General features: G+C 67.5%; 111 protein-coding genes, 1 tRNA gene and 2 pseudogenes (1 of these 114 cut by a window edge). 62 read left to right on the top strand and 52 right to left on the bottom strand.

Annotated features, from left to right (window positions below; translation table 11 throughout):
• Positions 1 to 2,090 carry the 3' portion of a putative bifunctional diguanylate cyclase/phosphodiesterase gene (locus QTH86_RS03760; protein ID WP_353505990.1) on the top strand. Its footprint begins 82 nt before the window's first position, so only the last 2,090 of its 2,172 coding nucleotides appear in the window; its start codon lies off the left edge, out of view; it ends in the stop codon at positions 2,088 to 2,090.
• A 181-nt stretch (positions 2,091 to 2,271) separates the two neighbouring features.
• Here the strand turns inward: QTH86_RS03760 and QTH86_RS03755 are convergent, their stop codons facing one another.
• The 4 genes from QTH86_RS03755 to QTH86_RS03740 all read right to left on the bottom strand — a co-directional run bounded on the left by QTH86_RS03755 (position 2,272) and on the right by QTH86_RS03740 (position 6,042).
• Complete coding sequence (locus QTH86_RS03755) at positions 2,272 to 3,477, bottom strand: branched-chain amino acid ABC transporter substrate-binding protein (protein WP_286645995.1); 1,206 nt, start codon at positions 3,475 to 3,477, stop codon at positions 2,272 to 2,274.
• A 124-nt stretch (positions 3,478 to 3,601) separates the two neighbouring features.
• Positions 3,602 to 4,081 (bottom strand): hypothetical protein, encoded by a 480-nt coding sequence (locus QTH86_RS03750; protein ID WP_286645996.1) that lies wholly within the window; start codon positions 4,079 to 4,081, stop codon positions 3,602 to 3,604.
• Complete coding sequence (locus tag QTH86_RS03745) at positions 4,078 to 4,518, bottom strand: DNA polymerase III subunit chi (protein ID WP_286645997.1); 441 nt, start codon at positions 4,516 to 4,518, stop codon at positions 4,078 to 4,080. Before QTH86_RS03745 ends, QTH86_RS03750 begins: the two co-directional genes overlap by 4 nt.
• A gap of 12 nt (positions 4,519 to 4,530) precedes the next feature.
• On the bottom strand, positions 4,531 to 6,042 hold the full coding sequence (locus QTH86_RS03740; RefSeq protein ID WP_286645998.1) for a leucyl aminopeptidase: 1,512 nt from the start codon (positions 6,040 to 6,042) through the stop codon (positions 4,531 to 4,533).
• Between the two features lie 22 nt (positions 6,043 to 6,064).
• Between QTH86_RS03740 and lptF the strand changes: the two genes are divergently transcribed.
• The 6 genes from lptF to QTH86_RS03710 all read left to right on the top strand — a co-directional run bounded on the left by lptF (position 6,065) and on the right by QTH86_RS03710 (position 11,129).
• Complete coding sequence (gene lptF, locus QTH86_RS03735) at positions 6,065 to 7,177, top strand: LPS export ABC transporter permease LptF (RefSeq protein WP_286645999.1); 1,113 nt, start codon at positions 6,065 to 6,067, stop codon at positions 7,175 to 7,177.
• Positions 7,174 to 8,283 (top strand): LPS export ABC transporter permease LptG, encoded by a 1,110-nt coding sequence (lptG, locus tag QTH86_RS03730; protein WP_286646000.1) that lies wholly within the window; start codon positions 7,174 to 7,176, stop codon positions 8,281 to 8,283. Before lptF ends, lptG begins: the two co-directional genes overlap by 4 nt.
• A 13-nt stretch (positions 8,284 to 8,296) precedes the next feature.
• The gene (locus QTH86_RS03725) at positions 8,297 to 8,659 is read left to right on the top strand and encodes a sirohydrochlorin chelatase (RefSeq protein WP_444813788.1); all 363 of its coding nucleotides are present in this window, start codon (positions 8,297 to 8,299) and stop codon (positions 8,657 to 8,659) included.
• Between the two features lie 62 nt (positions 8,660 to 8,721).
• Positions 8,722 to 9,663, top strand: a complete 942-nt coding sequence (locus tag QTH86_RS03720; protein ID WP_286646002.1) for a CysB family HTH-type transcriptional regulator — start codon at positions 8,722 to 8,724, stop codon at positions 9,661 to 9,663.
• Between the two features lie 26 nt (positions 9,664 to 9,689).
• Positions 9,690 to 10,862 (top strand): pyridoxal phosphate-dependent aminotransferase, encoded by a 1,173-nt coding sequence (locus QTH86_RS03715; RefSeq protein ID WP_286646003.1) that lies wholly within the window; start codon positions 9,690 to 9,692, stop codon positions 10,860 to 10,862.
• A 114-nt stretch (positions 10,863 to 10,976) separates the two neighbouring features.
• A complete protein-coding gene (locus tag QTH86_RS03710) occupies positions 10,977 to 11,129 on the top strand; it encodes a DUF3309 family protein (protein ID WP_286646004.1) in 153 nt (50 codons plus the stop codon).
• 200 nt (positions 11,130 to 11,329) lie between these two features.
• Here the strand turns inward: QTH86_RS03710 and QTH86_RS03705 are convergent, their stop codons facing one another.
• Entirely contained in the window at positions 11,330 to 11,788 is a 459-nt protein-coding gene (locus QTH86_RS03705) for an Lrp/AsnC family transcriptional regulator (protein WP_286646774.1), read from the bottom strand.
• Between the two features lie 93 nt (positions 11,789 to 11,881).
• Here QTH86_RS03705 and QTH86_RS03700 point away from each other — a divergent pair, with 93 nt between their 5' ends.
• Complete coding sequence (locus QTH86_RS03700) at positions 11,882 to 12,496, top strand: LysE family translocator (protein WP_286646005.1); 615 nt, start codon at positions 11,882 to 11,884, stop codon at positions 12,494 to 12,496.
• Between the two features lie 43 nt (positions 12,497 to 12,539).
• On the opposite strand, the gene hrpA is transcribed toward QTH86_RS03700, so the two are convergent.
• Complete coding sequence (gene hrpA, locus QTH86_RS03695; protein ID WP_286646006.1) at positions 12,540 to 16,529, bottom strand: ATP-dependent RNA helicase HrpA; 3,990 nt, start codon at positions 16,527 to 16,529, stop codon at positions 12,540 to 12,542.
• A 96-nt stretch (positions 16,530 to 16,625) separates the two neighbouring features.
• Here hrpA and argA point away from each other — a divergent pair, with 96 nt between their 5' ends.
• From argA to QTH86_RS03645, 10 genes are all read left to right on the top strand, one after another.
• Positions 16,626 to 17,975: an amino-acid N-acetyltransferase gene (gene argA, locus QTH86_RS03690; RefSeq protein ID WP_286646007.1), complete on the top strand. Its 1,350-nt coding sequence runs from the start codon at positions 16,626 to 16,628 to the stop codon at positions 17,973 to 17,975.
• A 6-nt stretch (positions 17,976 to 17,981) separates the two neighbouring features.
• Positions 17,982 to 19,193: a succinyldiaminopimelate transaminase gene (gene dapC / locus QTH86_RS03685; RefSeq protein ID WP_286646008.1), complete on the top strand. Its 1,212-nt coding sequence runs from the start codon at positions 17,982 to 17,984 to the stop codon at positions 19,191 to 19,193.
• Positions 19,190 to 20,014 (top strand): 2,3,4,5-tetrahydropyridine-2,6-dicarboxylate N-succinyltransferase, encoded by an 825-nt coding sequence (dapD, locus tag QTH86_RS03680; protein WP_286646010.1) that lies wholly within the window; start codon positions 19,190 to 19,192, stop codon positions 20,012 to 20,014. Before dapC ends, dapD begins: the two co-directional genes overlap by 4 nt.
• Before the next feature lie 66 nt (positions 20,015 to 20,080).
• Positions 20,081 to 21,232 carry a PilT/PilU family type 4a pilus ATPase gene (locus QTH86_RS03675; RefSeq protein ID WP_286646011.1) on the top strand — a complete coding sequence of 384 codons (1,152 nt, stop codon included), beginning with the start codon at positions 20,081 to 20,083 and terminating at the stop codon, positions 21,230 to 21,232.
• A gap of 10 nt (positions 21,233 to 21,242) precedes the next feature.
• A complete protein-coding gene (dapE, locus tag QTH86_RS03670; protein WP_286646012.1) occupies positions 21,243 to 22,424 on the top strand; it encodes a succinyl-diaminopimelate desuccinylase in 1,182 nt (393 codons plus the stop codon).
• Positions 22,421 to 23,329: a 50S ribosomal protein L3 N(5)-glutamine methyltransferase gene (gene prmB / locus QTH86_RS03665; RefSeq protein WP_286646013.1), complete on the top strand. Its 909-nt coding sequence runs from the start codon at positions 22,421 to 22,423 to the stop codon at positions 23,327 to 23,329. Before dapE ends, prmB begins: the two co-directional genes overlap by 4 nt.
• A gap of 9 nt (positions 23,330 to 23,338) precedes the next feature.
• A complete protein-coding gene (locus QTH86_RS03660; protein WP_286646014.1) occupies positions 23,339 to 25,090 on the top strand; it encodes a M14 family zinc carboxypeptidase in 1,752 nt (583 codons plus the stop codon).
• Positions 25,087 to 27,054, top strand: coding sequence for an ABC-F family ATP-binding cassette domain-containing protein (locus QTH86_RS03655; RefSeq protein WP_286646015.1), 1,968 nt, complete (start codon positions 25,087 to 25,089; stop codon positions 27,052 to 27,054). The genes QTH86_RS03660 and QTH86_RS03655 overlap by 4 nt, the downstream gene beginning before the upstream one ends.
• Before the next feature lie 183 nt (positions 27,055 to 27,237).
• A complete protein-coding gene (locus QTH86_RS03650) occupies positions 27,238 to 27,813 on the top strand; it encodes a hypothetical protein (RefSeq protein WP_286646016.1) in 576 nt (191 codons plus the stop codon).
• Between the two features lie 160 nt (positions 27,814 to 27,973).
• Positions 27,974 to 28,204 (top strand): hypothetical protein, encoded by a 231-nt coding sequence (locus tag QTH86_RS03645; RefSeq protein ID WP_286646017.1) that lies wholly within the window; start codon positions 27,974 to 27,976, stop codon positions 28,202 to 28,204.
• Between the two features lie 23 nt (positions 28,205 to 28,227).
• On the opposite strand, the pseudogene QTH86_RS27035 reads toward QTH86_RS03645, so the two are convergent.
• Together QTH86_RS27035 and QTH86_RS03640 are read right to left on the bottom strand one after the other, a co-directional pair.
• Positions 28,228 to 28,380: pseudogene (locus QTH86_RS27035) on the bottom strand (BLUF domain-containing protein); the annotation flags it as partial.
• A 562-nt stretch (positions 28,381 to 28,942) separates the two neighbouring features.
• Positions 28,943 to 29,404 (bottom strand): hypothetical protein, encoded by a 462-nt coding sequence (locus QTH86_RS03640; protein ID WP_286646018.1) that lies wholly within the window; start codon positions 29,402 to 29,404, stop codon positions 28,943 to 28,945.
• Between the two features lie 179 nt (positions 29,405 to 29,583).
• Here QTH86_RS03640 and QTH86_RS03635 point away from each other — a divergent pair, with 179 nt between their 5' ends.
• The 3 genes from QTH86_RS03635 to QTH86_RS03625 are packed head-to-tail and all read left to right on the top strand — an operon-like array spanning position 29,584 to position 30,775.
• Complete coding sequence (locus QTH86_RS03635) at positions 29,584 to 29,769, top strand: hypothetical protein (protein ID WP_286646019.1); 186 nt, start codon at positions 29,584 to 29,586, stop codon at positions 29,767 to 29,769.
• The gene (locus tag QTH86_RS03630) at positions 29,769 to 30,086 is read left to right on the top strand and encodes a hypothetical protein (RefSeq protein ID WP_286646020.1); all 318 of its coding nucleotides are present in this window, start codon (positions 29,769 to 29,771) and stop codon (positions 30,084 to 30,086) included. Before QTH86_RS03635 ends, QTH86_RS03630 begins: the two co-directional genes overlap by 1 nt.
• Complete coding sequence (locus QTH86_RS03625; protein ID WP_286646021.1) at positions 30,086 to 30,775, top strand: hypothetical protein; 690 nt, start codon at positions 30,086 to 30,088, stop codon at positions 30,773 to 30,775. The genes QTH86_RS03630 and QTH86_RS03625 overlap by 1 nt, the downstream gene beginning before the upstream one ends.
• Positions 30,776 to 30,799: 24 nt before the next feature.
• On the opposite strand, the gene QTH86_RS03620 is transcribed toward QTH86_RS03625, so the two are convergent.
• The 3 genes from QTH86_RS03620 to QTH86_RS03610 form a co-directional block, all read right to left on the bottom strand.
• Complete coding sequence (locus tag QTH86_RS03620) at positions 30,800 to 31,222, bottom strand: hypothetical protein (protein WP_286646022.1); 423 nt, start codon at positions 31,220 to 31,222, stop codon at positions 30,800 to 30,802.
• A 113-nt stretch (positions 31,223 to 31,335) separates the two neighbouring features.
• Positions 31,336 to 31,563: a hypothetical protein gene (locus QTH86_RS03615; RefSeq protein WP_286646023.1), complete on the bottom strand. Its 228-nt coding sequence runs from the start codon at positions 31,561 to 31,563 to the stop codon at positions 31,336 to 31,338.
• Positions 31,564 to 32,004: 441 nt separating this feature from the next.
• Positions 32,005 to 32,466, bottom strand: coding sequence for a hypothetical protein (locus QTH86_RS03610; RefSeq protein ID WP_286646024.1), 462 nt, complete (start codon positions 32,464 to 32,466; stop codon positions 32,005 to 32,007).
• Between the two features lie 256 nt (positions 32,467 to 32,722).
• Between QTH86_RS03610 and QTH86_RS03605 the strand changes: the two genes are divergently transcribed.
• From QTH86_RS03605 to QTH86_RS03595, 3 genes are all read left to right on the top strand, one after another.
• Positions 32,723 to 33,208, top strand: a complete 486-nt coding sequence (locus QTH86_RS03605) for a hypothetical protein (RefSeq protein WP_286646025.1) — start codon at positions 32,723 to 32,725, stop codon at positions 33,206 to 33,208.
• 31 nt (positions 33,209 to 33,239) lie between these two features.
• Entirely contained in the window at positions 33,240 to 33,662 is a 423-nt protein-coding gene (locus QTH86_RS03600; protein ID WP_286646026.1) for a hypothetical protein, read from the top strand.
• 133 nt (positions 33,663 to 33,795) lie between these two features.
• Positions 33,796 to 34,506: a hypothetical protein gene (locus tag QTH86_RS03595; protein WP_286646027.1), complete on the top strand. Its 711-nt coding sequence runs from the start codon at positions 33,796 to 33,798 to the stop codon at positions 34,504 to 34,506.
• A 41-nt stretch (positions 34,507 to 34,547) separates the two neighbouring features.
• On the opposite strand, the gene QTH86_RS03590 is transcribed toward QTH86_RS03595, so the two are convergent.
• The gene (locus QTH86_RS03590; RefSeq protein ID WP_286646028.1) at positions 34,548 to 34,787 is read right to left on the bottom strand and encodes a hypothetical protein; all 240 of its coding nucleotides are present in this window, start codon (positions 34,785 to 34,787) and stop codon (positions 34,548 to 34,550) included.
• 55 nt (positions 34,788 to 34,842) lie between these two features.
• Here QTH86_RS03590 and QTH86_RS03585 point away from each other — a divergent pair, with 55 nt between their 5' ends.
• From QTH86_RS03585 to QTH86_RS27030, 11 genes and pseudogenes are all read left to right on the top strand, one after another.
• A complete protein-coding gene (locus QTH86_RS03585) occupies positions 34,843 to 35,040 on the top strand; it encodes a hypothetical protein (RefSeq protein ID WP_286646029.1) in 198 nt (65 codons plus the stop codon).
• A 533-nt stretch (positions 35,041 to 35,573) separates the two neighbouring features.
• Positions 35,574 to 35,999: a hypothetical protein gene (locus QTH86_RS03580; RefSeq protein ID WP_286646030.1), complete on the top strand. Its 426-nt coding sequence runs from the start codon at positions 35,574 to 35,576 to the stop codon at positions 35,997 to 35,999.
• Positions 36,000 to 36,254: 255 nt separating this feature from the next.
• On the top strand, positions 36,255 to 36,512 hold the full coding sequence (locus QTH86_RS03575) for a hypothetical protein (protein WP_286646031.1): 258 nt from the start codon (positions 36,255 to 36,257) through the stop codon (positions 36,510 to 36,512).
• Positions 36,513 to 36,596: 84 nt separating this feature from the next.
• Entirely contained in the window at positions 36,597 to 36,845 is a 249-nt protein-coding gene (locus QTH86_RS03570) for a hypothetical protein (protein WP_286646032.1), read from the top strand.
• A 26-nt stretch (positions 36,846 to 36,871) separates the two neighbouring features.
• Positions 36,872 to 37,363 (top strand): hypothetical protein, encoded by a 492-nt coding sequence (locus tag QTH86_RS03565; protein ID WP_286646033.1) that lies wholly within the window; start codon positions 36,872 to 36,874, stop codon positions 37,361 to 37,363.
• A complete protein-coding gene (locus QTH86_RS03560; RefSeq protein WP_286646034.1) occupies positions 37,360 to 37,755 on the top strand; it encodes a hypothetical protein in 396 nt (131 codons plus the stop codon). The genes QTH86_RS03565 and QTH86_RS03560 overlap by 4 nt, the downstream gene beginning before the upstream one ends.
• 979 nt (positions 37,756 to 38,734) lie before the next feature.
• Positions 38,735 to 39,181, top strand: coding sequence for a hypothetical protein (locus QTH86_RS03555; protein ID WP_286649376.1), 447 nt, complete (start codon positions 38,735 to 38,737; stop codon positions 39,179 to 39,181).
• Positions 39,182 to 41,592: 2,411 nt separating this feature from the next.
• Entirely contained in the window at positions 41,593 to 42,792 is a 1,200-nt protein-coding gene (locus QTH86_RS03550; RefSeq protein WP_286646036.1) for a protein kinase domain-containing protein, read from the top strand.
• Positions 42,793 to 43,316: 524 nt separating this feature from the next.
• Positions 43,317 to 43,724 (top strand): hypothetical protein, encoded by a 408-nt coding sequence (locus QTH86_RS03545; RefSeq protein ID WP_286646037.1) that lies wholly within the window; start codon positions 43,317 to 43,319, stop codon positions 43,722 to 43,724.
• Between the two features lie 26 nt (positions 43,725 to 43,750).
• A complete protein-coding gene (locus tag QTH86_RS03540) occupies positions 43,751 to 44,131 on the top strand; it encodes a helix-turn-helix domain-containing protein (RefSeq protein WP_286646038.1) in 381 nt (126 codons plus the stop codon).
• Positions 44,128 to 45,222, top strand: a pseudogene (locus QTH86_RS27030) (tyrosine-type recombinase/integrase); the annotation flags it as partial. The gene QTH86_RS03540 and the pseudogene QTH86_RS27030, both read left to right, overlap by 4 nt.
• A 152-nt stretch (positions 45,223 to 45,374) precedes the next feature.
• Here QTH86_RS27030 and QTH86_RS03535 read toward each other — a convergent pair.
• The 5 genes from QTH86_RS03535 to tolB all read right to left on the bottom strand — a co-directional run bounded on the left by QTH86_RS03535 (position 45,375) and on the right by tolB (position 48,880).
• Positions 45,375 to 45,450, bottom strand: a tRNA-Lys gene (locus tag QTH86_RS03535).
• A gap of 64 nt (positions 45,451 to 45,514) precedes the next feature.
• Complete coding sequence (locus QTH86_RS03530) at positions 45,515 to 46,327, bottom strand: tRNA threonylcarbamoyladenosine dehydratase (RefSeq protein WP_286646039.1); 813 nt, start codon at positions 46,325 to 46,327, stop codon at positions 45,515 to 45,517.
• 17 nt (positions 46,328 to 46,344) lie between these two features.
• Positions 46,345 to 47,097 (bottom strand): tol-pal system protein YbgF, encoded by a 753-nt coding sequence (gene ybgF, locus QTH86_RS03525; RefSeq protein WP_286646041.1) that lies wholly within the window; start codon positions 47,095 to 47,097, stop codon positions 46,345 to 46,347.
• Positions 47,097 to 47,615: a peptidoglycan-associated lipoprotein Pal gene (gene pal / locus QTH86_RS03520; protein WP_286646042.1), complete on the bottom strand. Its 519-nt coding sequence runs from the start codon at positions 47,613 to 47,615 to the stop codon at positions 47,097 to 47,099. The genes ybgF and pal overlap by 1 nt, the downstream gene beginning before the upstream one ends.
• 23 nt (positions 47,616 to 47,638) lie before the next feature.
• A complete protein-coding gene (gene tolB / locus QTH86_RS03515; protein WP_286646043.1) occupies positions 47,639 to 48,880 on the bottom strand; it encodes a Tol-Pal system beta propeller repeat protein TolB in 1,242 nt (413 codons plus the stop codon).
• Here tolB and QTH86_RS03510 point away from each other — a divergent pair.
• Together QTH86_RS03510 and msbA are read left to right on the top strand one after the other, a co-directional pair.
• Positions 48,879 to 49,061 carry a hypothetical protein gene (locus tag QTH86_RS03510; RefSeq protein WP_286646044.1) on the top strand — a complete coding sequence of 61 codons (183 nt, stop codon included), beginning with the start codon at positions 48,879 to 48,881 and terminating at the stop codon, positions 49,059 to 49,061. The two genes, tolB and QTH86_RS03510, sit on opposite strands and share 2 nt — an antisense overlap.
• Before the next feature lie 58 nt (positions 49,062 to 49,119).
• Positions 49,120 to 50,904, top strand: coding sequence for a lipid A export permease/ATP-binding protein MsbA (gene msbA, locus QTH86_RS03505; protein WP_286646045.1), 1,785 nt, complete (start codon positions 49,120 to 49,122; stop codon positions 50,902 to 50,904).
• A 117-nt stretch (positions 50,905 to 51,021) separates the two neighbouring features.
• On the opposite strand, the gene rng is transcribed toward msbA, so the two are convergent.
• From rng to QTH86_RS03465, 8 genes are read right to left on the bottom strand one after another with little or no spacing between them, the layout of a single operon-like run.
• Positions 51,022 to 52,548, bottom strand: a complete 1,527-nt coding sequence (rng, locus tag QTH86_RS03500; RefSeq protein ID WP_286646046.1) for a ribonuclease G — start codon at positions 52,546 to 52,548, stop codon at positions 51,022 to 51,024.
• Positions 52,549 to 52,569: 21 nt separating this feature from the next.
• Complete coding sequence (locus QTH86_RS03495) at positions 52,570 to 53,175, bottom strand: Maf family protein (protein ID WP_286646047.1); 606 nt, start codon at positions 53,173 to 53,175, stop codon at positions 52,570 to 52,572.
• Positions 53,172 to 53,639, bottom strand: a complete 468-nt coding sequence (rlmH, locus tag QTH86_RS03490; RefSeq protein WP_286646048.1) for a 23S rRNA (pseudouridine(1915)-N(3))-methyltransferase RlmH — start codon at positions 53,637 to 53,639, stop codon at positions 53,172 to 53,174. Before rlmH ends, QTH86_RS03495 begins: the two co-directional genes overlap by 4 nt.
• Positions 53,636 to 54,322, bottom strand: coding sequence for a ribosome silencing factor (rsfS, locus tag QTH86_RS03485; RefSeq protein ID WP_286646049.1), 687 nt, complete (start codon positions 54,320 to 54,322; stop codon positions 53,636 to 53,638). The genes rlmH and rsfS overlap by 4 nt, the downstream gene beginning before the upstream one ends.
• On the bottom strand, positions 54,322 to 54,951 hold the full coding sequence (gene nadD, locus QTH86_RS03480; RefSeq protein ID WP_286646050.1) for a nicotinate (nicotinamide) nucleotide adenylyltransferase: 630 nt from the start codon (positions 54,949 to 54,951) through the stop codon (positions 54,322 to 54,324). Before nadD ends, rsfS begins: the two co-directional genes overlap by 1 nt.
• Complete coding sequence (gene hemF, locus QTH86_RS03475) at positions 54,942 to 55,859, bottom strand: oxygen-dependent coproporphyrinogen oxidase (protein ID WP_286646051.1); 918 nt, start codon at positions 55,857 to 55,859, stop codon at positions 54,942 to 54,944. The genes nadD and hemF overlap by 10 nt, the downstream gene beginning before the upstream one ends.
• The gene (gene purD / locus QTH86_RS03470) at positions 55,856 to 57,145 is read right to left on the bottom strand and encodes a phosphoribosylamine--glycine ligase (RefSeq protein ID WP_286646052.1); all 1,290 of its coding nucleotides are present in this window, start codon (positions 57,143 to 57,145) and stop codon (positions 55,856 to 55,858) included. The genes hemF and purD overlap by 4 nt, the downstream gene beginning before the upstream one ends.
• Positions 57,142 to 57,867, bottom strand: coding sequence for a YebC/PmpR family DNA-binding transcriptional regulator (locus QTH86_RS03465; RefSeq protein ID WP_286646053.1), 726 nt, complete (start codon positions 57,865 to 57,867; stop codon positions 57,142 to 57,144). Before QTH86_RS03465 ends, purD begins: the two co-directional genes overlap by 4 nt.
• A 117-nt stretch (positions 57,868 to 57,984) precedes the next feature.
• On the opposite strand from QTH86_RS03465, the gene QTH86_RS03460 reads away from it, so the two are divergent.
• Genes QTH86_RS03460 through QTH86_RS03430 form a run of 7 tightly spaced genes read left to right on the top strand, consistent with a single transcriptional unit; the run spans position 57,985 to position 63,559 of the window.
• A complete protein-coding gene (locus QTH86_RS03460) occupies positions 57,985 to 58,755 on the top strand; it encodes a class I SAM-dependent methyltransferase (RefSeq protein WP_286646054.1) in 771 nt (256 codons plus the stop codon).
• Between the two features lie 57 nt (positions 58,756 to 58,812).
• Positions 58,813 to 59,844 (top strand): chorismate transformation FkbO/Hyg5 family protein, encoded by a 1,032-nt coding sequence (locus QTH86_RS03455; RefSeq protein ID WP_286646055.1) that lies wholly within the window; start codon positions 58,813 to 58,815, stop codon positions 59,842 to 59,844.
• A gap of 16 nt (positions 59,845 to 59,860) precedes the next feature.
• Positions 59,861 to 60,658 (top strand): lysophospholipid acyltransferase family protein, encoded by a 798-nt coding sequence (locus QTH86_RS03450; protein ID WP_286646056.1) that lies wholly within the window; start codon positions 59,861 to 59,863, stop codon positions 60,656 to 60,658.
• Positions 60,625 to 61,401: a glycosyltransferase family 2 protein gene (locus QTH86_RS03445; protein WP_286646057.1), complete on the top strand. Its 777-nt coding sequence runs from the start codon at positions 60,625 to 60,627 to the stop codon at positions 61,399 to 61,401. The genes QTH86_RS03450 and QTH86_RS03445 overlap by 34 nt, the downstream gene beginning before the upstream one ends.
• Positions 61,398 to 62,102, top strand: a complete 705-nt coding sequence (locus QTH86_RS03440; RefSeq protein WP_286646058.1) for a phosphatase PAP2 family protein — start codon at positions 61,398 to 61,400, stop codon at positions 62,100 to 62,102. Before QTH86_RS03445 ends, QTH86_RS03440 begins: the two co-directional genes overlap by 4 nt.
• Entirely contained in the window at positions 62,099 to 62,338 is a 240-nt protein-coding gene (locus QTH86_RS03435) for an acyl carrier protein (RefSeq protein ID WP_286646059.1), read from the top strand. The genes QTH86_RS03440 and QTH86_RS03435 overlap by 4 nt, the downstream gene beginning before the upstream one ends.
• A gap of 15 nt (positions 62,339 to 62,353) precedes the next feature.
• Complete coding sequence (locus tag QTH86_RS03430; protein ID WP_286646060.1) at positions 62,354 to 63,559, top strand: beta-ketoacyl-[acyl-carrier-protein] synthase family protein; 1,206 nt, start codon at positions 62,354 to 62,356, stop codon at positions 63,557 to 63,559.
• 17 nt (positions 63,560 to 63,576) lie between these two features.
• On the opposite strand, the gene QTH86_RS03425 is transcribed toward QTH86_RS03430, so the two are convergent.
• From QTH86_RS03425 to QTH86_RS03365, 13 genes are all read right to left on the bottom strand, one after another.
• Complete coding sequence (locus tag QTH86_RS03425; RefSeq protein WP_286646061.1) at positions 63,577 to 65,085, bottom strand: carotenoid oxygenase family protein; 1,509 nt, start codon at positions 65,083 to 65,085, stop codon at positions 63,577 to 63,579.
• A 13-nt stretch (positions 65,086 to 65,098) separates the two neighbouring features.
• Positions 65,099 to 65,530: a DUF2141 domain-containing protein gene (locus tag QTH86_RS03420; protein ID WP_286646062.1), complete on the bottom strand. Its 432-nt coding sequence runs from the start codon at positions 65,528 to 65,530 to the stop codon at positions 65,099 to 65,101.
• A gap of 124 nt (positions 65,531 to 65,654) precedes the next feature.
• Positions 65,655 to 66,989, bottom strand: coding sequence for a chromate efflux transporter (gene chrA, locus QTH86_RS03415; protein WP_286646063.1), 1,335 nt, complete (start codon positions 66,987 to 66,989; stop codon positions 65,655 to 65,657).
• 35 nt (positions 66,990 to 67,024) lie between these two features.
• On the bottom strand, positions 67,025 to 67,756 hold the full coding sequence (gene fabG, locus QTH86_RS03410; RefSeq protein WP_286646064.1) for a 3-oxoacyl-ACP reductase FabG: 732 nt from the start codon (positions 67,754 to 67,756) through the stop codon (positions 67,025 to 67,027).
• A 5-nt stretch (positions 67,757 to 67,761) separates the two neighbouring features.
• A complete protein-coding gene (locus QTH86_RS03405; protein WP_286646065.1) occupies positions 67,762 to 68,238 on the bottom strand; it encodes a hotdog family protein in 477 nt (158 codons plus the stop codon).
• Entirely contained in the window at positions 68,235 to 68,984 is a 750-nt protein-coding gene (locus tag QTH86_RS03400) for a class I SAM-dependent methyltransferase (protein ID WP_286646066.1), read from the bottom strand. Before QTH86_RS03400 ends, QTH86_RS03405 begins: the two co-directional genes overlap by 4 nt.
• Positions 68,981 to 69,811: a polysaccharide deacetylase family protein gene (locus QTH86_RS03395; protein WP_286646067.1), complete on the bottom strand. Its 831-nt coding sequence runs from the start codon at positions 69,809 to 69,811 to the stop codon at positions 68,981 to 68,983. The genes QTH86_RS03400 and QTH86_RS03395 overlap by 4 nt, the downstream gene beginning before the upstream one ends.
• A 16-nt stretch (positions 69,812 to 69,827) precedes the next feature.
• Entirely contained in the window at positions 69,828 to 72,200 is a 2,373-nt protein-coding gene (locus QTH86_RS03390; protein WP_286646068.1) for an MMPL family transporter, read from the bottom strand.
• 58 nt (positions 72,201 to 72,258) lie between these two features.
• The gene (locus QTH86_RS03385) at positions 72,259 to 72,855 is read right to left on the bottom strand and encodes a LolA-related protein (RefSeq protein ID WP_286646069.1); all 597 of its coding nucleotides are present in this window, start codon (positions 72,853 to 72,855) and stop codon (positions 72,259 to 72,261) included.
• The gene (locus tag QTH86_RS03380; protein WP_286646070.1) at positions 72,839 to 73,825 is read right to left on the bottom strand and encodes a lysophospholipid acyltransferase family protein; all 987 of its coding nucleotides are present in this window, start codon (positions 73,823 to 73,825) and stop codon (positions 72,839 to 72,841) included. The genes QTH86_RS03385 and QTH86_RS03380 overlap by 17 nt, the downstream gene beginning before the upstream one ends.
• Positions 73,825 to 75,522, bottom strand: a complete 1,698-nt coding sequence (locus QTH86_RS03375; protein ID WP_286649412.1) for an ApeI family dehydratase — start codon at positions 75,520 to 75,522, stop codon at positions 73,825 to 73,827. The genes QTH86_RS03380 and QTH86_RS03375 overlap by 1 nt, the downstream gene beginning before the upstream one ends.
• Before the next feature lie 22 nt (positions 75,523 to 75,544).
• Positions 75,545 to 76,186 carry a COG4648 family protein gene (locus tag QTH86_RS03370; protein ID WP_286646072.1) on the bottom strand — a complete coding sequence of 214 codons (642 nt, stop codon included), beginning with the start codon at positions 76,184 to 76,186 and terminating at the stop codon, positions 75,545 to 75,547.
• A 41-nt stretch (positions 76,187 to 76,227) separates the two neighbouring features.
• Entirely contained in the window at positions 76,228 to 76,539 is a 312-nt protein-coding gene (locus tag QTH86_RS03365) for a phosphopantetheine-binding protein (RefSeq protein ID WP_286646073.1), read from the bottom strand.
• A 101-nt stretch (positions 76,540 to 76,640) separates the two neighbouring features.
• Between QTH86_RS03365 and QTH86_RS03360 the strand changes: the two genes are divergently transcribed.
• The gene (locus QTH86_RS03360) at positions 76,641 to 78,155 is read left to right on the top strand and encodes a helicase HerA-like C-terminal domain-containing protein (RefSeq protein ID WP_286646074.1); all 1,515 of its coding nucleotides are present in this window, start codon (positions 76,641 to 76,643) and stop codon (positions 78,153 to 78,155) included.
• Positions 78,156 to 78,177: 22 nt separating this feature from the next.
• Positions 78,178 to 78,711, top strand: coding sequence for a GAF domain-containing protein (locus QTH86_RS03355; protein WP_286646075.1), 534 nt, complete (start codon positions 78,178 to 78,180; stop codon positions 78,709 to 78,711).
• Here the strand turns inward: QTH86_RS03355 and QTH86_RS03350 are convergent.
• The 7 genes from QTH86_RS03350 to QTH86_RS03320 form a co-directional block, all read right to left on the bottom strand.
• A complete protein-coding gene (locus QTH86_RS03350; protein ID WP_286646076.1) occupies positions 78,687 to 80,189 on the bottom strand; it encodes a sensor histidine kinase in 1,503 nt (500 codons plus the stop codon). The two genes, QTH86_RS03355 and QTH86_RS03350, sit on opposite strands and share 25 nt — an antisense overlap.
• A 131-nt stretch (positions 80,190 to 80,320) precedes the next feature.
• Positions 80,321 to 81,190: an alpha/beta fold hydrolase gene (locus QTH86_RS03345; protein WP_286646077.1), complete on the bottom strand. Its 870-nt coding sequence runs from the start codon at positions 81,188 to 81,190 to the stop codon at positions 80,321 to 80,323.
• Positions 81,187 to 82,251 carry a branched-chain amino acid ABC transporter permease gene (locus tag QTH86_RS03340; protein ID WP_286646078.1) on the bottom strand — a complete coding sequence of 355 codons (1,065 nt, stop codon included), beginning with the start codon at positions 82,249 to 82,251 and terminating at the stop codon, positions 81,187 to 81,189. The genes QTH86_RS03345 and QTH86_RS03340 overlap by 4 nt, the downstream gene beginning before the upstream one ends.
• Before the next feature lie 10 nt (positions 82,252 to 82,261).
• On the bottom strand, positions 82,262 to 83,245 hold the full coding sequence (locus QTH86_RS03335; protein ID WP_286646079.1) for a branched-chain amino acid ABC transporter permease: 984 nt from the start codon (positions 83,243 to 83,245) through the stop codon (positions 82,262 to 82,264).
• Positions 83,242 to 83,961 carry an ABC transporter ATP-binding protein gene (locus tag QTH86_RS03330; protein WP_286646080.1) on the bottom strand — a complete coding sequence of 240 codons (720 nt, stop codon included), beginning with the start codon at positions 83,959 to 83,961 and terminating at the stop codon, positions 83,242 to 83,244. Before QTH86_RS03330 ends, QTH86_RS03335 begins: the two co-directional genes overlap by 4 nt.
• Entirely contained in the window at positions 83,958 to 84,722 is a 765-nt protein-coding gene (locus QTH86_RS03325) for an ABC transporter ATP-binding protein (RefSeq protein ID WP_286646081.1), read from the bottom strand. The genes QTH86_RS03330 and QTH86_RS03325 overlap by 4 nt, the downstream gene beginning before the upstream one ends.
• Before the next feature lie 16 nt (positions 84,723 to 84,738).
• Positions 84,739 to 85,935 carry a substrate-binding domain-containing protein gene (locus QTH86_RS03320; RefSeq protein ID WP_444813549.1) on the bottom strand — a complete coding sequence of 399 codons (1,197 nt, stop codon included), beginning with the start codon at positions 85,933 to 85,935 and terminating at the stop codon, positions 84,739 to 84,741.
• A gap of 356 nt (positions 85,936 to 86,291) precedes the next feature.
• Between QTH86_RS03320 and QTH86_RS03315 the strand changes: the two genes are divergently transcribed.
• Positions 86,292 to 86,876: a BPSL1445 family SYLF domain-containing lipoprotein gene (locus tag QTH86_RS03315; protein ID WP_286646082.1), complete on the top strand. Its 585-nt coding sequence runs from the start codon at positions 86,292 to 86,294 to the stop codon at positions 86,874 to 86,876.
• Between the two features lie 58 nt (positions 86,877 to 86,934).
• Here QTH86_RS03315 and QTH86_RS03310 read toward each other — a convergent pair whose 3' ends face one another.
• A complete protein-coding gene (locus QTH86_RS03310) occupies positions 86,935 to 88,482 on the bottom strand; it encodes a sigma-54 interaction domain-containing protein (protein ID WP_286646083.1) in 1,548 nt (515 codons plus the stop codon).
• Positions 88,483 to 88,623: 141 nt separating this feature from the next.
• Here QTH86_RS03310 and QTH86_RS03305 point away from each other — a divergent pair, with 141 nt between their 5' ends.
• The 9 genes from QTH86_RS03305 (at position 88,624) to QTH86_RS03265 (ending at position 99,880) form a co-directional block, all read left to right on the top strand.
• Positions 88,624 to 89,340, top strand: a complete 717-nt coding sequence (locus QTH86_RS03305; RefSeq protein WP_286646084.1) for a TetR/AcrR family transcriptional regulator — start codon at positions 88,624 to 88,626, stop codon at positions 89,338 to 89,340.
• Positions 89,337 to 90,845 carry an efflux transporter outer membrane subunit gene (locus QTH86_RS03300; protein ID WP_286646085.1) on the top strand — a complete coding sequence of 503 codons (1,509 nt, stop codon included), beginning with the start codon at positions 89,337 to 89,339 and terminating at the stop codon, positions 90,843 to 90,845. The genes QTH86_RS03305 and QTH86_RS03300 overlap by 4 nt, the downstream gene beginning before the upstream one ends.
• Positions 90,842 to 91,999, top strand: coding sequence for an efflux RND transporter periplasmic adaptor subunit (locus QTH86_RS03295; RefSeq protein WP_286646086.1), 1,158 nt, complete (start codon positions 90,842 to 90,844; stop codon positions 91,997 to 91,999). The genes QTH86_RS03300 and QTH86_RS03295 overlap by 4 nt, the downstream gene beginning before the upstream one ends.
• Entirely contained in the window at positions 91,996 to 95,058 is a 3,063-nt protein-coding gene (locus QTH86_RS03290) for an efflux RND transporter permease subunit (RefSeq protein ID WP_286646087.1), read from the top strand. Before QTH86_RS03295 ends, QTH86_RS03290 begins: the two co-directional genes overlap by 4 nt.
• Positions 95,055 to 95,789: a hypothetical protein gene (locus QTH86_RS03285; protein WP_286646088.1), complete on the top strand. Its 735-nt coding sequence runs from the start codon at positions 95,055 to 95,057 to the stop codon at positions 95,787 to 95,789. Before QTH86_RS03290 ends, QTH86_RS03285 begins: the two co-directional genes overlap by 4 nt.
• 39 nt (positions 95,790 to 95,828) lie before the next feature.
• On the top strand, positions 95,829 to 96,515 hold the full coding sequence (locus QTH86_RS03280; RefSeq protein ID WP_286646089.1) for a response regulator: 687 nt from the start codon (positions 95,829 to 95,831) through the stop codon (positions 96,513 to 96,515).
• On the top strand, positions 96,496 to 97,728 hold the full coding sequence (locus QTH86_RS03275; protein ID WP_286646090.1) for a sensor histidine kinase: 1,233 nt from the start codon (positions 96,496 to 96,498) through the stop codon (positions 97,726 to 97,728). Before QTH86_RS03280 ends, QTH86_RS03275 begins: the two co-directional genes overlap by 20 nt.
• A gap of 206 nt (positions 97,729 to 97,934) precedes the next feature.
• Positions 97,935 to 98,357 carry a tripartite tricarboxylate transporter TctB family protein gene (locus QTH86_RS03270; protein WP_286646091.1) on the top strand — a complete coding sequence of 141 codons (423 nt, stop codon included), beginning with the start codon at positions 97,935 to 97,937 and terminating at the stop codon, positions 98,355 to 98,357.
• The gene (locus QTH86_RS03265; protein ID WP_286646092.1) at positions 98,357 to 99,880 is read left to right on the top strand and encodes a tripartite tricarboxylate transporter permease; all 1,524 of its coding nucleotides are present in this window, start codon (positions 98,357 to 98,359) and stop codon (positions 99,878 to 99,880) included. Before QTH86_RS03270 ends, QTH86_RS03265 begins: the two co-directional genes overlap by 1 nt.
• A gap of 24 nt (positions 99,881 to 99,904) precedes the next feature.
• Here QTH86_RS03265 and QTH86_RS03260 read toward each other — a convergent pair whose 3' ends face one another.
• Positions 99,905 to 101,902, bottom strand: coding sequence for a phosphatase PAP2 family protein (locus tag QTH86_RS03260; RefSeq protein WP_286646093.1), 1,998 nt, complete (start codon positions 101,900 to 101,902; stop codon positions 99,905 to 99,907).
• Between the two features lie 227 nt (positions 101,903 to 102,129).
• On the opposite strand from QTH86_RS03260, the gene QTH86_RS03255 reads away from it, so the two are divergent.
• Positions 102,130 to 102,501 (top strand): hypothetical protein, encoded by a 372-nt coding sequence (locus QTH86_RS03255; protein ID WP_286646094.1) that lies wholly within the window; start codon positions 102,130 to 102,132, stop codon positions 102,499 to 102,501.
• Positions 102,502 to 102,516: 15 nt separating this feature from the next.
• On the opposite strand, the gene QTH86_RS03250 is transcribed toward QTH86_RS03255, so the two are convergent.
• From QTH86_RS03250 to QTH86_RS03240, 3 genes are all read right to left on the bottom strand, one after another.
• Positions 102,517 to 104,031 (bottom strand): tripartite tricarboxylate transporter permease, encoded by a 1,515-nt coding sequence (locus QTH86_RS03250; RefSeq protein WP_286646095.1) that lies wholly within the window; start codon positions 104,029 to 104,031, stop codon positions 102,517 to 102,519.
• A 1-nt stretch (position 104,032) separates the two neighbouring features.
• Complete coding sequence (locus QTH86_RS03245; protein ID WP_286646096.1) at positions 104,033 to 104,569, bottom strand: tripartite tricarboxylate transporter TctB family protein; 537 nt, start codon at positions 104,567 to 104,569, stop codon at positions 104,033 to 104,035.
• A gap of 139 nt (positions 104,570 to 104,708) precedes the next feature.
• On the bottom strand, positions 104,709 to 105,668 hold the full coding sequence (locus tag QTH86_RS03240) for a tripartite tricarboxylate transporter substrate binding protein (protein ID WP_286646097.1): 960 nt from the start codon (positions 105,666 to 105,668) through the stop codon (positions 104,709 to 104,711).
• 113 nt (positions 105,669 to 105,781) lie between these two features.
• On the opposite strand from QTH86_RS03240, the gene QTH86_RS03235 reads away from it, so the two are divergent.
• The 4 genes from QTH86_RS03235 (at position 105,782) to QTH86_RS03220 (ending at position 108,622) form a co-directional block, all read left to right on the top strand.
• A complete protein-coding gene (locus tag QTH86_RS03235; protein WP_286646098.1) occupies positions 105,782 to 106,465 on the top strand; it encodes a response regulator transcription factor in 684 nt (227 codons plus the stop codon).
• On the top strand, positions 106,462 to 107,880 hold the full coding sequence (locus QTH86_RS03230; protein ID WP_286646099.1) for a sensor histidine kinase: 1,419 nt from the start codon (positions 106,462 to 106,464) through the stop codon (positions 107,878 to 107,880). Before QTH86_RS03235 ends, QTH86_RS03230 begins: the two co-directional genes overlap by 4 nt.
• A 2-nt stretch (positions 107,881 to 107,882) precedes the next feature.
• The gene (locus QTH86_RS03225; RefSeq protein WP_286646100.1) at positions 107,883 to 108,311 is read left to right on the top strand and encodes an RNA-binding S4 domain-containing protein; all 429 of its coding nucleotides are present in this window, start codon (positions 107,883 to 107,885) and stop codon (positions 108,309 to 108,311) included.
• 146 nt (positions 108,312 to 108,457) lie between these two features.
• The gene (locus tag QTH86_RS03220; protein WP_286646101.1) at positions 108,458 to 108,622 is read left to right on the top strand and encodes a hypothetical protein; all 165 of its coding nucleotides are present in this window, start codon (positions 108,458 to 108,460) and stop codon (positions 108,620 to 108,622) included.
• A gap of 9 nt (positions 108,623 to 108,631) precedes the next feature.
• Here the strand turns inward: QTH86_RS03220 and QTH86_RS03215 are convergent, their stop codons facing one another.
• Positions 108,632 to 108,919, bottom strand: a complete 288-nt coding sequence (locus tag QTH86_RS03215) for a hypothetical protein (RefSeq protein ID WP_286646102.1) — start codon at positions 108,917 to 108,919, stop codon at positions 108,632 to 108,634.
• Between the two features lie 188 nt (positions 108,920 to 109,107).
• On the opposite strand from QTH86_RS03215, the gene QTH86_RS03210 reads away from it, so the two are divergent.
• Positions 109,108 to 109,494 carry a hypothetical protein gene (locus QTH86_RS03210; protein ID WP_286646103.1) on the top strand — a complete coding sequence of 129 codons (387 nt, stop codon included), beginning with the start codon at positions 109,108 to 109,110 and terminating at the stop codon, positions 109,492 to 109,494.
• Positions 109,495 to 109,530: 36 nt separating this feature from the next.
• On the opposite strand, the gene QTH86_RS03205 is transcribed toward QTH86_RS03210, so the two are convergent.
• Positions 109,531 to 109,803: a hypothetical protein gene (locus tag QTH86_RS03205; RefSeq protein WP_286646104.1), complete on the bottom strand. Its 273-nt coding sequence runs from the start codon at positions 109,801 to 109,803 to the stop codon at positions 109,531 to 109,533.
• Positions 109,804 to 109,933 lie beyond the last annotated feature (130 nt).

Here is a 109,933-nt window from a genome sequence, read left to right as displayed (position 1 = left end):
TCATCGCACTGATGCTGGCCCTGGGCGTGGCCTTCTATCTCAGCGAGCAGCGGTCCGCGAAGGCCATCGACAAGTTGTTGAACAGCGACAACCGGATGGCGGACCTGAGTCTGCGCAGCTCGCTGGCGATGTACAAGGCACGCGACGCCGAAAATGAACTGCTGCGGTCGGTGGACCGGCTTGGCGTGGCGGCGGCGAGCGCGCGTTTCCTGCCGGCCATGCAGAACCATTTGCTGGACATGCGGGAGTACCTGGCGAGCCTTCGGATCCTCTCGACCGATCCGCAGTTCAGGGCACAGGTCGCCCGGATCGAGGCCCAGACCGAGCAATACGAGGACGGCGTTCTCGCCCGCATCGCGCAGCATGGCAAGGAAACGCCAGCGAGCCCGTCATCCGAATTGGGCAGACACGACGTCGACACGACCGCTGCCATCGAATCCTCGGTCGAGGCGCTTCACACCGCGGCGACCAAGCGCGCACTTCAAACCCGCGCCGATGCCGAACGCGCTGCCACATTCTCGCGATGGGCCGCGATCGCCATGGTCGTCCTGGCCAGCCTGCTCGGCGCGGCGATCGCGTGGATCGTCTCGCAGCGCATCACGCGCTCCATCACCGAGCTCATCGCGTTTTCCCGGCGCGTGGCCGCGGGGGACTTCAGTGCCAGAGCGCAACAAGGCCGCGCGGATGAATTCGGCATCCTCGCGAGCGCCATGAACCAGATGGCGGAATCGATCGAGAACTCGAACGTGCTGCTGGAGAGCAGCGCTGGCCGATTGAAACACCAGGCCACCCACGACCTGCTGACGGGGCTGCCGAATCGCGCGCTGCTGGAGGATCGCCTCAAGCAGGCCATCTCCTATGCGGATCGCTATGGCCGGCTGATGACGGTGGTGTCCATCAACCTCGACGGCTTCAAACTGGTCAACGACAGCCTGGGCCGCAAGGCCGGGGACGAACTGCTGAAGGTCATGGCCGAACGCATGCACCAGTGCCTGCGCAGCGTGGACACGGTGGTGCGAACAGGTGGCGACGAATTCGTGATCGTTCTGTACGACCAGCCGGGCGACGGGACGGACGTGGCACCGGCTCTGCAAGGGCTGCTCGAAGCCATTGCAGAGCCGGTACGCATCGGCGACCAAGGGGTCCAGGTCACGGGCAGCCTGGGCGTGGCCACCTATCCCGCGGACGGGGCCGACGCCGACGCGTTGCTCAGGAACGCCGATGCCGCGATGGCCCTTGCCAAGGCATCGGGGCGCAATAATTTCCAGTTCTATACCGCCGCGATGAACGGCGCGATCCGCGACAAGCTCGCGCTGCGCGAAGGATTGCGCCACGCCGTCGCGCGGGGGGAATTCCACCTCGTGTACCAGCCCCAGGTGGCGATGACATCGGGCCAGGTGACCGGCGTGGAGGCATTGATCCGCTGGCAGCATCCGGAGCGTGGCCTGGTATCGCCAACCGAGTTCATTCCTCTGGCGGAGGAGACCGGACTCATCGTTCCGATCGGCGAATGGGTGCTGCGCACCGCCTGCTTCCAGAACCGGGCCTGGCAGGACGCGGGCCTGCCGGCCTTCAATGTGGCGGTCAACGTGTCGGCGCGGCAGTTCAGAGAGCGAACCTGGATCGAACAGGTCGATCGGGCACTGGACGACAGCGGGCTGGATCCCCGGTTTCTCGAACTGGAACTGACGGAAAGCCTGATCATGGAAGACCTCGAGAAGGCGCTGCTCTCGATGCGGACCCTGCAGGCCATGGGCGTGCAGCTGTCCATCGACGATTTCGGAACCGGCTATTCCAGCCTCAGCGCGCTCAAGCGCTTTCCAATTTCCAGACTGAAGATCGACCAGGGCTTCGTGCGCGGCATTCCCGGGGATGAAGAGGACAAGGCCATCGCCAAGGCCATCATCTCCCTCGGCCATGAGCTCGATCTCAAGGTCATCGCCGAAGGCGTCGAAACCCTCCAGCAGCTGGCGTTCTTGCGCGCCAACGGCTGCGACGAAATACAGGGCTACCTCTTCAGCCCGCCCGTGACGCCCGCCGAATGTGCCACCTTGGTCAACGCGCGCTTTGCCGTCGCACAGGGAGATTGAGGGCGCTGCCGGTCCTTGGGTCCTTGGCTTCGATCGGAGGTATGGCGCAGCAGCGAGCCGTGCGACGAGTTCGGGTTCGGGTTCGCATTGGGCTCCCCTGGCGACCCGGCGGCCAACACTGCGCCATGAAAAAAGGGGCCCTTGCGGGCCCCTTCATCTGCCAATGCGCAGCGTGCAGTGCTCAGCGCACCACGGCGATCTGCGTGCGTGCACCACCCTTGTACGTGTACAGCGTCAAGGCGCCATTCTTGATGTCGCCCTTCTCGTCGAAGGTGATCGGGCCGGTCAGGCCCTTGTAGTCGACCTTGCCGACTTCCGGCAGGTACTTCTCCGGCTCGGCGGAACCGGCCTTGACCATCGCAGCAGCCAGCACGTTCACGGCGTCGTACACGTACGGCGCGTAGATCTGGACCTCGACGCCGTTCTTTTCCTTGAACTTGGTCTTCCAGGCTTCCAGCGGTGCCTTGAAGTCACCGTCGACGCCACCCGCTTCGGCGCACACCACCATGTCTTCGCCGATCGCATCGCCGGCCAGCTTGGCCAGTTCGGCGGTGCACAGGCCGTCGCCGCCCATGAACTTGACGGTCATGCCCAGTTGCTTGACCTGCTTGAGCATCGGGCCGCCGACCGCGTCCATGCCGCCGAAGAACAGCACGTCGGGCTTGGCGCCCTTGAGCTTGGTCAGGATGGCGTTGAAATCGGTCGACTTGTCGGTGGTGAATTCGTGGCCCACGATGGTGGCGCCGGCCGCCTTGGCAGCCTTCTCGAATTCCTCGGCCACGCCCTGGCCGTAGGCCGTGCGGTCGTCGATCACGGCGATGTTCTTGCCCTTGAGCGTCTCCACGGCGTACTTGCCGAGCGTGCCGCCCAGTTGCGTGTCGTCGGCCACCACGCGGAACGTGGTCTTGAAGCCCTGGCGCGTGTACTTGGGGTTGGTTGCCGATGGCGAGACCTGGGGGATGCCCGCGTCGCTGTACAGCTTGGAAGCGGGAATGGTGGTGCCCGAATTCAGGTGACCGACCACGCCGTTGACCTTGCTGTCGACCAGCTTCTGGGCGACGGCCGTGCCTTGCTTCGGATCGGCGGCGTCGTCTTCGGCCAGCAGTTCGAACTTGGCGGTCTTGTCACCGATCTTCAGGCCCTTGGCGTTCAGGTCCTCGATGGCCATCTTGGCGCCGAGCTCGTTGTCCTTGCCCAGGTGGGCGATGGCGCCGCTGGTCGGAGCGACGTGGCCGATCTTGACGACCAGGGTTGCGCCGGGAGGTGCAGCAGCGGGTGCAGCGGCCGTGGGTGCCGGCGCAGCGGCGGGTGCAGCGGCTTCTTCTTTCTTGCCGCAAGCCACTAGCGTGAGAGCAGCCAGTGCGACCGCAGTCCATTTCATTTGCATGGGAACCTCCAGAACATGATGGATAGAGTAAAAAACCGGTCTCTTGAACCGGGTACGACAGCAGAGCAACTTCCGCGCCGGACCTTGTCTTCCAGCGCCCTCGCGCCGTCGAACCGGGCGCAGTTTAGCCCAAGGTCTGCCCGTTTCCGGGTGGGTTGGACCCGGGTTTTTCCTGCAGTTCCTGGGCCAGCGATTCGGTCACCAGCGTGCGCAGGACGTCCTCGATTTCGTTGCGAAGGCGCGGCACCATGAGGTCGAGCTGGGCCTGCACGGCCGCCGCGACGACGTCGCTCAGCCGCTCCTCGAGCTGCAGGTCGACGCGCTGCATCACGCGGTGCAGCAACTGCTCTTCCAACGCGAAACGCTCCATCTCGCCGAAGCGCGTGACGGGGTCGAGCGCGATGGCACTGCGCAGGTCCGGCAGGTCCGGCGCCACGGGCAGCGAAGGTGGCTCGGCGGAGGCTACCGAGACCGCATCCTCGGGCTCTGCAACGCTTTCAGCCTGCACAGGCGTCACCGGCTCGCTCGGCACCAACGGCGCCAGGGGCTCGAGCACCGTGGTGAGCGTCGGCACGAAGCGCGGCGGCGTCCGCGGCGCATTCATCGCGAAGCGCCCCCCTGGAACTGGTGCCGGGTGATGGCGTAGCCCCGGTCGGCGTAGTGCCGCCAGCGCGCCCGCGCATCCCGGCGGTCCAGTTCGTCGTCGGTCACGATGTCGATCAGCCGCTCGAAGCGCTCGAAGCCGTTCGGCACCGTCGCATCGAGATTGAGCAGTACCTGCTGGTGCGGCAGCGCGGCATTGGCGCCGTCCATCAGCACCACGGGCGAGCGTGCCAGCACCGACGGCTCCGCGCTGGCCCGGCAATGCGCGATAAAGTCGGCCGCCGAGAACTGCCACAGCGCCGCGTCGACCGCCTCGATCGTCGACACATCGCCGACCACCACCACCCGCGCCCCGCGCGCCGCCACGGCCTTGCGCAGCAGCCGACAGGCGTAGGCCACCTTGTCGGGCGTGTTGAAGTGGAAGTCGATCTCGGTCACGCGCCGGTCGCCTCAGGGGGTTGCACGGGCCTTGCGGGCGGCTTTGCGCGGCGCGGCCGGCGCGCTCGCGCCTTCCGCCGCCCGGGCCATCAGGTACGACATCAGCAGGCCGACCGGCCGGCCGGTCGAGCCCTTGGCGCTGCCGCTCTTCCAGGCCGTGCCGGCGATGTCGAGGTGGGCCCAGGGGTAATCGGCCGCGAAGCGCTGCAGGAACTTGGCGGCGGTGATGGCGCCACCTGCGCGGCCTGCGATGTTGGCCACGTCGGCGAAGTTGCTCTTGAGCCCCTCGGCGTATTCGTCGTCCAGCGGCAGGCGCCAGCACAGGTCCTGCGCGCGGTCGCCGGCAGCGCTCAGTGCCGTCGCCAGCGCTTCGTTGCTGGAAAACAGGCCACTGCGCACGCCGCCCAGGGCGACCACGCAGGCACCGGTCAGGGTGGCGATGTCGATGACGGCGGCCGGGGCGAAGCGTTTGGCGTACGTCAACGCGTCGCACAGGATGAGGCGCCCTTCGGCGTCGGTGTTGAGCACCTCGATGGTCTGGCCGCTCATGCTGGTCACGACGTCGCCCGGCTTGAGCGCCTTGCCGTCGTTCATGTTCTCGGCGGCGGGGATCAGGCCCACGACGTTGATCGCGGGCTTGAGTTCGCCGAGCGCGCGGAACACGCCCAGCACGCTGGCGGCACCGCACATGTCGAACTTCATCTCGTCCATTTCTGCGGCGGGCTTCATCGACACACCGCCGGTGTCGAAGGTGATGCCCTTGCCGACCAGCACGACCGGCGCCTGGTCCTTGGCGGCGCCCTGGTAGCGCAGCACGATGAAGCGCAGCGGTTCTGACGAACCCTGCGCCACGGCCGCGAACGAGCCCATGCCGAGCTTCGCGACTTCCTTCGGACCGAGCACTTCGCACTGGATGCGCGGCAAGGCGCCGAGCGCCTGGGCCGCCCCGGCCAGCAGCGTCGGGGTGCAGTGGTTGGCGGGCCGGTTGCCCCATTCCTTCGCCAGCTCGATGCCGGCGACCGTGGCACTGGCTTCGGCGAAGGCCGACTTCACGGCGGACGCGTCGGCCACGCCGAGCACCACCTGGCGGATGCTGCGCGCCTCGACCTTCGGCTTGGTGGTGGTGTAGACGTAGCTCGCGTCGGCCGCGGCGATCACGGCGGCACGCACGGCCAGGCCATCCATGCCCGATGGCAGCAGCAGCGTGACCCGCTTGGGTGCGGCTGCCTTGACCGCCTGAACGGCCGCGCCGACCGCATTGCGCACTGCGCCGGCGGAGCCATCGCCCGCGCCGACCAGCAACACGCGCGGGGCGGTCACACCGGCCGGGCGATACAACGCGAGCAGCTTGCCGGCCTTGGCCGGAAGGTCGCCGGCCTGGCGGACCGCATCGATGGCCGTGGCCAGTGCATCGGCCTTGGAAGGCGCCGCCGCCTTCGCACCATCGGGGACGAGCACGATCAGCGCGTCGGTCTTGTCGGTGGCCGCCTGGGCGGTGCTGAGGGTCTTGAGTTGAAAGTCCATAATCCTTTTCTTTCGCTCGACGATGTTATTCCATTCCTCTTTGCGCAAGGAGCTGTCGCGCAGCTTCGGAGCCACGCTGGTGGTGCTGATCACCATCGTGATGACCATGATGCTGATCCGTACGCTCGGCCTTGCCTCCAAGGGCAGCGTGAACCCCTCCGACGTGATGCTCGTCATGGCCTACACGGTGCTCGGCTACATGCCGACCATCCTCAGCCTGAGCCTCTTCGTCGCCATCGTGGGCACGCTCTCGCGCATGTACCGCGACAGCGAGATGGTGATCTGGTTCTCCAGCGGCCGCGGTCTGGTCGACTTCGTGCAGCCGCTGTTCCGCTTCGCTTGGCCCGTGCTGCTGATGATCGCGGTGCTGGCCCTCGTGGGCTGGCCCTGGGCCAATTCGCAGACCCAGGGCATGCGTGCCCAGTACGAGCGCCGCGGCGACCTGGAGCGCATCGCGCCCGGTGAGTTCCGCGAATCCGCCGGCCGCAACCGCGTCTTCTTCATCGACAAGGACACGCCCGACGCGGCGACGGCCACCAACGTCTTCATTTCCTCGATCGAGCGCAACCTGCAGATCATCACGTCGGCGCGCAGCGGGCGTCTCGAAAGCGTGGGCGATACCCGCTACCTGATGCTGAGCAACGGCCAGCGGCTCGAGCGCTCGCTCGACGAGAAGACGCTCAAGATCAGCGAGTTCGACACCTACGGCACCAAGGTCGGCAGCGATGTGGCCGCGTCCACCGATGCGACGCCGCTGCGCGCCCGGCCGACCCTGAAGCTGGTGATGGAGCCGTCGCCGCCGAACCTGGGCGAACTGGCCTGGCGCATCGGCCTGCTGTTCGCCGGCATCAACTTCGTGCTGCTGGCCCTGACGCTGTCGAACGTCAACCCGCGGGTGGGGCGCAGCGCCAACCTGCTGCTGGCCCTGTTCGCCTTCGTCGTGTACTTCAACCTGCTGAACCTCGGCCAGAACTGGATCGGCTCGGGCCGCGTCGGCATGGGCGCCTTCATGCTCGCGCTGCACGGCGGGATTCTGCTGCTCGCCGGTCTCTGGCTGCTCAAGCGCCACAACAACTGGGGACTGCGTCTGCGTCGACCGGCCGCATCGCCCCGTACCCAGGTGACCCGCGCGTGAAGACGATCCGTCGACTGATCTACACCGAGGTGCTCAAGGCCGTGGCCTTCGTCACGCTCGGCTTCCTGGCCCTCTTCTTCTTCTTCGACTTCGTCGACGAACTCAGCGACATCGGCCAGCCCGACAGCCTCGGCTACGGGGCGCCGCAGGCCCTGGCCTATGTCGCGTTGTTGGTGCCGAGCCATCTGTACGAATTGCTGCCGATCACGGTGCTGATCGGCACCATCTTCGTGATGGCGCGGCTGGCGCAGAGTTCGGAATACACCATCCTGCGCACCAGCGGGCTGGGGCCTTGGCGGGCCTTGCGCTCGCTCCTGCTGCTGGGCGCGGGCTTCGTGGCGCTGACCTTCGCGGTCGGCGACTACCTGGCGCCGGCGGCCGACCGGAGCGCCCAGGTGCTCAAGGCGCGCTTTCGCGGCGATGTGCTTGCCACCGTCGGTACCACCGGTGCCTGGCTGAAGGAAAGGCAGGGCGACATGTCGTATGCGGTCAACGTGGCGGCCATGGGCCGCGACGGCACCCTGACCAGCCCGCGCATCTTCGAGTTCGACGGCAAGGGCTTCGTGGCCTCCCAGATCCAGGCCAGCACCGCACGCATCGTCGACGGGGCTTGGCTCCTGGGCAATGCCGAACACCAGAGCTACGACACCCGCGCGACCGACAAGGCCCAGGTCGTCACCACACATTCGCCCGAGTACCGCTGGCCGACCACGCTCACCAGCGAAATGGTGTCGGTCGCGCTGCTCAAGCCCGACCGCATGCGCACCCTCGACCTGTTCGAGTACATCCAGCACCTCGAAGTCAACGGCCAGACCGCCCAGCGCTACGAGATCCAGTTCTGGCGCAAGGTCTTCTACCCACTGTCCTGCCTGGTGATGGTGGTGCTGGCCCTGCCCTTCGCCTACCTGCACTTCCGCCAGAGCGGCGTGACGACCTATGTCTTCGGCGGCGTGTTGATCGGCATCAGCTTCTTCCTGCTGAACAACGTGTTCGGCTACATCGGCAACCTGAGCAACTGGATGCCCTGGCTCACGGCGGCGGCGCCAGGGCTGATCTACACGATGCTGTCGCTGGGCGCCTTCGGGTGGCTGGTGCTCAGACGTTAGCGGCATGAACGACATGCCATTCGCGGTCGTCCTGTTCGCCCATGGGTCGCGCGATGCGCGCTGGCGCGAGCCGGTCGAGGCCGTCGCACGCCGCATGACAGCGCGCCAGCCGGCGGTGCCCGTCGCCTGCGCCTACCTCGAACTGGTCGAACCCGATCTGCCCACCGCGGCCGGACGCCTGATCGCCGACGGTGCACGCGCCTTGCGCGTGGTGCCGCTGTTCCTCGGCATGGGCAAGCATGTGCGCGAAGACCTGCCTCGGTTGGTCGACGCCCTGCGCGCCGCGCACCCGGAGGTCGCGTTCTCTCTGGCGCCGGCCGTGGGCGAAACGGCCGAAGTCATCGATCTGCTGGCGGACATTGCGTTGCGCAGTTGACCTTTCAGCAGATCGATAGACCGAGAAGGCATAATGAAGGCCGCAATAAGACGGAATTTGTTATGAATCTCCACCAGTTCAAGTTCGTGCAGGAAGCGGTGCGGCGGAACCTGAATCTCACCGAAGCCGCCAAGGCGCTGCACACCTCGCAGCCCGGCGTGTCCAAGGCCATCATCGAACTCGAGGAAGAGCTCGGCGTCGAGATCTTCGCCCGCCACGGCAAGCGCCTCAAGCGCGTGACCGAGCCGGGCCAGCACGTCATCGCCAGCATCGAATTGATCATGCGCGAGGTGGGCAACCTCAAGCGCATCGGCGAACAGTTCAGCGCGCAAGACAGTGGCACGCTGTCGATCGCCACCACCCACACGCAGGCGCGCTATGTGCTGCCGGTGCCGGTGGCGAAGCTGCGCGAGGCCTACCCGAAGGTCAATGTGAGCCTGCACCAGGGCTCGCCGGACCAGGTGGCGCGCATGGTGATCGACGAGGTGGCCGAGATCGGCATCGCCACCGAATCACTCGCGGACTACAGCGAGCTCGTCACCCTGCCCTGCTACGAATGGCAGCATGTGCTGGTGCTGCCCAAGGACCACCCGCTGGCGGGCAAGGAGCGGGTGTCGCTGGAAGACCTGGCGAGCGAGCCGATCATCACCTACCACCCGTCCTTCACTGGCCGCACGCGCATCGACCACGCGTTCGCGCAGAAGAAGCTCACGCCGCGGATCGCACTGGAAGCGATCGACTCGGACGTGATCAAGACCTATGTGCGCCTCGGCCTGGGCATCGGCATCGTGGCCGAGATGGCGGTGCGCGACAGCACCAACGACGATCTCGTCGTCAAGCCCATGGGCCACATCTTCGGCCAGAACATCGCCCGCATCGCCTTCAAGCGCAGTGCCTACCTGCGCAACTTCGTCTTCAAGTTCGCCGAGTTGCTGAGCGACCGGCTGGACCGCAACCTGATCGCCAAGGCCCTCAGCGGCCAGCAGCAGGATTACGAACTCTGAGTCACCCCCCGCGTCTTTCGATCACCATGAGCACCGCTTCTTCTTCCCCGCGCACGCCCGCCATCGGCACCAAGTTCCCCACGATGGGCACCACCATCTTCACCGTCATGTCGGCGCTCGCCGCGGAGACGAACGCAGTGAACCTCGGCCAGGGCTTCCCGGACTTCCACTGCGATCCCAAGCTGCTGGCGGATGTGACCGCGGCGATGGCCGCCGGCCACAACCAGTACCCGCCGATGCCGGGCGTGCTGCCGCTGCGCCAGGCCATGGCGACCAAGATCGAGGCGCTCTACGGCCATCGCTACGACGCCAACAGCGAGATCACCGTGACCGCCGGCGCCACGCAGGCCATCATCACGGCGGTGCTCGCCATCGTGCGGCCGGGCGACGAGGTGATCGTGCTCGAACCCTGCTACGACAGCTACGTGCCCAACATCGAACTCGCCGGCGGCGTCGTGGTGCGCGTGCCGCTCACGCCGGGCACTTTCCGCCCCGACTTCGCGAAGATCGGCGCGGCGATCACGCCGAAGACGCGCGCGATCATCGTCAACACGCCGCACAACCCCAGCGCCACCGTGTGGACCGCCGAGGAAATGCGCGCGCTGGAAGAACTGCTCGCGCCCACAGAGGTGCTGGTGATCAGCGACGAGGTCTACGAACACATGGTGTTCGACGGCGTTGCACATGCCAGTGCGGCCCGCTACCCCGGCCTGGCCGCGCGCAGCTTCATCGTGAGCAGCTTCGGCAAGACCTACCACGTGACGGGCTGGAAGGTCGGCACCGTGGCCGCGCCTGCCGCACTGACGGCCGAGTTCCGCAAGGTGCACCAGTTCAACGTGTTCACCGTCAACACGCCGATGCAGCACGCCCTGGCCAGCTACATGGCCGACCCGGCGCCGTACCTGGAGCTGCCGGCCTTCTACCAGCGCAAGCGCGACCTGTTCGCGGCCGGCCTGGCCAAGACCCGCTTCAAGCTGCTGCCGAGCGCCGGCACCTACTTCCAGTGCGTCGACATCACCGCCGTGAGCGACCTGGGCGAGGCGGATTTCTGCCAGTGGCTCACCCGCGAGATCGGCGTTGCGGCCATCCCGCTGTCGGCCTTCTACGGCAGCGGGTTCGACCAGCGGGTGGTGCGCTTCTGCTTCGCCAAGAAGGACGAAACCCTGCACCACGCGCTGGAGCGACTGGCGAAGCTCTGACAGCGCGCGTCGGCATGACCTGACCACCGAAGGCGCCGCTTTCCCTCGTCCTTCGCCCGCCGGTCGGCGACCATGAGGCTTCATTTGAACGCCTGAGGGCCTTAGGAGAAATTCATGTCGACGATTCTGCTGGTCATCCTGATTCTGTTGCTGATCGGCGCGCTGCCGACCTGGGGCCACAGCCGCAGCTGGGGCTATGGGCCGAGCGGCGGCCTCGGCCTGGTGCTGATCGTGGTCATCGTGCTGCTCGTGATGGGCCGCATCTAGAGGCGCACTCACCGCCCACGGAAAAACCCGCTTCGGCGGGTTTTTTCATGTCAGTTATCCATTGCGCTGGCGCGCCACCCGCAGTCGATGAAACCGGCGCGGCCGGATGCCAGGGCACCCGCGGAACTGGCTTTGCCAGGCCGCCAGGTGCGCCCCCTTGAGGGGGAGGCGCCGCAGGCGCATCGGGGGTGGGTTTCATCTCAGACGGACATCCGGCGCATGCCCCGGCGGGGGATGGGCGTGGACATGACGATCGCGGTCCGCGTTTCGCCCCATCGGTTGATGTCGCCGAGGAAGGACTCCAGCGCGGCCATGTCCGCCACGGCGATGCGCATCATGTACGAATCCGCGCCGGTGACGTGGTGGCATTCGAGGACTTCGACGCGCGCGCGCAGTGCCTTGAGCAACGCCTGCTTGTGTGGCTGCGCCGTCGTGATGCCGATGAGGGCCTGAACCGGCAGGCCGACTTTCGCGGGATCGAGGTCCGCCTGCACGCCGCGGATCACGCCCGCGTCCTGCAGGCGCTTGAGACGCTCGGCGGTCGCGGCGATCGACAGACCGGCGGCCTCGGCCAGCGTCTTGAGCGGCGCGCGACCATCGGCCTGCAAGGCTTCGAGCAGCTTCCAGGCTTTGGCGTCGAGTTGGATGCTTTCGGTCATGCGCCGAATTTTCCATGGATCTTTCGGCGATCCTTTGTCTCCACCGTAAAAATCCACTTCGATCGAGGAGGCCACCTGCCTACGATCGGTGGCATGGAATTGCTGGAAGTCTTCGTCTCCTCGTTGCTGATCGGCTTGTCGATCGCCGCACCGGTCGGCCCGATCGGCGTACTGACCATTCAACGCAGCCTCGGCCAAGGCCCTCGGGCAGGCCTCGCAACCGGCCTGGGCGCCGCCGTTGCAGATGCTGTCTACGGCGCGATCGGTGCTTTCGGAGTGACCTGGTTGATCCAGGTGCTGGTGGCCGTGCGCCTACCACTTGCACTCTTCGGCGCGGGCTTCCTCCTGTGGATGGCCTGGAAGCTCGTGCGTGCGCCTGTGGCCGTGCGCACGACGCGTTCGGAGACAGCGCGCAGCCGCTGGCACTACTTCGCCACCACCTTCGTGCTGACGCTGTCCAACCCGGCGACGATCCTCTCGTTCGTCGCGATCTTTGGCGCGATGGCGGGCCGCTCTGCGATGACGGCGCCTGGAACGATGGTGCTGGGCGTGCTGCTCGGGTCGGCGACATGGTGGCTTTTCCTCAGCACCATCGTCGGCCGCCTTCGTGAACGCTTCGACGCGCGTTGGCAACGTCGGATCAGCCTGGGCAGCGCGACCGTGCTGGCCACCTTTGCCGTCTGGCAGCTCGTATCGGCCCTGTGGTGACCAAGAAACCCGGCCGTCGTCGAATCACCCACCGTGACATTCCTCAGGCCTGAAGCTGCGCCCAGGCCTTGTCCAGCCGCTTCACGCTCACCGGCTGTGGCGTGCGCAGCTCCTGCGCGAAGAAACTCACGCGCAGCTCCTCGAGCAGCCAGCGGAATTCCAGCATCCGCTCATCCACCACGCCCTTGCGCTCGGCCACCAGCCGCCAGTAGCGCTGCTCCTGTGGCCGCAGCTCCGCCAGCTTGGCGGCATCGCGGGCCGGATCGGCGCGCAGCTTGTCCAGACGCGCGGTGATCGCCTTCAGGTAGCGCGCGAAATGCTGCAGCTGCGGCCAGGGCGTATCGGCGATGAAGCGCTTGCCGACGAGCCGCTGCAGCTGTTGCGACGCATCGGCCGTGGCATCGGGCTGGATCTTCGTGTCCTTGATCTTGCGCACCGCCACGGCGTACTCCACCAGGATCACGCCGGCCAGCCGTGCCACCTCGTTGGCGATGAGCGTGAGCCGTCCGCGGCCTTCCTCAATGCGCTTCTTGAAGGCGAACTCGTCGGTCGGCAGCGGCTCCTGCAGGAAGGCACGGTCGAGCGCGACGTCGACGATCTGCGCCCGCAATTCGTCGGCGGTACCGAGCGGCATGTAGGCAACGGCCATCTTCTGCAGGTCGGGGATGTTCTTCTCGAGGTACTTCAGCGCGTCCTTGATCTGCAGCGCGAACAGGCGGCGCAGGCCGGCGCGGTGCTTGGCGGCAGCCACGGCCGGCTCGTCGAAGACCTCGATGCCCACGGCGTCGCCGCCGTCGACCAGCGCCGGGAAGCCGATGAGCGACTGGGCGCCGCGGCGCACTTCCATCAGTTCCGGCAGCTCGCCGAAGGTCCAGGCCGTGTAGCGGGCGCCGGCCGGCAGCGCGGGGGCCGAGGGCGCTGCGCTTGCCGGGCGCCGGGCGTTCGCGACCTTGGGCGCATCGGCAGGCACAGCCGCGGGCGTCGCCCGCACGTTGAGCCCAGCCAGCGCCTGGAACGCGCCACGCGCCTGCGTGCCGAGCTCGGCCTTCAGCGCGCCGAGGTTGCGCCCCATCCCGAGCTGGCGGCCGTGTTCGTCGACCACGCGCAGGTTCATGAACAGGTGCGGCGGCAGCATGTCAAGCTTGAAGTCGGCGCGCTTCACGTCGATGCTGGTCTGGTCGCGCACGCGCTTGAGCAGCACATCGGTCAGCGAACCCGCACCGAAGACCTCGGGCGCCGACAGCGCCTCGGCCAGCTTCGTCGCCGATTCGGGCAGCGGCACCAGCCGCGAGCGCGGACGCTGCGGCAGGCTCTTGAGCAGCGCCTGGATCTTGTCCTTGAGCATGCCGGTGACGAGCCACTCGCAGCGCTCCTCGCTCACCTGGTTCAGCACGAAGAGCGGCACGGTGACGGTGAGGCCGTCCTTCGCATCGCCGGGCTCGTGAAGGTAGGTGGCAATGCAATCGACGCCGCCCAGCCGGATCGTCGGCGGGAACGACTGCGTCGTGATGCCCGCCGCCTGGTGGCGCATCAGCTCCTCGCGCGTCAGGTACAGCAGCCGGGGCTGGGCGCGCGACTGCTCCTTGTACCAATGCTCGAAGGCGGCGCCGCTCGCCGCATCGGGCGGCAGTTGCGCGTCGTAGAAGGCATAGATCAGCTCGTCGTCAACCAGCACGTCTTGCCGGCGCGCCTTGTGCTCGAGGCCCTCGACCTCCTTCACCAGCTTGCGGTTGGCGGCGAGGAAGGGGTACTTGCTTTCCCATTGCCCGCCGACCAGCGCTTCGCGGATGAAGATCTCGCGCGCTGCCACCGGGTCGACCTTGGTGAAATCAACGCGGCGACCGCTGTACACGACCAGCCCGTAGAGCGTGGCGCGCTCCAGCGCGGTGACCTGCGCGCCCTTCTTCTCCCAGTGCGGGTCGAGCAGCTGCTTCTTCAGCAGGTGGCCGGCGACCTCTTCCAGCCACTGCGGCTCGATGTTGGCGATGCCGCGTCCGAACAGTCGCGTGGTCTCGACCAGCTCGGCCGCGACGATCCAGCGGCCCGGCTTCTTGCGCAGGTGTGCGCCCGGGTGCCGGTAGAACTTGATGCCGCGCGCGCCGAGGTAGGCCTCGTCGTCTTCCATCTTCCAGCCGACGTTGCCCAGCAGGCCGGCAAGCATCGACAGATGCAGCGCCTCGTAGCTGGCGGGCTGACGGTTGAGCTGCCACTTGTGCTCAGTCACCACCGTGAGCAGCTGCGAATGGATGTCGCGCCATTCGCGCAGCCGCCGGATGTTGATGAAGTTCTGCCGCAGCAGTTGCTCGTACTGGCGGTTGCTGATCTTGTGCGTGGGCAAGGCCTCGGCCACGGGTTCCGGCGCGGCAGCGGCCATGCGCTGCGCGATGGGCAGGAAGGCGGCGTTGGCGCGCTTCTTCGGATCGCCATGCAGTTCGCGGCGGGTCTGCGGCGCGTTGCCGCCACGCGCGTCCGCAATCCACTTCCACAGCGTCAGGTAGCCACTGAATTCGCTCTTGTCGTCGTCGAACTTGGCATGCGCCTGGTCGGCCTGCTGCTGCGCCTCCATGGGCCGGTCGCGCACGTCCTGCACCGACAGGGCCGAGGCGATGACCAGCACCTCCTCCAGCGCACCGCGCGAGCGCGCCTCCAGGATCATCCGACCCACGCGCGGGTCGAGCGGCAGTTTGGCCAGTTCCTGGCCAATCGGCGTCAGCTCGTTCGCATCGTCCACCGCGCCCAGCTCGTTGAGCAACTGGTAGCCGTCGGCGATCGCGCGCGGCGCGGGCGCCTCCAGGAACGGAAAGCGTGCCACATCGCCCAAGTGCAGCGATTTCATCCGCAGGATGACGCCAGCGAGCGACGAGCGCAGGATCTCCGGGTCGGTGAAACGCGGTCGCCCCAGGAAGTCCTTCTCGTCGTACAGCCGGATGCAGATGCCGTTGGCCACCCGCCCGCACCGGCCGGCACGCTGGTTGGCCGCGGCCTGGCTGATCGGCTCGACCAGCAACTGCTCGACCTTGCTGCGGAAGGAATAGCGCTTGACCCGCGCCGTGCCGGTGTCGATCACATAGCGCGTGCCGGGCACCGTCAGCGAGGTTTCGGCCACGTTGGTGGCGAGCACCACGCGGCGGCCGGTGTGGCCTTCGAAGATGCGGTCCTGCTCGGCGGGCGACAGCCGCGCGAACAGCGGCAGCACCTCGGCATTGCGCATCACCGGCTGCTGCGCCAGGTGCTTGCGTAGGTGGTCGGCCGCCTCGCGGATCTCGCGCTCACCCGGCAAAAAGACCAGGATATCGCCGCCGTTGTGCGGATCGCGCCAGAGTTCGTCGACGCCGTCGGCGATGGCGTCGTTCAGGTCGTATTCGCGCGATTCCTCGAAGGGCCGGTAGCGCTGCTCGACCGGAAAGGTGCGGCCCGAGACGTAGATGATGGGCGCAGGACCGTTGCGCGATGCGAAGTGCGTGGCGAAGCGGTCGGCGTCGATGGTCGCCGAGGTCACGATCACCTTGAGGTCCGGCCGGCGCGGCAGGATCTCGCGCAGGTAGCCCAGCAGGAAGTCGATGTTCAGCGAGCGCTCGTGCGCCTCGTCGATGATGATCGTGTCGTAGGCCTTGAGCAGCGGGTCGGTCTGCGTCTCGGCCAGCAGGATGCCGTCGGTCATCAGCTTGACCGAGGCGTCGCGGCTGAGCCGGTCCTGGAAGCGCACCTTGAAGCCGACCACCTCGCCCAAGGGCGTCTTCAGCTCCTCGGCGATGCGCTTGGCCACCGAACTGGCCGCGATGCGGCGCGGCTGCGTGTGGCCGATCAGCTTGCCCTGCCCCGGCGGCTTGCCCAGCTTGCCGCGACCCAGCAGCAACGCGATCTTAGGCAACTGCGTGGTCTTGCCCGAGCCGGTTTCGCCGCAGACGATGACGACCTGGTTCCTGGAAATGGCCTCGGCGATCTCGTCGCGCCGCGCGGAAACGGGCAGCGACTCGGGAAATTCGATCTTCAGCGCGATCTGGGGCGGCGTGGGGTGGTCGGTAGCGGACAAGACAGGCGGTCGGGCACGGGGCACATCGGAGAGAATCGCGAATTATCCCCGCCCGTCCCCACCGGCGCACCGCCCGCCCCCTGCCACCCTGCCCGCATGTCCACCGTCTTCAACTTCACCTTCGTTCCCTGGTTCCGTTCCGTCGCGCCGTACATCCACACGCACCGCGGCAAGACCTTCGTGGTGGGACTCACCGGCGAGGCGATCGCCGCGGGCAAGCTGCAGAACATCGCGCAGGACCTGGCGCTGATCCAGTCGATGGGCGTCAAGGTGGTGCTGGTGCACGGCTTCCGCCCGCAGGTGAACGAACAGCTGCGCGCCAAGGGGCATGAGGCGAAGTACTCGCACGGCATGCGCATCACCGACGAGGTGGCGCTCGACTCGGCGCAGGAAGCCGCCGGCCAGCTGCGCTACGAGATCGAGGCGGCCTTCAGCCAGGGCCTGCCGAACACCCCGATGGCCGGCTCGACGGTGCGCATGATTTCCGGCAACTTCATCACCGCCCGCCCGGTCGGCGTGATCGACGGCGTCGACTTCAAGCATTCGGGGCTGGTGCGCAAGGTCGATGCGGCGGGCATCCGCCGCACGCTCGACTTCGGTGCCATGGTGCTGATGTCGCCCTTCGGCTTCTCGCCGACCGGCGAGGCCTTCAACCTGACGATGGAAGAAGTCGCGACCAGCGTGGCGATCTCGATCCAGGCCGACAAGCTGATCTTCCTGACCGAGATCCCGGGCATCCGCATGGACAGCGAGCTGCCCGAGAGCGAGGACAACCCGATCGACACCGAGCTCCCGCTGGATGCGGCGCGCAAGCTGCTCGCCACGCTGCCGCCGGCCCAGCGCCCGACCGACACCGCCTTCTACCTGCAGCACTGCGTCAAGGCCTGCGAGGCCGGTGTGGAGCGCAACCACATCCTGCCCTTCGCGGTCGACGGCTCGCTGCTGCTGGAGGTGTACGTGCACGACGGCATCGGCACGATGGTGATCGACGAGAAGCTCGAGTCGCTGCGCGAGGCGACGGCCGACGACATCGGCGGCATCCTGCAGCTGATCGAGCCCTTCGAGCGCGACGGCACGCTGGTCAAGCGCAGCCGCACCGAGATCGAGCGCGACGTCGCCCAGTACACCGTGATCGAGCACGACGGCGTGATCTTCGGCTGCGCGGCGCTCTACCCGTACCCCGAAGCGAAGACGGCCGAGATGGCGGCGCTCACGGTGTCGCCGCACTCGCAGGCGCAAGGCGACGGCGAACGCATCCTCAAGCGCGTGGAGCAGCGCGCCCGCGCGATGGGCCTCGACAGCATCTTCGTGCTGACCACCCGCACCATGCACTGGTTCATCAAGCGCGGCTTCGTGCAGGTCGACCCCGACTGGCTGCCCGAGGCGCGCAAGAAGAAGTACAACTGGGACCGCAAGAGCCAGGTCCTGGTCAAGAAGTTCAAGTAAGCCACCATGAATCCGCTCCTCGCCAAGCTGCAGCCCTACCCCTTCGAGCGGCTGCGCAAGCTCTTCGCGGGCGTCACGCCCAACGCCGACTTCAAGCCGATCAGCCTCGGCATCGGCGAACCCAAGCACCCGACGCCGGCTTTCATCCGCCAGGCCCTGACCGACGGGCTCGCGGGCCTGGAGGCCTACCCTGCCACGGCCGGTGACATCAAACTGCGCGAAGCCTTCACCGGCTGGCTGCAGCGCCGCTACGGCGTCGCGGTCGACGCCGCCACGCAGGTGCTGCCGGTCAACGGGTCCCGCGAGGCGCTGTTCGCCTTGACGCAGACGGTGGTCGATCCGAGCGGCCCGGTGCCACCGGTGGTGATCTCGCCCGATCCGTTCTATCAAATCTACGAAGGCTCCACGCTGCTCGCCGGCGCCGAGATCGTCTACGTGCCGAGCGTGCCCGAGCGCAACTTCGCGGTCGACTGGGACAGCGTGCCGGAAGCCGTCTGGGCCCGCACGCAGCTGATCTTCGTCTGCTCGCCGGGCAACCCGACCGGCGCCGTGATGCCGCTGGACGAATGGCGCAAGCTCTTCGCGCTGTCGGACCGCTACGGCTTCGTGATCGCCTCCGACGAGTGCTACAGCGAGATCTACTTCCGCGACGAGCCGCCGCTGGGCGGCCTGGAAGCCGCGACGCAGCTCGGCCGCACCGATTTCAAGAATCTGGTCATGCTGACCTCGCTGTCCAAGCGCAGCAACGTGCCGGGCCTGCGCAGCGGCTTCGTCGCCGGCGATGCCGAGATCATCAAGGCCTTCCTGCTCTACCGCACCTACCACGGCAGCGCCATGGGCGGCGCGGTGGCGGCCGCGAGCATCGCGGCCTGGGGTGACGAGGCGCACGTGGTCGAGAACCGCGCGATGTACCGCGCCAAGTTCGCGGCCGTCACGCCGATGCTCGAGGCCGTGATGGACGTGCGTCTGCCCGATGCGGCCTTCTACCTGTGGGCCGGCGTGCCCGCGGCATGGAACGGCGACGACCAGGCCTTCGCCCGCGCGCTCTACGCTCAATACAATGTGACGGTGCTGCCCGGCAGCTTCCTGGCGCGCGAGGTCGGCGGCACCAACCCTGGCCGTGGCCGCGTCCGCATGGCTCTCGTGGCCGGCACCGACGAGTGCACCGAAGCCGCCCGCCGCATCGTTGATTTCATCCAGAACCGAGCCCTTTCATGACCCAACAACTCCAGCAGACCATCGACGCCGCGTGGGAAGACCGCGCCAACCTCTCGCCCGCCCAGGCCTCCGCCGAAGTGCGCGAAGCGGTCGAGCACGTGATCGCCGAACTCAACAACGGCACGCTGCGCGTGGCCACCCGCGAATCCGTCGGCCAGTGGACCGTGCACCAGTGGATCAAGAAGGCGGTGCTGCTGTCATTCCGCCTGAAGGACAACGAACAGATCCAGGCCGGCTCGCTCGGCTTCTACGACAAGGTGCCGACCAAGTTCTCGCACCTGTCGGCCGCCGAACTGAAGGAATCCGGCGTGCGCATCGTGCCGCCGGCCGTGGCGCGCCGCGGCAGCTACATCGCCAAGGGCGCGATCCTGATGCCCAGCTACGTGAACATCGGCGCCTACGTGGGCGAAGGCACCATGGTCGACACCTGGGCCACGGTGGGCTCGTGCGCGCAGATCGGAGCCAACTGCCACCTGTCGGGCGGCGTCGGCATCGGCGGCGTGCTGGAGCCGCTGCAGGCCGGCCCGACCATCATCGAAGACAACTGCTTCATCGGTGCGCGCTCCGAAGTGGTCGAAGGCGTGGTGATTGAAGAGAACTCGGTGCTGTCGATGGGCGTGTTCATCGGCCAGAGCACGCCGATCTACGACCGCGCGACCGACTCCGTGAGCTACGGCCGCGTGCCCGCCGGCTCAGTGGTGGTGGCCGGCAACCTGCCCAAGCCGGGCGGCAAATACAGCACCTACGCAGCCATCATCATGAAGAAGGTCGACGCCAAGACGCGCTCGACCACCAGCCTGAACGACCTGCTGCGCGACTGACCTGCCCCGACCGCCCGCCAGGCGGTCTTTTTTCAGCATCAGAACAGCCCGAGGAGTGAGAGAACGATGAGCACGATGGAACGCATCCTTCGACTGATGGCGGAGCGCAAGGCCTCCGACATCTACCTCTCGGCCCACTCCCCGGCGCTGATCCGCATCAACGGCAACTGCCTCCCCATCAATGCACAGGTGCTGCCGCCCGAGGCGCCGCTGGGCCTGCTGGCGGAAGTGGTGCACCAGAGCCGCATCGCCGAGCTCGAACGCACCGGCGAGCTCAACATGGCGATCCAGCTCGAGGGCGCCGGCAACTTCCGAATCAGCGCGATGCGCCAGCGCGGGAGCTACGCGGTGGTGGTGCGGCACATCGCGCTGACCATCCCGTCCTTCGACGAGCTTCACCTGCCGGACATCCTGAAGACACTCATCATGGAGCGGCGCGGGTTGATCCTGATGGTGGGCGCCACCGGCGTCGGCAAGTCGACCACGCTCGCGTCGATGCTCGACTACCGCAACGAAAACGCGTCGGGCCACATCCTCACCGTCGAGGAGCCGATCGAGTTCACCTACACCAACAAGAAGTCGATGGTGAACCAGCGCGACGTGGGCAGCGATACGCAGTCGCTGCAGGTCGCGCTGAAGAATGCGCTGCGCCAGGCCCCCGACGTGATCCAGATCGGCGAGATCCGCGACCGCGAGACCATGACCGCCGCCATCGCCTATGCGCAGTCGGGCCACCTGTGCGTGGCCACGCTGCACGCCAACAACAGCTACCGCGCGCTCAACCGCATCCTGAGCTTCTACCCGGTCGAGGTGCGGCCCACGCTGCTGGGCGACCTGGCCGGCGCGTTGCGCGCCATCGTCGCGCAGCGCCTGCTGCGCACGCCCAAAGGCGAACGCTGGCCGGCCATGGAGGTGCTGCTGAACACCGCGCTCATCGCCGAGATGATCGAGAAAGGCGACTTCTCCGCCGTCAAGGAGGCGATGGAGCAATCGATGGCCGAGGGCTCGCAGACCTTCGAGGAAGACATCGCCCAGCTCGTGACCGAGGGCCGTGTGACCCGCGAGGAAGGCCTGTCGCAGGCCGATTCACCCACCAACCTGATGTGGCGCCTGCAGAACCGCCAGGCAGCGCCCACCAAGCGCGACGAAGAGCGCGCGCTGATGGCACAGGAAGAAGAACCCAGCTTCACCGATATCACGCTCGACGTGCGCCACTGATCCTTCGAAGATGTCCCGAACCCTCCAGCTCGCCGAACACCTCATCTCCCGCCCGTCGGTCACGCCCGACGACGCCGGCTGCCAGCAGATCCTGGGCGAGCGCCTCGCCGCGCTGGGCTTCCGCCTCGAAACCATCGAGAGCGGCCCGGCCGATTTCCGCGTGACCAACCTGTGGGCGGTGCGCCCCGGCACGGCTGGCGGCAAGACGCTGGTCTTCGCCGGCCACACCGACGTGGTGCCGACCGGCCCGCTCGACCAGTGGACCAGCCCGCCCTTCACCCCCACGCACCGTGGCGGCAAGCTGTACGGTCGCGGCGCCTGCGACATGAAAGCTTCGCTCGCCGCCTTCGTGGTGGCGATCGAGGAATTCCTGGCGGGCACGCCCGACCCGCGGCTCACGCTGGCGCTGCTGCTGACCAGCGACGAGGAAGGCCCCGGCGTCGACGGCACCGTCGTCGTGTGCAACACGCTGGCTGCGCGCGGCGAGGCGGTCGACTACTGCATCGTCGGCGAGCCGACCTCGGTCGAGCGCTGCGGCGACATGATCAAGAACGGACGCCGCGGCACGATGAGCGGCAGGCTCACGGTCCACGGCGTGCAGGGCCACATCGCCTACCCTCACCTGGCGAAGAACCCGGTGCACGCCTTCGCGCCGGCGCTGGCCGAACTGGTCGCCATCAACGCGGCCGGCGGCTGGGACGCGGGCAATGCCTTCTTCCAGCCGACCAGCTGGCAGGTCAGCAACATCCACGCGGGCACCGGCGCCAGCAACGTGATCCCGGGCAGCGCGGTGATCGACTTCAACTTCCGCTTCTCGACCGAATCCACGCCCGAATCGCTGCAGCAGCGCGTGCGGGCCGTGCTCGATGCGCACGGGCTCGACCACACGCTCGCCTGGACCATCGGCGGCCTGCCCTTCCTCACGCAGCCGGCCGAGCTGGTCGACGCGGTGCAGCAAGCCATCCAGGCCGAAACCGGCCTCACGACCGAACTCTCGACCAGCGGCGGCACCAGCGATGCGCGCTTCATCGCCAAGATCTGCCGGCAGGTGATCGAGCTCGGCCCGGTCAATGCCAGCATCCACCAGATCGACGAGCACATCGACGTCGACGCGATCGACACGCTGAAGAACATCTACCGGCGCGCGATCGAGACCCTTGAATCCCGGCAGACGGCGCGGGCGGCGGCATGAGCACCGCCAGCGACGAGGCACGCACCGTCATCCAGCTCATCGACGCCGGCGCGAAGCAGCTGAACGAGGCCGGGGTTGCCTTCGGCCACGGCACCGACAACGCCTTCGACGAGGCGGCCTGGCTGGTGTTGTGGCAGCTGCGCCTGCCGCTCGACGACCTCGATGCGGTGGCCGACCGCCCCGTGTCCTTGGGCGACCAGGCGCGGGTCGACGCGCTGATCGCCACCCGCATCCTGACCCGCAAGCCCGCCGCCTACCTCACCAAGGAAGCCTGGCTGCAGGGCGTGCCCTTCTACGTCGACGAGCGCGCCATCGTGCCGCGCAGCTTCATCGCCGAGCTGCTGATCGACGGCAGCATCGACTACTGGCTGGGCGAGCACACGCGCCAGGTGCTCGACCTGTGCACCGGCAACGGCAGCCTGGCGGTGCTCGCGGCCATGACCTATCCGGACGTGACCGTGACGGCCGCCGACATCTCGACCGAGGCGCTCGAGGTGGCGGCGATCAACGTCACGCGGCACACGCTCGACAGCCGCATCACGCTGGTCGAATCGGATGGCCTGGCCGCCCTGCCCGGCCCGTGGGATCTGATCCTCTGCAACCCGCCCTACGTCAACGCCGACAGCATGGCGGCGCTGCCGGCCGAGTACCAGGCCGAGCCGGCGCTGGCGCTGTCGGGCAACGCAGCCGGAGGCACCGACGGCATGGACTTCATCCGCCAGTTGCTGGCCGACGCGCCCGCCCGCATGAATGCACAAGGCGTGCTGGTGCTCGAGATCGGCAACGAGCGGCCGCACTTCGAGGCCGCCTTTCCGGCGCTCGAAGCGGTGTGGCTGGAAACGTCGGCCGGCGAGGACCAGGTGCTGCTGCTGACGCGCGACGCCATCATCGCGGCGCGCAGTTAGCGGTCGTCCATGGCCGTCCTGCTCGACGTTCGCATCCCGCGCACGCGCGACGCCTGGGTCGATGCGCTGAGCCAGGCGCCTGTCGCGGGCACCCGTGTCGAAGGTTGGCTGTTCGAAGGCCGTGCGGCGCGCCACCGTGCCGAGGCGCGACTGGCCGCCGTCGGCATCACGGCCCGCCTGCGCAGCGCCTACAAGCCGCTGGTGCATCACTTCCTCGAAGAGGTCGAGCGCACGCAGCTCACGCATGTCACGGTGCACTGCCCGGTGCACCCGAACGCTTCGCCACGCCGTTTCCAGCTCGAGGCCTATCCGCTGGCCGAGATGCTCGGACGCGCGGCGCTGCGCTTCGAGATGCTGCCGGCCTCCGACGCCCTGCCCGCTTACCGCATCGAGCTGCAGTGGCGCGACGGCCGCAGACGCACGGACCAAGTCCCGGCGCCGAACCACGTCCACGCCGATGCGCTCGGTGACACGCTGCTGTCGCCCACGGCATGGCTGCGCGTGCAGCGACCGGGTGAGGCCTGGCAGGAAGGCCCGCACGAATCCGAGCACCAGGCCGTGTTCCGCCGGGTGATCGATTGGGTGCAGCAGCATCCGTGGCCCGATGCCGAGCCATACTTCGAGCGCCTCGACCTGCGCGTCGACCTGCCCGGTATCGCCCATGCGCCGGCACGCGAGAGCGAATGGATGGACAGCCGCGAGGCGCTGCACGAAGACCTGTACTTCACGCTGCTCGAACTGTTTCAGCGCCGCAGCGGCCGGCCGCCCGGCGACCGGCGCCTGCAACCGGGCCAGATCGTGCCGGACGTGCGTGCCGGCCGTGGCGATGCGCGGCTGCGCATTGCGGTCGGGCCGTACCCTTCGCAGGAACCCACGTCGATGCTCGACGACACCGTGCCGCTCGACCGCAGCCCCTCGCCGCTGACGCCCGCGGGCATCGCTACCGAACTGGCCCGCATCCCCGGCGAGCGCTTCTCGGCCACCACCCGCGAAGGTCGGACGGTGCACGGCGTCCACCACGCCGGCCACGGCCCCGCCGTGCTGATCAGCGGCGCGCAGCACGCGAACGAAACCTCCGGCGTGGTCGGCGCCCTGCGCGCGGCGCACCAGCTCGCCACGCGGGGCGCCCACTTCGCGCTGATCCCCCTCGAGAACCCCGACGGCTACGCCCTGCACCGCGCCCTGTGCGCCCACGCCCCGCGCCACATGCACCACGCGGCCCGCTACACGGCGATGGGCGACGACCTGGAATACCGCGACGCGCCCCCCTGGTACGAACGCGCAGCCCGCGAACAGGGTTTGGCCCTGTCGGGCGCGCAGTTGCACCTGAACCTGCACGGCTACCCGGCGCACGAATGGACGCGGCCCTTCAGCGGCTACATTCCGCGCGGCTTCGAGGCGTGGATGCTGCCCAAAGGCTTCTTCCTGATCCTGCGCCATCACGCCGGCTGGGGCGACCGGGCGCGCGCGTTGGCCGAACACGTCTGCCGACGGCTCGCCGAGCGGCCGGCGTTGATGGCCTTCAACGCCCGACAGCTCGCCAGCTACAATGCACATGCCAGCGATCTACCGTTCGAGCTCCTCCACGGCACGGCCTGCATGATCAGCGAAGTCAACCGTCCGGGCCCGCCCCTGACACTGATTTCCGAGTATCCCGACGAAACGATCCACGGCGACCCCTTCATCCTTGCCCACGACACCCAGACCGCGACGGTTCTGGCCGCCGTCGAAGCCCTGGGCCTCATTTCGTCCCGTCCATGATCACTCTCAAGAACGTCGTCCTGCGCCGCAGCGCCAAGCTGCTGCTCGACGGCGCCAACGCCACCATCAACCCCGGCGAACGGGTCGGCCTGGTGGGCCGCAACGGCGCCGGCAAGTCGACGCTCTTCGCGTTGTTCAACCGCACGCTGCACGAAGACGGCGGCGATTTCTTCCTGCCCAAGCAATGGCGCATGTCGCAGGTGGCGCAGGACATGCCTGAAACCGACGAAGGCGCGTCCGCCTTCGTGGTCGGCGGCGACACCCGGCTGGTCGAACTGCGCGAAGCGCTCGCCAAGATCGAAGCCGCCTACACCGAGAACCCGGACGATGCCGACCTCGGCATGGCGCTGGCCCATGCCTACACCGACCTGGCCGACGCGGGCGAGCACGACGCCGTGCCGCGCGCCCAGGCGCTGATCCTGGGCCTGGGCTTCAAGAGCCACGAGCTCGACGCGCCGGTCAGCAGCTTCTCCGGTGGTTGGCGCATGCGTCTGCAGCTGGCCCGTGCCCTGATGTGCCCGAGCGACCTGCTGCTGCTGGACGAACCCACCAACCACTTGGACCTGGACGCGCTCGTCTGGCTCGAAGCCTGGCTGCAGAAGTACGAAGGCACGATGATCGTCATCAGCCATGACCGCGAATTCCTCGACGCGGTGACCAACGTCACGCTGCACGTTGCCAACGCCCAGCTCACGCGCTACGGTGGCAACTACAGCAAGTTCGAAGAGATGCGCGCGCTGCAGATGGAGCAGCAGCAGGCCGCCTTCGGCAAGCAGCAGGAAAAGATCGCACACCTGCAGAAGTTCATCGACCGCTTCAAGGCCAAGGCCAGCAAGGCCAAGCAGGCGCAGAGCCGTGTGAAGGCGCTCGAACGCATGGAAAAGGTCGCGCCGCTGCTGGCCGAGGCCGACTTCACCTTCGAGTTCAAGGAGCCGGGCAACATCCCGAACCCGATGCTGTCGATCACGCAGGCGAGCTTCGGCTACATGGTCGACGACGTGCCCAAAACCATCCTGACCAACGTCAGCAAGTCGGTGCAGGCGGGCCAGCGCATCGGCATCCTGGGCGCCAACGGCCAGGGCAAGTCCACGCTGGTGAAGACCATCGCCCGCGAGATGGGCGCGCTGGCCGGCACCGTGACCGAGGGCAAGGGCCTGAACATCGGCTACTTCGCGCAGCAGGAACTCGACGTGCTGCGCCCGCAGGACAACCCGCTGGAGCACATGGTGCGCATGGCACGCGAACTGGGCACCGCGGCCAAGGAGCCGACCGGCGAGCAGGCCCTGCGCGGCTTCCTCGGCAGCTTCAACTTCAACGGCGACATGGTCAAGCAGCCGGTCGGCACCATGAGCGGCGGCGAAAAGGCGCGGCTCGTGCTGGCCATGATGGTCTGGCAGCGCCCCAACCTGCTGCTGCTGGACGAACCCACCAACCACCTGGACCTCGCCACCCGCGAAGCCCTGGCCGTGGCCTTGAACGAGTTCGAAGGCACGCTGATGCTGGTGAGCCACGACCGCGCCCTGCTGCGCTCGGTCTGCGACGAATTCTGGATGGTCGGCCGCGGCGGCGTGACCGACTTCGACGGCGACCTGGACGACTACCAGCGCTACCTGCTCGACGAGGCCAAGCGCCTGCGCGAAGAAGCCAAGGAAGCCGTACGCAAGGCCAGCGAACCCGTGGCAGCGCCCGCACCGGCGGTCGCCGCCAAGCAGGACGCGGCGCAAGGCCGCCAACAGCGCAGCGAACAAGCCAGGCCGCTCAAGCGCGAGATCGCACAGATCGACGAGCGCCTGGCCGAGGCCGGCACGGCCAAGGCCGCCATCGAGGCCCGGCTGGCGCAGGCGCTGCCCGCCGCCGAGATCGCCGAAGCCGGCAAGCGTCTGAAGGCGCTGAACGAGGAAATCGAACGGCTCGAGGAACGCTGGATGACGGTTTCGGGTCAACTGGAAGCCCTCACCGCCTGACATGAAGCCCACCCCCGATGCGCCTGCGGCGCCGCCTCCTCGAGGGGGCGCACCCAGCGGCCTGGCAAAGCCAGTTCCGCGGGTGCCCTGGGCTCGGCCGGGAGGTTTCATCGGCTGCGGGTCGCGTAGCGCAATGGATCACTGACTCGGCCTGACATCGCCAACCGACAGGAGTACCGCCCCATGCCGTCCGCCATCGAATTTGCCCAGGGTGACCCGGCGCTGATCGCCGCGGTGCGGCGCAGCCGCAAGCTCGTCGCGCGCAAGGCCCTGCTGGCGGCCGCCGCCAGCGCGGTGCCGCTGCCGGGCATTGACTGGGCCGCCGATGCGGCGCTGCTGTCGCGGCTGGTTCCCCAGATCAGCGCCGAGTTCGGGCTGTCGGTCACCCAGGTCGAAACCATGGCGCCCCAACAGCGCGAGCGCATCCAGAAGGCCGCCACCACCGTGGGTGCGCTGCTGGTGGGTCGGCTGGTCACACGCGACCTGCTGATGGCGCTCGCCAAACATGCCGGCCTGCGGCTCACCACCAAACAGGCCACGAAGTACGTGCCGGTGGCCGGCCAGATCGTCTCGGCCGGACTGGGCTACGCCGCGTTGCGGGCGCTCGGCGAGCAGCACATCAAGGACTGCGTGAAGGTAGCCCGGGCAGTTCAATTCGCTTTGCCTTCAACGCCCGATCAAACGCAAATTGGCGGCGAAAACCCTGAAACCAAAAGACCTCAATTCTGGAAACGTCTTGGATTTCTTCATCAAAAGTAATGCCTTGGCGCTCATCGGTATTTGATCAATGACCGGTTTTGTGCAGCTTGCATGACGAAGTTGTCTCTCCGTTAATTCCTCCCGTGCTACCCTGTCAGCACAGTCCCTGAGCAGATGCTGCACCGGCAGCCAAGTGGACAAGAATTGGCGGAGGAAACGGATGAACGATGCAGACCTTGCCGCCTCCATCGAGCGGCTGATGGCCCGGGTCGACTATTACTTGCATTGCGAATTGGACGAGGAATACGACCATGACCGGCCGGATTCCGCACGCAGGCAATTGGAAGTCGCCCTCCGGGAGGAACTGCTTCGCGCGAGCGCCATCGGCCTCGTGAGCTCCATCGCTTCGACCACGCGCACGGGCTTCGGCGGCGCAGACCTGGCGTCCTGACCTCCCAGAAGCGCCATCGACCACTCAGGAAATGCTCTCTTGCACATGGCGCACCGCTCGAGCGGGGTTACGCCCTGATGGCGCTTGTCGGCTTGAATGCTTTTGCACAGCCCGTTGACCGCATGCTCTTCACCTTCCAGATATTGCATATAGACGCCATCCAGGTAACAGAGCACCCGGTAATTTCCAGGGCGGGATTGACGCGACGGGACCTTTCGAGAATGGCCGGCAGATCCTGGTCGGACTGGTGGTGGCTTCGGCTGGCGATGAGCATCGACAGGGTACGTGCACAGGCCGCGCGCACCGTACCGCAGCCATGCCTTGATTCGCCTCAACTTGAGGCGAATCAGCGAGTGCCGCGTTGGCCCCTCGCATCATCAGCTGCGGGTGGGGCGTTCCCAGCGGCTGATGCGCTCGAAGAAAATGGTGGGACGTGCGGGGGTCGAACCCACGACAAACGGATTAAAAGAACGCCTCTTCCACCTTCTGGCAGCGTAGAGCCGCTGGAGTTTCCCTCGATAGACCCATCACTTTTGGACCGAAACGACGGTTAGGGGCCTGTTTGCGACTATCGGACCGGAAAACTATCTTCCACAGTTTCTCCCACAGCGAAACGTGGGGTCGCGATGACATGGCACACCCACCCACAGTAGGTGGCGCTGCCTGCGAAGTCCCCACACCAGTCCCCGCAGTCCCACACCCACCTACAGCCTCAGCCGTGCCCAACAGCGTTGGGGGCTACAAGTCACCGTCGCATTTGAAAATCGCAGGACCTGCGCCGGATACCTTCGTAGTGCAGTTGATTGAGCGACCGTCCTTAAGCACGTATGTATCGACCATGACGCTCCCGCCAGTGTTGTTTCGATACCGCCGAACGGCGGCTTTTTCCAACGATGCCCGAGAGACTGCCGTGTTCTGCCGCACGGCGGCATCAAACTCATCGCGCGACCTATACGCGGCTTCCATTTCGTCGGCTCGCCGCCTTTCGCGTGCTTCTCTGCCGGCCTCGACCTGTGCGGCTAGGCGCTTCAGTGCGGCCTCCGAAGCCAGCTCCTCGTCGAGTTGGCGCTGTGCTCGCGCGAGGTTCGCAGCAATCTCTTCTTTGCTTTCACAGCCTGCACCAACTACGGCGGCAAGCAGAAGCACGGCACACAGTGGCCCCCGATAGCCCCTTGAGGCTTCATCTTTCGTTTTTTCCATCGTCTTAGCCTAGCACTCGACAGGGTCTATCACACGCGTCGCCGCCTGTGGCGCCCCCGGCTACAAGTTTCCACGCCGCCCGCCAGTTTTCTGAGCGGGCCTTCCTTCATCTAGACAAATCACCGCAACCGAAACCACGCCATGAGCGGACAGCAACAACCGCCGTGCAACACCCACACATGATCAACAACGAATACCCAAAGGGTCGCTCCGAGGTCACTCTGATCCCGCGAGTCGGTCACACCATCCTCAAGGTCACCCTGCCCTTCCTGGTAGACCCAGCAAAGCCCGATGACGCCCGCAACCTCGCCCTGCAACACGCGCGTGCCCAAGACATCGACGTGAGCGACCACAAGGCCGCCTGATGGGAGTAGGACTTCGAGTACGCGACCCGAACACGGGCGCCATCACCTTCGACACGAACATGCGCGTCGGGCGAATCCTGGGCACCGTGCAGGCGGGCCTGGGTACGGGTTCGATCAACGACGCCCGTTTCCTTCAAGGGACGCCCTTCGCGTTCGTCGATGTCGAGTCGAGCGCCAACCTGTTCGACATGTATTCCACCGTCCCTGGCACGTCCTATCCCCGCATCACCTTCTCTGGATCAACCATGACTTTCACACGTCAGACCGTGCCCAACCTTCAGGCTGCGACGTACACCATCTATTACGGAGTCCGCTGATGCCTGCAGGACTCAAGGTTTTCGGGGACCAGTTCCATGTCCAGATCGATGGAACCACGCCGCACATCACGCTACTGCGCAAGGGCATGGGCTCCGTGGGCGTCAACCCGTATCGGTCGATCTACGGGCAAGCCGAGATCATCGTGAACGCAGGGGAAATCCTGGCCTTGGTGCCGGGAGGTATTCCGCTCACGCTAATGCGCCGCAACGGAAACGTAGCGACCCTGGGCTGTCCTGTAGCCAACGCCGGGTCTTTTGAATACTTCATCTTCTCGAAGCATCAAGCGTCCGGCGTGAACTACGGCATGCGTCTATTCGATGAGGCCACCGGCCAGTTGATCTACGACACAGGCCGCGCAATGCTGAACGTCCTTGGGACGCATCAAGGCGTGGGGCAGACTAGCTACCAGTCCTCGAAGGTCGCTGTGATCCCTGGACAGACCTACGCTGACTGGTCCCGCACGGAGCAGCCCCTGGGCGGCAACCCCAATTCGCCGGCTGGCTACGTTCTCCTCTACGAGGCTGGCGCGGGTTGCGTCACCACTAGCGGCGGGACCGTCAACGTACAGAACCTCCGCATCTTCGACAGCGCGGGCCCACCGAACGCAAACCCGACGCCCGGTTGGGACGCGCGTGGGTCAAACAACCTGGACAACACGCTCACCGTGGTGGACGTGTCCAACCTATGAGTTCGGGTACATCGCTGGAGTTTGCTACGGCCCGTCGGTCCTTGTTCGTTCTGGATGCGGCGTCAAGTCTCGACGGAGTTTTTCTAACTGAAGCCTCACCATCTCGTCCTGCGCCGGCTGGATTCGCGTGTGCCACCGATGGAACCCGTAGCCCATCAGCACGAGTCCAGCGGCACTAATGACAGTAAGGCCCCACTTGAACGTGACCTTGTTTTCGGATTCGACCGCTATCAAGCGCTCCACGAACGCCTTTTTCATGATCTCGACGGCGGTGGGTTTCTCAATCGACCGAAGCGTCTCAAGCTCAACATAAGACTTCACCATGAAGTCATTGCTGGACTTCGTCTGAGCGATCCCGACACCGATGCCGAACACGAACAGCAGCAAGCCAAACAAGGCGTAGAACTTGTAGATGTTGTCCGTGGGGAGAGGAATCTTGTTGTCCATGGCAGGTCCTTTGAGGCGTCCAAAGCGTCCTTGATAATGCCCGAGCAGGCATGCGAACCCTCGCGAGACTGACGCGAAGCAAGCGAGGAGACTAATACTGCCCGCGACCAGACCTAGCGTCGGTCTTCTTCCCGCGCTTCCCGCACGGCGCGCGCTATCAAATCGGCTTGCCGCTGCATAGCCGCGTTGCTTCCCGCACGCCACAAAAGAATGGCCGGGATCAGCAGCACTACAGTTAGAAACCCGCCAATAATTAGCGCAGTGCCGTCGTCCGACTTGAACGGAACAAGCATCACGAAAAACCAGATGAAAACAAGCGCTAGGGACATCGGCTTCTGCACAACTTATTCCTCCCTGCACGCGTAAAGGACCGAGGCCGCCGCACCGGCAACCCCGACCGTCGCAAGGCCCCCTGCCACCAGCAGAGGCGCGGAAGCCACAGTTCCCGCGACCATGCCTAAGGTGCCTGCGGCGTATCCGGCGCTTCCCGTGAGAATCGCGGCGCCCGAACTGTGGACGACAGCAGTTAGGCCCAACGCCGAAGCTGTGCCACTCACACCCGCCCCAATGCCAACCCCTGCCCCACCAAGCGCAAGCGCCGCTTTTGAGCCGTGCGAAATTCGGTCCCGGAAGGCATTTGCTTTGGAGCAAACGGACCCACTCGCATGAAACGCCAAGGCGCAGAGAACTACCGGAACGAGTAGTTTTTTAGTAGACGGCATGAGGTCGATAGTACTAGCTCCGCCCTTAAAGTGTAAGAATTAATTGCGAAGAATGCGTTGTCACCGCCTTCGCCCTGTGTGCGCGGCCATCGTCCTGCCGACCTCCTCGCCCTGCCGACGAAGCGCCCTCGCCCGCTCCATAGCCCTGGAATCTGCAGGACTCAACTGGCCTCTCGCTGGCACATGGCTGGTCACGCACCACCAAGTCTGCGGATAGACCGCGCCTGACCCCTTGGAGCCCCTCGGCGGGTGCATCTCGTAGCCGCTTAGCAGGACGCCTCGGTCGTTGATGGTGAGGAGCCGTACCTTGTCGAGCACAGGGATCAGGTAGGTCTCGCCATCCTTTGCCAGCAGCTTGGCGATACGCCGATTGAACCCGCGTCGATGGACGACTAGCTCGCCGGCCACGGGATGCGCCTGGACTTCCAAGCGGTCCATGAGGGCGCCTTCGTGGCGGCATCGGTACACGGTGGCAAACATCGCATCGACATGGATAGCTGTATGGATGTACAGTGCGCCCATGGACCGCGAAACTTGGATAGCCGTATGTGCGCACCGGCTGCAGCGTCAGTGGCGTACCGTTGACCCAGACCTACTGGATGAGGTCGCGGGTGATCTGTGGCGGGATGAAAGGCTGCGAGAGTTGGCGCCTGATACAGCCGCCGTCGCGTGGCTAGAACCCGTTGCGGGTGTGGCCGGCATCCACACGTCAAAGGCGGCAGCATGCGCTTCCCCCGGTCCCGGCCATACTCCGCTTCCCGATTGATCTGGAGCCAACATGACTGCTGTGTGGATTGTTCTATTCCTGATCGTTGCAGGCGTTGTCTGGAAGGCTGTAAAGGACGCAGGCGCTAGGCACACAACGGTCGCCGCCGCGTCCGCGTCAAGGACTCCCGGGTTTCACTGGCCCGGCCTCGGTGAGTACGATTTCGAAGTTGTCGGTGAGTCCCACTATCAGCGTGTCTTGCAGCGACTCGCGGGCGAACACGGCGACGAGAGTGCGGCCAAGGATTGCGTAGCAGAGCTATACCCGGACGATGGGAATGTGCACGACAAGCGTGCGGTCGAGGTGCGGGTTTCGGGGGAGCGTGTCGGCTTCATGTCGCGCGAGGACGCCCGGAGCTTTCGTAGGAGGCTAAGCGCCAAAAAGCTGACGGGTCAAAGCACTTCCTGCGATGCGAAGGTGGTGGGCGGCTGGACTGATTCCAACGGAGTGAAAAAGCAGTACGGCTTGCGGCTAGACATCAAGACCTTCGACACCTGACATCGATCTTCGGTCCGCAATAATTCGGGCCATGAACTATCTAAAGGTCCTTGTCCTCTCGACGGCGCTCGCACTGACCGCCTGCGCATCCACCCTAGTGCCCTATGTCCCACAGACGCCCCGGGAGGCCCCGGAAAAAGCTGTGGAGCGCATCCTGCACGAACAGGCTACGGACGCCCCGGTCGAGCGGGTCAGCGTCTCCAAGGCGTTCTTCGAGTACGCGGAGCCGACCACAACTGAACGCAGGCTCATGGTCCTGCGCGACACCATCCAGCATCCTGTGCAGCGCGTCTACTACCGCAGCATCGAGAACGTCAGGATGTACCTGAAGCGAGGCGCGTGGAGCGTAGTAATTGAGGCCAAGGGCGGCCGCGAGGTTGCTACCGTTTCACCTGCGTCAGAGGCGGACGCGAAATTGCTCGTTGACGCGCTGGAGGCGCTTCGGAAACCCTAGGCTATCGCGCAAAACGTCTGACGGTGATCTATGCCGGAGGAGTCGCTTGCGGCGAACCCTTTATTGCTCATGCGCCGTAAGCACTAGCCCGCTGCTAAATCCAACCTAATGCGCTCCAGCCAGAATCGACAGAATGTTGACCGCTCCACCCCTCGCATTCTTTGGCGTCAGCGCCTGCATCTTTTTCGTGGCACTGCTGATTATTGGGTTTCTCGGAACAAAGCTCGCCAATCGCGACCCATCAGATGTTCGCCTCATTTGGTATTTGTTCTCGCTGACCACCACCCTCACTATCGTGGTTGCTTGGTGGGCAAGCGGCGCTGGCGCCATCAACGCTGCCGGGAGCTTCCGAGGTACGGCCGGCAATTGGCTCATGAGACTCCTCATGACCACTCTTGACATCGAAACCACCCTCAAGGTCTATGCCGCTGTAGTCGGATTAATCGTCGCCCCGCAGCTTCTCAGTTGGGTGCTGAGCGGCTTGTTTGGCTGCGCTTCCGCACCGAGGTTCATCGGTCCAGCGTTGCGCTTTCTCTTCTGGAGCACCGTGAAGTCGTTTGTTGTTTTAGCCGGGGTCGTTCTCGCTGCCACGGCGTATGGCTGGTTTCGGAGTTGGGATGGCATGACCGCGCGGCTGGTCGTGGTTCATGTATGGACAGCGTTGATGGCGCTCACCGCAGCCTTTGGCACCCTCTACATGTATAGGGACCTCAGTGAGCCCTGGCAGCCCGAGAGCGAACCCGGTCCGAATGCCGCAAAGCTGCGCCGCATCATTTATAGGATCAACGCATGGATGAACCGACGCATTCCTCAAGCGCAGACCGCAGAGCTGATCGATTCCTAGTGCATCGTTGAAGCGGCGCTGCAGGAGGCCGCCCGTATTCGCTACTTGCGCACCGCGATGCACTCAAAGTTCACGGCAGGGATGGTCTCCATGGAATTTTTCGCGAGTCCTTGGCGCTCCTTGGCGGCCCCGGTGACCCTGATGAGTGACTCGGCCACCTTCTCGGCGGCGCCTTTGCACATCGCTTCGGATGTGAAGCCGGAGATCACGGTGGGCGCAATGTCCCGGATGTTTCCTTTGGGACCCGTGAGATGCAGCGTCAACACCAACAGCCATTCCATTTTTCGCCTCCTGCGTGGCTCCGACTATGCATTGTCTAGGGCTACCATGGCGCCCATGGACCGCATAACCGCCCGCCGCGTTGACGTGGAGATTGCCAAGCTGGTGACCGAAGCCCAAAAGCTTGGGGCAGAGACGCGCAGGCTCAACGCTGAAGCGGACAAGCTCATCCGTGAGCGCTGGTGGTATCCCGGCCTCATTCTGTCCACGGCCATCGGCGCCACGGCAGCAGTGATGAAGCTAGTTCTCTCCTGACCTAGAGCGGATTGCTATCGCAGTCCCTCTGCCTTGCTCAGCGCATTGCCTCAAGAATTCCTGCGTCCAACCAGAGGCGACACATGTCCGCCTGCCACCGCCGATCATCCATGGCCCTCAACTGTCTGCGCGTCGGGCCTCGGCCGCCCGCCAAGAATTCCTCATACGCAAGACGCACGACCGCCTCTGCCTTCTGCGCCCTCTGATAGGCCATCCACCAACGCCGATTTAGCCGGCGCCATTGCTGAATCGTTGCCTGTTCCATTGCGTGCCCCTGGATCGCTATGCGGCTGCAGGATTGCACGAACGGGACACAAAAGGCACTACCAAGACTAGTAGGTCTGGAGCCGCGTCTTCGTGCGTCCACTGAGTTGTCGCTGTGCGGCCACGGCACAAAAAAAGTTCTTCCACAGTTCTCCCACAGCCTGCGTGCGATCAGGCCGGAGTCGTCTATGAGGGAGCCTGACGGGCCAACGGACTAACCGTCCGGTCGGGGACTAGACACCGCCAGCAGCGGCTCAGACACTGGGCGGATGCCCTTCTCGACCGAGTCAATGCCGCGCCTGACCCTCTTCGATTCCACGGCTACCAAGACATGGGCGCAGTCACTGATTCGCGCAGGTCAGCGAGCCTGGGCAGTCACGGCGACTGAGCGAAACACGCTTCCGAGTTCACGGTCTACGCCAGAGGAACGCCGCAGACGCTGGCGGACGATTGGTGAGGCGCTGATGCTGGGGCGTGATCTGTCTACTGACGTGACGGAGTTCAACCAGTGGTGCATCAAGCGGAAGCTGCAGATCGATGGACGGACTCGGGCGGCAGCGATTTGGTACGCCGAGAACTGGGGTTCCGTCGAGGCCATCGCGGGTAACGCTTGTCATCCAGAGGTGCTCCGGCGCCTGCATCGAACGTCTGATGACGCCATGAATGCTTCAGGTCAAGTTGATAGCTTTTCATGAAAGTGACTGAGGGTGATGACCCGAAGTCGGCATCTCTCGCGATGAACTCAACGGAGAACAAGGACCCTACCCCGACGCCTCGCCGTCCCTCGAAGTAAATGGACTGAGAGTAGGACCCTAAGCGGAATCGCGACGGTTCATGAAAGTGGCGGAGGGTGAAGACCCGAAGCCGTCAGAGCATCTGCTGATCTTTTTTTCCTTGCTTCGCAGCATGAGCCCCACGGGCTAGTCGCTGCTTTTTCGCCCCCACCGCCCATGACCAACTTCGCTACGAGGTGGCGTAAGCCTGCGCCGTCGACCACGCCGCCGCGCAAGTACCTGAACGCAGCCGGGTCGCCCCTGGTGACCTGCGGAGTCCACGGACCCCGCCAGTGGCTGCTGACGTTCAAGGACGGCTCCACGCGCGTCACAACGATCCGACCAACCCCTGAGATGGTCGCGATCCACAACAAGCATCTCGCACGCAAAGCGCCCAAGCCCCCGCTTGAGGTCGAGGTGCTGCCCGCCGACTGATCCCTTTTCGCAAGCCTGATAGCCACGGGCCGCACCACCCTCGCCGCCTGCATGCCCGGGCGGCACCTCAACTCGAAAGCCTCAATGAGCAACCCTCGAACCGTGGCCGCCCACGTCTACGGCGCGGACCATGTACATCCGCCCGTGGTCTCCATGCGTGTGACCCTCGACCGCATCACTGGCCGTGTCCGTGCCATCGGCCACAACAGCGAAGTGCTGGACCAGACACTCGGCCAGATTCACGACGTACCCGAAGGCGTGACGCCAGTGATCGGCGAGCCCTGCCCCACCCTCGAACTCCGCCGCAACCTCATCACCGGTCAGCCCGACTGACTGCCACCCAAATTAAGCAATCCATCATGATCAGAACCAAGACTCATACCGTCCAGTATGTCGACCTCGGCCCTGCCGGCCACTTCAAGCCCGGCACGGAAGTGAGTCGCTACCAGGAGCAATGCAAGCTCGTCCAAGGGCTCAAGCAAGTGACCGCAGGTTGCGCTGCCTGGACCCTCTCCCGACGCGAAGCAACAGCACAGTTGGCCGCTGCAATGGCCCATCTTCCGCCCGAGTACAAGGACACCAAGGTTCCTCCAAGTCTGGAGCAGCGCCTCGGCTTCACGAAGTACGCCGTACTCCAGCGGATTCTTCAAGACCTCACGTCGACGGGTCCGATCACCACACACATTGCGGTGCTCACCAGCATCATCGACGAACTGGAACGCGGCCTCGGGATGTTCCTGGTCGGCGCAGAGCGCGCGCCTGATGCGAACACGGAGCGTGCCAACGAACTGGCAGCACAAGCCGAAGAAATCTCCAAGCAACACCGCGCAATGAAGGGGGTGCACGCATGAGCGGATCAGTCGAGACTCTGAATGGCGTCCTGATGCCGCACCCAGACGGTAGCGGCCGGCTCATACAACTTGCGCTCTGGTCCGTATTGAAACCTCAATACGACGCCCGCCGCACTCAGTTCGAGAGCGGTCTAGGCCGACACCTTGAAACTGCAGAGGGACGAACCGTCGCAGCGGCGGCGTTCATGCAGCAGGAAGCCGTGCATCGCGTCGAGATCACGCCCGAGCCCCCGAAGTACAAAGGCGGCCTAACCGAGGCCCAGGTCGATCGCTTCGTGGCGAACAGTGACCTCGGCGTCACGAATCGCCATGGCGGGGAGGATTTCCCAGTTGCCGAATCGAATCCTCTGGCAGGTCCGAGCATCAAGTCGGTTTCCTTCTTTGGCGCATGACCTTCAGGCCCTCCGTGATCGCTGAAGATCAGCCGAAAAAGATTCGGAAGGCCAAGGCCCCACCCGAGCCCCCGAAGCCTCCTCCGACCCCTGAAGAACTCGCGGCGTCCGCTGCCGTCGTTGCGGCCATCCGCAGTGCATGCGCCCATCGTGAAGCTGGCCGCGACTTCGAGCGCGAGACATCGCGACTTGCATCGCACTCCGGCCGGCCGCTGTCGGGCAGTCAGGTCTATTGGTCGACCTCGGGACGGATGCTCTGTGGTCATTGCCACCTGTACTGCGGACAGGATGCGAGCCCCAACGAGACGCAGTGTTTGGGTCACTGGAAACCCGTGGCCCCTGCCTACATCGCAGAGATTGCCGCCTCCCGTATCAGGTCCGCCGAACTGATGCGCGAGGAAGAGGAACGCCGCAGAGCGAGTCGAAACGCTGGACGCATTGCAAGTCGGGCCGCTGCGAAGGCCAACCCCTGGCGATGAGCGCCGCCTATGTTTGAACCGTAGGCAGAGCACCTGCAAAACACTCAATTTGAGTGGTTCACCCGACGCAATCCATAGCCCGCCCTGGTCCGCAAGGTCCTTGGCGGGCTTCTCTATTTCTGCCCCTGCATCACGCAGTGGCTCAACACACCGGACCACCTATGCAGAAGCCGACCGTCATCCCCGAGGGGCACAAGTGGTGCCCAGGCTGTACCGCTGTGCTTCCCCTGGCCTCATTCGGACCCGATAGGTCCCGCCCTCCTCTGTACCTACAGGGGCGCTGCCGTGGATGCGTGTCGCGTGCGAACAGTGTGCGTCGGCGTCCAAGGCAGACACCGGAGGAAATCGCCGTAGCGCTTGCCGACAACGCCCGGGAGCACGCCGGCAGCGCGATGCCGTGTGAGATCAGCGCAGCCATGCTGCAGCCACTCCCGCCTGCTTGCGTGTTGACTTTGGACGACTTGGTCGAAGGCGACTCCCCCCAGCCCCCAGCGCTCGCCATGCTGGTCGACGGCCACGGCTTCACGGCTGAGAACACTGTGGTGATCAGCGCCCAAGCGCGTCGGCGGCACCGCGTCATCGGCGCCAAGGCCATCCGCGATCACCTGGGAAAGGCGGACGTACTGCCGGCCCTGACCGTGGCGACGTTGATGGATGCGCTTGTCCGCCACAACTCCCTAGCCTGGGCTGTCGAGGCCGACGCAATCGCAGCCGAGATCGACGGTCCCCCAACGGACGCAAAAGGCTGCTTGGTGATCCCTGCGAACGGCAGGAGAGCCAAGGATGCCCACGTGGACCAGAAACAGCACTTCGTTGACCTGATCGACGGACAGCCATACAGCCGACCGTTCGCTGCGCAAATTGAGCACTACGACCAGTACGTTGGATGGTCCGGGTTCGTGACCGCCCAGCGGTCCGCCGAAGTCGAAGAAGCGCAGTTTGTGTAAGCACAACCGCATGCAGATTCGGCGCTCGCCTGCGTGTGTGTAAGCCGCAAACCCGCATGGATAAAGGCTTTGCGAAACGATGCCTATACACATGGTTTTCTGCAATGGCGAAGCCGAGCGCCTGACCACCTTGGGGCCGCCTTGCATCCCGCGAAGCCACCGAGGGGCGCAGCCCCGAGGCTTCAAGGCGATAGCCAAGGTGGCACGAGCTTCAGCACATTTCCCCGTCACCTTCCATCTTCAGAGACCTGAAGGTTTAGCCCATTGGGGTACTGCCGTACCCGTAAAGCTGGGATGCATTGGGCTTCGCTTCTGATGCCCTCGGCGGTCCCATACATCGAAGCATCGCCAAAGAGGTCCATGGCGTCGACGCCGGCACCTCATTCATCATCATCATCATCATGACAACAATCAAGCTACCTACCGTCGAGGGGCACGAGATCGAGCTAGCCGTGGCTGACCACGCGAAGCTGTGCGCTTGGCCTGACCTGGACCTGTCCTGCATCCACGTAGTGGGAGACCATGCGCTGCATGCGCTCAAGCCATCGACCGGTAAGCTGCACGCGCTTTCCCTGGAGGAGATGCTGAAGGTGCGTATCAAGCCGTGCAATGCCTGCCAACGCCACCTCCCCGAGACCGTCTTTCCGACCTCAAGGACCGCTAAGACTCCCGGGCGATACCGAAGCACCTGCAATGCCTGCCGAAACACTCGACGCCGGGCGCTGCGGGCTGACGACAAACCGCCCGTCACCGTCCCAGTTCCCGGGCCACCTGGGGAACTCTTGACCAAGTACAGGGCAGCCGTGGCCCCTCCCCGCGATGTGGTGTGGGTCTTCGTCGACGGTGAGGCGCGTGACGTGCCCCCGATCCTCAAAGACGACGCACACACCCGCGTTCCTCTGTGTGACGCCCAGCGTTTATTCGTTGGCTTCGCGCACCTGGATACGTCAGCGTACAAGCTGCTTACCAGCCCACTCATCAGGGCGCACCGCTGGCTGTGGACCCTACAGCCACACGGGGAGGTCATAGTCCGCGCATCGCCTCTTGGCACCTTGGGCACGCACTCGGTCAAGCGGCTGATACGGGACCATGGCTGCAGGGCTTCACTGACGGTGGAGCGTGCTGGGTATCCAGGCTGAGATACGGCTGCAATCCGCCGTATCGGTTCCTACCGTGGGCGTTTGAAGTACCGGCGCACGGTATCCACTAGCCATGTGATGACCCAGAGGGCTGCGAAGATCGCCGCGAACCCCACGATCCCCAACGCAAACTCGTGCATGCCACCTCCTTGTTGATTCACGCGTGAGGGGCATTGAGGCCCCAAAGGATCGCAGCGTATTCCACGGTCTCAACGCACCCACGAGGCGGCTCAAAAAATTTCTCAAAAATCCGTGACATCCCCCCTCGTCCCACTGCGCAAACTTTTCCCCCCGTACGCCCGGGCCTCTTTTGAGCGGAGCCTGACCCTCAAGAGTGCCGAGAGGGTATGCCGAGCGGAGCTAAGCGTAGCGCCCAATGTCCAGCGCCCAGCGCCTAGGCCACCCGGGATGGCGCCGATCCCCACAGTACCCACCCACAGTGGCCTGTCCTGAGCGATGTTTCTCCTCTGACGGAGCCCTTGGAACCACCGGATAGCGTATCCGTCGCCTTGCTGAGCAGGACAACCCACAGGCTGTGGGGCCTGCAATCGAGCTAGGACGGGCGAAGGCCTCGACATAGGCCAAGGGATTGGCCGGAGCGCTGCGCGGCTCCTGAAGGACATTGCGGGCCTTGGCGGGCCCATTGGCTAGTGCGCTCGTATGCGCACCCGTCTGCCTCTCCGACCCTGTGGGTTCTACCCGGGTCTTACCGAACTCAACCACCTCTCATGGCACGCTACGCACCCATCTACCTTGAGGCCGACAAGCGGCTTCACCGCAAGCATCCTGATGTCCTCCCAAGCCACCGCAGATGCGCGGTGTGTTGCGAGATCAAGGAGCTATCTCCGGATTTCTTTTACCCCTGCAGAAGTTCGCACCCGTGGCAGTTGTCCAGCTTCGATACACGCTGCAAGGCCTGCATGGCGGCTGCATTGACGGCCCGCAGGCTCGCGGACAAGGCCAACCACCGGGCGAAGTCCGCGAAGGCTCAAAAGGAAAGGCGCAAAGCTATCAAGGCTGCTGGGGGCCCCGTGGCATATGAAGCGAAGCGGGCTGAGCTCCAAACAGCCCGGGAGGCCGAGCGGGACAAGAAAGAACGGCTAGCAGCGTTCAGGCGCGGCCTACGTCGCAGGTATGGCCCCAGACCTGACGGGATCAAGCTGATGATCGCCGAGCGCAGCCGCATGTACGCCGAGCGAAGGCTGCACAGTCCTGAAGAACCTAGGGAGTTCCACAGGCCTGCACAGGACTTTAGTGATCTTGAGGTGATCCGTGCGAGACACCGTCATGCTTCGGGGCGTGGCGCTTAGACTGACAGTAGACAACCAATGCTTGATTATGGACTCAAAGAAAATTGTCTTTCAGCAGGGCCGTGGATACACCCTCGAAAAAGAACTAGGAAGCGGGGCCTGCGGGCAAACTGTACTGCTCCACGACGCGGCAATTGACGAATACTTTGTTTGCAAGAAGTATGCGCCAGCGGATATTCGTTGGCGAGAGGTCCTATTTTCAAATTTTGTGCGTGAAATAAAATTGATGCATGCGCTTCATCACATCAATGTAGTGCGCGTCTTTAACTACGTGCTATATCCCGATCGATTTGCCGGGTACATATTCATGGAATACATCAATGGCCCGGACATTGATGCGTATTCAGCGGATCATCCGGAAGACATCAACAGTCTCTTTGCGCAAGTAGTCGAGGGCTTCGACCACCTTCAAAGCAAAAGAATTTTGCATCGCGACATTCGGACAACGAACATCCTGGTGACAGAAAACGGTGCTGTAAAAATCATCGATTTCGGCTTTGGGAAACAGGCTGTAGACAGTGCCGACTTCGACAAGAGCATCTCGCTCAACTGGTGGTGTGCCCTTCCTCCAGAGTTTGCCGAGAAAATCTACGACCACTGCACTGAGGTCTACTTTGTCGGAAAACTATTCGAACAACTGATCGACAAGCATCAGCTTTCGCATTTTCAATATTCCGATGTGCTGCGCCGAATGGTTGAACCCTCGAGAAAGAAGCGCAGCGAGTCGTTTTCGCACGTGCGTCAAGAAATTCTCGGGAAACCAAGATCTATTGAATTCTCATCAGACGATGTCGAATGTTATCGCGCGTTTACGCGAACTCTCACGGCGAGAATTTCGAAGATTTATTCAACCGCAACCTGCTTTGGTATTGAGGACATTCACCTAAAGCTTCAAGAGTCTTACAAGGCAATGATGCTGGAGCAAGCGGCCCAGGACAGTGCGTTGGTAATCCAATGCTTCATTGACGGGGGCTACATGTATTACAGCAAGCAGGCATTCCCGGTAGACCAAGTTCGTAATTTTTTAGATCTTTTGAATCGCTGTAGCAAAGAGCAGAAAAATATCGTAGAGGCAAATCTTCACGCGCGCATTAATGCCCTGCCGAAGAAGCCGCATGTCAAGTCCGGCTTCGATGAAATGGACGACGACATTCCGTTCTAGGCTGTACAGCGTTCTGGCGCACGGCCGTTAGAAGCCAACCCCCATCTTTAGAACCCCGAGACGTGGAGTCAATGACCCCACGTTCTACTCGATTATCGGCTGCCGATTGATGGAGTCCATGAGACTATACGTCTGTCGGTTGCGAAACCGGCCCCGCAGACGGTCCACGGATACGAAGGGGCGAATCGGCGGACCCGCAGACGGGCCTGCGCACGTAGTCAACCGATACGGTTGCGGGATGCGCCAGCTACGAGGGGTCAGCGAGTACCGATGCTGGGAAGCACTGAAGACCGCGATGCGGTACGGGGGCGAGGCCCCGGGGCGTGACCCCAGCCCTCGAACGCTTGGACCCGGCGGGCTGTCTCTGACTGCCGGATAGCGACACGAGAGGCGGCCTCGCCCGGACCCACGGGACCCGCGAGTTCTCTGCCGGGCGCTGTGCAACCACACCGCACACCGATCCCGGCGAGTGATCAGAGCGGATTCCGTCGAGTCCCTTCTGACCATTCAACGAGGAGCACTCCATGCAGATTGCAGCCACTGCCAAGACCACCGCCGCACCTATGAACCCCATCGCGTCGCTGAACCGCGCCACCCGATTCTTCTGGGATCACGCGCAGTCATGCCCAAGGCTGGACCAAGACCCAGCCGAGGCCCGCTTGGAATACGCCGAGGTCCTTGCCGACGCCGAGAGCCATTTCCTGGACGCAGAGAGTCGGATGGGCTTCACGTTCCACGTCCGTGCAAACCGCAAGACCACCCGCCCCCGTACCTGGACCATGTGGATTGCACAAGCTGATGGTCAGGCGGTCGCTTGGCTCACAGACGTTCAGGACGGCAGTCCCGCTGCATGCCGCGTGGTGCGAGCCGAGCTAGCAATCGACGCCAAGGAGGCGATGGAGGAGGCAGCCCTGGGAGCTACCGTACACTGACGGGAGTCAATGAAACTAGGAGTCCCATGGCAACGCTGCTTTCCCCTACCGCCCATACGATGCGCCAGCGTTTCGGGGAGTGGCTGAAAGCCCGCAGGGAGGACGCAGGGGTCACGCAGTTGGACCTGTCGAAGTTGCTGGGGCACTCCTACGTGTCCATGGTTTCCCAGGTTGAGCGGGGACGTTCTTTGATTCCCTCCCCTGACCTCATGGCATGGGCAGGCGCTATCAAGGTGAAGCCCAAGGACTTCGCCATGCAGTACCTGTATTGGTGCCATCCAGAGGTGAGCACCATGCTGACGGGCGTGGACCCTTTCGAGAAAGAAGGGTTACCGCCAATCCCCAAGGGCTCAGCAGCGAACCCAGGTGGACACAGCGCCGCCGCCAAGAAAGCGAAGAAGAAATGACTGTCTACCTGCGCCCCGGATCGTCGGTCTATCAGTTCGAGTTTGTTGCCCACGGCGAACGTCACCGGGGCTCCACCGGCGAGACCGAGAAAGACAAGGCCCGCGCCTTCGAAATGAAGGAACGCGCCAAGATCGAGCAGAGCCGCACAGCCAAGGAGCAAGGCATCAACCACATGACCATGTGGGAAGTCTCGCGGGCGTGGCTCACGGCGTCCAAGGCCACCCACAAGGACCATCGGAACAACGAGAGTCGAGTGCGGAAATTATTTGGGTCCGAACTGCAGCAGCGGGGCCGCGAGTGGTTCGAGGTGTCGAATGCCCGCTATGGCGTCCCGAAGGACCTGAAGACCCACGAAGTCACCCAAGCCATGCTCTCCACTCTCAAGAGCAAGCGCCTGGATGAAGGCTGCAAGCCCGGCACTATCAATCGCGAGATGTCGCTGCTGCAGTCCCTTCTGGGCTTTGCTGAATCCATTGGCGCCCCCATGCCCGCCCAGTCCATCAAGTGGAGCGCCCGCAACAACAGAGCCGCCTCGCTGAAGCTGCCTGAGACCAAGGGGCGCATGCGCTGGCTAACGGTCGAGGAAGAGCGCAAGGTCTTGGACGGGCTGATGCTGGAGTCCGAGCGCCACCCGGGAGACATGGCTGCGCTGGACTCTTGGCACCTCTGCCAATTCCTGCTGGATACCGGCGCACGCTACGACGAGATCGCCAAATTGAAATGGGATGTGGTCGACTTAGAGCGCGGCACGATCAACCTGTATCGGGGCAAGGTGGACAACGAGTCGACGCTGCGCCTCCCATCGCGGACCTGGACGATGCTGCGTGACCGCCACGAGATGATGAAGGACCTGGGGTTCACCGTGATCTTCCCGAAGCTCAGGGGCCGTGCATGGGACGGTGAGGACGTGAGCCGAGGTCACGCCACCAAAGCGATCCAAAGGCATCTGGACGGCCTGGGAGGTGATCGAGCGACGCCGCATGCGTTGCGGCACACCTTCGCCTCACGCATGCTGCAGGCCGGGGTGAGTCTCGCAAAGGTCTCGAAGCTGCTGGGTCATGCGTCCGTCGCTATGACAGCCCGCTATGCGCATCTTGCTGATGACGCCGTCCACGAGGAGGCCCTGGAGGTGATGGAACGGCTGCATAGCCACCCACCCACACTAGCCCCCACACCGCAGCAAATCACTGTCAGCAACTCACTTCATGGGGGCTTCCAAGTGATTGATTCACTTGGAGAAATTGGTGGGACGTGCGGGGGTCGAACCCACGACAAACGGATTAAAAGTCCGCTGCTCTACCAACTGAGCTAACGTCCCGGATCGATCTTGTTGTCGATGTTCCTGGGTCTTGCCGGTGTGTCGACGCCGGCAAAGCCTACGATTATAGCGTGGCCCGAAGGGCGATTTTGTCCAGCACCCACCCGGCCGCGCATTGTCCGAAGGTGGCCGTCACGCTCACCACCGAGCCGTAGCCGTGGCAGTTGAGCGAGCCGTCGCCTTCGATGGCGCATGAGGCGTCCGGTGGCGCGACGCTCTCGCGGCTGAAGACGCAGGCCACGCCGATCTTCTTGCCGTCGCGCGGGGCACCGTGCAGCTTGCGCAGCCGGTTGCGCACCTGCGCGAGCAAGGGGTCGTGCGTGGTGAGGGCGAGATCGTCGATCTCGACCTTGTGCGCCAGGCGCTTGCCGCCGGCGGCCCCGACGGTGACGAAGGGAATGCGTGTCGCCCGTGCCCAGGCGGCCATCGTCACCTTGGCGCGGACCTGGTCGCAGGCGTCGATGACGGCCGTGAGCGGCCCGTTCGCGCCTTCGGCCATGGCCACCTGGCCGAGCCAGTGGTCGGGCTCGACGAAGTCGTCGATGGCCAGCACCTGGCAACCGGGGTTGATCTGCGCGATGCGCTCGCGCATCGCTTCGACCTTGGCTTGGCCGACGGTCGATTCGAGCGCGTGGATCTGGCGGTTGATGTTGGATTCGGCGATGTGGTCCAGGTCGACCAGCGTGAGTCGCCCCACCCCGCTGCGGGCCAGGGCCTCGACAGCCCAGGAGCCGACGCCCCCAATGCCCACGACCATCACGTGTGCGCCGCGGATGGCTTGCGCACCCGCCACGCCATAGAGACGCTCGAGCCCGCCGAAGCGGCGTTCCAGGTCGGGCTCGGGAGCGGAAACAGGCGCGAGCGCCGCGGCATCCATGGGCGCAGCGCCTGCGATTACTTCAGGCGCGACAGACGTTCGCGGCCGGCCTGCGCGGCTTCGGACTGCGGATAGGCCTTGGTCAGGTCTTCCAGCGTGCGGCGGGCCGCGCGCGTGTCCTTGAGCTCGATCTGGCAGTTCGCGATCGACAGCACCGCTTCGGGCGCCTTCGCATGATCGGGCGCCAGCGACAGCATCGAGCGGAAATTGGCGATCGCTTCGTTGTAGTTGCGTGTCGCATACTGGGCATTGCCCAGCCAGAAGAGCGCCGACGGCGTGTAGCCGCTCTGCGGGTAACGCTTAACGAATTCGGCGAAGGCGGTCTGCGCCTGTGCGAACTGACCGCTGCGGAACACGCCGAGCGCCGCGTCGAAATCCGCCTTCTCGCGCGGGTCGGCGGTGAACTCGCGTCCATCGACCGCCACCTTGGCCGGCTCGTTCTTCTTGAGCCGGTCGTCGATGTCGGTCTGGCGCTGCTGCAGTTCGGACACCGTCCGCGCAAGCTGCTCGTTCTGCCCCGTCATGCGCTGCATGTCGCCGCGCATCGTTTCGATCTGGTTCTGCAGGTCGAGCAGGCTGCGACGCAGCTGGCCGTTCTCGTCGGTCAGCCGCTGTTCGCTCTGCACGCGCATCGCCTCGACGCGCTGGCGAAGCTCGAGGATGGCGCGGCGTGCCTCGTCATCCTCGAACAGCGCCGCGTTGGCGCCGGCCGACATGCAGACCAGCAGCGCTGCGAGCGCCGCATGGCGCAAATCGAATGCGCGTGCCATCAACGGTAGGTGATCTCGGCGCGACGGTTCTGGGCCCAGACGGATTCACCGCTGCCCGACACGGCCGGCTTTTCCTTGCCGAAGCTCACGGCTTCGACCTGGTTGTCGCTGATGCCCAGCAGGTTCAGCGCACGGCGAACGGCTTCCGAACGCTTCTGGCCGAGGGCCAGGTTGTATTCGCGACCGCCACGTTCGTCGGTGTGGCCTTCGATCGAGATGCGGCGCTGCGGGTTGGCTTTCAGGAAGCGGGCGTGGCCGTCGATGAGCGACTGGTACTCGGGCTTCAGGGTGTAGCTGTCGTAGTCGAAGTACACGATGCGTGCAACGCCGACAGGACCTTGCGCCGTGGCGGCATTCGGGTCGATGGTGACGGGTGCCACGCCGCTGGCCGCGCCGCTACTGCCCTGGCCGGCGCCGCCCGAACGGTCCACCACGGGGGTGTCGTTCAGCTTGGTACCGGACGAGCAACCGGCGATCAGGGCCACGATGGCCAGCGAATAAATCGTGCGTTTCAACATTACAGACTCCTCAGTTAATCTAATCATTGCTTCTGAAACGGACCCCAGTCCGGTTCACGGATATCTCCGGCCTGTCCGGCCAACCGCGCCTTGATCTTGCCGTCGAGCGTGGTGGTCATCAGTGCTTCGCGCCCTCCAAGCTGCGTGGCATAGACGATCAGCTTGCTGTTGGGGGCAAAACTGGGGTTCTCGTCGGCCGTGGTGTCGGTGATCGCGGTCACATTGCCGGTCGCCAACTCCATCACGTGCAGTTTGAAGGCACCCCCCACGCGGGAAATGTAGGCCAACCACCGGCCGTCCCCGCTGACAGAAGGTGAAATGTTGTAAGAGCCGCTGAAGGTGACGCGCGTCGGCGAGCCGCCATTGGCACCCATCTTGTAGATCTGCGGCGCACCGCCGCGGTCGCTCACGAAGTAGATCGTGCTGCCATCGGCCGAATAGGTCGGCTCGGTGTCGATGCTGCTGCTCTGCGTGAGCCGGCGCGGCTCGCCACCGCTCGCGGCGATGGTGTAGAGCTGCGAGCCGCCGTCGCGGCTGAGCGTGACGGCCAGCGAATTGCCATCGGGCGCCCAGGCCGGTGCGCTGTTGGAGCCGCGGAAGTTCGCCAGCAGGCGACGCTGGCCGCTGGCCACGTTGTGCACGTAGACCACCGGCTTGCGCGACTCGAAGGACACATAGGCCAGCTGCGAGCCGTTGGACGACCAGACCGGCGAGATGATGGGTTCCGGGCTGGCCAGCGCGGCTTGCGCGTTCTCGCCATCGGCGTCGGCCACCCACAGGCTGTAGCGGCTGCCGCCCTTGGTGACGTAGGCGATGCGGGTCGAGAAGATGCCCTTCTCGCCGGTCAGCTTTTCGTACACATAGTCGGCGATGCGGTGCGATGCGAGGCGCAGGTCGGCCTGGGGCACGGTGTAGCTCTGGCCGCCGAGGTCTTGGCCACGCACCACGTCCCACAGGCGGAAGCGCACGTCGAAGCGGCCATCGGCCAGCTTGGTGACGCTGCCCACCACGAGCGAATCGGCGGTGCGCTGGCGCCAGAGCGTGAGGTCGGGCCGCGAGGCCTCGTCAAGGGCTTGGCCCGACGCATCGACCCCACGGAACTGGCCGCTGCGTTCGAGATCGGCCTGCACGATCGCCGAGATCTTCTGGGGCGAGGCGTCCTGCCCCTTGAAGGGAGCCAGCGCGATCGGCAGCTGCGTCAGGCCCACACCCGACACCTCGACCCGGAATTGGGCGAGCGCGGGGACCAGGGGGGAGGCCGCCATGGCCGCGACGAGCGCGCGGCGGGCGTTGAACGATGAAGAAGAAGGCAAAGGAAATGCTGACAACGGCTTTTTCATGCAGTTCGGAGAGTTTCGCGGCGACAAAGTTTCACGGATCGATCACTGGTGTCGGCAACCCGCGATGGTACACATTGCCAAACCGCATTTTGCGACAGGGCCCTAATACATCAGCGTGGTCCTACAAAGAAGAGGTGGAATACCCACCCGTAGAATCCGCCGCCATGCAGCCTTCCCCTTCCGGCGATATCGCGCGGCCCCCTTTGACGCGCCGCCTCGCCCGACTGATGTCCTGGTTCGGCGGCTCGCTGCGGTGGTGGTCGCTGGCCATCGGCGCGGCCCTGGTCGCCGCCCTCACCGAACCCCTGATGCCGGCGCTGCTCAAGCCCCTGCTCGACCGCGGCTTCACTCGCGGCCAGCTCGCGCTGTGGATGGTGCCGGCCGCCATCATCCTGCTGTTCGCGGTGCGCGGCCTGGCGCAGTTCGTCTCGCAATACGCGCTCGCGCGCATCGCCAACGAGGGCATGCAGCGCCTGCGGCGCGTGCTCTTCCAGCGACTGCTCGCGGCCGAACTCACCCTGTTCTCACGGCAATCGGCCAGCACCCTGTCGAACACCATCGTCTACGAGGTGCAGACCGGGTCCATGCTGCTGGTGCAGGCCCTGCTGGGGCTCACGCGCGACGGCTTCACGCTGGTCGCCCTGCTCTTCTACCTGGTCTACCTGAACTGGAAGCTCACGCTCATCGTCGGCGTGCTGGTGCCCGGCGTGGCGTGGATCATGAAGGTGCTGTCGAAGCGGCTCTACCACCTCACGCGCCTGGGCCAGACCGCCACGGACGACCTGGCCTATGTGGTCGAAGAGAACGTGCTGGCGCACCGCATGGTGCGGCTGCACGGCGCCGAGGCCGGCCAGACGGATCGCTTCGACCGGCTCAGCCAGACGCTCAACCGCCTGGCCGTGAAGTCGACCATCGCCTCCGCCGCGATGACGCCGCTCACCCAGCTGCTGGCCGCCGTCGCACTGTCGGTGGTGGTGATGATCGCGCTGTGGCAGAGCAGCGAACAAGGGCTGACCGTCGGCAGCTTCGTCGCCTACATCACAGCGATGCTGATGCTGATCGCGCCGATCCGCCGGCTCGCCGACATGGCCAACCCGATCACCCGCGGGCTGGCGGCGCTGGAGCGTGGCGTGGCGCTGATCGACGACGTGGCGTCGGAGGCGCAAGGCGGCTTCTCGCTGCCGCGCGCCGAAGGCCGCATCGAGCTGCGCGAGGTCGAGGTGCGCTACCGCGGCGAGGACGAGGCGCCGGCGCTCGACCGCGTCAGCCTCTTGATCGCACCCGGCGAGGTGGTCGCCTTCGTCGGCCCCTCGGGCTCGGGCAAGACCACGCTGGTCAACCTGCTGCCGCGCTTCGTGCTGCCCACCGCGGGCCAGGTGTCGGTCGACGGCCACGAGGTCGGCGGCTGGCAACTGGCCAGCCTGCGCAGCCAGTTCGCCATGGTCAGCCAGGACGTGGTGATGCTCAACGACACGCTCGCCGCCAACGTCGCGCTCGGCGCCGGGATCGATCGCGAGCGCGTGCTGGCCTGCGTGGCTGCGGCCAATCTGTCGGACCATGTGCAGGGACTGCCGCAAGGCATCGACACCGTGCTCGGCCACAACGCGACTCAGCTGTCGGGCGGCCAGCGGCAGCGACTGGCCATCGCACGCGCGCTGTACAAGGACGCGCCGGTGCTGCTGCTCGACGAGGCCACGTCGGCACTCGACACCGAATCGGAACGGCTGGTGCAGGAGGCCCTTCAGCGCCTGATGCAGGGCCGCACCACGCTGATCGTGGCACACCGCCTGTCGACCATCCAGCATGCCGACCGCATTGTCGTGATGGAGCGCGGCCGCATCGCCGAACAGGGCAGCCACGCGCAACTGATGGCGCTCGACGGTCTCTATGCGCGGCTGCAGACGCGGGCAGTCAGCACGGCGGCACCTGGGCAGCCCCCTACCCTTTGATTCGGCGCGTATGCGCCATTTCTGTTCGCGAAACACCGCGGAACCGGCTTTGCCGGGCCGCTGGTGTTGCCCCTCGAGGGGAAGACGGCTACACGAAGTGAGACGACATCGGGGTGGTCATAACAAGACGATGTCGAACTGGCCCTGCCCCATGGCGGGCTCCGACTGCAGCGAGATCGGCTTGCCGATGAAGTCGCTCAGGCCGGCCAGGTGCTGGCTCTCTTCGTCGAGCAGCAGTTCGATCACCTGCGGTGCCGCGACGATGCGGAACTCGCGCGGCGTGAACTGCCGCGCTTCGCGCAGGATCTCGCGCATCACGTCGTAGGCCGCAGTGCGCGCGGTCTTCACGATGCCCTGCCCGCCGCAGGCCGCGCAGGGCTCGCACAGCATGTGGGCCAGCGATTCGCGGGTGCGCTTGCGCGTCATCTCCACCAGTCCCAGCGGCGAGAACGCGCCCGCGCTGGTCTTCACGCGGTCGCGCGCGAGCTGCTTGCGGAACTCGGCCAGCACCTGCGCGCGATGGTCGTCGCGCGCCATGTCGATGAAGTCGACGATGACGATGCCGCCCAGGTTGCGCAGCCGCAGCTGGCGCGCGATGGCCTGTGCGGCTTCGAGGTTGGTCTTGAAGATGGTGTCGTCGAAGTTGCGGGCGCCGACGAAGCCGCCGGTGTTCACGTCGACGGTGGTCAGCGCCTCGGTCTGGTCGACCACCAGGTAGCCGCCCGACTTGAGGTCGACGCGCCGGCCCAGCGCCTTGGCGATCTCCTCGTCGATGGAATACAGGTCGAAGATCGGCCGCTCGCCCTTGTAGTGCTGCAACTTCCCCGCCGCCTGCGGCATGAATTCGAGGCCGAACTTGAGCAGCACGTCGAACTGCTCGCGCGAATCGATGCGGATGGTCTGCGTCTCTTCGCTGGTCATGTCGCGCAGCACGCGTTGCAGCAGGCTCAGGTCCTGGTGCAGCAGCGACATCGGCGGGAGCCGCATCGACATGTCGCGGATGCGCGACCAGGTCTTGCGCAGGTAGGCGATGTCCTCGGCCAGTTCGGCGTCGGTGGAATCCTCGCCGTTGGTGCGCAGGATGAAGCCGCCGGTGTTGGCCGGCACCGCGCCGCCGCTGTCGGCCGCCGCGGCGGCATCGATCAGCGTCTGCATGCGTTTGCGCAGGCTCTCGCGCTGGTCGAGCGGGATCTTCTGCGACACGCCCACGTGGTTGTCCTGTGGCAGGAACACCAGCAGCCGCCCCGCGATGCTGATCTGCGTCGACAGCCGCGCGCCCTTGGTGCCGATCGGGTCCTTGATGACCTGCACCAGCAGCGACTGGCCTTCGAACACCTGCTTCTCGATCGGCACGATGGCACCGCTGTTGCGATGATCCCGCTCCGGCGCCTGCGCGGTGGGGCGCGAGCCCGGCGTGAACGGCGCGACGATGTCGGCCACATGCAGGAAGGCCGTGCGTTCCAGGCCGATGTCGATGAAGGCCGACTGCATGCCGGGCAGCACGCGCGACACCTTGCCGAGGTAGACGTTGCCGACCAGGCCGCGCTCGAGCGTGCGTTCGACGTGCAGTTCCTGCACGGCCCCATGCTCGACCAGCGCAACCCGGGTCTCCTGCGGCGACCAGTTGATCAGTATGTCTTGCATGCGTGTCTCTGACGTGGGGGCTTAGAGCTTCAGGCCGAACTGCCGCAGCAGCGTGGCCGTCTCGAACAGCGGAAGACCCATGATGCCCGAATAGGAGCCGCTGATGTGTTCGACGAAGGCCGCGGCCGCGCCCTGGATGCCGTAGGCACCGGCCTTGCCGAGCGGCTCGCCGCTGGCGGCGTAGCCGGCGATCTGCGCGCGGGTCATGGGCGCGAAACGCACGCGCGAGACGCTCAGCGCGGCGTGGCGCCGGCGCCCCTGCTGCACGGCGACGGCCGTGAGCACGCGGTGCGTCCGGCCGGCAAGCTGCGCGAGCATGCGTTCGGCATCGCGCGCGTCCTCCGGCTTGCCGAGGATCGTGCGGCCGAAGGCGACGGTCGTGTCGGCGCAGAGGATCGGGGCCGGTGGCAGACCGAGCCGGCGATGCCGTGTGACGGCTGCATCGAGTTTGAGTCCGGTCACGCGCTGCACGTAGGCCGACGGCGACTCGCCGGGCCACACCGCTTCGAGGGCTTCCGCATCCTCGTCGGGCGTGGCCAGCAGCAGTTCATGCCGCACACCCAGCTGCCCCAGCAGCTGGGCGCGACGGGGGCTCTGCGAGGCCAGATAAATAAACAGGTCACTCATTCGCGGTGGTACGGATGGCCGGCATTGACCGACCAGGCGCGGTAGAGCTGTTCGACCAGCAGCACGCGCGCCATGGCATGCGGCAAGGTGAGGTCGGACAGGCGGATGCGTTCGTGCGCAGCGGCCTTGAAGGCCGGGTCGAGCCCGTCGGGCCCGCCGATGACCAGCGCCACGTCGTCGCCTTCGAGCTGCCAGTTCTGCAGCCGCGTGGCCAATGCCTTGGTGGTGAGCGCGGTGCCGCGCTCGTCGAGCGCCACGATGCGCATGCCCTTGGCGATGGCCGCCTCGATGCGCTCGCGCTCGGCGGCATACAGCGTGTCGAGTGTCTTCGAGCCGCGCGGCTCGGTCTTGACGGCCCGCAGTTCGAGCTTGAGTTCGGGCGGGAAGCGCTTGGCGTAGTCGTCCCAGGCGGTCTGCGCCCAGTCGGGCATGCGTTGCCCGACCGCGACCACCAGCAGCTTCATTTGCTGCGCGGAGCAGTCTTGCGCGCGGGCGCCTTCTTGGCTGCGGCCTTCTTCGCGGGAGCGCCGATCTTCTTCACCGGGACCTTCTTGGCGGGTGCGGCACCCGAGGCGCTGGTCTTGCGTGCGGGCGCACGGGACGTTTTTCGCGCGGCCGGCTTGGCCTTGAGCTTCTCGGCCTTGGCTTCCTGCTCGGCCGCGCGGATGGCGGTCTTGGCAGCACTCGCGCGGCGCAGCGACGTGACAGGCTTCTCCGCCTTGTCGGCCTTCTTGTCCTTCGGGGTGCTGCTGTCGGCGCTCACCGCGGCGGGCTTGGTGGCACCGAGCTTGAGCCGCACCGGCTTGTCGCCCCAGATCTCCTCGAGGTGGTAGTACTGGCGGATGGCCGGTTGCATGATGTGCGCGACCGCGGCGCCGCAGTCCACGATGATCCACTCGCCGTTGTCCTCACCCTCGATGCGCGGCTTGGGAAAGCCCGCTTCGCGCACCGCGTCGCGCACGCTGGAGGCGAGCGCCTTGGTCTGGCGGTTCGAGGTGCCCGATGCGACGATCACCCGCTCGAAGAGCGGCGAGAGATGCTCGGTATCGAAAACCTGGATGTCCTGCGCCTTGACGTCTTCGAGCCCGTCGACGATGGCTCGCTGGAGTTTTTGGGTGTCTTTCTTGGCGGCGGCTTCAGTGGTCATCAGGCGGAGGCGTAGAGGTGGTGTTGGTCAATATAGCGCGCAACGGCAGGGGGAACCAGCGCAGCGATGTCCTCCCCGCGGGCAATGCGGGCACGGATGTCCGTCGCACTGGTGTCCATCGGGGGAAGTTCGAGCGTTTCGAAGCGCGCGCCGGCCGGCAGGCCGGGCAGCGTCCGCGGATCGAAGCGGGTCGCCGATCCGTCGGAGCGGGCGGATTCTAACCGCTCAGCTATGGAAACAATAGCAATGGCCAGGATCTCCTGCCAGCCGTGCCAGGTCGGCAGGGCCGCCGCCTGGTCGCTGCCCATGATCAGCACCGGCTGGGCCTGCGGGAATTCGCGCTTGAGTTCGCGCAGCGTGTCGAGGGTGTAGGTCGGGCCGGCGCGCTGCACTTCGCGCGGGTCCACCACCACCCGCGGGATGCCGCCGAAGGCCCGCTCGGCCATCGCCAGACGGTCGGCGGCCGGGCTGAGCGTGCGCGTCTTGTGCCAGGCATCACCGGTCGGGAAGATGCGCAGTTCGTCCAGCCGAAGCTGCGCCAGCGCGGCCTCGACCAGCGCGACATGCGTGCGGTGCGGCGGGTCGAAGGCGCCGCCGAAGACACCCAGCCGCGGCGGGTTCAGAGCCATTCGCGGCGCACGATGAAGTCGCTGTACAGCGCCGCCTCGGGCGTGTCCGGTGCGGGCACCTGCTGGTAGGCCCAGCTCGCCTGCGGCGGCATCGACAACAGGATCGACTCGGTGCGGCCGCCCGACTGCAGGCCGAAATGCGTGCCGCGGTCCCACACCAGGTTGAATTCGACGTAGCGGCCGCGCCGGTACAGCTGGAAGGCGCGCTCGCGCTCGCCGTAGGGCGTGTCGCGCCGGCGCTCGACGATCGGCATGTACGCCGGCAGAAAGCCGTCGCCCACCGCGCGCAGCATCGCGAAGCTGTCGTCGAAGCCCAGTTCGGAGAAGTCGTCGAAGAAGACGCCGCCGATGCCGCGCTGCTCGTTGCGGTGCTTGAGAAAGAAATACTCGTCGCACCAGGTCTTGAAGCGCGGGTACTTGTCGTCGCCGAAGGGCGCCAGGGCGTCGCGGCAGGTGCGGTGGAAGTGCACCGCATCGTCCTCGAAGCCGTAGATCGGCGTGAGGTCCATGCCGCCGCCGAACCAGCAGACCGGCGTGCCGCCCTCGGGCAGTGCCGCGATCATGCGCACGTTCATGTGGACGGTCGGCACGTAGGGGTTGCGCGGGTGGAACACCAGCGACACGCCCATGGCCTCGAAGGGCGCGCCCGCCAGCTCGGGCCGGTGCTGCGTGGCCGACGGCGGGAGCTTGGGCCCCCGAACCTGCGAGAAGCCGCACCCGGCGCGCTCGAACAGCGCGCCGCCTTCGAGGATGCAGGTGAGGCCGCTGCCCTGCAGCGCTTCGCCCGGCGCTTTGTGCCAGGCATCGCGCACCGCCGTGCCGCCATCGGCCGCTTCGACGGCACCCACGATGCGCCCTTGCAGGCCGCGCAGGTAGTCGCCGACAACGGCCGGGTCGGCCTGCATCAACCGTTGCGCGCGTGCAGCGCGCGGTAGCCGATGTCCTTGCGGTACTGCACGCCGTCGAAGCGCACCTGCGCCGCGACCTCGTAGGCGCGCTGCTGGGCCAGCTTCACGCTGTCGGCCAGCACGGTCACGCACAGCACGCGGCCACCGCTGGTCGTGAGTTCGCCGTTGTCGAGCGTCGTGCCGGCGTGGAACACCATCGCGTCGGGCGCCTCGGCCGGGATGCCGGCGATGCGGTCGCCCTTGCGCGGCGACTCGGGGTAGCCGTGCGCCGCGAGCACCACGCCCAGCGCCACGCGCCGGTCCCACTGCAGCTCGACCTGATCGAGCGTGCCGTCGGTGGCGTGCCAGAAGACCTCGAACAGGTCGGACTTGAGCCGCATCATGATCGGCTGCGTCTCGGGGTCGCCCATGCGGCAGTTGAACTCGAGCGTCTTGGGCTGGCCGGAAGCGTCGATCATCAGCCCCGCATAGAGGAAGCCGGTGAACGGAATGCCGTCCTTCTCCATGCCGCGGATGGTCGGCAGGATGATCTCGCGCATCGCCTTGGCGTGCACCTCGGCCGTGACCACCGGCGCCGGCGAATAGGCGCCCATGCCACCGGTGTTGGGGCCTTCGTCACCGTCGAGCAGGCGCTTGTGGTCCTGGCTGGTGGCCAGGGCGGCGACGTTCCTGCCGTCGCACATGACGATGAAGCTGGCCTCCTCGCCCTGCAGGAATTCCTCGATGACCACCCGCGCGCCGCCCGCGTTGTGGGCCACGCCGAACTTGTTGTCGACCAGCATGAAATCGATGGCGTCGTGCGCTTCCTGCGCCGTCATCGCCACCACCACGCCCTTGCCCGCCGCCAGGCCGTCGGCCTTGACGACGATCGGCACGCCCTTGGCATCGACATAGGCATGGGCCGCGGCCGCGTCGGTGAAGGCCTCGTACTCGGCCGTCGGGATCTTGTGGCGCTTCATGAAGGCCTTGGAGAAGGCTTTCGAGCTCTCCAGTTGTGCCGCCGCCTGCGTCGGGCCGAAGATGCGCAGGCCGTGGGCGCGGAACTCGTCGACCACGCCGGCGGCCAGCGGGCCTTCGGGGCCGACCACCGTCAGCGCGATCTTTTCCTTCTGCGCCCATTCGCGCAGCGCCACCGGGTCGGTGAGGTTCACCGTCTCGAAGCGCCGGTCGGTCGCGGTACCGCCATTGCCCGGCGCCACGTAGAGCTTGGAGACGCGCTCGGACTGCGACAGGCGCCAGGCCAGGGCATGTTCGCGGCCGCCGCCGCCGATCACCAGTGTCTTCATTCGGAGATCACCGCGTTGTGGAACACGTCCTGCACGTCGTCGAGGTCTTCGATGATGTCCAGCAGCTTCTGCATCTTCGCGCCCTCCTCGCCCGACAGCTCGATGGTGTTCTCGGCCCGCATGGTGACCTCGGCCACCTCGGGTTTCAAGCCTGCGGCCTCGAGGGCGTTCTTGACGGCTTCGAAGTCGGCCACCGCGGTGAGCACCTCGATGGCGCCGTCCTCGTCGGTCACCACGTCCTCGGCGCCGGCTTCCAGCGCGACTTCCATCACCTTGTCCTCGTCGGTGCCCGGTGCGAAGACGAACTGCCCGCAATGCTTGAACTGGAAGGCCACCGAGCCCTCGGTGCCCATGTTGCCGCCGTGCTTGGAAAAGGCGTGGCGCACCTCGGCCACGGTGCGCACCCGGTTGTCGGTCATGGTGTCGACGATGATCGCCGCCCCGCCGATGCCGTACCCTTCGTAACGAATCTCTTCGTAATTGACGCCTTCGAGGTTGCCGGTCGCCTTGTCGATGTTGCGTTTGACCGTGTCGATCGGCAGGTTGACCGCCTTGGCCTTCTCGACCGCCAGCCGCAGCCGCGGGTTGGCGCTCAGGTCGGCGCCGCCGGCGCGGGCGGCCACGGTGATTTCACGGATCGCACGGGTCCAGAGCTTGCCGCGCTTCTCGTCCTGCCGGCCCTTCCTGTGCTGAATGTTCGCCCATTTGCTGTGTCCGGCCATGGCTTTCTTCTCTCGCTGTCGTGTGTTGTCAAAGCAGCTGCGAGTTTACTGTCCGGCGCACACAACGCCCGGCCACATCGGGCCGGGCGCGCGCACGCTTTTGGGGATAATCCGCCGATGACGCCATTGCCCTCGACCGCCCCCGCCGACCCGGTGCTGCTGCCTCCCCACGCGCCACTGCCGCTCTACTACGGGAACGAGGACGAACACCAGGCCTTCCTGCGTCGCATCTTCGATGACACAGCGCCCGACTACGACCGCATCGAGCGCGTGCTGGCCTTCGGTTCCGGCCCCTGGTACCGCCGCAGCGCCCTGCTGCGCGCCGGACTGCGCACGGGTGCCGAGGTGCTCGACGTGGGCATCGGCACCGGCCTGGTGGCGCGCGAGGCGCTGCGCCTCGTCGGCCCGTCCGGCCGCCTGGTCGGCGTCGACCCGAGCGCCGGCATGATGAAGGAAATCGACCTGCCCGGCGTCGAACTGGTCCCGGGCAAGGCCGAAGCCCTGCCGCGGCCCGATGCCAGCAGCGATTTCGTCAGCATGGGCTACGCGCTGCGGCACATCAGCGACGTGGCGGCTGCCTTCGGCGAATTCCATCGCGTGCTGCGCCCGGGTGGCCGGGTGCTGGTGCTCGAGATCAGCAAGCCGCGCGGCCGCATCGGCACGGCCCTGCTCAAGGCCTACATGCGCGCCGTGGTGCCGCTCATCGCCCGCTTCATCGGCCGGCGCCACGACACGGCCGAGCTGTGGCGCTACTACTGGGACACGATCGAAGCCTGCATTCCGCCCGAGCAGGTCGTGCAGGCGCTGCGCGACGCCGGCTTCAGCGACGTGCGTCGGCATGTCGAGCTGGGCGTGTTCTCCGAGTACACCGCCGTCAAGACCGCATGAATGCCGCAACATCCGTGACCTCGGCCTCCAGGCCGGCAAGACCATCCAGGAGCCTCCATGAGCGCGCGTGAACTGCTGAAAGTCCCCCCGTTGCGCGTCGAGCGCCTCACCCTGCCGCAAGGGCTGGCCATGGCCGCCGACGGCCGCTCGCCCTTCGGCGGCCTGGGCTACGGCACGCCCGACAACCTGGCCTGGATGCCGACGGTGAACGCCCAGGTGCTGTCCGCGGGCGGTCCGATGGCCGACGTCTGGCAGGCCAGCGGCGAGATCCGCTCCGGCACCACCGGCGTGGCGCGCTGGCGCACCGACGGCCACTGGGTGCTGGGCGCCATCGACCTCGACGAGGCCGTCGAGCAGCAAGGCGTCGCCAAGCTGGCCGAGCGTGCCTACGCCGACCTGTTCCGCGCGCTGGCCGACAGCGGCTGCCCTCACCTCTTGCGCATCTGGAACTACCTGCCGCAGATCAACGGCGACGGCGGCGGACTCGAGCGCTACCGCCAGTTCAATATAGGCCGGCAGCAGGCCTTCCTCGATGCCGGCCAGGCCGCCTTCGACGGTGCGCCGGCCGCGTGCGCGCTGGGCATCCGCCAGGGCTCGCTGTGCATCCGCTTCCTGGCCGGGCAAATCGCGCCGCTGCCGGTCGAGAACCCGCGGCAGGTCTCGGCCTACCGCTATCCCGAAACGTACGGCCCGCGCTCGCCGACCTTCTCGCGTGCCGCGCTGGCCGAACTCGGCGGCGGCGACGTGGCGCTGTTCATCTCCGGTACCGCCAGCATCATCGGCCACGAGACGGTGCACCTCGGTGACGTGCGGGCGCAGACCGCGGAAACCCTGCGCAACCTGACGGCCGTGATCGACACGGCGAACGCACGCACCAGCGCCCGATTCGCCCTGCCGACGCTCGAGGCCGTGGTCTACGTGCGCCACGTGGCCGATGCGCCGGTGGTCCGCCAGGTGCTGGTCGACGCGCTCGGCGCCGACGCGCCCACGGTGCGCCAGGCGGTCTACCTGGAGGCCGACATCTGCCGCCAGGACCTGCTGGTCGAGATCGAGGCGCACGCGGTGGCGCCAGGGGCCCTCCGCGCGTGACGAAGGTGGGCTCGCGATGAAGACGCTGCCGCGCCGGGCCCTGTCGATCGCCCTGGCGCCGCCGCTCTACGCCCTGCTGCTGGGCCTCGGCCTGGTGTCGCTCGGCTGGAACCTGATCGCGATGCTGCTGTACCCGGTGCTGCCGCCGGACACCGCGCGGCCGCTCGGCCGCCGCGTCATCGCCGGTGCCTACCGCCTGTTCTGGGCGATCGCGTCGGTCACCGGCATGATGCGCATCGATGCGCGCTGCCTCGACGCACTGCGCGACGAGCGCGGCCTGATCCTCGCAGCCAACCACCCAACCATGCTCGACGCATTGCTGCTGGTGGCGCGGCTGCCGCGCAGCGCCTGCATCATGAAGGCGGGGCTCATGAAGAACGTCTTCCTGGGCGCCGGCGCGCGGCTGGCGCACTACATCCGCAACGACTCGGCCCACACCATGGTGCGGCTCGCGGTGCACGACCTGCGGCGTGGTGGCCAGCTGGTGATCTTCCCCGAAGGCACGCGCACGGTGACGCCGCCGCTCAACCCCTTCTGTTCCGGCGTGACGCTGATCGCCAAGCTGGCGCAAGCCCCGATCCAGACCGTCTTCATCGACACCGATTCGCCGTACCTCGGCAAAGGCTGGCCGCTGTGGCGCGTGCCGCCGCTGCCGCTGGTCTTCACGCTGCGCCTGGGCGAGCGCTTCGCGCCGACGCCCAACAGCGCCGCCCTGCTGCTGCAGATCGAACAGTACTTTCGCCACGCCATGACACAGAGCGCCACCGAGGCGCCGACCGAATGCAAGAACCTTCGCGCACCCATCTCGTCCTGATTCCCAGCTACAACACAGGCGAGCGCCTGTTCTCCACCGTGGCGGCCGCACGTGCGCAATGGAACCCGGTCTGGGTCGTGATCGATGGCAGCACCGACGGCACCGGCGAACGCCTGCAGCGGCTCGCCGCCACCGACCCCGGCCTGCGCGTGTGGCAGCTGCCCGAGAACCAGGGCAAAGGCGCCGCCGTGCTGCGCGGGCTCGAGGCCGCGCGCGAAGCCGGCTTCACCCACGCGCTCGCGATGGATTCGGACGGCCAGCACCCGGCCGACCTGATCCCCACCTTCATGCAGGCCTCGCAGGCGCGGCCCGACACCCTGGTGCTCGGACGCCCGATCTTCGACGCCAGTGCGCCGCGGATCCGCGTGTGGGGGCGCAAGCTCTCCAACGGCTGGACCCACATCGAGACGCTCTGGGCCGGCGTCGGCGACTCGCTCTACGGCTTTCGCATCTACCCCGTGAACGCGCTGATCGAGGTCATGCGTGCCCAGCCCTGGATGCGCCGCTTCGACTTCGACACCGAGGCCGTGGTGCGGCTGGTGTGGAGCGGCGTCAAGCCGATCAATGTCGATGCGCCGGTGAAGTACCTCAGCGCGGCCGAAGGCGGCGTCTCGCACTTCAACTACGTGCGCGACAACCTGCTGCTGTCGTGGATGCACGCGCGCCTGATGGGCGAATTCCTGCTGCGCCTGCCGTCGCTGTTCGTGAAGCGACTGCGCGGCCTGCCGCCGTACCAGCCTTGAAGCACCCCCAGCCCCTCTCGCCGTGGACCGCCGAGATCGGCTACCGCATGCGCAAGCTGCTGTGGCTGAAAATGCTCGGCACCACCGCCGTGACCTCGGCCTTCTTCATCGGCTACTTCTACGTGCTGCGCAACCCGGTGTTCCCGGTCGTCGTGATGCCCGAGACGGCGCTCGACCGCTGGATCGGCTTCCAGCCGGGGGCGCTCTTCATCTACCTGAGCCTGTGGTTCTACATCGGCGTGGGGCCGGGGCTGCAGCGCGGTTTCTGGGAGCTCGTGGTGTACGGCCTCTGGCTCATGGCGATGTGCCTCACCGGCCTGCTCCTGTTCTATCTCTGGCCGACCGCCGTGCCGCCGCTGGGCTTCGATGCGTCGGGCTACCCGGGCTTCGCGCTGCTGCAGGGCGTGGACGCGGCCGGCAATGCCTGCCCGTCGCTGCACGTGGCCACCGCGATGTTCACCGCCATCCGCATCGAGCAGGTGCTGCGCGATGCCCTCGTGCCGCGCTGGCTGCGCGCGGGCAACGCGCTGTGGTTCATCGCCATCGCCTGGTCGACGCTGGCCGTCAAGCAGCACGTGGCGCTCGACGCCTTGGCCGGCGCCGCGCTCGGCCTCGCCTTCGCATGGGCCTCGATGCGCTGGAGGCCCGGGGCCCAGCAGCTATCATCGACCACGACTCGCAGAGCGGAAAACACACCATGAGTTCGTTGAAGGAATTGCAGGACCTGATCCAGGAGAAGTACGGCATCCCGTCGTCCGAACTGGACCCCCACGCCTCGATGCGCGAGAAGGGTCTCGACTCGCTGGCCCTGGCCGAATTCATCTTCGAGATCGAGGACAAGTTCGGCATCGAAGTCCCCGACGACAACCCGAACATCGACACGCTGGCCGAGCTCGCCGCGCTGGTCGACAAGATGCGCGCCGCCAAGGTCGCCTGAGGGCCGTCCGCCACGATGAGCGCTGTCGTCGTCACGGGTCTGGGTGTCGTTGCGCCGCACGGCGACGACCCGCACGCCCTTTTTGCCGCGTTGATGCGGGGCGAATCCGCCATCCGCCCGGTCTTTCCCGAACTGCCCAAGCCTGCGGCGGCCGCCACGGTCGACTTCGACGCCGCCCGCTGGTTCACCAAGCTGCAGCTCGCTGGCGTCGACCGGGTCAGCCAGCTCGCCGTCGCGGCGGCCGACCTGGCCTGGCGCGACGCCGCACTGGCCGCCGACGCGGTCGCCCCGGATCGCATTGGCGTCTTCGCCGGTTGCGGCATGGGCGGCGCCGCCGCACTGGAGACCGCCTACCGCAGCAACAACGGCCGCGTGCCGCCGCTCACCATCCCGGCCTTCATGCCCAACGCCCCGGCCTCGCACGTGGCGATGCGCCACCACGCCCAGGGCCCCGTGCTCACCTATTCCGTGGCCTGCGCGTCGTCGTCGCTGGCCATCGCCGAAGCGGCCAAGGCGGTGCGGCACGGCGAGATCGACGTGGCCATCGCCGGCGGCAGCGAATCGCTGATCGTCCCGGGTGTCGTGCTGGCCTGGCAGGCCATGCAGACGCTGGCCCACTTCCAGCCGGGCGAGGCGGCTACGGCGGTGAAGCCCTTCGCCGCCGACCGCAGCGGCTTCGCGCTGGGCGAAGGAGCGGCCTTCCTGGTCCTGGAATCGGAAGCGCACGCGCGCCGCCGTGGCGCCACGCTGCATGCCACGCTGGCCGGCTGGGGCAGCAGCTGCGACGCCACCCACCTCACCAAGCCCGACGTGGAAGGCCAGGCCCGTGCCCTGCGTGCCGCGCTGCGCCAGGCCGGCCTCTCACCGCGCGACGTCGGCTACTGCAATGCGCATGGAACGGCCACGCGCATCGGCGATGCGGTCGAGCGGGAGGCACTGGCCGCCGTCTGGGGCGATGCGCTCGACGACCTGCGCGTGAGTTCGACCAAGGCGCTGCACGGCCACCTGCTCGGGGGTGCCGGTGCGCTGGAGGCCGTGATCACCGTGATGGCGCTGCGCGCGCAGCAACTGCCGCCGAATGCACATGGCGAGGCGACCGACCCCGCCTGCGCGCTGAACCTGGTGCGGAACGTTGGGGCGCAGGCTTCGCAGCTGCACGCCGCCATCAGCAGTTCCTTCGCCTTCGGCGGCACGAACTCGGTCCTGCTGTTCGCCCGCTGAGCGGACCTGGGCAGGCCCTAGGCCGCCACGAACGCCCCGTGCAGTCCCAGCGGCAGCGCATAGGGCAAGGTCGCCTGCGCCACCGGCCCGTCGGCCAGCGCATCGGCGGCGAAGCACGACAGCACCGTCTTCCCCTGCGCGTAGTCGAGGGCGGTCCCGAGCACCCACCCCGGACGCTCGCCATCCGGCACGACCACATGCTCCTCGACCAGCGCCTGCGCCCCGTAGCTGAAGCGTTGCGAAGCCCCTGATTCGACGTCGGTGCGTGCGACCGCGCTCCACAGCGGCCGGCCGTCGATCGGCGCGGCGGCATGGACCACCTCGCGGTGCCGCAGGCCGACCCGGCGCGGATCGATGCGCGGGAATTCGGCCTCCAGGGGCCATTCGACCTGCGTCGCCCGGCCCGCGCCGAGGTCCAGGCGGGCCACCGTCAGCCTAGCCTGCGGGCCGCGCACATAGCGCCCCCGCACGAGCTCGCGGGTGCTCGTGAAGAGGCTCGAGGCATCGGGCGCGCGGACGTAGTCGACATGGATCACCGTCCCGCCGGCGGTCTGCTCCTCCCAGGCGTTGCCCAGATGGAACAGGAAGCCGGCCGGCAGCGCGAGCATCTGCTGACGCTGCCAGTCCTTCTTGTCGATCACCAGTGCACGCATGCCGAGTTCGGGCCGCCACACATGCGCATCGAGAAAGCTCGCGCCCGCCTGCTTGCGCGCGGCGTCGTACACCAGGGGCGGCATCAGGAACACGAGGTGCCTGTCGGTCACCGCGAAGTCGTGGACCATCGGCAGGTGGCTCACGGGCCGAGCGTCGGCGCGGCGCAATGCGCCATCGGGCGCGATCTCGTAGAGCACCAGCAGGCCGTTGCTCGCGCTGACGCCGAAGTTCCAGACCGTTCCATCCGGATCGATCTTCGGATGGGCGGAGAACGGCACGCCGGCCAGATCGGCCCGCCAGGTCTTGAGGCCGCGCGTCGCCAGCGTCTGCGGGTCCAGCCGCGTGGCCGAACCGCCTTCCCACAGCGCGAGCAGCTCGCCGCCGATCGGCAGCATGTTGATGTTGGCGACGTTCATGTCGTCGGGCGAGCTCAGCGGCTCGCTGCCCGCGAACACTGTGCCGAAGCCCTCGATCAGGCGGCGGCCGGCGCGCGCTTCGCGCACGCGCTTGGTGGTCGCGACATAGCGGCCCTGGTGACGGACCTCCCGGCCGTCGATCACGAAGCGGTGCGCCATGCCGTCGCCGTCGAACCAGTGGTGGTAGCGCTCGCCGCCGACCTCGTGCCCGGCGGGGCCGACACGGTAGAGCGTGCCGGTGACCGCGTCGGGAAAGCGCCCGCGCACCGTGGCGGCCGTCGGCGGCAGGTCGCCGGGCAGCGACGCGAAGCCCGGCTTCCAGGGTGCGGTCGAGGCCTCGAAGGCGGTCTGCCAACTGTCGGGGGTGTTGGTGCCGTCAGCGTGACCAGCCAGCGGCAGGAGGAAAGGCGCGCTGCCGGCCGCAGCCAGCCGGCGAAGCAATTCACGGCGGTCCATGGCCCGAGTCCTCTCAGTGAAGGCGAAGGGCGATGCTGCTGTCGGCGGCTTCGAGCGGCACGGCGGCCGCGTCGAAGCTCGGGGGGCCCATGCGGCCCCTGGCATCGTTCGAGAAGCCGTAGCGTTCGATCGGCACCCCGACCAAGTTCGCATCGAGCTTGCCGTTGCCGTTTTCATCGGCGAAGGACTTGAGCACATAGCGTCCGGGTGGCAGGCCGGCGAACACCAGCTGCGCCTTGCCGTCGCGCATCGGGAGGGTCTGCGCGGCCAGCGCCTTGTCCGCCGTCAGCGCATCGGCCGAGTCGAACAGCGCCACATAGAGCGTGGCCGGCACGGCCGGCCCGTCGCTCACGGCGACACGGAGATCGGCCGCGCTCGCGGCCAGGGGAATGGCGACCATCGCTGCGATGGCGGCAAAGGCGAACACGGTGCGAAAGGGATGCATGTGGGGGCTCCGTCGAAAGTGGAGCCCCGACGATCGCGCGTCAGGCGCACCCTCGCCAGCACGATGCGACGAAACGCGCCGGCCGGTCGCGAAACGTCCGAAAGACGGTGTTCGGTGAACGGCCCTAACGCAGCGCCGGCAGCAGCCAGGTCCACGCCAGCCCGGCGAGGGCACACGTGCCGAGCAATGGCAGCACGCCGACCTTGAAGCGGAACAGCGCCACGGCGGCGCCGAGCGCGATCACGGCCGACGCCGCGTCGAAGCGCCCACCGAAACCCTGCGGCCACAGCACGTGGTACGCGAAGAAGAGCGCGAGGTTGAGGATGACCCCCACCACGGCCGCGGTGATGGCCGACAGCGGCGCGGTGAAGCCCAGCCGGCCGTGCGTCGCCTCGATCACCGGGCCGCCGGCCAGGATGAAGACGAAGGACGGCAGGAAGGTGAAAAAGGTGACCACCGAGGCCGCCAGCGCGGCGCCCGCGAACAACGCGTCGGGGCCGAGTACCTGGTGCAGCCAGCCGCCGACGAAGCCCACGAAGGCCACCACCATGATCAGCGGGCCCGGCGTCGTCTCGCCCAGCGCCAGGCCGTCGATCATCTGCGCACCGGACAGCCAGTGGTGCTGCTCGACGGCGCCCTGGTAGACATAGGGCAGCACCGCGTAGGCACCACCGAAGGTCAGCAAGGCCGCCTTGGTGAAGAACCACCCCATCTGCGTCAGCGTGCCCTGCACGCCCTGCGTGGCGACCAGGGTCGCCATGGCCAGCGCCCACAGCCCCAACCCGACGCCGAGCACCTGCGCCAGCCGCACACGCGAGAAGTGCGCATGCGGCGGCGGCGGCGTGTCGTCGTCGATCAGCGCCGGCCCGTGGCCCGACGCGGTATGGCCGGGCACCCCGCCGAGCGTGAACACGGCGGGCGCACGTCGTGCGCCGAAGTGCCCGACCAGCGCGGCGGCCACCACGATGGCGGGGAACGGCGTGTCGAAGGCGAAGATCGCCAGGAACGACGCCGCCGCGATGCCCCACATCCAGCGGTTGCGCAGCGCGCGCGTGCCGATGCGGTGCGCCGCATGCAGCACGATGGCCGTGACGGCCGGCTTGATGCCGTAGAAGATGCCCGCCACCACCGGCACATGGCCGAAGCGCAGGTAGATCCACGACAGGCCGATCAGGATGAACAGCGACGGCAGCACGAACAGCCCGCCCGCCACGAGGCCGCCGCGGGTCCGGTGCAGCAGCCAGCCGATGTAGGTCGCCAGTTGCTGCGCTTCGGGGCCCGGCAGCAGCATGCAGTAGTTGAGCGCGTGCAGAAAGCGCTTCTCGCTGATCCAGCGCCGGCGCTCGACCAGCTCGGTGTGCATGATCGCGATCTGCCCGGCCGGCCCGCCGAAGCTGACGAAGCCCAGCTTGAGCCAGAAGCGGAAGGCCTCCCAGAAGCCCACGGCGAGCGGGGCCACGCCCGGCGCCGCGTCACCGAGCGGCGCGCCAGCCACTAGACCATCCCGCCGTTGATCGAGATGACCTGTCCCGTGATATAGGCCGCGTCAGGGCTGGCCAGGAAGCCGGCGAGCGCGGCCACCTCGTCGGGCGTGCCGGCGCGCTTGACCGGCACCATCTGCTGGATGAGGGCTGGGTCGAACACGGCGTCGGCCATCGGCGACGCGATGATGCCGGGCGCGATGGCGTTCACCGTCACGCCGCGTGCCGCCACTTCGAGCGACAGCGCCTTGGTCGCGCTGTTGAGCGCGCCCTTGGCGGCGGCGTAGTTGACCTGGCCGCGGTTGCCGGTGAGCGACGCCACCGACGAGATGTTCAGGATGCGGCCCCAGCGGGTGCGCAGCATCGGCAGCAGCAGCGGCTGCGTGACGCGGAAGAAGCCGTTGAGCGACACGTCGATCACCTTGTGCCACTGCTCGGGCCGCATGCCCGGCAGCACCGCGTCGTCGTGCACGCCGGCGTTGTTCACCAGGATCTGGACCGGCCCGCCGACCAGCATCGCGGCGCAGCCGGCGGCCGTGGCTTCGTCGCTGCGCAGGTCGAAGACATGGCATTCGGCGGTGCCGCCGGCCGCGGTGATGGTGGCGGCCAGTGCCTCGACCGCCTGCGGGCGCGAGCTGGCATGCAGCAGCACGGTGGCGCCGTCGCGCGCCAGGCGCTGGGCGATGGCCGCGCCGAGAGCGCCGCTGGCGCCGGTGATGAGGGCACGTTTTCCGGACAGGGACATGGCGGTCATTTCGTCGAGGGAGGGGTGGCGGGAGGCAGCGGGGTGTTGAGGACGACGACCGCGCGGCCCTCGGCCAATGCGCGGCCGCCGGCGTCCTTCACGGCGAACTCATAGAGCACTTGGCTGGCGTCGCCCGACAGGCGCTTGGCGTGCACCTGCAGCGCGTCCGCCACGTCGTCGAAGCGGTCGACCGCGAACCGCACGTTGCGCGCGCTGGCCAGGAAACCGGCCGAGGGCTCGGCATCGTCCGGTGCGAGCACGCCGCCGTGCAGGGCCATGGCCTGCGCAGCGTATTCGACGAGGTTGGGCGCCATCAGCCCGCTCGCGGTGCGCAGCGGGTTGTCGGGTAGCGCATGGCTCGCCGTGCTGCAGTGGATCGCCTCGGCGTCCCAGGCTTCCAGCCGGTCGAGCAGGCACATGCTGCCGCTGTGGGGAATGCGGCGGGCGATGCCGGCGCGGTCGAGGGTCTGGGGTGTCGTCATGGCGATGCAGGTTCGAGGTCGGCGACCAGCAGCACGTTGGCAAAGGGCGTGCCCTGGCTCATGGGGATGTTCTGTACGGCGAAGCCCAGGCGCTGCAGCAGCGTGGTCCATTCGACCAGCGTGCGGCCCCAGGTCGGCGACACCCGGTGCCCGCGAACGCGCGTCACGGTGTGGTCGACCCATTGGCTGATGGCGTAGCGACGCTTGCTGGCCGCATCGCCGACGCGCAGCAGCAGCCGCCCGCCGGGCGCGAGCGCGTCGCGCACACGCTGCAGCACGCCTTCCTGCGCCGGGAGGTCGACGTAGTGCAGCACGTCGAGGATCACGACCAGGTCGCAGGCCGGCAGCGGCGCGCTGCACATGTCCGCGCACAGGATGCGTGGTGCGGGTTGCAGATGGCCGAGCGCCGCCTGCGCGCGGGCCACGTCCCTGGGCATCAGCTCGATGCCGGTGTAGTCGATGCGTGCGGGCGTCGCCGGCCAGGCGCTCGGCCAGTGGCCTTGCGTCTGCATCGATGCGGCGACCGACAAGAGACTGGCCGTGAGGCTTTGGCCGCTGCCGATGTCGAGCACGCGCGCATGCCGCGCGCCGATCAGTTGGCGCTCCAGCATGCCGCGGAAGGCCGGGTCGCGCCCCAGCTTGCCGCGCGCGAAGTGCCAGCCGAACCGGCCGGACTGTCGGTATGGCGCGGTGGCCTCCTCGTGCAGGCGGCGCCAGGCCGCGTCGGTCGACAGCGTGTTGCTCATGCGTCCTTCAGTGCGTCGGGCAGGGTCACGGCGCGCAGGCGGTCGGCCTTCAGCCGTGCCAGCAGCGGCGGCAGCACCTCCAGCACGACCGGGCGGCCGGTCGCGGTGCGGGCGGCGTTGCCGTCGTGCAGCAGCAGGATGTCGCCGGCGGCCAGCCCGCGCACCAGGCGCTCGAGCACCTTGGCCGGGTCGCGCTCGCGCGTGTCGAAGCCGCGCCGCGTCCAGCTCACCAGCGACAGGCCCAGGCGCTGCAGCACCGGGGCGAGAAAGGGATTGCGCAGGCCGGCCGGCGCGCGAAAGCAGGTCGGGCGTTCGCCGGTCGCCTGCGTGAGCAGGTCCTGTGCGCGGGAGATCTCGGCGGCATAGCCACGGGGCCCGAGGAACGAGAAGTCGTGCCGATGGCGCGCCGTGTGGTTCTGGATGCTGTGGCCGCGCGCGACGATCTCGCGGGCCAGCGCGGGATGCGCCACCACGCGGTCGGCGATGCAGAAGAAGGTGGCGCGCTGACCATAGGCCTCGAGCACGTCGAGCACCTGCGGCGTGACGACCGGGTCGGGTCCGTCGTCGATGGTCAGCGCGACTTCGCGACGCGCCACGGCGGCCGCGGGCAGGCGCGTGACGTTCGGCCCCAACAGGCGGCTGCGCGGCGTGAGCCCGGCACCGGTGATGAGCGCATGGTTGAGCACCACCGCGCCGATCGCCCAGGGCAGCGCACCGGGCACCCACACGGCCGCCGCCAGCGCGCCCACGTGCAGCAGCGCACTTGCCGGGAAGATGAGCGGCATCGACGTGGCGGAGGACATCGGAGGAACGGTGGCGGACGTCATGGCGCGCCTTTGTACCTCAGCGCACGCGCCGCTTGGCGAAAGCCGCAGAGAGCAGCAAGGCCAAGAGCGCGCCGGGCGCCACCACGCGACCGATGGCCGAGAGCGCCGGGATGTCCGAGATCGCGATCAGCCCGAAGGACACGACCGTCGTCAGGTTGGCCAGCATCAGCGAGGCCAGCGTGTCCTCGTCGGCGCGGCCGGTCTCCTGCAGCTGGTCGAAGAAGAGCGCGTAGTTGGAGCCGACCGCCACGATCAGCAGCAGCCCGACGAGGTGCAGGATGCCCAGCGGCACCTGCAGCGCCGCCATGCCGCCGAGCGTGAGCACCACCGCCAGCAGCAGCGGCTGGCACACGGCCACCAGCCGGCGCAGCGAGCGCAGGTACAGACCCAGCAGCACGACGACAGCCAGCGCACCGAGCAGCACCTGCACGAAGGCCTCGTGCAGGTAGCGGTCATAGAGGCTGCCCAGTTCGGCGCCGATGTCGACCACCTGAACCTCCGGCAGCGGCGCCAGCGCCGCCACCAGCTTGGCCTTGTCGAAGCGATCGGTCGTGTGCAGCGCGATCAGCGACGCCCAGCCGCCGCCCGGCCGCTCGAACATCAGCGCGCGCACCACGGGCGCCAGCGGCCCCTGGGCGAGTTCTTCGCGGGTGATGGGCGCCAGGTTGCGCGCCGCGTCCACCGAGGCCACGAAGGGTTCGAGCCGATCGGGTGCCAGCGGCATGCCCTGCGTCGCCTCGGCCACGCGCGCGCGCAGCGTGGCAGCATCGGGCAGGCTGGCGATGCGCGCCTGCTGCGCGGCCGCGCTCGGCAGCATGCGGGTGACGGTTTCGTAGCCGCTCAGCTGGCCTTCGTCGACCAGCGCATCGAGCCGCTGGCCGGCGGCCTCGGTAATGCGCAGCGTGGCCTGCTCGTCGGCCGCCTGGATGACGACCAGCGTGCCCCCGTCGCTGGCGCCGATGTCCTCGCGCAACGAGGCGTCGAGTTCCTGCGAAGCCTTGGAGATCGGGCTCATGGACGACAGGCTGGCGCGCCACAGCGCCCCGCCCTGCCACGCCATCAGCGCCATCGCCACCACGCCCAGCACGACGAAGCCGACGCGCAGCCGCGGCATGGCCTGGACGATGCCGCTCGCCACACGTGCCATGTGACGGCGCATGCCGATGCCCGTCGCGCCATCGGGTGCCAGCATCGGCAGGCCATGGCGCGTGACCAGCGCGGCGGCCACCAGGCCGGCGATGGAGAACACGCCGAGCTGCGCCAAGCCCGGGAAGCCCGAGAACAGCAGCGCCGCGAAACCGCACACCGACGTGAGCAGGCCCAGGCGCACCGTCGGCCAGTTCAGGTCGCGCCAGCGCTGCCAGCCGGTGCCCGGCACCGCCGCGCCGCGCGCCTGGATCAGGTAGTAGATGGCGTAGTCGACTGTCTCGCCGATCAGCGTGCTGCCGAAGCCCATCGTGAGGCCGTGCACCGAGCCGAACACCAGTGCGACCGCGGCCGTGCCCGCGACCACGCCGGTCAGCACCGGCAGCAGCGCGACGACCAGTGCCTTGGGCGACGCGAAGGCCACCAGCAGCAGGCAGCCCATCACGATGGCGCCGACGATGGCGAGGTGGATCGCCTCGCCCTTGATCTTGTCGCGGCTCTGCACCGAGAACACCGGGGCGCCGCTCAATTGCAACTTCGGCGCTTCGGCACCCAGGCCCTGCGTCGCCTTGGCGTATTCGGTCTCGATGCGGGCGACGGCGGCCGCTTGCGCATCGAGATCGCTGCCCGAGGCCTTGGTCGTGGCCAACAGCATGGCGCGCGGCGCGGTGCGCGACACCCACACGCCCTCCTCCGTGCGCGGGGAGGTGGCGGGGATCAGCCCTTCGGCGATGCGCTGCGTCTCGCCGGTCGGATCGCGCTCGAACAGCGGCCGGACCAAATTGCCGGCCGGCGTACCGAGCATCGACATGGTGTCGGTGACGGCATCGCGCAGGCCGTCGACGCTGAAGCGCTGCGGCGTCACGTCCGGCGACAGCTGGTAGCGCCGGTCGAAGACGAAGGTGCCGGCTTCCTGCCATTCGCTGTGGTCGCCGTTCTGGACCTGCTCGTAGAGCCCGCTGGCGCGCATCGCCTTGCCGAGGGCGCGCGACACGTCGGCGCGCTGGGCCGCGTCCTTGCCGCCTTCGAGGCCGACCATCAGCGTCCGCGAGGCGACGCCGCTCTGCAGCTGCTCGATCAGCACGCGCTGGCGCGCGTCGGGGCTGGCCGGCAGGAAGGCCGACAGGTCGGCGCTGAAGTGGGTACTCGAAATGACCGCGACCCCGGCCAGCACCGCGGCCAGCCACAGCAGGAGCACGAGCGTGCGGCGGCCCCGGCTCGGCCCGGCGTGCTGAACGCTCATTCCAAGACCTCCGCCCTGCGGGCTGCGGTGCGAGCGCCTTCGGGCGGCCGGGCGGCGCTCATCGCTTCGGCGAGATCGTCATGACCGACCGGTCGCCGCCGCGGAACTCCATCTCCACGCCCAGCACCTCGCCGGCCTTGCCGCTCAGGCGCAGCGTCGCAACCTGCGACGCCAGGCGCGCATCGATCGGTGCGAGGTCGAGCGTCCAGTCGCTGGCGCTGCCGCCGACGGTGCTGGTGAAGTAGCGCTGCAGCACCTGCGTGTTGCCGGCGAGCGTGGCGCGCATCGCTTCGACCATGCCCTGCAGTTCGGGCATGCTGTCGAGCGTCATGCTGCGGCTGCGACCGCTGCGTGACAGCGTGAGGTTGTTGCCGTCGACCGCCATCGTCTCCGGCCGCGGCGACAGGGTACGCCGCACCAGCTGGTCCGGCGCCGTGAAGCTCAGGGTGCCGCTGGCCGCCAGCGGGCCGTCGAAGCCGCGCACGTAGCGCTGCTCGGTGAAGTTGGCCTCGCCCTGCTTCTGTTTGGCCAGCAGGCTCATCAGTTCATGGAGGTCGAAGGCCCAGGCCGGCGCGGCGGCGCACGCCAGCGCCACCAGCGCCCAGCGGGCCTGCCGCAGCCCACTCTCGACGCGTGCCTCAATGCGAGTCTTCAAGCCAGAAATCATGGAAGTTGAACCAGTTGTAGGGATGTTCGCGGCACAGCGCCTCCAGGCGCGCCACATAGGCTTCGACCGCTGCGCGGATGCGTCGTTCCCGTTCGGCCACGTCGGCCACGCGCTCGCTGAAGTCGGCCAGCGGCTCGAAGCGGACATCGTAGCGGGCGCCCCCCAGATAGAGCCCCGCCATGAAGAACACCTTGCGGCGCAGCAGCGCGGCCAGGCGGAACGGCCCGTCGTTGAACACGGCCGGATGACCGAGAAAGGACAGCGTGAGGTTGTTCCCGCGCTGGCCCATCTCGTCGCCGTCGGACAACGTGCGGTCGGCCAGCAGGCCGCCCAGCCCGCCGCCGTCGAGCCAGTCGCGCAGCGCCAGCATCGAATGCGGCCGGCCCAGCGCGATGATGTGCGGGCGCAGCTCGGGCAGGCTGATGGCTTCCAGGATCGCGGTGATGCGCTGCGCGTTGTCGGTGAACATCAGCATCGCCAGCGGCAGCGCGCCCTGATCGCTGCTGTGCTGGCGGCAGGCCCCCATGGCCTCGAAACTGCCGACGTGCGCACCGAGCAGGAAGGCGCCCCGCCCCGCGAAAACCTCGGCCTCGACCGGTCGATTGCCCTGGATGGTCACCTCGAAGAGGTCGATGCGGCCCCGCAGGAAGTACACCCTGTCGAGCACCGTCGACGCGAACGCATGCAGCAGCCGATAGCCATCGGCCCAGCCCGCCCGGGGGCCGATGGCCCGGCGCAGATAGCGCTTGATGTGGCGCCGCGACGTCGGGTCGAACAGCAGGAAGTAAAGGCAGATCGGATGCAGGATCAGGCGTGTGAGCGGTCGACCGCAGGTCAGCGCGATCCAGCAGATGACGCGCAGCGCCGTCATGTTGCTGCGCTCGGGCTTTTGCGTCCAGCCGGCGGCCCCGGGCCGCTTGTCGCTGGCGCCTGGCAGGCCGGCTTCGCGTTCCGCCATCAGCGTGTGTCCGATGGCGTCCAGCGCCCGCTCGCCGCCACCACGTCGCCGCAGCGCACCTCGAAGCGCACGCCCCGCGCGGCGCCCGTCTCGGGGTGCAACGCGATGTCGATGGCCGCGCCGGGCCGCACCGGCGAGAGGAACTTGACCGCCGCCAGCGTGGGATGCGCACCGAGCCGTGCCGCCATGGCGGGCACGCGCCGCATCACCTCCATCACTTCCGCCACCAGCAACGCGCCCGGCACCAGCGGCTGGCCGGGAAAGTGGCCGGCGAAGACGGGATGGTCTGCAGGGATCTCGTGCGTCACCTGCACTGGCGTGTCGTCGGCGGCCAGTTGCGACAGCGCGAACTCGCGCAGCGCGCGCACGGTCAGCTTGCCGGTGCCCTCACGCGGCAGCGACGGCACGTGCACCACGCGTCGCGGCACGAAGACGGATTCGAGCCGCGCGCGCAGCGCCGCGACCACGTCGCCCGCGCCGAGCGTGGGCGCGACCACGAAAGCCACCGGCCGCACCACGCCGTCGCTGACGTCGTCGGGCAGCCAGAAGGCGCCGTCGTCCACGCCGGGGATGCTGTTGAGGTGGTAGTTGAGGTGGCCGAGCGAGCTGCGCTTGCCGGCCACGTGGACCAGGTCGTTGGCGCGGCCGAACAGGCGGAAGCGCCGGTCGTCCAGCAGCTCCAGCACATCGGCCATCGGCGTGGGCTGGGGGATGAAGTCGCCGGCGAAGACGAACTGCTCGGTGCCGTCGGCGCCCGGCTGCGCGGTGACGCGGATTTCGCCGAAGGTGTCCCACACCTCGCTCTGCGTGGGCCGGCGCGTCGCGACCTGGCCCGACTCGGTGCTGCCGTAGATCTCGATGAGCATGCCGCCGGTGGCCTGCTCGGCCTGGGCCGCGAGCTGCGGCGACAGCGGCGCGGTGGCCGACAGGATCAGGTCGACCGGCGGGATCTCGACGCCGGCCAGCAGCAACGTCTTCAGGTGGAACGGCGTGGTGACCAGCGCACGGGGGCGCGGCACCACGGCCAGCGCCGCCACGATGTCGGCCGGGAAGAAGGGCCGGCCGCTGTCGAAGGCCGCGCCGCCCACCAGCGCCAGCAGGGCCGTGGATTCCAGCCCGTAGCTGTGCTGCACCGGCACCGTGCCGACCAGTGTCAGCCCTTCGAGCGAGGGCCGACCGAGCAACTGCGCCAGCCGGGCGACGGCGGCGGCCGCGTCGCCCACCAGCGTGTGCCAGCTCTTGGCATGCGGCTGCGGCACGCCGGTCGAGCCGGAGGTGAGCAGGCTCACCGCATGCAGGTGGCCGTCGATGACCGGTACGTCGCAGGGCGCATCGGCCGCACGGGCACCGACCTCGACCATCACGCGCTCGAGCCCGGGCGTTTCGAGCGAGGGCTCGTCGGTCACGGCGGTGAGTTTTCCGTGCTCGGCCGTCAGCCGCGCCATCGTCTCGGGCCGCGCATCGGGCGGCAGCAGGCTGGCCTGGCCGCGCAGCAGGGCCGCACCGAGCGCCACCGCGAAAGCGTAGCGGTCGTTGCAGAGGTTCAGCACCGGGCCGGCAGCCGGCATGCGCTCGGCCTGCCGCGACACGTCGGCCAGGAAGCTGCGGCCCGACACCGGCACGCCGGCGCGCCAGGCCAGCGGCGCGTCGAGGTCGCGCGTCGCCAGCAAGGGGTGGGAAGGAACATCGTTCGACATGCGCAGCTCCGTTGTCATCGCGTCAGCGCTTGGCGTTCGGCTCGGCCGACGTGGCGCCGTAGAAAGCCCGCACCGCATCGATCATGCGGGTGCGTTCGAACTCGGGGTGCAGGCGGTAGCGCACCAGGTGCTCGCCCACGAACAGCCCGACCACCATCACTGGGCTCAGCACATTGGCCAGCAGCGACCAGACCGAGAATGGCAACCAGAGGTAGACGGGGATCGAGACCAGCGCGGTGACCGTGAAGTAGATCGTCCAGACCCAGGTCACCTGCCGCGTGTACTCCGGCATGCCCTTCCCGAGCGGATGCACGCGCTGGGCGAACTGCCCGATGAGCGAGAGCCGCCCGCCGCGCAGGCTGCCGCCGAACCAGCAGGCCAGCACCCCGTTCATGCCGACGTGCTGCAGCACGTACAGCCGGTTGGGATCGCCCGCGCCGCCGCGCCAGAGCGCGACGAAGATGAACACGCCCGCCAGCGTGGCACCGAGCAGCCCCCAGCCACCGAAACGCGAACCGCCCAGACCGAGCGCCGTGAGCCAGAGCGGGCCCAGCAGCACCGCCATCGCCCAGGGGGCGTGCGGATGGAACAGCATCAGCCAGTGGGACAGGCCCGCATACGCCGCCCCTGCCAGCAGCAGGAGCGCCAAGCGCCATCGCGACATCGGGGTTTCAGGCGCCGCGGGCGCTTCGGGGGCGTTCCATTTCAAGCCGTCGTACGGTTCGCGGCAACGTGGGTGGCCAGGGTTCGAAGCGACTGGAAGATCTGCTGGTTGCGCTCGTCGTCCGAACGCAGCTGGAAGCCGTAGCGGCGCGACACCTCGAGCGCCACTTCCAGGATGTCGATCGAGTCGAGGCCCAGGCCGTCGCCGTACAGCGGCGCGTTCGGGTCGACCTCGGCGGGCGCCACTTCGAGATTCAGGGATTCGACCAGCAAGGTTGCGAGCTCGAGCTCGAGCGGCGTCTGTTCAGCGCTGGAGCCATCGGCGGAGAGGGGGGTGGGGGTGGTCGACGACAAAGGAACTCCTGGAACTATTTCACGGAACGTAAGCCTGGGGCGTCGAATTATAGGAGGGGGTGTTGGATAGACTGCCGCTTTCGACTGTTTCCGGAGCCCCCATGGCCGACCCTCTTCTCATCGCCCGCCACGACGCAACCGAGTGCTTCCTGCTGCCGAACCTGACCAACCGGCACGGCCTGATCACCGGGGCCACCGGCACCGGCAAGACGGTCACGCTGCAGACCCTGGCCGAGCAGCTGTCGGGCATCGGCGTGCCGGTGTTCATGGCCGACGTGAAGGGCGACCTCACGGGCATCAGCCAGGCCGGCCACATCGGCGACAAGCTGGCCGCGACGCTGAAGGAACGCGGCATCGAAGCGCCCGCCCCCCTCGCCTGCCCCGTCACGCTGTGGGACGTGTTCGGCGAACAGGGCCACCCGGTGCGGGCCACCATCTCCGACATGGGTCCGCTGCTGCTGGGCCGCATGCTCGACCTGAACGAAACCCAGGCCGGCGTGCTGAACCTGGTCTTCAAGGTCGCCGACGACAGCGGCATGCTGCTGCTCGACCTGAAGGACCTGCGGGCCATGCTGCAGTACGTCGGCGAGAACGCCAGCCAGTTCACCACCGAGTACGGCAACATCAGCGCCGCCAGCGTGGGCGCCATCCAGCGCGGCCTGCTGCAGATCGAGGGCCAGGGCGGCGACAAGTTCTTCGGCGAGCCGATGCTCAACATCCAGGACTTCATGCAGACGGTCGGCGGCAAGGGGGTGATCAACATCCTCACGGCCGACAAGCTGATGAACTCGCCGCGGCTCTACGCGACCTTCCTGCTGTGGATGCTGTCCGAGCTGTTCGAGCAGCTGCCCGAGATCGGCGACCCCGACCAGCCCAAGCTGGTCTTCTTCTTCGACGAGGCCCACCTGCTGTTCAACGAGGCGCCCAAGGCGCTGGTCGAACGCATCGAGCTGGTGGTGCGCCTCGTGCGCTCCAAGGGCGTGGGCGTGTTCTTCGTCACGCAGAACCCGCTGGACATTCCCGATTCGGTGCTCGCCCAACTGGGCAACCGGGTGCAGCACGCGCTGCGGGCCTTCACGCCGCGCGACCAGAAGGCCGTCAAGGCCACGGCCACCACCATGCGCCAGAAGCCGGGGCTCGACATCGAGGCCGCCATCACCGAGCTGGCCGTGGGCGAGGCGCTCGTGAGCTTCCTCGACGCCAAGGGCCGGCCCAGCGTGACCGAGCGCGTGTTCGTGCTGCCGCCGGGCAGCCAGCTCGGCCCGATCACGCCGGCGCAGCGCCAGCAGCTCATCGCCGACTCGCTGGTGGCCGGCGTCTACGAGAAGACGGTGGACCGCGAGTCGGCCTACGAGAAGCTCAAGGGGCGCGCAGAGAGCGCGCCCGATGCCCCCGCCCCCACGGTCGGCAAGGCCGGCGCCGCCAAGCCCGGCGCGCCCGCCGAAGGCGGCTTCCTGAACGACCTGCTGTTCGGCTCGACCGGCCCGCGCGGCGGCAAGCGCGACGGGCTGGTGCAGACCATGGCGAAATCCGCGGTGCGCACCGTGGGCACCAACGTCGGCAAGGAAATCTTGCGTGGCGTGCTGGGCGGCATCTTCGGCGCCAAGAAGCGCTGACCGTCGTGCAAGGGCCTGCCGGATGGACAACGATTTCGAAGAGGAACTGAAGCGGGTCGCGGTCGTGACCGTCGACATGAGCCACGAGCAGGTCGACCGCTCGGTGCGCGAGGTGCTCAAGCTCATGCGCGAACATCTCGCCATGGACGTGGCCTTCGTCTCGCACTTCACGGAAGGCCGCCGGGTGTACCGCCAGGTCGACGCGGCCGACAACCGATGGCGGGGTGCCGAGGGCAGCTCGGATGCCCTGGAACGGAGCTTCTGCCAACGCGTGGTCGACGGTCGGCTGCCGCAGCTCGTCACGGATGTGCAGAAGTTGCCGAACCTCGCGGAACTCCCGCGTCCGCCGGTGCCGATCGGCGCGCACCTGAGCGTGCCGATCGTGCTGCCGGACGGCGACGTCTACGGCACGCTTTGCTGCTTCAGCACCGCCCCGAACGAAGCGTTGACGCACCGCGACCTGAAACGCCTGCGGATGGCCGCCGACCTGACGGCGCGCCTGATCGCCAGGAGCCGCCGCAGCGGTGACCCTCAACCGGACGCCGCCGAGAGCTGAATGCGCCTGGCGGGCTCCGCCTCCACGTCGCCCAGCGTGAGCGACACGCGGGTGCCCCGCCCTTCGACCGAATCGATCGAGACGCGCGTGCGCAGCGCGTCGGCCAGCCGCGCTACCAGCGCCAGGCCGATGCCCAGGCCATCGGGCGCGAGCTGGCTGCCGCCCTCGGCGCGGAAGAACTCCTGGAACACCTTCTCGATCTGGGCGGCGGGGATGCCGATGCCCTGGTCCCACACCTCGACCCGCATCCGGGCGCCGGCCGGGCGCACCGCCAGGAGCACCTTGCGACCCGGCGGCGTGTACTTGATCGCGTTCGACAGGACGTTGCCGATCATGCGCCGGAGCCTGACTTCATCGGTATGGAGGACGGCATCCCGCACCCGGACCCGCAGCGTCAGCCCCTTGGCGTTGGCGAGGGGTTCGTATTCCTCCTGCAGGGCGCGGATGACCGAAGCGACCGAGACCGGCGACACCGTCAGACGGACCTGCCCCGCATCGAAGGCCGACAGGTCGAAGAGCGAGTCGAAGAGCCGGTTGACGACCTGGGCGGCGCGGCCGATCTTCGGCGCCAGCTCGTCGTAGCTGTCGGGCTCCGCCTCCAGAAACTCCGCGTACAGACCCATCGCGATCACCGGCTGGCGCATGTCGTGCGTGGCGGCGGCCAGGAACTTGTTCTTGGCGACCACCGCGGCCAGCGCCTCCTCGGACTTGCAGGCCAGGTCGTACTGCGCGCCGTACAGCGCCGACTGGAGGCGCAGCCCATCGGTCGACAGGCGGCGAAGGAAGAAGAACTGCGCGACGCACAGCGGAACGAAGCCCAGCGCGCCCCAACCGGCATCGGGCCCCGTGGCAGCGGCGTAGGCGAAGTAGCAGAAGACGCCCACGAAGAAGGTGGGGACGAACGCCTTCCACAGCGCAGGCAGGACCGCCAGCCGCTGCGCCGCCCCGTAGATCAGCGCCGCCAGCACGGCCCAGCAGGCGAAGCCCCGCAGGCCCTCGCTGCGCGCTGCGAACAGCAGCAACGAAGAAGCCCAGACGCCCCCCATGACGACATAGAAAGGAACCAACCGTCGCACGAAGGCCTGCCGTGCGGACGGCCCGTCACGATCGACCACGTCGACGAAATGCCGGGCCGAGTGCAGCCGCACGTAGGCGCCGGCCAGCACCAGACCGAGCCACAGCAATACGGCCTCGGCCGGCGCATACGGCCAGCACAGGGCCGCCATGGTCGATGCCAGCAGGAGCCCCAGCGTGTGCCGATGCAGCGCATCGTTCATGTATTGCCGGATCAGGTTCGCGCCGATCGCGTCCGCTCGTGCCTTCTTCGCGCGTCGCTCGGCGGCCGCGGAGCGCTCTGCGCCGTCGCTCTCTCGCGGCTCGATCGAGAACGAGGCGCGAACGGGCACACCGGCCGATGCAGCCTGTTCGAAGCGGGACGACGCTGACAAGGGCGGTTCGCCCAGGAGGGAGTCGGACACGGCGAGGAAAGGAAGGGTTGCACCCCATCCTAGGTGGCGGCCCCGCCCGCGGCAACCGGTTCCTCGGCCCCCTTTTCGCCGTTCGGCCTTCCTACAACGAACGACCTATGGCACTGCGCCGCCAGACCTTTTCAGGCCGCCAGGCGCAAGAAGGCCTCGATCGGCAGCAGCTGCTCGGGCACGTTGAGCGCCGGCGCGTGACCGCAGCCCGGCACCTCGATCACCTTCAGCAGGCCGGCGGCGCCAGGCCCGCGCGCGCGCATCTCGGCCACGGCCTCCGGCAGCACCAGGTCGGAATCGACGCCGCGCAGGCACAGCACCGGCACCTCGATGGCGTCCCAGTGGGACCAGATCAGGTAGTCGTTGTCGTGCGCCGTGAACTGGCGAACCATGGCCGGGTCGTAGTGCGGCGTCACGCGGCCGTCGGGCAGGCGGCGCGTCGAGGTCTCGGTGAGTCGCCGCCACTGGGCATCGCTGAGCCAGCCGTAGGGCTTGTAGACCGTGCGGAAGAAGGCCTCAAGCTCCGCCACGGTGGCAAAGGCCGGTGGGTTGCCGGCGTAGGCCTTGATGCGCTCGACGGCGGCGCTCGCGAGTTCGGGCGCGTTGTCGTTGAGCACCAGGCTGGCCATGCGCGCCTTCATGCGCGGCGCGAAGAGGCCCGACGCGCAGACCGTGCCGATGGCACCGCCCATCGAGGTGCCGACCCAGTGGACACGATCAAGCTGGAGCGCATCGCACAGCGCCTCGGCCAGCCAGGCGTAGAACGAGAGCTGGTATTCGGCGTCCGGCAGCGGGCTCCACTGGCTCAGGCCGCGGCCGAGGGTGTCGGGGCAGATCACGCGGAAGCCCTGCCCCGCCAGATGATCGGCCAACTCGTCCATGTCGCGGCCGGTGCGCGCCAGGCCATGCCAGGCAATGACGGCGGCGCCCTCCTTCGGCCCCCAGTCCATCCAGTGGATTTCGCGGCCCAGCAGTTGCGCGTAGTTCGAAGTGGGAGTCATCGCAAGGCCCTCGCCCGGAGTTTGCCGACGATGCCCGTCGGGAAGTAATAGACGGACAGCACGAACAGCACGCCCAGCCACAGCAGCCAGCGGTCCGGCGACAGCAGCGCCGCCAGCCAAGGCAGACCGCTGGCCGCTTCGCTGCCGAGCTTGAGCAGGTCCTGCAGGTAGCTCTGTGCGATGACGAAGAGCACCGCGCCCAGCGCCGCGCCGTAGATGGTGCCCATGCCGCCGATCACCACGATCAGCAGCACGTCGACCATGATCTCGAAGCTCAGCGACGTGTCCGGCCCGTTGTAGCGCAGCCAGATCGCGAGCATCGCGCCGGCGAGCGTGGCGAACAGGGCCGACAGCACGGCGGCGGTCGTGCGGTAGACCACCACGCGGTAGCCGATGGCCTCGGCGCGGAATTCGTTCTCGCGGATCGCCTGCAGCACGCGGCCGAAGGGCGAGTTCACGATGCGCAGCAGCGCGAGCACCAGCACCACCGCCGCCACGAAGAGCAGGTAGTAGCAGAGCAGCCGACCGTCCAGCGAGACACCAAGGAAGGGCTCGTCGGCGAACTCGAAGCTCGGCGAGATCAGCTCGGGCAGCTTGAAGGTCAGGCCGTCTTCGCCGCCGGTGAAGTCCGACAGCTGCGACGCCAGCGTCTGGAAGGCCGAAGCCACCGCCAGCGTGATCATCGCGAAGAAGATCGCGCGCACCCGCAGCGAGAACAGCCCGATGGCCAGCGCCAGCACCAGCGACACGGCAAGCGACGCGCCCAGGCCGATGAAGAGCGCGTCCCAGCCCGCGCCCAGCCGGCTGGCCGAGATGGCGATGCCGTAGGCGCCGATGCCGAAGAACATCGTGTGCGCGAAACTCACGATGCCGGTGTAGCCCAGCAGCAGGTCGAAGCTCGCGACCAGCACGATGAAGACCAGGATCTTGGCCGCCACGCTGAGCGCCTTGACGCCCGGGAAGATGAAGGGCGCGAAGGCCAGGCCCAGCAGCACGGCCAGCAGCAGCAGCGCGAGCACGCGGCTGCGCGGCATGTCGTTGGAGAGGAGTCGTTTCAACATGACTTCGCCCTCACCGGCTGCTCGCCACGGGATACACGCCCTGCGGCCGCCACAGCAGCACCGCGACCATCAGGAAGATGCTCGCGAACTGCGTGAGCGTCGGCACCAGGAAGCCGATGTAGTTGGTCATCAGCCCGACCAGCAGCGCGCCGATGAGCGCCCCGCCCGTCGACCCCAGCCCGCCGATGATGATGACGATGAAGATCAGCACGTTGACCTGCGCGCCCATCTGCGGAATCAGGTTCTGCTGGAACAGCCCCCACATCACGCCGCCCAGGCCCGCGAGCGCGCTGCCCACCACGAACACGCCGACGAACAAGCGGCCGATGCGGTAGCCGAGCGACTCGACCATCTCGCGGTCCTGCACGCCGGCGCGGATCAGGAGGCCGATCTTGGTCCGTCCGAGCGTCCAGGCCAGCAGGCCGAAGACGACCAGGCCCACCGCGACGGCCAGCAGCCGGTACTTGCTGATCGCCGCATCGGCCACGAAGACCGAGCCGCGCAACGCCTCGGGCAGCGGCAGCGGGATCTGCGCCGGGCCCCAGATGACCTTGATCAGCTCTTCGCCGATGATCATCCCGCCCATGGTGATGAGGATCTGCTTCAAGTGCTGGCCGTACACCGGCCGCACGATGAAGCGCTCGAAGGCGAGGCCGACCGCGCCGGCCACGAGCATCGCCACCAGCATGGCCGGGAACACCGCCACCAGGTTGCGCCACAGCTCGCCCGAGCCCGTCCAGTCGCCCATCAGCCCGAGCACGCTGCTCGCGACGAAGGCGCCCAGCGCGATGAACACGCCGTGGCCGAAGTTGAGCACGTCCATCAGGCCGAAGATCAGCGTGAGGCCGGAGGCGATGATGAAGATGATCATGCCCATCGCCAGGCCGGCGACCGTGAGCGTGAGCCAGGTCGAGAGGGAGCCCGTGAGCGGCAGCGCGATGAGCGCGAGCACGGGCACCAGGGCCAGTGGCGTCCAGTCGAAGTCGGTTTTCATAAGGCCAGCCCCAGCAGCGATTGCTGCAGTCGTTCGTCCGCCGAGAACGCGGCCATGGGGCCGCTGTGCACCACGCGGCCGTTGTCCATCACGGCTACGGTGTCGCCCAGGCGCTGCGCGAAATGGATGTTCTGCTCCACCAGCAGGATGGTCACGCCGCTCGCCTTGAGCTGGGCGAAGGCGTCGATCATGTTGTTGATCATCACGGGCGCGAGGCCCTTGCTGGGCTCGTCGATGATGAGCAGCTCGCGCGGCTCGACGATGGCGCGCGAGACGGCCAGCATCTGCTTCTGCCCGCCCGAGAGCTTGCCGGCCGGGTGGTTCCAGAACTTCTCGACCGCGGGGAAGAGCTGGAAGATCCACTTCAGGCGCGTGTCGTCGATGGCGTCGGCGTTCTTCGCGCTGCGCGCGGCCAGCAGCATGTTCTCCTTGACCGTCAGGTCCGAGAAAATGCCCATGGTCTCGGGCACGTAGGCGATGCCGAGCGCGGCGATGTCGGGCGTGCGCAGCGCGGTGATGTCCTTGTCACCGAAACGCACCCTGCCCTGCGATGCATGCCACAGGCCCATGATGGTCCGCAGCGTGGTCGTCTTGCCGGCGCCGTTGCGGCCGAGCAGCATCGTCAGTTGGCCCTTGGGCACGACCAGGTCGACGCCGTGGAGGATGTGGTACGCGCCGATGTGCGTCTGCACGCCCTGCAATTCAAGAAGATTCATACGGCCTCCTTCGCGACGCCGAGGTAGGCCTCTTGCACGATCGGCGATGCGATCACTTCGGCCGGTTCGCCGTCGGCCACCAGCGTGCCGTTGTGCAGCACGATGATGCGGTCGGCCAGCTCGCGCACCACGTCCATCTTGTGTTCAACCAGCAGGATGGTCTTGGTCTTGTCCTGCTTCAACTGGCGGATGAGGTCGAGAATGACCGGCGCCTCGGCCGCATTCATGCCGGCGGTCGGCTCGTCGAACATGAACACCTGCGGCTCCAGCGCCATCAGCAACGCCACTTCGAGCTTGCGCTGGTCGCCGTGCGGCAGGCTCGCGACGGTGGCGTTCTCTTTCGACTTGAGGTTGATCTGCGCCAGCAATTCATCGGCCCGCGCGGTCAGCGCCGCGTGGTCGCTCCAGATGCTCCAGAGGTTGAGCCCGCGCCGGTGCGCGCCCTCGCGCGTGGCCTGCACCGCGAGGCGCACGTTCTCCAGCACCGTGAGGTTCGGAAAAAGATTGGTGAGCTGAAACGCACGGCCCAGGCCGGCGTGCGTGCGCGCCGAGGGCGACAGGCCGGACAGGTCGCGCCCGTTGTGCGACACCGTTCCCGCGCTGGCTTTCAGTTGCCCCGAGATCAGGTTGAAGTAGGTCGTCTTGCCCGCCCCGTTCGGTCCGACGATGGCCGTCAACGTGCCGGGCGCGAAGGCGCACGAGACAGCGTTGACGGCCACGTGGCCGCCGAAGCGGATGGTGAGTCCGCGGGTTTCCAGCATCGCTCGTGCCGTTCGTTCAGCGCTTGTTCTTGATCGGGATGTTCATCTCTTCGGGCTTGATCTCGTGCACGAGCTCCGGCACGCCCCACGCGAACGCCGGGTCCACCTTGATCTTGAAGTGGTACATCGACTGCATCGCCTGGTGGTCTTCCTTGCGGAAGGTCATCTTGCCCTTGGGCGTGTCGAAGCTCATGCCTTCCATCGCCGTGATGAGCTTGTTGGTGCCGGTGTCGCCGCCCGTCTTCTTCAGCGCCGTGACCACCGCCATCGCGGCCGAGAAGCCGCCCGCCGTGAAGAAGTCCGGCGGCGTCTTGAACTGCTTGTAGTGCGCCGAGACCAGTGCCTCGTTCACCGGGTTCTTCGGGATGCCGAAGTAGTAGTAGGTCGCGCCTTCCATGCCGGGCAGGCTCTTGTAGGCGGCCATGGCGGGCAGGATGTTGCCGCCGGTCGCGATCTCGATGCCGTAGCGCTTGAGGTCGAGGTCGACGATCTTGAAGGGGTTGCCCGCGCCGGCCCAGACGATCCAGATGATCTTGCGGCCCGGCTGGTCCTTAAGCTTGTCGATCAGGCGCTGCGCACCGGCGGTGAAGTCGGTGGTGGCCGGCGGCAGGTATTCCTCGTGGGCCAGCTTGGCGTTCTTCAGCGCAGCGCCGAAGGCCTTCACGCCGTCGCGGCCGAAGGCGTTGTCCTGCGCCAGCGTGGCGACGGTCACACCCGCCTTGTCGATGGCCACGGCATTGCTGATCGCGTCCTGCGACGAGTTGCGGCCGGTGCGGAAGATGTACTTGTTCCACTTGTCGCCGGTGATGGAATCGGCCACGGCCGGCTCGACGATCAGCACCTTCTTGTATTCCTCGGCGACCGGCAGCATGGCCAGCGCGACACCCGATGCTGTCGGCCCGACGGCCAGCGCGGCCTTGTCGTCGGAATAGGCGGCGGCCAGCAGCGACTTGCCGAGATCGGGCTTGCCCTGGTCGTCCTTCTCGATCACCACGAGCTTCTTGCCGTTGACCTCCATCGTGCCGCCAGTGGCGTAGTCCAGGCCCATCATCAGGCCGATCTGCGTCTGCTTGCCGTAGGCCTCGAGCGCGCCGGTCTTGCTATAGACATGGGCGATGCGGATCTCGTTGGACTGCGCGTGGACGGGCGCGGTGGCGGCGGCGGTCAGCGCAGCGAGCGCCGTCAGTGCGAAGAGGTGGCGACGTTGGATCATGCGGGTCTCCTGTTTTGGTATGACTGAATATTGCACAGTCCATGCCAAGACAAGGCGCGTTGATCCGAAAGGTATTTCCCTAGATGCATTGACGAATCGCACGACACCCAAACACAGCGACCGCCTGACTTTCAGGCATTTGTCTGATTTTCGATCAGGGTTTTCCAGGGCGTAGGACATCGGGCCAGCGACGTCCATCTGCTTGGCCCGACATCACGTAGGTCACCGCCGTTTCTGCGATTTCCCCGCTTTTTACCGACTTAGCATCGGTTCCGGTCTGGTTCAAGAGCCGATGCAACACGCGTCGATCGACATGGACCGGAACCCGATTTCATCTAAAGAAGAGGACATAGACCATGACCACATTGAAGCTCCGCACCCTCGCCACCGTCACTGCCGTCGCTGCGGCCAGCATGCTGTTCGCAGGCTGCACCACCACCCGTCCCGGCGACACCGGCACGTCCTCGTCGTCGCGTACGTCCATCGACGCACAGGTCGATGCTTCGCTGTCGAAGCTCTACCAGACCGTCCCCGGTTCGCGCGAGATGGTGAGCAAGGCCGCTGGCGTGCTGGTGTTCCCGTCGGTGGTCGGCGCCAGCCTCGGCGTCGGCGCCGAATACGGCCGTGGCGCGCTGCGCACCGGCGGCCGCACGCAGGCTTACTACAGCACCACCGCTGGCTCCATCGGCTTCCAGGCCGGCGCCCAGTCGAAGGCTGTGATCTACGTGTTCAACACGCAGGAATCGCTGGCCAAGTTCCGCAACAGCAAGGGCTGGACCGCTGGCGCTGACGCCACCGTGGCCGTGGCCACCATCGGCGCCAACGGCTCGGTCGACACGAACACCATCCGCCAGCCGGTGGTCGGCTTCGTGCTGACCAACGTGGGCCTGGAGGCCGGCGTGTCGGTGTCGGGCGCGAAGATCACCGAGATCAGCCTGTAAATCTCGTCACCCCTGAAAACGGCCTCGCTTCTGCGAGGCCGTTTTTTTGGATGACGCATTAATCGCCGGTGGGCCCCATACGGTCGTACAGGGTTGCGCGCGAGATGCCCAGCAGCCGCGCCGTCGCCAGCTTGTTGCCGCCGGTTCGAGCCAGCGCGGCGGCGATGGCGCGGCGCTCGAGTTCGGCGATCTGCTCGGCCATGGGTCGCAGCAGGTGTGCCTGGTCAGCATCGCCGCCGGACGGCAGCGGCTCGGGCGCGGCGATCTGCTCCAGGCCGGTCTCGGCCAGCACGCGCTTGACCTCGGCCGCATCGATGCGTGTCGAGTCGCTGCGCATCGCCAGTTGTTCCAGCACGTTGCGCAGCTCGCGCGTGTTGCCGCGCCAGTGCTGCGCCGCCAGCAGGGCCAGCGCATCGGGCATGAGTTCGGGCGGCGCTTCGCCGCTGCGCTGCGCCATGTCTTCGCCCAACGCCTCGATCAGCGCTGGGATGTCGCTGCGCCGCTCACGCAATGGCGGCACCCGCAGCGGCAGCACGTTGAGGCGGTAGTACAGGTCCTCGCGAAAGCGCCCCTCGCGCACCAGCGCCGGCAGGTCGCGCGAGGTGGCGGCGATCACGCGCGCATCGAAAGGCACCACCTTGTTCGAGCCCAGCGGCTCGATCTCGCCTTCCTGCAGCGCGCGCAGCAGCTTGGCCTGCAGGGCCAGCGGCATGTCGCCGATCTCGTCGAGGAACAGCGTGCCGCCGTCGGCCAGCTTGAACTTGCCCTCCCGCCCCTTGCGATCGGCCCCGGTGAAGGCGCCCGGCGCGAAGCCGAAGAACTCGGCCTCCAGCAGCGTGTCGGGCACGGCCGCGATGTTGAGGCTCACGAAGGGGCCGTTGGCGCGTGCCGATGCCGCGTGGATCGCATGCGCCAACAGTTCCTTGCCGGTGCCGGTCTCCCCCAGCAGCAGCACCGGGCTCGACGACTGCGCGGCACGCCGCGCATGGCGCTTCACGTCGACGGCCGCCGGGCTGCTGCCGATGAAGCTCGCGAAGGTGTGCTTGGCGCGGCGCTGGCCGTCGGCGCCCGCCAGCTTCCACAGCGGGTGGTTGCGCTGCGTCGCCAATTCGCGGCGCGCATCGTCGAGGTCGCGCTGCAGCATCGCGAACTTGCTGATCAGCGGCTGCAGCGTGGTCTCAGGATGGTCGAACAGCACGATGCCGATGGCGCCGATCACCTCGCCCAGTTCCGGATCGCCCTCCGCACCCGCCACTTCCGCGTGCAGCGGGATGCGGCTGACGACGAAGGTGCCGGCCTTGTTGGTCAACAGGTCGATGAGGATCGGCTTGCCGCTCTCCAGCACTTCGCGCATCTGCGTGTTGTGGATCACCTCTTCCACCGGCCGCCCGACGAAGTCGTCGACCGACGCGAAGCCCAACGCCGGCAGGAAGCGCTTGTAGCCCTCGTTCACCCACACGATGCGGCCGCTGCGATCGACCAGGAACATGCCCTGGCTGATGCTGGAGAACAGGTGGAACATCGAGCGCGCGGCGAGCGCGAGGATGCCTTGGGCGTCGAGAGGGAGCGCGGGAGGCGCAGGTGATGCAGCAGAGATGGAGCCCATCGCGGCATCGTAGCGCCGGGCGGCGCGCTCGCGACAGCCAGGTGGTTCCGCGTCATGCACCGCCGCAACGCCATCACTCCCTTCTCCGAGCAGGCTCTTTAGTTCAATCAATCGTTTGATCTGTGGTCTAATCCGGCCGCCATGAAGACGTCGCCCCAACAGACCGCTTCGCCACCGGCGACACCCACGGAACGCGCCTCGCGCAGCGATGGCGCCGAGTCCCGCGAGCGCATCCTCTACGCCGCGCTGCGCCTCTTCGCCGAGCACGGCTTCGCCAAGACGTCGACGCGCGAGATCGCCAAGGCGGCCGGCGTCAACATCGCCGCCATCAGCTACTACTTCGGCGACAAGGCCGGCCTCTACAGCGCCACCTTCAACGAGCCGATGGGCGGCTCGTCGGCCGACCTGGTCGAGCTGTTCGGCGCGCCGGGGCTGGCCATCGCCGAGGCGCTGCGCCTCTACATGGTGGCCTACGTCGAACCGCTCAAGCATGGCGAGATCGTGCGCCAGTGCATGCGCCTGCATATGCGCGAGATGGTCGAGCCGACCAGCCAATGGGCCGAAGAGGTCGAGCGCGACATCCGCGGACCGCACGAGGCGCTGGTGCGCATCCTGGCGCGTCATTTCGGCATCACGAAAGCGGACGACGATGTGCACCGACTGGCGCTGGCGATCAACGGGCTGGCTCTGCAGCTCTTCGTGATGCAGGACATGGTCGAGGTGCTGCGACCGTCCCTGCTGCGTTCTGCCGAGAGCATCGACCGTTGGGCCGATCGGCTGCATTCGTACGCGATGGCGATGCTCGATGCCGAAACGGCACGGCGCGCCCCGCCCCCTTCCAAGAGGACCTCCCCATGACGCCCCACCGCACGAACCACCGGCCGCGCCTGGTGCTGCTGTGCCTGTCGCTCGCGCTGGCCGGCTGCGGCGTGACGCGGCCGCCCGCGAGCGCGAGCGCACCGATCCCTGCGCAGTGGCATGCGCCGGTGCCCGCCCCCCTGGCCCACGTGGGCTCGCTGCCCGCCCTGGCCGACTGGTGGCGGCAACTCGACGACCCGTTGCTCGTGCGCCTGATCGAAGCCGCGCAGACAGTCAGCCCGACGGTGGCGAGCGCTGCGGCGCGCATCACCGAGGCGCGCGGCACGCGGGTGCAGGCCGGCGCGGCGCTGCTGCCGACGCTCGACGGCACGCTGTCGGCGCAGCGCAGCAACTCGCCAGCGGGCGGCACCGGCAGTTCGACCGGCGCGAGCGCTTCGCTGCCGGCGGTCACGACCTTGCAGGCCGGCCTGCAGTCGAGCTGGGAGATCGATCTGTTCGGCGGCCGCCGGGCCAGCCGCGACGCCGCCGACGCACAGTTGCAGAGTGCCAGTGCCAAGTGGCATGACGCCCGGGTGTCGGTCGCGGCCGAGACGGCCAACCAGTACTTCGCCGAGCGCGCCTGCCAGCGCCAGCTCGCGGTGGCCGAGTCCGACGCGCGCTCGCGCGGCGAGACGGCGCGCCTCACCGACCTGTCGGCCAAGGCCGGCTTCACCGCTCCGGCCGACGCGGCCCTGGCCCGCGCGAGCGCGGCCGACGCGTCGGCCCGCCTGACCCAGCAGGGCGCGCAGTGCGCCGTGCTGCGCACGGGCCTGGTCGCGCTGACCGGCATCGACCCGACCGAGATCGACCGGCAGCTGGCCACGGTCTCTGCTGACCGCGCCCTGCCGGCGGTGCAGGTCGTGGCCAGCGTGCCCGCCCAGATGCTCGCCCAGCGGCCCGACGTCTTCGCCGCCGAGCTGGGCGTGGCCGCAGCCAGTGCCGAAGTCGGCGCGGCCGAGGCCGACCGCTACCCGCGGCTGACGCTGCAGGGCTCGGTCGCCGCCCTGCAGCTGCGCAGCGGCGGCGCGCGTCAGCGCATCGACACCTGGACCATCGGACCGGTGGCGCTGACGCTGCCGATCTTCGACGGCGGCACGCGCGCCGCCAATGCCGAGAGCGCCAAGGCGCGCTACGACGAGGCCGTGTCGCAGTACCGCGGCAGCGTGCGCACGGCGGTGCGCGAGGTCGAGGAGGCGCTGGTCAACCTGCAGGCCACCGACGCCCGCACCGGCGACGCCGACACCGCGGTGCAGAACTACCAGGCATCGTTCGACGCCACGCAGGCGCGCTACCAGAGCGGCCTGGCCAGCCTGTTCGAGCTGGAAGACGCCCGCCGCACGCTCTTCGCCGCGCAGACATCGCGCGTGGCGCTGCAGCGCGAACGCGCCGAAGCCTGGGTGGCGCTCTACCGCGCCACCGGCGGCGGCTGGGCCCGGCCCGGCACCGCCCTCGCCAACGACACCTCTCCCTCTTCCGCACAGACGAAGACAGCGAAGACACCATGACCCGACGCCAGCGCACCCTCCTCCTCGCCTTCGTGGCCCTGATCGTCGTCGCCGTGCTGGCGTTCTGGCTGCTGCGCAAGCCGGCCGAGCCCGCGCCGCCGGCAGGTGCCACACCGGCCGGCGCCAAGGGCGCCCCACCCGCGCGCCCGGCCCTCACCGTGTCGGTCGCCAGGCCCGAGCAGAGCGAGCTGAACGTCACGCTCGCCGCCAACGGCAACGTCGCCGCCTGGCAGGAAGCCATCGTCGGCTCCGAGTCGAACGGGCTGCGGCTGGCCGAGGTGCGGGTGAACGTCGGCGACGTCGTGAAGAAGGGCCAGGTGCTGGCCGTGTTCTCGCCCGAGACCGTCAACGCCGACGTGGCGCAGGCGCGCGCCTCGCTCGCCGAGGCGAAGGCCACCGCCGCCGACGCCGCAGGCAATGCCGCCCGCGCCCGCACGCTGGCGCAGACCGGCGCGCTCAGCCAGCAGCAGATCAACCAGTACCAGACCACCGAGCAGACCGCCAAGGCGCGCGTCGAAGCGGCCGAGGCGGTACTCGCCGCGCAGCAGGTGCGCGGCCGCAACACGCGGGTGCTGGCACCGGACGACGGCGTGATCTCCGCGCGCACCGCCACGGTCGGCAGCGTGGTCGCGGCCGGCACCGAGCTGTTCAAGCTGATCCGCCAGGGCCGGCTCGAATGGCGCGCCGAGGTCACCTCGGCCGAGCTCGGCCGCATCGCGGTCGGCACGCCGGCCACGGTGCAGAGCGCGAGCGGTGCGCAGGTGCAGGGCACCGTGCGCAGCATCGCGCCGACGGTCGATCCGCAGACGCGCAATGCACTGGTGTATGTCGACATCCCCAACGTGCTGCAGAACACCGGCATCAAGGCGGGGATGTTCGCGAACGGCGAATTCCAGCTCGGTCGAAGCAACGCCCTGACCGTGCCGCAGGCCGCCATCGTGCCGCGCGACGGCTTCAACCACCTGTTGCTGCTGCAGCCCGACAACCGCGTGTCGCAGCTGAAGGTCGAGACCGGCCGCCGCGTCGGCGAGCGGGTCGAGATCCTCACCAAGCTGCCCGCCGATGCGCAGGTGGTGGTGCAAGGCGCCGGCTTCCTCAACGACGGCGACCTGGTGCGGGTGAATTCCGTGAGCCCTGGAGCAGGCAAGCCATGAACGTTTCCGCCTGGTCCATCCGGAACCCGATTCCGGCCGTGATGCTGTTCGTGCTGCTCACCTTCGGGGGGCTGCTGTCCTTCAACGCGATGAAGGTGCAGAACTTTCCGGACATCGACCTGCCGACCGTGACCGTGTCGGCAGCGCTGCCGGGCGCGGCACCGTCGCAGCTGGAAACGGATGTCGCGCGCAAGCTCGAGAACTCCATCGCCACCATCCAGGGCCTCAAGCACATCACGACCAAGGTGCAGGACGGTGCGGCCACGCTGATCATCGAGTTCCGCCTCGAGAAGCCGGTGCAGGAAGCGGTCGACGACGTGCGCTCGGCCGTGCAGCGCGTGCGGGCCGACCTGCCGGCCGATGTGCGCGACCCGGTCGTCACCAAGCTGGACTTCGCAGCGCAGCCGGTGCTGGCCTTCACCATTTCGTCCAGCCGCATGGACGCGGAAGCGCTCAGCTGGTTCGTCGACAACGACGTGACCAAGAAGCTGCTGGCGCTGCCCGGCGTGGGCGCGGTCAACCGCGTGGGCGGCGTGACGCGCCAGGTGCATGTCGACATCGACCCGGCCAAGCTGCAGGCGCTGGGCGCCACCGCCGCCGACATCTCGCGCCAGTTGCGCCAGGTGCAGACCGAGAGCGCGGGCGGCCGCTTCGACCTGTCGGGCAGCGAGCAGCCCGTGCGCACGCTGGCCACGGTCCAGTCGGCCGACGAACTGCGCAGCATGCAGATCCCGCTGTCCGACGGACGCCGCATACGGCTCGACCAGGTGGCGCGCATCAGCGACACCATCGCCGAGCCGCGCGCCACCGCCTTGCTCGACGGCAAGACCGTGGTCGGCTTCGAGGTCGCCCGCAGCCGCGGCGAAAGCGAAGTCGCCGTCGGCGCCCTGGTGCAGAAAGCACTGGCCGAGATGCGCACGCAGCACCCGGACATCCAGTTGACCGAAGCCTTCAACTTCGTCGACCCGGTGCAGGAGGAGTACGACGGCTCGCTGCACCTGCTGTACGAAGGCGCGATCCTGGCCGTGATCGTGGTGTGGCTCTTCCTGCGCGACTGGCGCGCCACCTTCGTCTCGGCGGTCGCGCTGCCGATGTCGGTCATCCCGGCCTTCATCGGCATGCACCTGCTGGGCTTCTCGATCAACATCATCTCGCTGCTCGCGCTGTCGCTGGTGGTCGGCATCCTGGTCGACGACGCGATCGTGGAGGTCGAGAACATCGTGCGCCACCTGCGCATGGGCAAGAGCCCGTACGACGCGGCGATGGAGGCGGCCGACGAGATCGGCCTGGCCGTGATCGCCACCACCTTCACGCTGATCGCCGTGTTCCTGCCGACCGCCTTCATGAGCGGCGTGGCGGGCAAGTTCTTCAAGCAGTTCGGCTGGACCGCGTCGCTCGCGGTGTTCGCGTCGCTGGTCGTCGCGCGGGTGCTCACGCCGATGATGGCGGCCTACCTGCTCAAGCCGATCGTCGGCGCCGAGAAGGAGCCCGGCTGGCTGCGGATGTACATGCGCGCGGCCGAGTGGTGCATGAAGCACCGGCTCGCGACCATGGCCATGGCCACGCTCTTCTTCATCGGCTCGATCGCGATGATCCCGCTGCTCAAGACCGGCTTCATCCCGGCCGACGACAACTCGCAAACGCAGGTCTACATCTCGCTCGCGCCCGGTGCGACGCTGGCGCAGACCTCGGCCACCGCCGAGGAGGTGCGCCGCCGCGTGATGGCCATCCGCCATGTGAAGAGCGTCTACACCACCGTGGCCGGCGGCAGCGCGGGCGGTGATCCGTTCGCGAGCTTCGGCACGCCCGAGACGCGCAAGGCCACGCTCACCATCAAGCTCGACCCGCGTGGCGACCGGCCGCGCAAGCAGGTGATCGAGAACGAGATCCGCGCCGCGCTCGAGTCGCTGCCGGGCGTGCGCAGCACGGTCGGCCTGGGCGGCTCGGGCGAGAAGTACATCCTGTCGCTCAGCGGGGAAGACCCGGCCGCGCTGACCACCGCGGCGCGCGCCGTGGAGCGCGACCTGCGCACCATCCCCGGCCTGGGCAACATCACCTCGACCGCCAGCCTGATCCGCCCCGAGATCGCGGTGCGGCCCGACTTCGCGCGCGCCGCCGACCTGGGCGTGACCAGCTCGGCCATCGCCGAGACCCTGCGCGTCGCCACGCTGGGCGACTACGACCAGTCGCTGCCCAAGCTCAACCTGGCGCAGCGACAGGTGCCGATCGTCGTGAAGCTGGAAGACTCGGCACGACAGGACCTGGCGCTGCTCGAACGCCTGGCGGTGCCCAGCGCCCGCGGGCCGGTGATGCTCGGCCAGGTTGCCAAGCTCACGGTCGAGGGCGGCCCGGCCGTGATCGACCGCTACGACCGCTCGCGCAACGTGAACTTCGAGATCGAGCTCTCGGGCGTGGGCCTGGGCGATGCCAAGGCCGCCGCCATGGCGCTGCCGTCGATCCAGAACCTGCCGCCCGGCGTTCGCGTGGCCGAGGTGGGCGACGCCGAGGTCATGACCGAGCTGTTCAACAGCTTCGGCCTGGCGATGCTGACCGGCGTGCTGTGCATCTACATCGTGCTGGTGCTGCTCTTCAAGGACTTCCTGCACCCGGTGACCATCCTGTGCGCGCTGCCGCTGGCGCTGGGCGGCGCCTTCGTCGGCCTGCTGATCGGGCAGAAGGCGCTGTCGATGCCGTCGCTGATCGGGCTGATCATGCTGATGGGCATCGCGACCAAGAACTCGATCCTGCTCGTCGAATACGCCATCGTCGCGCGCCGCGACCACGGCATGAGCCGCTGGGACGCGCTGCGCGATGCCTGTCATAAGCGCGCACGGCCGATCATCATGACCACCATCGCCATGGGCGCGGGCATGGCACCGATCGCCTTCGGCTGGGGCGCGGCCGACTCGAGCTTCCGCTCGCCGATGGCGATGGCGGTGATCGGCGGGCTGATCACGTCGACGGTGCTGAGCCTGCTGGTGGTGCCGGCGGTGTTCACCTACATCGACGACATCGAGCAGTGGATCCGGCGCACGGTGCGCCGGCTGCGCGGGGCATGAGCCTTGCGCGCCTGCTTCTGGTCGGCGGCACCGCGGCGCTGGCACTGGGCATCGCCTTCGACGGCCACCTGCCGCGCGCGGCCGAGCTGCTGCCAGCGCTGAGCGACGAACCGTTGCAGCGCGCGGTGGCGGCACCGGCTTTCCAGGCGCATGCCGGCCAGGTCGACTACCGCATCGCGCCGGTGGCCGACTACGAGATCACCGGACTGGTCGTGAGCCGGCATGACGCCGACACCTGGTGGGACTGGATCCACCGCGCCAGCAACGACCACCTCAACGTGGTCGACCTGTGCATGATCTGGGGCGCCAACGCGGCCGACGGCGCCTACGAGAAGATGTCGTTCTCCAGCGGGCAGTTCGTCTGCTACTACAGCAGCCGCGACGACACGGCCTGGCAGCCGCAGTACACCCGCGCGCTGTCGAACAACCACCTGCTAACCGAGGATCCGCACATCGCTCGGCAACTGCGCCGGCTGCGCGTGGGCGACCAGGTCCGCATCGGCGGGCAGCTCGCCAGCTACAGCCACGACGCCGGCTTCGCCTTCACGCGGGGCACCTCGCTCACGCGCGAGGACACGGGCAACGGCGCCTGCGAGACGATCTTCGTGCGCGAGGTCGAACTGCTGCGCCGCGCCCCGACGTGGCCTCTCTGGCTGCGATGGCTCGGCGCCGCGTTGCTGGCTCTCGGACTGGTTGCGTGGTTCGCGGCGCCGCATCGGCCACGGAACTAGAGCCGGGCGGACCAGCGCGAGCCTCGCTAGGATGCGGGCATGCGTTTGCTCCTTGTCGAAGATGAAGCCGAGATGGCCGCCTGGCTCATGCGGGCCTTCAAGCAGAGCGGCTTCGTCGCCGACCATGCGCCCGATGCCGCCACCGCCGAATCGCTGCTGGCCGCCGGCGACTACGACGCGGTCGTACTCGACCTGCGCCTGCCCGACCGCCACGGCTTGGCGCTGCTGGTCGACCTGCGCGCCGCGGGCAACCGCACGCCGGTGCTGGTCCTCACCGCCGAAGGCTCGGTGCAGGACCGCGTGCGCGGCCTGAACGCCGGCGCCGACGATTTCCTGGGCAAGCCCTTCGCCATCGAGGAACTCGAAGCCCGGCTCGATGCGCTGGTGCGGCGCGCCCGCGGGACCACGCACACGGCGCTGCAATGCGGCTCGCTGATGCGCACGAACGGCAGCCGCGCCTTCACGCTGGCCGGCCAGCTGCTGCAGCTGACGCCGCGGGAGAGCGCCGCGCTGTCAGTGCTGCTGGCGCGCAGCGGCTCGCCGGTGGAGAAGGCACAGCTGTCGGCCAAGGTCTTCCCGGCCGACAGCGACGCGGGGCCCGACGCCATCGAGCTGGTGCTGCACCGGCTACGCCGCAAGCTCGACGGTGGCGACGTGCGCATCGTCACCGTGCGCGGCCTGGGCTACATGCTGGAGAGCATCGCGCATGACAAACCCGCTGGCTGAACCGACCCGCTTCGGCATCCGTGCGCGGCTGCTGGCGCTGCTGCTGCCCTGCGTGCTGGGCCTGCTGGCGCTCGACAGCTGGAACGACTACCGAGAATTGCAGGGCCTGGCCCAGGCCTCCTACGACCGCGCGCTGCTCGACAGCGCCGAGACGCGGCGCCTCGGCGCCACGCTGGCGCCCAACGGCACGCTCCAGCGCGACGCCGCCACCGCCGAGGCGCGGCGCCTGCGCGAAGCCGGTGCAGCGCAGCGCGAGCAGGCCGAGTCCGCGTCGCTGCGGCAGCATCTGCTGCGCGACGTGCGGATGCTGCTGGTCGTCGTGGTGCTGGTCTGGCTCGGCGTCACCTGGTCGCTGCGGCCGCTCGAGCGGCTGCGCCGCTCCGTGGTCCACCGCCATGGCCAGATGCCCGAGCCGCTCGATCCGAGCGGCGTGCCGCACGAGGTCGCGCCGCTGGTCGATGCGGTGAACCAGAACGTCGCGGGCTACCGGCAGCTGCTGGAGCGGCAATCGCAGTTCCTGGCCGATGCGTCGCACCAGTTGCGCACGCCGCTGGCCATCCTGATGACGCAGGCCGGCGTCGCGTTGCGCGAGACCGACACCGCGCAGCTGCACGACACGCTGCGGGCCATGGTCGCGCAGATCGCGCGCAGCCGGCGGCTGTGCGAGCAGCTGCTGTCGCTGGCGCATGCCACCGATGACGCCGCTGCGACCGAGGCGCTGCCCCTGACGGACCTCAACGCCGTGACCAAGGACGTCGCGCTGCAGTACCTCACGCTGGCGCACGAGAAGGACCAGGACCTGGGCTGGGTCGATGTGCAGGCCGTGCCGGTGCATGCGGACGCCGCCGAGCTGCACGAGGTGCTCTCGAACCTCGTGCACAACGCCATCGTGTACACGCCCGTCGGTGGCCACATCACGGTCCGGGCCGGAACGACCGGCGACATGGCCTGGGCCGAGGTGAGCGACGACGGCCCCGGCATCGCGCCGGCGCGGCGCGCCGAGGTGTTCGAGCGATTCCGCCAGGTCGGCGACCGCGCCGGCAGCGGCGCGCGCGGTGCCGGGCTGGGCCTGGCCATCGCGCGCGCCTACGCCCGGCGCAACGGCGGCGACATCGTGCTCGCCGATGGCGATGCGGCGGTCGACGCCGGTGGCGCACCCACGCGCCCGCCGGGCCTGCGCGCCGTCGTGCAGCTGCCGCTGGCCGCACCCTAGCAATGACCCTTAGAAGGCGCTAAGGACTAACACGTATTTTGCGGGCAGGGTGACCCAACGAAAGCCGATTGGAAGCATCGCTTTCTACGATTCGCCGCCCGAGCATCGCTGCGCCTGCTGCGCGGCGACGGTCGGGCCGAACCACCTGGAGACCCTCGCATGCCCCTCTACTGCCTCCCCCACGCGCCGTTCGAAAGGCGCTCGCCATGAACAGCCGCAACTTCGTCCGGGGCGTGGTCATCATGGCCCTCGCCCTGCTCTTCGGCCTCGTCGCGCTGAACTACAAGCTGGGCACGCTCGGCCACTCCGGCGCCGGGATGTTCCCGTTCATGGTGAGCTGCGCGCTGTTCGTGGTCGGTCTTATCACGGCGGGCCGTTCCTTCTTCATCGAGCGCCTGCCGGTGGACTACAACGTCAAGAACATCGCCCTCATCCTGACCAGCCTGGTGGGCTTCGCGGTGATCTCCGAGTACGTCAACATGATCCTCGGCATCGTGTTCCTGGTGTTCTGCTCGACCTTCGCCGGCACCTCCTACTCCGTGTTTCGCAACATCAAGATCTCGGTCTGCCTGATCGCGATCGCGTTCGCCTTCAAGAACTTTCTCGGCCTGAGCCTGCCGCTGTACTGATGGAACTCCTTCACAACCTCGCGTTCGGGTTCGAGCAGGCACTCACGCTGCAGAACCTGCTCTATTGCGCCCTCGGCTGCACCGTCGGTACCCTGATCGGGCTGCTGCCCGGCCTCGGGCCGCTTTCCACCATCAGCCTGCTGCTGCCGCTGACCTACTCCATTCCCGCCGGCGGCGCGTTCATCATGCTGGCCGGCATCTACTACGGCGCGCAATACGGCGACAGCGTGAGCGCGATCACCATGAAGATCCCGCACGCCAGCAGCATCGTGGCGTGCATCGACGGCTACCAGATGACGCTCAAGGGCAAGACGGGGCTGGCGCTGTTCACCGCCGGCATCTCGAGCTTCATCGGCGGCACGGTGGCCATCGTCGTGCTGGCGACCATGGCGCCGATGCTGGGCGAGGTCGGCTTCCTGTTCGGTCCGGCGGACTATTGCGCGCTGATGCTGCTGGGCTTCTTCTGCGTGAGCTTCGTGAGCAGCGGCAGCCTGCTCAACGGCCTGGCGATGGCCATGATCGGCGTGCTGCTCGGCATGGTCGGCACCGACGTCAACAGCGGCGTGGCGCGCTACACGATGAACCTGGCCTTCCTGCAGGACGGCGTCGGGCTCATCAGCATCGCGCTGGGTTGCTTCGGCATCGCCGAGGTGGTGAAGAACCTCGACAACAAGAACGTGCTGACACCCTTCAACGGCAAGATCAAGCTCATGCCAACCTGGCCCGAGTTCAAACGCATCCTCCCGAGCGCCCTGCGCGGCAGCGTGATCGGCTCGATCCTGGGCATCCTGCCCGGCGGCGGCCCGACCATCGCCCAGTTCGCGGCGTACGCGGCCGACAAGCGCTTCAGCAAGTACAAGCATGAGATCGGCACCGGCTGCATCGAAGGCGTGGCCGGCCAGGCCGCCGCCGACGAAGCCGCCGCCCGCACCAGCTTCATCCCGCTCATGGCCATCGGCATTCCCGAGAACGCCGTGATGGCGCTGATGATGGCGGCCTTCATCGTCAAGGGCATCCAGCCCGGCCCGAACATGATCGCCAGCCACCCCGACCTGTTCTGGGGCCTGGTGGCCAGCATGTGGATCGGCAACTGCTTCCTGGTGATCCTCAACGTGCCGCTGGTGCGCTACTGGCTGTCGGTCTTCAAGATCCCGTATGTGGTGCTGTTCCCGGCCATCCTGTTCTTCTGCTGCATCGGCACCTACAGCATCAACAACAGCCTGGACGACATCTACACGACGGCCGTGTTCGGCCTGATCGGCTACCTCTTCCTGCGGCTCGACATGGAAGCCGCGCCGCTGATGCTCGGCTTCATCCTGGGCCCGATGCTGGAAGAGAACTTCCGCCGCGCGATGCTGCTGAGCCGCGGCGAGTTCGGCATCTTCGTCACCCGCCCGATCAGCGCCACGCTGCTCAGCGTGATCACCGCCGTCACGGTGTGGCAGGTCGTCGCCTTCGTTCGCGCGGCGCGCAGGAAGAAGCCGGAGCGCCTGGCCGAGGACGTCGCGCCGGTGGCGGGCTGATCCCCGGGCGCCTTCCTGCGATGTTCAGACCGCGGCGTCGATGCGCAACGACAGCTCGGTCGCGGTGTAGGTCGGCGTGACCTTGTACCCGGCCGGCACCGTGATGGCGCTGAACTTGCCGATCAGCGCGCCGCTGCTGACGACCGTGAGCACGTCGCCCACGCTGGGCGCCGCGCCCGCCTTGAACGTGATGTTCAAGGTGCCGTCCAGGGCCGCCACGCCCTTGACCGACAGGCGGCCGGCGCCGTTGCCGCCGATGTTCATCTGCAGCGTGCTGCCGCCGAGCTGCGTGTAGGCACCGGCCATCGTCACCGTAGACGGGGCATTGCAGACCAGCGTGCCGCCACCGACATAGACGTTGCCCACGCCGAAGGCGCTGGCCGAGTCGGCCTGCAGCGTACCGGCGACCAGTTGCGTGCCGCCGCTGTAGCTGTTCTTGCCGCCCAGGCGCAGCGTGCCGGTGCCGGTCTTGCTCAGCTTGCCGGCGCCGCCGATGTCGTTGCGCCAGCTGTCCATCGCATGGAAGCCACCCAGGCTGGCGTCCATCTTCACGACCACATCGCCGTTGAACGCGCCGTAGCCGTCGGCCGCGTCGAACAGGTTCAGGCGGCCCCAGCCTTCGGGGTCGTCCATCGCCGGGTAGCCCGACGCGATCGCGGTGGTCTTGAGCACCACGCGGCGCTGCTCGGCGTCGAGGTAGGGCAGCCGGGTTTCGAGCAGCACTTCGGCGCCCTTGGGCACGACGGCTGGTTTGGTCTTGTCGCCGACTTGCGTGAAGCCGAAGGTCATGCGGCGCAGGTAGGCCGCCTTGCTGGCGGCGTGGTCCGCGAAGCGGTCCTGGTCCGTGCCCTGCGAATGCGCGAAGGTGTTGAGGGCCGTGGCATCGGTTGCGCCTACCGCCGTCATCAGCACCGACTGGGCCTGCGCACGGGCCGCGGCCTTGCGCGCCGCGTTGGCGCCGGTGGACAGGCTGGCCGCCGCCACCGCATGGCCCTGGATGCGCCCGCCGATCACGTCGAGCGGCGAATGCATGCCGGCGAGGATGCGGTTCTCACCCAGTTCGAGGCCACGGGCGACCATTTCCTGGAAGCGCTCGGGCACCACGTAGCCGAAGGCGAAGCCGTTGCGCACGGCTTCGGCCGTGTGGCCGCTGACGAAACCGCCATCCGTGGTCGGGGTGGAACTCTTCGCGGGCTCCAGGGAAGGCACCACCTTGACGCTGCTGCTCCAGCGCCAGGGGCGCGCGTACTTGAAATAGCGCTTGGCCGGTTCGGTCGAGCCGTTCTCGCCAATGTTGTTGACCAGGTCGACCACGGTGCCGAAGCCCGGGTTGGCACTGCCACCCACACCGCTGTTGTTGCCGCCGTCGTCGTACTTCACGGTGGTGGCGTCGGCGGCGATCCCGGTGATCGTCGTGGTCTGCTGCGCGGCGGCGCGCCACGCCGCCGTGAGTGGACCCAGGCCATCGCTGACGCTGTAGGCCTTGCCGCGGCGGTCGTCGAGGTAGGCCGCGAGTTCCTGCGCGCTGGTGCGGGCCGTGGTCACGTCGATCACGTACTGGATGTTGTGGCCCAGCACGGCCGCGTTGACGCTCTTGCCGTCGGTGGCATCGCCGGGAATCCCGCTCCAGTTGGAAGCGACCACGGCCGGAAAGCCCGCCTGCGCCGGGGCCGTCTGGCCTGCGTCCACCAGCAGCGTGCTGGGCGTCCAGAAATCGAGGAAGCCGGCCACCACGCGGACGCCGGCGTTGGTTTCCTTGGTGGCGTAGCGGGCGTCGCCGCGCTGGTTGGTCGCGACGTTGTCGACGAAAGGCGGAACGGTGGCCACGTCGGGCACCGGTGCGGCGTCGGTGAAGCCGAGGTCCTTTGGCGCGCCGGCCGCCACGACGACGGGCGCGGTCGGCGCCGTGCCGGTGGTGGGGGTCGAAGCGCCCGAATCGCCACCACCGCCGCAGGCCGACAGGCACAGTGCGGCGACCAGGGTGAGGACGAACGGACGGGAGGATGACAGGAATGGAGACATGGAAAGGATTCGATGCGGAATGGGAGCGCGAGCCGGCAGGAGCGCCGGCTCGACGGCACGCAATCTAGGCAACGAAGAAGTCATGCCTGTGAAACACGCGGGCGGCATGGGGTTGCGGCGCCGGCGTCGTTTCGTCGCCCTTGGCCTACCGGTACATGCTGTGGCATCGCACGCGAGCAGCGCGATCCCGCGTCGACCATCGAGCCCTCGGAACACGGAGGACGCCCATGCTCGCCACTCGCATCCAATACGCCTTTGTCGGAACGGCGCTTCTGCTCGCCATCAACGGCTTCGCGCAACAGGGGCCGGCCGACCGCGCCGCTGCGCAGCAGCGCTATGACGCGGAGGTCGCCGCCTGCAACCGCGGGACTCTGCCGGCACCATCACGCGAGGCTTGCGTGCGCGCGGCGGGAACCGCGCTGGATCGTGCCTTGGGCGGGCCGCCGACCGAGGCGGCGATGCCGTCCGCCGATGGCCGCGCGACCGTGGTGGCACCGGTCGGCTCGCCCACGCCGCCCGCGGCGTCGGACACGGTGACCACGCAGGATGGCCGCGCCACCATCGTGCTGCCGGCCGACCGGGCCGGCGCGCGGCGCTGAATCAACGACCGAAGATCAGAGCGCCCCGATCCGGGCCTTCTTCATCGCCATCGCCTTGGCGACGCGCGGCAGAATCAGCACGGCCAGCACCACCAGGATCAGCACGATGGACATGGGCCGCTGGAAGAACACCGCCGCACTGCCCTCGCCGATGGACATTGCGTTGCGCAACTGCGCTTCGGCGAGCGGACCGAGGATCATGCCGACCACCACCGGCGCGGTCGGGAAGTCGAAGCGCCGCATGACCACGCCCAGCACGCCGATGGCGTAGAGCAGGAACAGGTCGAAGGCGCTCTGGCGCATGCCGTAGGCACCCACCGTCGCGAAGATCAGGATGCCGGCGTAAAGCTGGGGCTTGGGAATCTTCAGCAGCTTGACCCACAGGCCGACCATCGGCAGGTTGAGCACCAGCAGCATGACGTTGCCGATGTAAAGCGAGGCGATCAGCGCCCACACCAACGCGGCCGAGGTGGTGAAGAGTTGCGGGCCGGGCTGGATGCCGTAGTTCTGGAACGCGCCCAGCAGGATGGCGGTGGTGTTGCTGGTGGGGATGCCCAGCGTGAGCAGCGGGATCAGCGCCGCGGTCACCGTCGCATTGTTGGCGGCTTCGGGGCCGGCCACGCCTTCGATGGCGCCGCTGGTGCCGAACTCGGCCTTCGCGTCGCTGTCCTTCGCGAGCTTCTTTTCCATCGCGTAGCTCAGGAAGGTTGGGATCTCGGTGCCGCCGGCCGGGATGCAGCCGAACGGCGTGCCGATGGCGGTGCCGCGCAGCCAGGCGGGAATCGAACGCTTCCAGTCGCGCTTGCTCATGTGCACGCGGCTGAGCTTGTTCTGGCCTTCGACGACCTTGCCTTCGTACAGCACGGCATAGAGCACCTCGGCCACCGCGAACAGGCCGACCGCGACCAGCACGATCTCGATGCCGTCGAGCAGTTCCGGCACGCCGCCGGTGTAGCGGCCCTGGCCCGAGATCTGGTCGAGGCCGACGCAGCCGGCGGCCAAGCCGATGAAGAGGGCCGTCATGCCGCGCAGCGTGCTCTTGCCGAGCACCGCGCTCACGGTGGTGAAGGCCAGTAGCATCAGCAGGAAGTACTCGGGCGGGCCGAGCTTCACGGCGAAGTCGGCCACGAAGGGCGCGAACAGCGTGACCACGACCGTGGCGATGGTGCCGGCCACGAAGGAGCCGATGGCCGCGGTGGCGAGCGCGGCGCCCGCGCGGCCGCTCTTGGCCATCTTGTTGCCCTCCATGGCGGTCACCATGCTGGCCGTCTCCCCGGGCGTGTTCAGCAGGATGGAGGTGGTCGAGCCACCGTACATCGCGCCGTAGTAGATGCCGGAGAAGAAGATCATCGAGGCCGTGACGTCGACCTTGCCGGTGATGGGCAGCAGCATGGCCACGGCCACCGCAGGCCCGATGCCGGGCAGCACGCCGACGGCCGTGCCGAGGGCGCAGCCCACCAGGCACCAGAGCAGGTTGGCAGGGGTGATCGCCGCGGCGAAGCCCTGCATGAGTGCGTTGAAGATATCCATGTCAGATCCAGCCCGTCGATGTCAGGCCCGGCAGGTTGATCGCCAGGAACTGCGTGAACATCCAGAACACCGGCGCTGCGATGAGCAAGCCGGTGACGGCATCGATGAGCCAGGTGCGCGGACTGTTCACGCCGCCCTGCCCGCTCGCGCGGCGCAGGCCCTGCACCGCGAGCACGTAGCACAGCGTGCAGCTGAAGATGAAGCCGATGGTGGTGATGAGCGCGGCATTCAGCAGCAGCCCCGCCGACACCCAGACGAAGCCCGACCAGTAGGTCTCGACCGCGCCCGAGGGTTCGTCCATGTCGCGGAAGCCACCGGTGCGCGATTCCCAGACGATCCACGCACCGCAGATCGACAGCACGATCGACACCAGCCACGGCAGGAAGTTGGGGCCAACGCCGCCGTAGCCCGCCTCCGAAGAAATGTCGATGGCGCCCGCCGCCAGCCCCAGGCCGGTCAGCAGAACGCCGACGCCGACGAGCGTCTGCGGCCAGGTGGTGCCGCGCCCCACATCCGCGGGAAGAGAGCTGGAGTTCATTTTTTTCTCTAAAGGAGAGGCGAATCGTCCCCTTCCAGAGACACCGCGGAACCGGCTCAGCCGGGCCGCAGGTGTCTCCCCCGGAAGGGGGTGGGCGCTGCCACACGAAGTGGGCAAGCCTGGGGGAGAGCCAAGTTCTTCAAATCATCCCGGACTTGGCCATGATGGCGCGCAGGCTGGCGAAGTCGTCGTCGACGAATTTCGCGAAGGCGTCGCCCGACAGCACGGCCGGCGTCCAGTCGTTCTTCTTGAGCGCTTCGGCCCAGGCGGAACTCTTAAGCGCGGCCAGCACCATGTCGGTGACGGCCTTGCGCTGCTCGGGCGTGAGGCCCGGGGCACCGTACACGCCGCGCCAGTTGCCGATCTCGACGTCGATGCCCTGTTCCTTCAGCGTGGGCACGTTGATGCCCGGCAGGCGCTGCGCCGAGGTGACGGCGATCGCGCGCATCTTGCCGGCGGCGATGTACTCGGCGAACTCGCTGTAACCGCTGCCGCCGACCGTGACGTTGCCGCCGAGGATGGCCGCCGTGGCCTCGCCGCCGCCGCGGAAGGCCACGTAGTTGATCTTCGACGGGTCGGCGCCGACCTTCTGCGCGATCATCGCTGCCGCAATGTGCTCGGTGGAGCCGCGCGAACCGCCGCCCCACTTGACGCTGCCCGGGTCCTTCTTGAGCTGGTCGACCACATCCTTCATGGTCTTGAGCGGCGAGCTGGCCGGCAGCACGAACACGTTGTATTCGGTCGTGATGCGGGCGATGGGCGTGGCCTGTTCGAGCTTGACCGGCGGCTTGCCGGTGATGATGCCGCCTAGCATGACCGAGCCCATGACCATCAGCGCGTTCGGGTCGCCCTTGGAACCGTTGACGAACTGGGCCAGGCCCAATGCGCCGGCCGCGCCACCCTTGTTGTCGTAGGTGACGGTGTCGGCCACCTTGGCGTCGGTCATGGCCTTGCCCAATGCGCGACCGGTGGTGTCCCAACCGCCGCCCGGATTGGCCGGAATCATCATCTTGAGGTTGGCGGCGGCACGTGCCGACAGGGGCAAGGCGCCCGCGGCGGCCAGGGCGGCCAATGACTTCAAAAAGGTGTCGCGACGCATTGAATGTCTCCTTCGGGGGTGGAATCTGGGGAAGCTGAACGCCGCTATGATGCGCCGCCCCGCTGTCAGTTGGCTGTCCGGCACACTGGGGTAAACACCGAACCCACCTCCCGATGAAGCTGCTGCTGGTCGAAGACGACCCCACCATGCAAACCACGCTGCAGCGCACGCTGGGCCGCCGCCGCATCGACGTGCGGGTGTGCGGCGACGGCGCGCTGGCGCTGGCGCAATGGCAGGCGCTGGAGCCCGACGTGGTGGCGCTCGACCTCAACCTGCCGAACCTCGACGGACTGCAGGTGCTGGCGCAGGCGCGTGCCGCCGGCCTGCGCACGCCGGTGCTGCTGCTGACGGCGCGCGGCACGGTGGGCGACCGCATCGTCGGGCTCAACGCCGGCGCCGACGACTACCTGCCCAAGCCTTTCGACCTGGACGAACTCGAGGCGCGCCTGCGCGCCCTGCGCCGCCGCCATCAGCAACACGACGGCAGCGACGCGCCGCCCGGCCCGCCACCGGTCGGTGGGCTGCGCTACGAGGGCGCGAGCGGCGCCATCTACCACCGCGCGGAGGTGCTGGAGCTCACGCCGCGCGAGCTGGCGCTCTTGAAGGCGCTGATGACCAACCCCGGCCATGCCGTCACCAAGGAACGGTTGTTCGAGCTGGTCTTCCCTGGCGAGGCGGACGTGCAGTACGAGGCCATCGAGGTGGTGGTGTATCGCCTGCGCAAGAAGCTGGTCGGCACCGGCACGGCGCTGATGACGCTGCGTGGACTGGGCTATCTGCTGCGCGAGGAGCCGTGAGGCGGCCCTTCCCGACCTCGGCGAGCTCGCTACGGGCACGGCTGCTGCTCGGCATCCTGGTGCCGGTGGCGCTCGTCATCGCGGTCAACAGCGTGAGCCTGTACCGCCAGAGCCTGGCCGCGGCCACCATCGCCTACGACCGCACGCTGCTGGCATCGGCCAAGACCATCGGCGAGCAGCTCGACGTGACCGGCTACGACGAGGCGGCCGTGCTGCGCGCGGTCGTGCCCTATTCCGCGCTCGAGGCCTTCGAGGCCGACAGCCAGAGCCGGATGTACTACCGCGTGTCGACGCTGAATGGCGAGATGATCTCCGGCTTCGACGAGGTGCCCTTCTGGCGCGGCACCTTGCCGATCCGCCCGCCCTACGCGGCGCTGGTCGATTTCTACGACGCAGAGTTTCGCGGGCAGCAGGTGCGCATCGCCGTGCTGCTGCAACCCGTGGCCAGCGCCGTCGGCCGCGGCATGGCGGTGGTGCAGGTGGCGGAAACGCTCGAGATCCGCGAGACGCTGGCGCGCAAGCTGCTGCTCGACACGCTCTGGCGCCAGGCCGTGCTGCTGGCCGTGATCGCCGGGGTCACCGCGCTGGTCGTGCAGCGCGCAACGCAGCCGGTGCGCGCGCTGGGCGAAGCCATCGAGGCCCGCGCCGCCGACGACCTGTCGCCCATCGAGGCGCCCGACGCCCCGCGCGAACTGCGCCCGCTGGTCGAGGCGACGACGCGCGTCATGGGCCGGCTGCAGGCGCTGCTCGACCATCAGAAGCGCTTCGTGCGCGACAGCGCCCACCAGCTGCGCACGCCGCTGGCCGTGCTCAAGGCGCAGGTGCAGTCGGCGCGGCGCGGCGACGTGCCGGCGGATCAAGCCCTTGGCGAGATCGACGCCACCGTGGCGCGCGCGACGACGCTGGCCAACCAGATGCTCTCACTGGCCAAGGTCGAGCAGTTGCGCCAGCAGCCGGAATCGAGCACGCAGGACCTGGGCGAGGTGGTGCGCCAGGTGGCGCTCGACGTGTCGCCGCTGATCGCCGACAAGGCGCTCGACTTCGAACTCGACGCCCATGCCGTGCCAGTCCACGCCCACCGCTGGATGCTGCAGGAGCTGACACGCAACCTGCTGCACAACGCCATCAAGCACAGCCCGCGCGGCGGCATGCTGTCGGTGCGGGTGCGTGCCGACGATGGCGAGGCGCTGCTGGGCATCGCCGACGCCGGCCCCGGCATCCCGGACGAACTGCGGGGCCGTCTGTTCGCGCCCTTCTCGGCCGGTGACATGGCCAGCGGCTCGGGGCTCGGGCTGGCGATCTGCCAGGAAATCGTGCATGCGCTGGGGGGAACGATCGCGCTGGACAATCGCCTGGCGGACGGCCGCGTCGTCGGGCTCGACGCCACCGTGCGGCTGCCGCTGGAACAAGGATAGGAATGGATCGTCTGCGTATCGACAAGTGGCTGTGGGCCGCGCGCTTCTACAAGACCCGCTCGCTGGCGGCCGACGAGATCGGCAAGCACCGCGTGCAGGTCAATGGCGACGTGGCCAAGGCCTCGCGCGAGGTCAAGGCCGGGGACACGGTCGCGCTGCGCCAGGGCGCGGTGCAGCGGACCGTGGTCGTGCGCGGCCTGAGCGGCCAGCGCGGGCCGGCGCCGGTGGCCCAGCAGCTCTACGAGGAAACCGCCGACAGCATCGCAGCACAGGCCGCGGCCCGTGAGCAGCGCCGCCTCGGCAGCGAGCCGGCGCTGAGCATCGAGCAGGGACGGCCGACCAAGCGGGAGCGCCGCAGCCTCGACCAGGCCCGAAGCGGTTGGGGCCCGCGCTGGAGCGCCAGCCTGGACGGCGACGACAGTGCCGAATAGCCATCGGCGATGCGGCCTAGCGGGGTGTGCGACCGGGCGCCGACGCCGCGGTGCGTTTAGCCGAATGGCGTATTGAGGCCGCGCCGCCTCACGCGCAGACTGCGGGCTCGCTCCCTGGGTTCATCACTTCTTCCAAAGGCACCCAAATGGAAACGCTTTCGCAAGCACAGTTCGTGGTGGCCCTGGCCTCGGCAGCGGGGGTCGGTATCGGCATGCTGATGACCCTGAGCCGTTCGCAGATCGTGCTCACCCAGGCGATGGCCGCGCGCGTCGCCGCCTCCATCGCGACACTGGACGAGTCGACGCGTTGAGTCAGAACCTCAGAACCGGCCCAGCAGGCGCTTGCGAGCCGCCTTCGCAGGTCGAATCGATTCGCCGGTTGGCTTCTTCATCGGAAAGCGGCGCAGCATCCGCAGGCCCTGCGGCGTGACAGCCTCCACCGTCGCGGGCGGCTGGTCATAACCATGCAGCGTGCGCACCGGCAAGGGGATGGTCGCCTTCACGTGCCCCGCCAGGTGCAAGACGCGCAGGCCATCGACTTCCTCCCCCGAGAACAGGTTGACCGGAAGCGGCGCTTGAGCGAGCTGATGAAGGAGCAGAAGTGACACGGGTGGACCTTGGTGGGCGGCATGCGCGGCGGTCGCCGCCTCACTGACGCGCTGGTTTCTTCGATTTTCGGCGGGTGCGGAGGCCCCCGGAAGCCCGCCCCAGGTCAACAAAGCCTGCCCGGCGTGAATAAATTGACACTGTTTAACAGTCGTCGACGGACATACTTGTGGGTCACTCGGAGGTGCTCATGAGTCAATGGGAAGTGGAATTCGCCGGCGCCGTGGCCAATCTGGAAACGGCCTACGCCGTGGATCAGCACGCCTACGACGTCCTGCGCGATCCACTCAAGGCGTCCTGGGCCTTGCTCCCCACCTGGATGTGGCCCGAACCCGAGCGCGTCGGCGCCCTGCTGCGTGCGCGGATCGATCTCGTCGCGGCGGAAGACGAGGTGCGCGATCTGGTACGCCGCCAGAGCATCGCCATCCGCAATGCACGGGCGCGACGTCAGGCGATGTACCAGCGCCGCGCCTTTGCCCAGACAGCGCCCGACGAACTCAGCGGCCCGGCGGCCCTGGCCGCACTGTCGCCCTCACCCGTCATCATCAGCGCTGTGCAGCCGGCGAGCGAGTCCTAAGCCTGTCGGCGCGACATCGATCGGCCTTGCCGTCGGCTACTGGATCGTCGTGTGGGCGACGTCGAAGGAGGGGCTGATGAACGTCGGCGCGGCGAGTTCGCCACGGCGCGGGCCATCAGCACCGGCCGCCGCCTGCAGCGCCATGTAACCTGCCGCCAGCGCCGCCTGGTAGGTCTTGGCGGGCGCGTCGGCCGCATCGATCGGCTCGTAGACACCCGCGTCGTCGTTCTCTTCCTGCAGCACCCAGAAATACAGGCCCGGCCACGGCTCGTCCACGGTCAGTGCAATGCGGCGCAGATCAGCAGTCATTTCTTCATCCTCGTCGGGCCGGGCCCGTTGCTGTTGTAGGTATCGGAACCGGATGGAACCGAGTTCTTTAGTTCACATTCGATGATCTTTGTCACCGTCTGTCGATAACCTAGATTAGGCATGGCTTTCG

Origin of the sequence: Variovorax sp. J2L1-78 (assembly GCF_030317205.1) — a bacterium.
Classification (GTDB): Bacteria; Pseudomonadota; Gammaproteobacteria; order Burkholderiales; family Burkholderiaceae_C; genus Variovorax; species Variovorax arabinosiphilus.
This window is presented reverse-complemented; position numbering and strand designations above follow the sequence as displayed.

What these genes read in the sequence shown, in the direction of transcription:
- QTH86_RS03335 (WP_286646079.1), bottom strand. Translation starts at nt 83,245, where the DNA reads ATGAAAACCGACTTCGACTGGACGCCACTGGCCCTGGTGCCCGTGCTC.
- QTH86_RS03450 (WP_286646056.1), top strand. Translation starts at nt 59,861, where the DNA reads ATGAAGACGCTGCCGCGCCGGGCCCTGTCGATCGCCCTGGCGCCGCCG.
- QTH86_RS03600 (WP_286646026.1), top strand. Translation starts at nt 33,240, where the DNA reads ATGAACTATCTAAAGGTCCTTGTCCTCTCGACGGCGCTCGCACTGACC.
- rlmH (WP_286646048.1), bottom strand. Translation starts at nt 53,639, where the DNA reads ATGAAGCTGCTGGTGGTCGCGGTCGGGCAACGCATGCCCGACTGGGCG.
- QTH86_RS03295 (WP_286646086.1), top strand. Translation starts at nt 90,842, where the DNA reads ATGACCCGACGCCAGCGCACCCTCCTCCTCGCCTTCGTGGCCCTGATC.
- QTH86_RS03585 (WP_286646029.1), top strand. Translation starts at nt 34,843, where the DNA reads ATGGACCGCATAACCGCCCGCCGCGTTGACGTGGAGATTGCCAAGCTG.
- QTH86_RS03620 (WP_286646022.1), bottom strand. Translation starts at nt 31,222, where the DNA reads ATGGACAACAAGATTCCTCTCCCCACGGACAACATCTACAAGTTCTAC.
- QTH86_RS03750 (WP_286645996.1), bottom strand. Translation starts at nt 4,081, where the DNA reads ATGAATGCGCCGCGGACGCCGCCGCGCTTCGTGCCGACGCTCACCACG.
- dapD (WP_286646010.1), top strand. Translation starts at nt 19,190, where the DNA reads ATGACCCAACAACTCCAGCAGACCATCGACGCCGCGTGGGAAGACCGC.
- fabG (WP_286646064.1), bottom strand. Translation starts at nt 67,756, where the DNA reads ATGTCCCTGTCCGGAAAACGTGCCCTCATCACCGGCGCCAGCGGCGCT.
- dapE (WP_286646012.1), top strand. Translation starts at nt 21,243, where the DNA reads ATGTCCCGAACCCTCCAGCTCGCCGAACACCTCATCTCCCGCCCGTCG.
- QTH86_RS03495 (WP_286646047.1), bottom strand. Translation starts at nt 53,175, where the DNA reads ATGAGTGACCTGTTTATTTATCTGGCCTCGCAGAGCCCCCGTCGCGCC.
- QTH86_RS03630 (WP_286646020.1), top strand. Translation starts at nt 29,769, where the DNA reads ATGGGAGTAGGACTTCGAGTACGCGACCCGAACACGGGCGCCATCACC.
- QTH86_RS03240 (WP_286646097.1), bottom strand. Translation starts at nt 105,668, where the DNA reads ATGCGTCGCGACACCTTTTTGAAGTCATTGGCCGCCCTGGCCGCCGCG.
- QTH86_RS03715 (WP_286646003.1), top strand. Translation starts at nt 9,690, where the DNA reads ATGAGCACCGCTTCTTCTTCCCCGCGCACGCCCGCCATCGGCACCAAG.
- QTH86_RS03625 (WP_286646021.1), top strand. Translation starts at nt 30,086, where the DNA reads ATGCCTGCAGGACTCAAGGTTTTCGGGGACCAGTTCCATGTCCAGATC.
- msbA (WP_286646045.1), top strand. Translation starts at nt 49,120, where the DNA reads ATGCAGCCTTCCCCTTCCGGCGATATCGCGCGGCCCCCTTTGACGCGC.
- dapC (WP_286646008.1), top strand. Translation starts at nt 17,982, where the DNA reads ATGAATCCGCTCCTCGCCAAGCTGCAGCCCTACCCCTTCGAGCGGCTG.
- QTH86_RS03290 (WP_286646087.1), top strand. Translation starts at nt 91,996, where the DNA reads ATGAACGTTTCCGCCTGGTCCATCCGGAACCCGATTCCGGCCGTGATG.
- QTH86_RS03510 (WP_286646044.1), top strand. Translation starts at nt 48,879, where the DNA reads ATGGCCGCGACGAGCGCGCGGCGGGCGTTGAACGATGAAGAAGAAGGC.
- lptF (WP_286645999.1), top strand. Translation starts at nt 6,065, where the DNA reads ATGTTATTCCATTCCTCTTTGCGCAAGGAGCTGTCGCGCAGCTTCGGA.
- QTH86_RS03370 (WP_286646072.1), bottom strand. Translation starts at nt 76,186, where the DNA reads ATGTCGCGATGGCGCTTGGCGCTCCTGCTGCTGGCAGGGGCGGCGTAT.
- QTH86_RS03275 (WP_286646090.1), top strand. Translation starts at nt 96,496, where the DNA reads ATGACAAACCCGCTGGCTGAACCGACCCGCTTCGGCATCCGTGCGCGG.
- QTH86_RS03220 (WP_286646101.1), top strand. Translation starts at nt 108,458, where the DNA reads ATGGAAACGCTTTCGCAAGCACAGTTCGTGGTGGCCCTGGCCTCGGCA.
- QTH86_RS03720 (WP_286646002.1), top strand. Translation starts at nt 8,722, where the DNA reads ATGAATCTCCACCAGTTCAAGTTCGTGCAGGAAGCGGTGCGGCGGAAC.
- QTH86_RS03390 (WP_286646068.1), bottom strand. Translation starts at nt 72,200, where the DNA reads ATGAGCGTTCAGCACGCCGGGCCGAGCCGGGGCCGCCGCACGCTCGTG.
- QTH86_RS03270 (WP_286646091.1), top strand. Translation starts at nt 97,935, where the DNA reads ATGAACAGCCGCAACTTCGTCCGGGGCGTGGTCATCATGGCCCTCGCC.
- QTH86_RS03755 (WP_286645995.1), bottom strand. Translation starts at nt 3,477, where the DNA reads ATGCAAATGAAATGGACTGCGGTCGCACTGGCTGCTCTCACGCTAGTG.
- QTH86_RS03255 (WP_286646094.1), top strand. Translation starts at nt 102,130, where the DNA reads ATGCTCGCCACTCGCATCCAATACGCCTTTGTCGGAACGGCGCTTCTG.
- QTH86_RS03705 (WP_286646774.1), bottom strand. Translation starts at nt 11,788, where the DNA reads ATGACCGAAAGCATCCAACTCGACGCCAAAGCCTGGAAGCTGCTCGAA.
- QTH86_RS03560 (WP_286646034.1), top strand. Translation starts at nt 37,360, where the DNA reads ATGAGCGGATCAGTCGAGACTCTGAATGGCGTCCTGATGCCGCACCCA.
- QTH86_RS03645 (WP_286646017.1), top strand. Translation starts at nt 27,974, where the DNA reads ATGAACGATGCAGACCTTGCCGCCTCCATCGAGCGGCTGATGGCCCGG.
- purD (WP_286646052.1), bottom strand. Translation starts at nt 57,145, where the DNA reads ATGAAGACACTGGTGATCGGCGGCGGCGGCCGCGAACATGCCCTGGCC.
- QTH86_RS03250 (WP_286646095.1), bottom strand. Translation starts at nt 104,031, where the DNA reads ATGGATATCTTCAACGCACTCATGCAGGGCTTCGCCGCGGCGATCACC.
- QTH86_RS03435 (WP_286646059.1), top strand. Translation starts at nt 62,099, where the DNA reads ATGAGTTCGTTGAAGGAATTGCAGGACCTGATCCAGGAGAAGTACGGC.
- QTH86_RS03675 (WP_286646011.1), top strand. Translation starts at nt 20,081, where the DNA reads ATGAGCACGATGGAACGCATCCTTCGACTGATGGCGGAGCGCAAGGCC.
- QTH86_RS03540 (WP_286646038.1), top strand. Translation starts at nt 43,751, where the DNA reads ATGGCAACGCTGCTTTCCCCTACCGCCCATACGATGCGCCAGCGTTTC.
- ybgF (WP_286646041.1), bottom strand. Translation starts at nt 47,097, where the DNA reads ATGGCACGCGCATTCGATTTGCGCCATGCGGCGCTCGCAGCGCTGCTG.
- QTH86_RS03655 (WP_286646015.1), top strand. Translation starts at nt 25,087, where the DNA reads ATGATCACTCTCAAGAACGTCGTCCTGCGCCGCAGCGCCAAGCTGCTG.
- QTH86_RS03580 (WP_286646030.1), top strand. Translation starts at nt 35,574, where the DNA reads ATGCCCTTCTCGACCGAGTCAATGCCGCGCCTGACCCTCTTCGATTCC.
- QTH86_RS03530 (WP_286646039.1), bottom strand. Translation starts at nt 46,327, where the DNA reads ATGGATGCCGCGGCGCTCGCGCCTGTTTCCGCTCCCGAGCCCGACCTG.
- QTH86_RS03280 (WP_286646089.1), top strand. Translation starts at nt 95,829, where the DNA reads ATGCGTTTGCTCCTTGTCGAAGATGAAGCCGAGATGGCCGCCTGGCTC.
- QTH86_RS03400 (WP_286646066.1), bottom strand. Translation starts at nt 68,984, where the DNA reads ATGAGCAACACGCTGTCGACCGACGCGGCCTGGCGCCGCCTGCACGAG.
- QTH86_RS03245 (WP_286646096.1), bottom strand. Translation starts at nt 104,569, where the DNA reads ATGAACTCCAGCTCTCTTCCCGCGGATGTGGGGCGCGGCACCACCTGG.
- QTH86_RS03610 (WP_286646024.1), bottom strand. Translation starts at nt 32,466, where the DNA reads ATGGGCGCACTGTACATCCATACAGCTATCCATGTCGATGCGATGTTT.
- QTH86_RS03465 (WP_286646053.1), bottom strand. Translation starts at nt 57,867, where the DNA reads ATGGCCGGACACAGCAAATGGGCGAACATTCAGCACAGGAAGGGCCGG.
- pal (WP_286646042.1), bottom strand. Translation starts at nt 47,615, where the DNA reads ATGTTGAAACGCACGATTTATTCGCTGGCCATCGTGGCCCTGATCGCC.
- QTH86_RS03375 (WP_286649412.1), bottom strand. Translation starts at nt 75,522, where the DNA reads ATGTCGAACGATGTTCCTTCCCACCCCTTGCTGGCGACGCGCGACCTC.
- QTH86_RS03545 (WP_286646037.1), top strand. Translation starts at nt 43,317, where the DNA reads ATGCAGATTGCAGCCACTGCCAAGACCACCGCCGCACCTATGAACCCC.
- QTH86_RS03360 (WP_286646074.1), top strand. Translation starts at nt 76,641, where the DNA reads ATGGCCGACCCTCTTCTCATCGCCCGCCACGACGCAACCGAGTGCTTC.
- QTH86_RS03640 (WP_286646018.1), bottom strand. Translation starts at nt 29,404, where the DNA reads ATGGAAAAAACGAAAGATGAAGCCTCAAGGGGCTATCGGGGGCCACTG.
- QTH86_RS03425 (WP_286646061.1), bottom strand. Translation starts at nt 65,085, where the DNA reads ATGGACCGCCGTGAATTGCTTCGCCGGCTGGCTGCGGCCGGCAGCGCG.
- QTH86_RS03710 (WP_286646004.1), top strand. Translation starts at nt 10,977, where the DNA reads ATGTCGACGATTCTGCTGGTCATCCTGATTCTGTTGCTGATCGGCGCG.
- QTH86_RS03320 (WP_444813549.1), bottom strand. Translation starts at nt 85,935, where the DNA reads ATGATCCAACGTCGCCACCTCTTCGCACTGACGGCGCTCGCTGCGCTG.
- rng (WP_286646046.1), bottom strand. Translation starts at nt 52,548, where the DNA reads ATGCAAGACATACTGATCAACTGGTCGCCGCAGGAGACCCGGGTTGCG.
- QTH86_RS03260 (WP_286646093.1), bottom strand. Translation starts at nt 101,902, where the DNA reads ATGTCTCCATTCCTGTCATCCTCCCGTCCGTTCGTCCTCACCCTGGTC.
- QTH86_RS03635 (WP_286646019.1), top strand. Translation starts at nt 29,584, where the DNA reads ATGATCAACAACGAATACCCAAAGGGTCGCTCCGAGGTCACTCTGATC.
- QTH86_RS03315 (WP_286646082.1), top strand. Translation starts at nt 86,292, where the DNA reads ATGACCACATTGAAGCTCCGCACCCTCGCCACCGTCACTGCCGTCGCT.
- QTH86_RS03590 (WP_286646028.1), bottom strand. Translation starts at nt 34,787, where the DNA reads ATGGAATGGCTGTTGGTGTTGACGCTGCATCTCACGGGTCCCAAAGGA.
- QTH86_RS03345 (WP_286646077.1), bottom strand. Translation starts at nt 81,190, where the DNA reads ATGACTCCCACTTCGAACTACGCGCAACTGCTGGGCCGCGAAATCCAC.
- QTH86_RS03460 (WP_286646054.1), top strand. Translation starts at nt 57,985, where the DNA reads ATGACGCCATTGCCCTCGACCGCCCCCGCCGACCCGGTGCTGCTGCCT.
- QTH86_RS03570 (WP_286646032.1), top strand. Translation starts at nt 36,597, where the DNA reads ATGAGCAACCCTCGAACCGTGGCCGCCCACGTCTACGGCGCGGACCAT.
- QTH86_RS03725 (WP_444813788.1), top strand. Translation starts at nt 8,297, where the DNA reads ATGCCATTCGCGGTCGTCCTGTTCGCCCATGGGTCGCGCGATGCGCGC.
- QTH86_RS03660 (WP_286646014.1), top strand. Translation starts at nt 23,339, where the DNA reads ATGGCCGTCCTGCTCGACGTTCGCATCCCGCGCACGCGCGACGCCTGG.
- QTH86_RS03565 (WP_286646033.1), top strand. Translation starts at nt 36,872, where the DNA reads ATGATCAGAACCAAGACTCATACCGTCCAGTATGTCGACCTCGGCCCT.
- QTH86_RS03395 (WP_286646067.1), bottom strand. Translation starts at nt 69,811, where the DNA reads ATGACGTCCGCCACCGTTCCTCCGATGTCCTCCGCCACGTCGATGCCG.
- QTH86_RS03575 (WP_286646031.1), top strand. Translation starts at nt 36,255, where the DNA reads ATGACCAACTTCGCTACGAGGTGGCGTAAGCCTGCGCCGTCGACCACG.
- QTH86_RS03300 (WP_286646085.1), top strand. Translation starts at nt 89,337, where the DNA reads ATGACGCCCCACCGCACGAACCACCGGCCGCGCCTGGTGCTGCTGTGC.
- QTH86_RS03595 (WP_286646027.1), top strand. Translation starts at nt 33,796, where the DNA reads ATGTTGACCGCTCCACCCCTCGCATTCTTTGGCGTCAGCGCCTGCATC.
- QTH86_RS03305 (WP_286646084.1), top strand. Translation starts at nt 88,624, where the DNA reads ATGAAGACGTCGCCCCAACAGACCGCTTCGCCACCGGCGACACCCACG.
- QTH86_RS03430 (WP_286646060.1), top strand. Translation starts at nt 62,354, where the DNA reads ATGAGCGCTGTCGTCGTCACGGGTCTGGGTGTCGTTGCGCCGCACGGC.
- QTH86_RS03265 (WP_286646092.1), top strand. Translation starts at nt 98,357, where the DNA reads ATGGAACTCCTTCACAACCTCGCGTTCGGGTTCGAGCAGGCACTCACG.
- QTH86_RS03445 (WP_286646057.1), top strand. Translation starts at nt 60,625, where the DNA reads ATGCAAGAACCTTCGCGCACCCATCTCGTCCTGATTCCCAGCTACAAC.
- QTH86_RS03355 (WP_286646075.1), top strand. Translation starts at nt 78,178, where the DNA reads ATGGACAACGATTTCGAAGAGGAACTGAAGCGGGTCGCGGTCGTGACC.
- QTH86_RS03555 (WP_286649376.1), top strand. Translation starts at nt 38,735, where the DNA reads ATGCTGGTCGACGGCCACGGCTTCACGGCTGAGAACACTGTGGTGATC.
- argA (WP_286646007.1), top strand. Translation starts at nt 16,626, where the DNA reads ATGTCCACCGTCTTCAACTTCACCTTCGTTCCCTGGTTCCGTTCCGTC.
- QTH86_RS03605 (WP_286646025.1), top strand. Translation starts at nt 32,723, where the DNA reads ATGACTGCTGTGTGGATTGTTCTATTCCTGATCGTTGCAGGCGTTGTC.
- QTH86_RS03340 (WP_286646078.1), bottom strand. Translation starts at nt 82,251, where the DNA reads ATGTTGAAACGACTCCTCTCCAACGACATGCCGCGCAGCCGCGTGCTC.
- QTH86_RS03700 (WP_286646005.1), top strand. Translation starts at nt 11,882, where the DNA reads ATGGAATTGCTGGAAGTCTTCGTCTCCTCGTTGCTGATCGGCTTGTCG.
- QTH86_RS03285 (WP_286646088.1), top strand. Translation starts at nt 95,055, where the DNA reads ATGAGCCTTGCGCGCCTGCTTCTGGTCGGCGGCACCGCGGCGCTGGCA.
- QTH86_RS03205 (WP_286646104.1), bottom strand. Translation starts at nt 109,803, where the DNA reads ATGACTGCTGATCTGCGCCGCATTGCACTGACCGTGGACGAGCCGTGG.
- QTH86_RS03235 (WP_286646098.1), top strand. Translation starts at nt 105,782, where the DNA reads ATGAAGCTGCTGCTGGTCGAAGACGACCCCACCATGCAAACCACGCTG.
- QTH86_RS03310 (WP_286646083.1), bottom strand. Translation starts at nt 88,482, where the DNA reads ATGGGCTCCATCTCTGCTGCATCACCTGCGCCTCCCGCGCTCCCTCTC.
- QTH86_RS03210 (WP_286646103.1), top strand. Translation starts at nt 109,108, where the DNA reads ATGAGTCAATGGGAAGTGGAATTCGCCGGCGCCGTGGCCAATCTGGAA.
- QTH86_RS03225 (WP_286646100.1), top strand. Translation starts at nt 107,883, where the DNA reads ATGGATCGTCTGCGTATCGACAAGTGGCTGTGGGCCGCGCGCTTCTAC.
- QTH86_RS03330 (WP_286646080.1), bottom strand. Translation starts at nt 83,961, where the DNA reads ATGAATCTTCTTGAATTGCAGGGCGTGCAGACGCACATCGGCGCGTAC.
- rsfS (WP_286646049.1), bottom strand. Translation starts at nt 54,322, where the DNA reads ATGACCACTGAAGCCGCCGCCAAGAAAGACACCCAAAAACTCCAGCGA.
- QTH86_RS03420 (WP_286646062.1), bottom strand. Translation starts at nt 65,530, where the DNA reads ATGCATCCCTTTCGCACCGTGTTCGCCTTTGCCGCCATCGCAGCGATG.
- QTH86_RS03380 (WP_286646070.1), bottom strand. Translation starts at nt 73,825, where the DNA reads ATGGCGGAACGCGAAGCCGGCCTGCCAGGCGCCAGCGACAAGCGGCCC.
- prmB (WP_286646013.1), top strand. Translation starts at nt 22,421, where the DNA reads ATGAGCACCGCCAGCGACGAGGCACGCACCGTCATCCAGCTCATCGAC.
- QTH86_RS03650 (WP_286646016.1), top strand. Translation starts at nt 27,238, where the DNA reads ATGCCGTCCGCCATCGAATTTGCCCAGGGTGACCCGGCGCTGATCGCC.
- tolB (WP_286646043.1), bottom strand. Translation starts at nt 48,880, where the DNA reads ATGGCGGCCTCCCCCCTGGTCCCCGCGCTCGCCCAATTCCGGGTCGAG.
- QTH86_RS03405 (WP_286646065.1), bottom strand. Translation starts at nt 68,238, where the DNA reads ATGACGACACCCCAGACCCTCGACCGCGCCGGCATCGCCCGCCGCATT.
- QTH86_RS03740 (WP_286645998.1), bottom strand. Translation starts at nt 6,042, where the DNA reads ATGGACTTTCAACTCAAGACCCTCAGCACCGCCCAGGCGGCCACCGAC.
- QTH86_RS03325 (WP_286646081.1), bottom strand. Translation starts at nt 84,722, where the DNA reads ATGCTGGAAACCCGCGGACTCACCATCCGCTTCGGCGGCCACGTGGCC.
- nadD (WP_286646050.1), bottom strand. Translation starts at nt 54,951, where the DNA reads ATGGCTCTGAACCCGCCGCGGCTGGGTGTCTTCGGCGGCGCCTTCGAC.
- QTH86_RS03455 (WP_286646055.1), top strand. Translation starts at nt 58,813, where the DNA reads ATGAGCGCGCGTGAACTGCTGAAAGTCCCCCCGTTGCGCGTCGAGCGC.